Raw genomic sequence first — 93718 nt, forward strand, 5'->3', positions numbered from 1 at the left:
CCGCCGAGCGCGGGCAGCCACGCGCCCAGGACGGCGGCGAGCGCGAGCGGCCGGCGCACGGGCGGCGGACTGGGGTCCACCAGGACGAGCTTGGCCACGCAGAGCGGGTGCAACCGGGCGAACGCCTCGGCGTGCCAGCAGGACAGGCCGTGCGCGACCAGGGTGACCTGGGACGGCTGCGCGGGGGCCAGCGCGGCCAGCCGGGCCACCTCGCCGTACAGGGTGGGCCGGTCGGTCGCGGGCGGGCTGAGGCCGAGCCCGGGACGGTCGAAGCGGACGACCCGGTGGCAGGCGGCCAGGCCGGCGGCCACGGCGTCCCAGTGGAACCAGGCGCCGCCGAGGCCCGCCGTGATGAGCACGCCGGGGCCCGCGCCCTGGTCGAGGACGTGCGGAGGACCGCAGGGGGCCTCGTCGTCGTCGTGGACGAGCAGCCTGAGCGCCACGTACACGACCCAGACGGCGACCATCGTGAGCTGGATCCGGTGAGCGACGCCGGCCAGCCGCCCGGCGGCCAGGGCGGCCAGCATGAGCCCGGTGGCCCCCACGTTCAGGCCGGTGAACAACCACGACACCCACGAGCGCCAGCGCGCGGAGAGCACCGCCATGGCGGTCAGCACGGCCGTCGTGGCCAGCGCGCCGGCCACCATGTGGAGCCGGTGCGAGACCGTCTCGCCGCGGCAGGCGGGGTCGCTGAGCACGGCGCAGTCGAGCGGGACCAGGCCGGAGACGACCGTCAGCAGCCCGAAGGCGGCCAGCGCCAGCCAGCCGGCCCACTCGCGCGCCACCCTGGGCAGCGTCGCCACGGCAGCCAGGCAGGCCAGCCCGGACAGCACGTCGCTGACCCGGAACAGACGCGTCCACGGCTGGTCGCGGGCGGCCAGCTCGCTCACGTAGCCGTCGGTCCTGTCCACGGCGGGCGTGGTGAACTGGCCGGTGATCCAGGCGCTGTACAGCACGGCCGCCACGATGAGCGCCGAGGCCGCGGCGACGAACAACCTTCGCTCCACGTGATGATTAGAACACCATCCGTGGTCAAAGGCCCGGAGCACCCCATACCGGGAACCATCGGCCGAGGTCGGCCTCCAGCGGCAGCTCGCCGTCCAGGACGCCTCTGGCCTGTAGTTCGAGGGCGTTGTCGCGCCTGTTCCCGGGCAGCGGCGCGAACGGGTAGAACGTGCCGCGCTTGTACAGGTAGACCACCGCCAGCCGCCTGCCCGCCGGATCGGCGAACGACACCAGCGAGCACAGCAGCGAGGGCCCGAATCCGGCCGACTCCAGCGAGGAGTTGACCGCGTGCAACTCGGTGACCAGGTCGCTGACGTCGTCCGGCGTGCGGCGGACCAGCAGCCAGGTGTAGCCGTAGCCGTCGTCGGACTCCTCGACGCGCCCGCCCAGCAGCGCCTTGACGTCGCTCTCCAGCGTGGCGAACGCGCCGCCCTCCGCCGCCCTGAACGACACCGAGCCGAGACCGGTGGGGACGAGACCGGTCGCGGCCTGGAGCGTCACGGCCGCGGACGGCAGCGCGAACAGCGCGTCGAGGTTGGGCTTGACCGGCTTGGACCGGCCCAGCAGCGAGTCGAGCCAGCCCATGCGCACCTCAGCCCCTTCCGAGCTGCTTGGAGATGGACGCGAGGAGTTCGAGCCGGCGCTCCAGCGGCGGATGCGTGGAGAACAGGTTCGCCAGCGTCTCCCCCCTGGCCAGGGCCGGGGCGAAGTAGAAGGCGTTGAACGGCGCCGCCTCGCGCAGGTCGGTGGTCGGGATGCGGGCCATGTCGCCGGTGACCTTGGTCAGCGCGCTGGCCAGGGCCGAGGGACGCTGCGTGAGCAGGGCTCCGGCCCGGTCGGCGGCCAGCTCGCGGTAGCGCGACAGGGCTCTGGTGAGCAGGAAGCTGACGGCGTACACGACGAGCGAGACGAACATGATGATCAGCCCGACCGGCACGCCGCCCTGGCCGTTGTCCCGGCGTCCGCCGAAGCCGGCGTACAGGGCGAACCTCGTCATCAGCCCGGCGACGATGCCGAGGAACGAGGCGATCGTCATGACGGCGACGTCGCGATGGGCGACGTGCGACAACTCGTGCGCCAGGACGCCTTCGAGCTCCTGAGGCTCCAGGCGGCGCAGGATGCCCGTCGTCACGCAGACGACGGCCCGCTTCTGGTTACGACCGGTGGCGAAGGCGTTGGGGACGTCGGAGTCGGCGATCGCCACCCGCGGCTTGGGCATGTCCGCCAGCGCGCACAGCCGGTCGATCAGGCCGTGGAGCTCGGGGGCCTCCTGTGGGGAGACCTCCCGTCCGTGCATCGCGAACAGGGCGATGCGGTCGGACAGGAAGTACTGCACCAGCAGCAGCCCCCCGGCGAGCACCAGCACGGTCAGCGCGCGCACGCCGAGGGCGATCAGCACGCCGACGAACGCCACGTAGAGCAGCCCCAGCAGGAACATCGTCACGACCATGCGGCGGGTCAGGCCGCTGTCGGACGCGAACCGCGTGCCCACGGGACTCAGCCCGGAATGAGGCCTTGGTCGCCCAGCATCTCCCGGACCTCCTCGATCGAGGCGTCCGCGGGGGGAAGGATCAGCTCTGACGGCTCAAGGCTGTCGTCGGGAAGCGCCTTGCCCACATGGCGCACCTTGTCGAGCAACGCGTGCAGCTTGACGCGGAAGGCCCCCTCGTCACCGGTCTCGATGGCGGCCTCCAGCTCGCTGTCGAGCTCGTTGAGCACCGCGATGTCGTCCGGCGAGATCTCGACCTGGCCCTCGCCCATGATTCTGACGATCATGCGTTCTCCCCGGGCTGACGCAGCTGCTGGGTGTGACCCTGCTGCGGCTGGGCCTGCTGCTGGGGCTGCCCCTGCTCGATGGCGCTCTTGGGCGCCGGGCCCTGGCCCAGCTCGGCCTTCATCCGGGCCAGCTCCAGCTCGACGTCCATGCCGCCGCCCATGCGGTCGAGCTCGGCCTGGATGTCGTCGCCGCGGGTGCCGCTGAAGTCGTCGAGCGCGCCACTGGCCAGCAGCTCGTCGATCGCGCCCGCGCGGGCCTGCATCTGCGCCGTCTTGTCCTCGGCGCGCTGGATCGCCAGGCCGACGTCGCCCATCTCCTCGGAGATGCCGGAGAACGCCTCGTTGATGCGCGTCTGGGCCTCGGCGGCGGTGTAGGTCGCCTTGATCGTCTCCTTCTTCGTGCGGAAGGAGTCGACCTTGGCCTGCAGCCGCTGGGAAGCCGTGGTCAGCTTCTCCTCCTCGGCCTGCAGGTTGTCGTGCTGGACCTTGAGGTCGGCCATCTGCCCCTGCAGATTGGACCGCCGCTGCAGGGCCTCGCGCGCGAGGTCCTCGCGCCCGACGGACAGCGCCTTGCGGCCCTGGTCCTCGTAGCGCCTGGCCTGCGCCTCCAGGCCGTTGATCTGCAGTTCTACCCGCTTGCGCGAGGTGGCCACGTCGGCCACCCCTCGACGCACCTTCTGCAGCAACTCGAGCTGCCGCTGATAGGAGTAGTCAAGCGTCTCGCGCGGATCCTCCATCTTGTCCAGGGCCTTGTTGGCCTTGGACTTGAAGATCATCGAAAGTCTCTTCATCACGCTCATGCGCGTCGGCCGTCCCCTTCTAGGTCGTGCTGGTGTTCACCCAATGCAGCGCAGCCGCCTTGGGATTACCCTACGCATAACGCACGGGGGCGTCACTAAGTTGCAGTCCAGGTAGGGTTGACGTGTGTTGCGACGCCGATCCCAAACCTCCGTGGACGACACCCCCGTCCCCGTTGACGATCCTAAGCCCCAGGGTAAAGGTCGTCCCACACCCAAGCGCCGGGATGCCGAGGGCAGACGACGCCAGCCGGTCTCCGCGCCGAAGGACCGCAAGGAGGCCTATCGGCAGATGCGCGCCAAGCAGGCCGCCGAGCGCGACCGGGCCCGCAAGGGCATGCTCGCAGGTGACGAGCGTTATCTTCCGGTTCGCGACAAGGGTCCGGGGCGCAAGTTCGCGCGCGACTGGGTCGACTCGCGGCGCCTGCCCAGCCAGTACTTCCTGCCGTTCTCGCTACTGATCCTGCTGGCGACCTGGATCCCGTGGCCGATCGAGATCCGCGCCAAGGTGCTCAACATCGTGATCGCGGTCGGCTGGCCGATCATGATGGTCGGCGTCCTGGCCACCTCCCTCTACGTGGCGTGGAAGGTGAAGAAGGAGGTCGCGGCCAAGTTCCCGAACGAGAGCGTGAAGGGCGTCGGCTTCTACGCGGCCATGCGCGCTTTGCAGATCCGCAAGCTGCGGTTCCCGCCGCCCACGGTGCTGCCGGGCGGGAAGCCCGCGCCGCCCAAGAAGTAGCCCCGTTTTCCCGATTTTTCGGGAAAACGACTTATCGGCGACGTCCGCGTGCCCATCACCGTCCGGTGGTGGGCACTCGTGCTTCCCGCCTTCCGCCGTGCGCCCCCGCTCAGCGGGCCGGTTTCCAGCGCAGGACACCGCCGGTGACCACGGGGCGGCGGCCGTCGATCGCGCCGCCCCGTTCGAGGGCGTCGGCGACGGTCCGCAGCAGCGTGTACGACGACCGCAGCCGCCTGCCCGTGACCCCGGACACCGTCCCGTCGGCCGAGCTCACGGTGGCGTACGCCGTGACGCCGTCGGCGGCCGTGTAGGACAGGATCGGGATCAGCAGGCCGTCCCAGGACCCGGCCGGACGGCGGGCGCACATCTCGCGCCAGGCGTCCCTGATGCCGCGGACGGTGAGATGGTCGCCGGCGCCGGGGCGGAAGCCCAGGACGCCGGCGCCGCGCGCGCCGTTGTGGCGCAGCAGGGAGGCGCGCAGGGCGTCGGGGAAGTCCACGCCCATCTGCGACTCGGCCACGGCGATCGTGCGCGCCCTGACCGGGCCGCCGAGCGTGCGGTAGGTGCGGGGGGCGTTGCTCCTGAGCCAGCGTTCGATGCGCCGCCATTGGGCGTCCACGGCTCGCTTGACGTCGGGCGCGACCCTGCGGGGGTCGATCGGGCGGCGCCGGGGCGCGCAGTTGGGCGCCTGGGCGGCGGAGGCGGCGGGCGTGGGCTGCGCGGTCGCCACGGCCTCGGCCGGCGGCTCCACGGGCGTCACGGGGATCACGGCCGTCAGGGGCGTCACGGGCTCGGGGCCCGCCGGGGGCGGTTCCTGCTGTTCGGTGACGGCGCGCACGAGGGCCAGGGCGCCGCGCTGCACCGACGTCCCCATCAGGGCGAACCCCAGCGTGAGCGTCACGACGACCGCGATGACCAGCCACGACAGGACCGTTCCCACACGTCGGCGCCGCGACGCGGGCGCCGGGACGGACGGCGGCGGCTCGGCCCGCGGCAGGCGGGCCCGGCGGCGCAACCGCACCGCGAGGGCGATCAGGACGGCCGCGGTGAGAGCCTGGCGGACGAGCTTGAGCACGTCGCGCACCCTATCCCGAATCGAATCGGCTCATGTGACGCTCTAAGGTCGAACGTATGGAATTCCGACACCTCGGCCGCAGCGGTCTCATGGTCAGTGAGATCAGCTACGGCAACTGGCTCACCCACGGCTCCCAGGTCGAGGAGGACGCCGCCAAGCTCTGCGTGCAGGCGGCGCTCGACGAGGGCATCACCACCTTCGACACCGCCGACGTCTACGCGGGGACGAAAGCCGAGGAGGTGCTCGGCCGGGCGCTCAAGGGCGTCCGCAGGGAGTCGCTGGAGATCTTCACCAAGGTCTACTGGCCCACCGGCCCCGGCAAGAACGACCGCGGGCTGTCCCGCAAGCACATCACCGAGTCGATCAACGCCTCGCTGCGCCGCCTCCAGACCGACTACGTCGACCTGTACCAGGCCCACCGCTTCGACAACGAGACGCCCCTTGAGGAGACCCTCAAGACGTTCGACGACCTCGTACGCCAGGGCAAGGTGCTCTACGTCGGCGTCAGCGAGTGGACGGCCGAGCAGATCGGCCGCGCGCTGAAGATCGCCGACGAGATGGGCTTCGACCGGATCGTGTCGAACCAGCCGCAGTACTCGATGTTGTGGCGGGTCATCGAGGCGGAGGTCGTGCCGCTGAGCGAGCGCGAGGGCCTCGGCCAGATCGTCTGGTCGCCGATCGCGCAGGGCGTGCTCACCGGCAAGTACCTGCCCGGCCAGCAGCCTCCGCAGGGCTCGCGGGCGACCGACGCGAGCGGCAGCGCCATGATCGCGCGGTACATGAACGACGACGTGCTCACCCGCGTTCAGGAGCTGCGGCCGATCGCCGACGACCTCGGCCTGACCATGGCCCAGCTCGCCGTGGCCTGGGTGCTGCAGAACCCGAACGTCTCCAGCGCCATCGTCGGCGCCACCCGCCCCGAGCAGGTGCGCGACAACGTCAAGGCGGCCGGCGTCAAGCTGGAGGACGACGTGCTCAAGCGCATCGACGACGTGCTCGGCACGGTCGTGGAGCGCGACCCGGCCAAGACGGTGAGCCCCGCCATCCGTCCGTGAACCGGAAAACGGAAACCCCTTGAGCCGCAATGCGCTCAAGGGGTTCCCTTTTTCGCGGATCACTCCGGACGCAATGACATTCCCGTGTATTCGACGCGGTCCTCGTCGAGCAGCGACACCTGCTCGACCCCGGATTCGAGCAGCTCACGCCAGTTCTCCCCGAGCCAGGACTCCGCATCGGCCTGACTCGGGAAAACCTCTCGCGGCAAAGGGCGGTCCGTCACCTCACCACCATTTGCATTTTCATAACGCCACCGCCATGTCATGCCATACGCTCCTTCTCCGCGGGTTCGCCGGCGCCTTCCCTCCGACGGCACTGGAACCCTACTCCCGAGCTCGGAGGTCCATCGATGCTGCGCGCGGGCCGTGTTGCCGCGGCGGTCGTCCTGGGGGCGGCCGCCGTAGTCCTTCTCCCCTCCTCCGCGCTCGGCTCACCCTCCTCGCGGCCCGGCGGTCCCGCGCCGGGGATCGTGCGGCTGTGGGGGGTCTGGCGCAGCGACGGCACGGCGTGGCTGGCGTCCACGGCCGCGTACGAGCCGGCGGACGGCTCGGTCGTCGGGTGGCGCTTCGCGGTCTCGGCCGACGGGTCGGTGGGCGAGCCGCCGGGGGGTGAGCTGCCGTCGTTCCCGGCGGTGTGCGTCCAGGACGCGGCCGGCTCGGGGCACAAGCGGGTGGCGGTCGCGGTGGACTTCGGGGACGGGGAGGGCGACGTCCCGTCCGGTGAGCGGCCGCCGGCGCACCCGCTGCTGCGCTGCGTGACCGGCGCCGAGGACGCGACCGCCGCCCAGCTCCTGGCCTCCACGGCCAGGGTCGGCGTGAACGGGCGCGGCGAGGTCGTGTCGGTCAGCGGCTACCCGTCCCAGGCCGCGGGGACGGCCCCGTCCCAGGGCGCGGGGACGGGCCCGTCCCAGGAGGCGGGCGTCGCCGAGCGGGCCGCCGCGCCCGCGAGCGCGCCCGGCGGAGTTCCGGCGCTGCTGATCGCGGGCGGGGCGGGGGCGCTGTTGTTGCTCGGCGCGGGCACGGCCCTGGCCGCCCGCCGCCGCCCCGGTCGCCCGGGTCGGGCCGGTCGGGCCGGTCGGGCCGGTCGGTAGCCTCTGGGCGGTGAAGATTCTTCTCTCCGGGACCGGGGGTGCGGCGGGGTGGCCGGTGGACGGGTGCCCGTGCGCCTCGTGCGCCCGGCTCCCCCAGGGCCGTCGCCGCCCCTTCGAGCTGCTCGTGGACGACACGGCGCGGTTCCCCTTCACCGGCGGCGGCGCGTTCGGCGGCGGGCTCGGGCTGGTGGCGGCCGACGGCGCGGCGGTGCTGTGCCTGCCGCCGGGCCGGGAGGCCCCCTCGGACGGTCCCGCCCGCTACGACGTCGTCGTGCTCGACCTGCTGGACCGCCCGCAGCGGCTCGGCGAGCTGCGCCGCGCCGGGCCGGCCGACGACCGGACCACAGTGGTGGCCGCGTGGCTGGACCACCGGATCAGGTCGGAGGAGGAGCTGGCCAGGCGGCTGCGGTTGTGGGGGGCGGTGGCCGTGCCGGACGGGACGGTCCTGGGCAGCGGCGGAACGGTCCGCGAGACCCCGCCGCGGCGGGCGTTGCTGCTCGGCGGGTCCAGGTCGGGCAAGTCGGCCGAGGCGGAGCTGCGGCTGGCGGCCGAGCCGTACGTCACCTATGTCGCCACCGGCGGCGACGGCGCGGCGGACGGCGAATGGGCGGCGCGGGTACGGGCGCACCGGGAACGGCGGCCCGCTCACTGGGACACGGTGGAGACGACGGACCTGACCGGGGTCATCGCGGCGGCGCGCACGCCCCTGCTGATCGACGGGCTGGGCACGTGGCTGGCGGCGGTGTTCGACGAGCACGGGGCCTGGGACGGCGACCGCACGCCGGTCGCCCGGCGCTGCGCGGAGCTGGTCGAGGCGTGGCGTGGCACGCCGGTGCCGCTCGTGGCGGTCTCGGACGAGGTGGGGATGGGCGTGGTGCCCGCCACGTCCGCCGGCCGGGCCTTCAGGGACGCGCTCGGCAGGCTCAACGAACGGCTCGCCGCCGAGTCGGAGTACGTCGCCCTGGTGGTCGCGGGACGTCCGCTGGAACTGTGAGCCGGTGGCCTCCGGGAGCCGGGACTACGGGCGTACGGCTCTGGCGTACCAGCGGCCGTCGAGGCGGTCGACGTGCAGCGGACGGCCGAAGCACTCGGACAGCAGGCCGGGGGTGAGCACCTCCGACACCGGCCCGGCGGCCAGCAGCCGCGAGTCGCGCATGAGCAGCGCGTGCGTGGTGGTCGCGGGCACCTCCTCCAGGTGGTGGGTCACCGTGACCGTGGTCAGCACCGGACGGGTGGCGGCCAGCTGCTCGACCGCGGTGATGAGGTCCTCGCGGGCCGGCAGGTCGAGCCCGGCGAACGGCTCGTCGAGCAGCAGCACGGCGGGCTCGGCCATGAGGGCCCTGGCCACTCGGATCCGGGCCCGCTCCCCTTGCGAGCACACCCGGAACGGGCGCTCGACCAGGTCCTTGCAGCCCAGGTCGGCCAGCAGGCGGGTGGCGCGCTCGCGCTCGTTGTCGCCGTACTTGTCCCACAGCGGGACGCTCGTGCCGGTGTGGCCGGTCAGGACCACTGTGTGGGCGGTGGCGCCCTCCTCCTCCAGCAGGTCCTCGTCGATCAGCCGCTGACTGGCCGCGACCAGGCCGATGTGGCGGCGCAGCTCCCGCAGGTCGACCCGGCCGAGCCGGTGGCCGAGCACGCTGACCGCGCCCTCGCTCGGGTGGCGCACCGCCCCGGCCAGCGAGAGCAGGGTGGTCTTGCCCGCGCCGTTGGGGCCGAGGATCACCCAGTGGTCGCCGTACGCCACCTGCCAGTCGATGCCGTCGAGCAGCGTTTTGCCGACAACCCGGACAGCTACACCTTCGAGTTCAAGCACGTGCATTCCCGCCACATTAGTCGGCCCTAGGATCGGTCGTTATGCCGCTTGCTGAGCTGACCCATGGGCTGCGCTTCGCGATCGGCATGCTCAGCGCCGTTCCCGTGCGGGTCGGCAGGGTCGATCGGGAGGTCGCCGGGCCGGCCATGGTGGCGGCCCCCGCGGTCGGGCTGGGGCTCGGCGCGGTGGCGGGCCTGGCGCTGCTGCTGCCGGGGCCGCCGCTGCTGGGCGCGGCGCTCGCGCTCGGACTGCTCGCCGCGCTCACCCGCGGCCTGCACCTGGACGGGCTGGCCGACCTCGCCGACGGCCTGGGCAGCGGCCGGCCCGCCGAAGACGCCCTCGACATCATGAAGAAGTCGGACATCGGGCCGTTCGGGGTGATGACGCTGGTCATCACGCTGCTCGTCCAGGCGGCGGCGCTGACCGAGGCCGGCTATCCCGCCCTGGTGACCGCCTGCGTGGCCGGGCGGCTGGCGCTCACCTGGGCGTGCCGGGCGGGCGTGCCCGCCGCGCGGTCCGGCGGGCTCGGGGCGATGGTGGCGGGCACCGTGAGCGATCCGGCGGCGTGGCTGGCCACGGCGGCCGCTCTGGCCATGACCGCCGGGCTGGGGCTGGCGGCCGGGACGTGGGCGCCGCCGATCGCGCTGGCGGCCGGGCTCGGGGCGGCGCTGCTGCTGCTCCGGCACGCCCGTCGGCGGCTCGGCGGCGTCACGGGGGACGTGTTCGGCGCCCTGGTGGAGACCGGCACGGCGGCCGCGCTGGTGGTGTGCGCGATCCTGGGCTGAGCGGCGAACCGGGCCGAGCGGGGGCGAGTCAGGCGACCGGTTGCGGGGCGCGGGCCGGGAGGCGGCGCAGGAGCACCACGCACAGCAACGCGAGCGGGACCCAGCCGACCAGCCCGGTGAGCCCGGACACCGCGGTGTCGGGCGGGACCGCGGCGTCCCCGAGCAGCAGCACGGCGGGCAGCACCGCGTTCAGCGAGCCGTGCGCGACCACGCAGGGCCACACGCTGCCCGTACGCAGCCGCAGCCAGCCGATCGCGATGCCGGCCAGCACGCAGAAGCCGATGAACTGCAGCGCCGCCCACGACCCGAGGCTCGGGTAGTTGTAGCCGAGCAGGGTGAGCGGGGCGTGCCACAGCCCCCAGATCGCCCCGGACAGCGCCAGGCCGCCGATCGGGCCGTACGTGGCGGACAGCCGGGGCAGCAGCCAGCCGCGCCAGCCCCACTCCTCGCCCAGCGCCGGGACCGCGTTCAGCACCGGGCCCGCCAGCACGCCGATGGCGATCTGCAGGTAGAGCGCCGGGCCCGGGTCGGCCGGCGGCTGCACGCCCCCGGCCGCGAGCTGGGCCCGGAACAGGCTGAACCGGTCGAGGTCGAGCGGGAACAGCCCGACGGCGGTGCTGAGCCCGGCGCAGACGGCGATCAGCAGCGGCACGCCCAGCCAGGCGGCCAGCACGTACCGGCCGGTGCGGCCCTTGCTCTCGCCCAGCGTCAGGCCGGTCTCGGCGGCCCAGCGCCGCCAAGGCGCGCGCGACAGCGCCCACACCCCGAGCACCCCGGCGGCCGGCGTGAACATCATGACCGCGGCCAGCCCCTTGGCCGCGGGCGAGCCCAGGCCCGCGCCGAGCCAGATGGGCAGCGCCACCAGCCAGGACAGCCCGAAGGCGAGGACGAGGAAGACGGGAAGCTGTTTTCTCATGACCGTGCACGCTCCGCGACGAGGGCGTTGATGAGGGACGCGCCGCGCTCGGCGTCGTCGATGCTGATCGCCAGCCGCCCGCCGGAGCGGTAGCCGACGACCAGGCACTCGCCGCCGCGCAGCATGATGGTGGCCGCGCCGGGCAGGCCGCGGAAGCCCCAGCCGCCGACCTCGCTCGGCCTGCGGTCCTCGGTCCAGGCCCGGTCGATCCGCGACAGCGGGATCCTGCGCGCCGGGACGCCGAACGGCCCGAAGCCGATGACGAGCGCGTCGTCGCCGACCCGCACGGACAGCGTCGCCGTCGCCAGCCCAGCGACCAGCACGATCACGGCCCCGGGCAGGGCGGAGGCCATGGTCGCCGCCGGCACGACGCCGGCCAGGCGCAGCCCGCAGAGCACGACGATCGCCGCCGCGGCCACCAGCGTCAGCGCGACCAGCCAGGGGTTGACCAGCCGGCTGACCCAGACCGTACGGCGACCGGGCCGCAGCTTCATGGCCGGGGGCGGCTGAACGGCCCCGACCGGGTCGGGCCCGCCCCTGCCGAGGTAGCCGGCGAGCGCGCCCACGCCGAGGGAGCCGAAGAGAACCAGCGGGACGTGCCAGCCCGGCAGGCTCGCGGCCGTCCAGTCGGGCACGTCGAGGTTGGCCGCCAGCGTGGAGGCCTGCGTGCCGAGCACCAGGACGCCGCCGCCGAACAGCCCGCCCCACCACAGCGCCCGCCCGTTCCGGTGCCGCAGCGCCCAGCCCCGCGCGGCGACGGCCAGGAACACGATCCACACCACGGTCCACACCGCCGCCACCGTCAGCACGTGGGCCTGGAAGGACGCCGAGCCGTCGACGCCCGCCGCGCCCCAGTGGGTGGCCAGCGGGTCCGGCAGCCGGTCGCGCAGCCCCATGGGGGCCAGGAGCAGGGCCGCCGTGACGGCCGCGCCCCACCCGGCCGCGGGGATTCGGGGGTTCATGGCAGATCCTCCAGGATGGTGATGAGGTCCTCACGGCGGTAGCCGTGCCTCTCGGCCTCCTCCAGCAGCTCCCGGGCGCGCTGCACGAGCAGCGCGCGCCCGTCGGCCTGGCCCGCGACGCTGACCCCGCGCCCGCGCCTGAACTCCAGCAGCCCCTCGTCGCGCAGGTCGCGCAGCGCGCGCAGCACGGTGTTGGGGTTGATGCCGAGCGCCCTGGCGAGGTCGCGGGCCGGCGGAAGGCGGTCACCGGGCGTGTAGGAGCCCTCGCCGATGGCGCGGCGGATGGCGCCGGCCACCTGTTCATGGAGGGGCCGTGCGTCGTTGAGATCGAGCGCGAGCAACATGATGCTAATGACACTAGCACCATGAAACGGAATGCGTCCGACCAGCATTTGTAGGATGAACCCCTGTTTGTGAGTACGCAGAAACCGTGGATAGCATCGGTTTACGTGACCACTGTGCGGCTGAACTCAGCAGACCCAGTCTCTGTCGACACCGACGCCCTGATCGTCGGCTTCCGGCCCGGCCAGGACGGCCCCCGCCCGGCCACGGGCGCTGAGTCCCTCGACGCGGCTTTCGGCGGCAACCTCGCCACCTCCCTCAGCTCGCTCGGCTTCTCCGGCAAACCCGGAGAGCTGGCCAAGCTGCCCACGTTCGGCGCCGTCCAGGCCCCGGTGCTCGTCGCCGTCGGCCTGGGCGACTCCTCCGACCACGAGTCCCTCCGCCGCGCCGCCGGCGCCGCCGTGCGGTCGCTGGCCGGCACCGCGCGCGCCGCGCTGGCCCTGCCGGCCGACGACGACGCCCAGGCCGAGGCCGTCGCGCTGGGCGCGCTGCTCGGCGCGTACGGCTTCGACCGCTACCGCACGGGCGAGCCGCCGAAGGCCCCCGTCTCCGAGATCACCGTCCTGTCCGGGCAGGGCGAGTCCGCCGCCGAGCGGGCCGGCGTGCTGGCCGAGTCGGTCTCGCTCGTCCGCGACCTGGTCAACACGCCGCCGTCCGACCTGTGGCCGGCCAAGTTCGCCGAGATCGCCGAGCAGGAGGGCGCCAAGCACGGGCTGACCGTCGAGGTCCTCGACGAGAAGCAGCTCAAGGACGGCGGCTACGGCGGCCTGGTCGGCGTCGGCCAGGGCTCGGTCAACCCGCCGCGCCTGGTCCGCGTCGCCTACAGCCACCCCGAGGCGGGCAAGACGCTGGCGTTCGTGGGCAAGGGCATCACGTTCGACTCCGGCGGCCTGTCGCTCAAGCCGTCGGCCGCCATGGACTGGATGAAGTCCGACATGGGCGGCGCGGGCGCCGTGCTCGGCGCGCTGGTCGGCATCGCCCGGCTCGGCCTGCCGGTCAACGTCGTCGGCTACCTCTGCCTGGCCGAGAACCTGCCGAGCGGCACCGCCCAGCGCCCCTCCGACGTCATCCACAGCTACAGCGGCAAGACCGTCGAGGTGCTCGACACCGACGCCGAGGGCCGCCTGGTGCTCATGGACGGCATCGCGCGCGCCGCCGAGGACGACCCCGACCTGATCGTCGACATCGCCACGCTGACCGGCGCGCAGATCGTCGCGCTCGGCTGGCGCACCGCGGGCGTCATGGCCAACGACGACGCCGTCCGCGAGCTGGTCGTCGAGGCCGCCACCGCCGCGGGCGAGGGCGCCTGGGGCATGCCGCTGCCGGAGGAGCTGCGCAAGGGCCTCGACTCGCCGGTCGCCGACATCGCCAACCTCCACCCCGAGCGCTTCGGCGGCATGCTCACCGCCGCCATCTTCCTCAAGGAGTTCGTGCCCGACGGGGTGCGCTGGGCGCACATCGACATGGCCGGACCGGCCTACAACAAGGGCGAGGCGTACGGCTACACCCCCAAGGGCGGCACCGGCGCCATCACCCGCACCCTCATCGGACTCGCAGAGCGGCACGCGAGCATCTGAAACAAATGAAAAGATGACGGCATCACGAACACCCCGACAAGGAGCCTTCCTGTGGCCTATGACATCGTCGTCCTAGGTGGCGGCAGCGGCGGTTACGCCTGCGCGCTCCGGGCGGCCGAGCTGGGCAAGTCGGTCGTCCTGATCGAAAAGGACAAGATCGGCGGCACCTGCCTCCACAGGGGATGCATCCCCACGAAGGCCCTGCTGCACTCGGCCGAGGTCGCCGACGAGACACGCGAGAGCGCGTCCTTCGGCGTCAAGGCGAGCTTCGAGGGCATCGACGTCCAGGGCGTGCACGCGTTCAAGGACAAGATCGTCACGCGGGCCTGGAAGGGCGTCCAGGGCCTGCTCAAGGGCGCGGGCGTGACGGTGGTCGAGGGCGAGGGCCGTCTGGTGGGCCCGCGCAGCGTGCAGGTGGGCTCGGAGGTCTACGAGGGCGCCAACCTCGTGCTGGCCACCGGCTCGGCCCCCCGCACGCTGCCCGGCCTGGAGATCGACGGCGAGCGCATCATCACCAGCGAGCACACCCTGAAGATGGACCGCGTGCCGTCGTCGGTGATCGTCCTGGGCGGCGGCGTGATCGGCGTCGAGCTGGCCAGCGTCTACCGCTCCTTCGGCGCCGAGGTCACGATCGTCGAGGCGCTGCCGCACCTGCTGCCGACCGAGGAGGAGTCCAGCTCCAAGCTGCTGGAGCGGGCCTTCCGCCGCCGCGGCATCAAGTACGAGCTGGGCGTCTTCTTCGACTCCGCCAAGACCACCGAGACGGGCGTCGTCGTCACCCTGGCCAACGGCAAGACCCTCGACGCCGAGCTCCTGCTCGTCGCGGTCGGCCGCGGCGCGGTGTCGTCCGGCATGGGCTTCGAGGAGCAGGGCGTGACCATCGAGCGCGGCGCCGTCGTGGTCGACGAGCACTGCCAGACCTCGGTCCCCGGCGTCTACGCCATCGGCGACCTGATCCCCACGCTGCAGCTGGCCCACGCCGGGTTCGCCGAGGGCATCATGGTGGCCGAGCACATCGCCGGCCTCAACCCGCCGCCGATCGACTACGCCGGCGTGCCCCGCATCACCTACTCCGACCCCGAGGTCGCCTCGGTCGGCATCACGTCGGCGCAGGCCGCCGAGCGCGGCATCGAGATCGTCGAGCAGGTCTACGACCTGGCCGGCAACCCCAAGAGCCAGATCCTCGGCACCTCCGGAGCGGTGAAGGTCATCGCCCAGAAGGACGGCCCGGTCGTCGGCGTCCACATGGTGGGCCGGCGCATCGGCGAGCTCGTCACGGAAGGCCAGCTGATCTACAACTGGGAGGCGCTGCCCGCAGAGGTCGCCCAGCTCATCCACGCACATCCGACCCAGTCCGAGGCAGTCGGTGAGGCGATGCTGGCCCTGGCCGGCAAGCCGTTGCACGTACACAACTAGTCCAGCCCTCGAGATCAGAACGCGAGAGAAGAATAACGATGCCGGTCTCCGTACAGATGCCCCAGCTCGGCGAGAGCGTGACCGAGGGCACGGTAACCCGTTGGCTGAAGAAGGAGGGCGAGCGCGTCGAGGCCGACGAGCCGCTCCTCGAGGTCTCGACCGACAAGGTCGACACCGAGATCCCGTCGCCTTCCGCGGGTGTCCTCACCAAGATCGTCGTGGCTGAGGACGAGACGGTCGAGGTCGGCGCCGAGCTCGCCATCATCGACGAGAACGCCCAGCCGGGCGCCGCCGCCCCGGCCCCGCAGGCCGCGCCCGAGCCCGAGCCGGAGCCCGAGCCCGCCCCGGCTCCCCCGGCCTCCTCCATCCCGCAGCCGGCCCCGGCCCAGCCCGCTCCCCAGCAGGCCGCCCCGGCTCCGGCCCCGCAGGCCGCCCCGGCTCCGGCCCCGCAGGCCGCTCCGGCCCCGGCCCCGCAGGCCCCGGCTCCGCAGCAGCCCGCCGAGCCCACGCCGCTGCCGTCCTCGGGCGACAGCCCCTACGTGACGCCGCTGGTGCGCAAGCTCGCCAACGAGCACGGCGTCGACCTCGACTCGATCAACGGCACCGGCGTCGGCGGCCGCATCCGCAAGCAGGACGTGCTGGAGGCCGCCAAGTCCCAGCGCGCGCAGGCCGCCGCCCCCGCCGCGGCTCCGGCCGCCCAGCCGGCCGCCGCCGCGCCGGCCCCCGCCGCCGCCCAGGCCCCGGTCGCCGCGGCGCCCGAGCCGGTCGAGGTGGACACCACGCTGCGCGGCCGCACGGAGAAGATGACGCGGCTGCGTCAGACCATCGCCAAGCGCATGGTCGAGTCGCTGCAGACCGCGGCGCAGCTCACGTCGGTCGTCGAGGTCGACGTCACGAAGATCGCCCAGCTCCGGGCGCGGGCGAAGGACGACTTCTTCCGCCGCGAGGGCGTGAAGCTGACCTTCACCCCGTTCTTCGCGATGGCCACCGTCGAGGCGCTCAAGCAGCACCCCAAGCTCAACGCCACGATCAACAACGAGACCAACGAGGTCACGTACTTCGACGTGGAGAACCTGGGCGTCGCGGTCGACACCGAGCGCGGCCTGCTCGCGGCGGTCGTCAAGAACGCCGGCGACCTCAACCTGGCCGGCCTCGCCCGCAAGGTCACCGACCTGGCCGAGCGCACCCGCAACAACCAGGTGACGCCCGACGAGGTCACCGGCGGCACGTTCACGCTGACCAACACCGGCAGCCGTGGCGCGCTGTTCGACACGCCGATCCTCAACCAGCCGCAGGTGGGCATGCTCGGCACCGGCGCGGTCGTCAAGCGGCCCGTCGTGCTCGACACGCCCGAGGGCGAGGTCATCGCGGTGCGTTCGATGGTCTACCTGGCGCTGACCTACGACCACCGCCTGGTCGACGGCGCCGACGCCGCCCGCTTCCTGACGACGATCAAGCGTCGCCTGGAGGAGGGCCGCTTCGAGGCCCAGCTCGGGCTCGCGTAGTCATCGCTCATGAGGCCGGGTGGCTCCTTCGGGGGCCGCCCGGCCTTTGGCGTACTGTGGGGCCATGGCGATCATCGTGACCGGGGCGTCGGGCCTGATCGGTACGGCGCTGGTCGGGGCGCTGCGCGACCAGGGGCGGGAGGTCGTCCGCCTGGTCCGGCGGGAGCCCGCGGGGCCGGGAGAGGCCTTTTGGGACCCCTCGGCAGGGGTGATCGACCGGGCCGCGCTCGAAGGGGCCGAAGCCGTGGTGCACCTGGCCGGGGCCTCGGTCGGCGACCGGCGCTGGACCGCGGACTACAAGCGCGAGCTGGTGCGCAGCCGCGTCGAGGGCACCCGGCTGCTGGTCGACGCCCTGCGCGCGCTCGGCAGGCCGCCCGAGGTGCTGCTGTCGGCCTCCGGGGTCGACTTCTACGGCGACACGGGCAGCCGGGAGATCGACGAGAGCCAGGGCAAGGGCCAGGGGTTCCTGGCCGAGCTGTGCGAGCGCTGGGAGCGGGAGGCCGAGCGGGCCGCCGAGGCCGGCTGCCGGGTCGCGCGGCTTCGGACGGCGATGGTGCTGAGCCGGCACGGCGGGGCGCTCGGGCGCATGTTGCCGATCTTCCGCATGGGGCTGGGCGCGCCGCTGGGGACGGGCCGGCAGTACTGGTCGTGGATCTCCTTGGACGATTGGGTGGCCGCCGCACTACATATCCTGAAAAATCGGGATATTGAGGGTCCGGTCAATCTCGGGTCCCCTTCTCCGGTCACCAACGAAGAATTCACCCGGACTCTGGGTAAATGCCTGCGTAAAGGCACAGTCCCCATGCCCGTACCGGCGTTCGCCCTGTCCATCGGGGTGGGCGAATTCGCCCGCGCGGGGCTGCTGCCGAGCCATCGCATGATCCCGCGGAAACTGCTTGACAGCGGCTACGGCTTCACGCATACCCGTCTCGACGAGGCGCTGCGCGCCGTACTGTAGGGTGCCGTTCGTCCTTCAGCACGCGGGAGATCCGACATGAGCAGGTCCGGGCAGTCGCACATTCTGGCCATCGGGGGCGGATCGTTCCGCCCGAGCGAGCGTCACAACTTCATCGAGGCGAGCGGGTTGCTGCGGTACGGCCTCGACCTGACCGGCCAGGACCGCCCCAAGCTCGGCCTGGTCGCCACCGCCGTCGGCGACTCCTCCGACTGGCTGCTGAAGATGTACGGCGCCTTCTCCGGCTGGGACGTAGAGCTGAGCCACCTGACCGTCTTCCCCATGCCCAACGTGGAGGACGCGCGGGCCTGGGCGCTCGAACAGGACATGATCTACGTCAGCGGTGGCAGCGTGGCCAACCTGATGGCGTTGTGGCGGCTGCACGGCCTCGACGAGGTCTTCGAGGAGGCCTGGCGGGCCGGCGTGGTGCTGTCCGGGCAGAGCGCGGGCGCCCTGTGCTGGCACGTGGGCGGCAACACCGACTCCTTCGGCCCGGCGCTGCGTCCGTGGGCCGACGGGCTCGCGCTGCTGCCGTATTCGTGCGGGGTCCACTACAACGCCGAGCCGCAGCGCCGCCCGCTGCTGCAGGAGTCGGTCGCCTCCGGCGAGCTGCCCGGCGGGTACGCCGCCGACGAGGGCGTCGCCCTGCACTACGTGGGCACCGAGTTCATCCAGGCGGTCACCGTCGACCCGCGGGCCTACGCGTACCGACTGGAGTACGACGGCGCCAACGGCGTCAAGGAGTTCAGGATCGAGCCACGCCTGTTGACCCCCTGATTACCCGGACCGGGTGAGGGAACGGCACAATAGGCTCATGCGCCCCATCCACGGGGACGATCCCCACGCGCTGGCCGTCGTCCGCCTTGGTGTGGACGTCCCCTACGAGCAAGCCTGGTCGTTGCAGCGCTGGATGCACGGCAAGCGGGTCGCCGGCGAGCTGGGCGACGCGGTCCTGATCCTGGAGCACGCCCCCGTCTACACCGCGGGCAGGCGCACCCTGCCCGGCGACCGCCCCTCCGACGGCACCCCCGTCGTCGACGCCGACCGGGGCGGCCGGGTCACCTGGCACGGCCCCGGCCAGCTCGTCGCCTACCCCATCGTCGCCGTCGCCGACGTGACCCGATACGTCTGCGCCCTTGAGGAGACGATGATCCAGGTGTGCGCCGACTTCGGCGTCACCGGCCGGCGGGTGCCGGGGCGTCCGGGCGTGTGGGCGGCCGGCGACGTCGCCCTGGGGCTGCCCGACCGGCAGCTCGGCGCGGTCGGCATCCGCGTCGCGCGCGGCGTGACGATGCACGGGTTCGCGCTCAACTGCGCCAACGACCCCCGGTGGTTCAACCGGATCACGCCGTGCGGGCTGCCCGACGCGGGGGTCTCCTCGCTGTCGGCCGAGACCGGCCGCCGGATCGTGGTCGAGGAGGTCATCCCGATCGCCGAGAAGCGGCTGGCCGACGCCCTCGGCAGGGAGCCGTTCGACCTGCACGAGGAGGATCTGCTGCGCAGGTGACCGAATCGGCATCGAACAGCGGTTGAATCTGGATCTTTCCGGCTTAACATCACCGTGTGAAGCGTTCCGCCGCTCTCGTTCTCGCGCTCCTGGTTCACCTGCTCACGCTGGCCTTCCTCGCGCTGGGCGCGTGGGCCGTGCTGGCGCACCTCGACTCCCTCGTGGCGTGGCTGGTCGGCGGCGTGAGCCTGGCCGTGGGATGGGCGCTGCGGCCCCGTCTTCCCCGCCTGCCGGCCGACGCCGAGGTGCTCGACCGCGCCGCTGCCGGCGAGCTGTACTCGCTGGCCGGCCGCGTGGCCGACCGGGCCCGCGTCAAGAGGCCGCGCAAGGTCGCGGTCCTGGACCTGGCCACCGAGACCGTCTATGACCATGTGGGCGTGCCGCGCACGCCGGTGCTGGTCATCGGGCTGCCGTTGTGGCTGGCCCTGACGCCGCGGCAGCGGGTGGCGCTGCTGGCCACCGCGTACGCGCGCACCCCCGCCGCCGAGGAGCTGATCGTGGACGGCGCCCTGTTCACGCTGGCCGCCTGGCACGACGCGCTGCTCGGGCCGAGCCCTCCGCTGCAGATCAGGGAGGAGGCCCAGGCCAAGATCGCCGCTTCGTCGCTGGGCGCGATCGACCAGCCCGGCACGACGTACGAGGCGGCGGGGTTCTTCGGCCGGCTGATCGGGCGGGTGCTGGGCGGCCCGGTGCTGCTGGCGGAGTACGCGCTGACGGCGCTGGCCCGCGCCGGACGGCCCCGTGCCGAGCAGCGGCGGGAGGCGATCGCCCGGCGGGTCGTGTCCGAGGCCGAGCTGGACGAGCTGCGCGGCCTGGCCGCCGGCGGCTACCTGGCGCCCATCCAGGCCGCGGCGCTGCGCGGCGAGAGCGTCACGGCCATCAGGCAGGGCGCGCTGGCCCGCCACCGGCTCACCGACGACGGCGTGCTGACCTCGGCGCCGCACTCGGAGCTGCTGGACACCGCCGGGTCCGCGCTGATCGACGAGGAGCTGCTGCGCCACTACACCAGGGCGATCCGCGGCTTCGGGCTCATCACCTGACCCTCGACCGGTCCGGTTCTGCGGCGGACGTAAGCTGGACGGGTGACCGTTGCTCCTGATGGCCGAAAGCTCCTCCGCCTGGAGGTGCGCAACGCCGAGACCCCTATCGAGCGCAAGCCCCCGTGGATCAAGACCAAGCTGAAGACGGGCCCCGAATACACCGAGCTGAAATCGCTCGTGCGCCGGGAGGGCCTGCACACGGTCTGTGAAGAGGCGGGCTGTCCCAACATCTACGAGTGCTGGGAAGACCGCGAGGCGACCTTCCTCATCGGCGGCGACCAGTGCACCCGCCGGTGCGACTTCTGCCAGATCGACACGGGCAAGCCCAAGGAATACGACCGCGACGAACCGCGCCGGGTCGCCGAGTCCGTCCAGCAGATGGGCCTGCGCTACGCGACCGTGACCGGCGTGGCCCGCGACGACCTGCCCGACGGCGGCGCCTGGCTCTACGCCGAGACCGCCCGGCAGATCCACTCCCTGCTGCCCGGGTGCGGTGTCGAGCTGCTGGTGCCCGACTTCAACGGCAACCGCGACCAGCTGGAGGAGGTCTTCTCCAGCAAGCCCGAGGTGTTCGCCCACAACGTCGAGACGGTGCCGCGCATCTTCAAGCGCATCCGCCCCGCCTTCCGCTACGAGCGTTCGCTCGGGGTGATCACGACGGCCCGCGAGGCCGGGCTGGTCACCAAGTCCAACCTGATCCTGGGCATGGGCGAGACCCGCGAAGAGATCGTCGAGGCGATGCGCGACCTGCACGCCGCCGGCACCGACCTGCTGACGATCACCCAGTACCTGCGGCCGACGCCGCGCCACCACCCGGTGGAGCGCTGGGTCAAGCCGGAGGAGTTCGTCGAACTGCAGGCCGAGGCCGAGGCGATCGGGTTCGCCGGGGTGCTGTCGGGGCCGCTGGTGCGCTCGTCGTACCGCGCGGGCAGGCTCTACCAGCAGGCCATCGCGGCCCGCCAGACCACCTGATCCAGGCCTATCCCGCTTGATCCTGCTTGATCTTGCTTGAGCGGAGCCCCGGGCCGTTGCCCGGGGCTTTTCGCGTCCCTAGCATGGCAGGGCTGCCGAGGGAGGGCGAGGCCATGGCGACCGTGATCCGCACCAGCGACCTGCCCGCGCGCAGCCGTCACGACGCCTGGCGCGGCATCGTCTGCGACACGCTCGGGCCGCTCGACCTGCGCATCGATTCCGGCGCGCCGCTGCGGGGCGAGATCGAGCTGGGGCAGTTGGGCCCCGTGGGCGTGGGCCGGGTGCGCACGTCCACGCCGCACAGCGTCCACCGCACGGCGAAGCTGATCCACCGCGACAACCCCGAGCTCTACCGGGCCGTGCTGGCCGTCTCGGGCAACCCGGTGCTGCGCCAGGACGGCCGCGAGATCCGCCTGGACAAGGGCGAGTTCGCCATCTACGACTTCACCCGCCCCTACGAGGTGGCCTACGACTCGGCCGTGCAACTGGCGGTGTTCAGCTTCCCGCACGAGCTGCTGCCGCTGCCGTACGACGACGTGGCCCGGCTGACCGCGGTGCCCGTCTCGGCGCGCGAGGGCGCCGGCGCGCTGGCCGTGCCGCTGCTGCGCCGGGTCACCGAGGACTACGACGACTACACCCCGGCCAGCGCGGCCAGGCTGGCGACGGTGGTGATGGACCTGGTCACCACGGCCCTGGCCGAGCGGGCCGAGCAGGCCGCCGCGGTGCCCGAGGACGCCCGCCGCCGCGCCCTGCTGCTGCGCGTGCGCGCCTTCATCGACCAGCGTCTGGGCTGGTCCGACCTCGATCCGGCGATGGTGGCCGAGGCGCACCACGTCTCGGTGCGTTACCTGCACCGGCTGTTCGAGTCCGAGAACACGACGGTGGCCGCCTGGATCAGGCACCGGCGGCTGGAGCGCTGCCGCGCCGACCTGCTGGGCGCCCGGCACCTGCCGGTCGGCGAGGTCGGGGCGCGGTGGGGGCTGCCCGACTCGGCGCACTTCAGCAGGCTGTTCAAGCGGGCGTACGGGCTGCCGCCGGCCGAGTTCCGGCGCGCCAACCCCGTGCGCTGATCGTCAACCGTCCTGGCACGGGGATCCAAGACGCGCGGGGTCGTGCGGAGCAGACTGAAGGTGTTCCAGAACACCTCAGATGCCTAGGAGCACGACATGCAGCTCTTCCTCAACCTTCCGGTCAAGGACCTGGACCGGTCGCAGAAGTTCTTCACCGAGCTCGGCTTCACGATGTACGGCATGGCCGAGGGCATGGCCTCGATGCTCGTCAACGAGCAGACCCAGGTGATGCTGCTCACCGAGCCGACGTTCTCCACGTACGTCACCAAGGAGATCGCCGACGCCACCACCAGCACCGAGGCCATCCTGGTGCTCGGCATGGAGAACCCGGCCCAGGTGGACGAGCTGGTGGACAAGGCGCTCGCGCTCGGCGCCACCCCGGCCGGCGTGCCGCAGGAGGCCGGGTTCCGCTACCAGCGCGGCTTCGCCGACCTCGACGGGCACCACTGGGAGGCCCTCTGCCTGGTCCAGCCCGCGTGAACGGCCACGCCACCTCGGCGGACGGCACCGTGCTGGCCTACGACAGCTACGGCGCCGGGCCCGCGGTCGTGCTGGTCAACGGCGCGTTCGGCGACCGGGCGCACCCCACGCTGGCGGGCGTGGCCGCCGCGCTGGCGCCCTGGTTCACGGTCGTCAACTACGACCGCAGGGGCCGGGGCGGCAGCGGCGACACCCGGCCGTACGCGGTCGAGCGGGAGATCGAGGACCTCGCGGCGGTGATCGGGGCGGCGGGCGGGACGGCCATGGTGTTCGGGGGCTCGTCCGGCGCGGCGCTCGTGCTGGAGGCCGCCGCCCGGGGCCTCGGCATCACGAGGGTGGCGGTGTGGGAGCCGCCGTACCACGTGGACGACGACGCTCCCCCGCTGCCGGACGACTTCGCCGCGCAGCTCGACGCGCTGGTGGACGCGGGCCGCTGGGAGGAGGCGGTCGAGCGGTTCATGGTGGAGGCGGCCGAGGTGCCGGTCGAGGCCGTGGCCGCGATGCGGGCCGACGCGTCGTGGGCGCACCTCAAGGACGTGGCCCGCACGCTGGCCTACGAGGCCGCCGTCCTCGGGCCGGGCAACCGGCTGCCGGCCGCCACGCTGGCCGCGATCGCACAGCCGTTGCTGGTGCTGAGCGGGGAGCGGAGCCCCCGGTGGATGGCGGGCGCGGCGCTGGCGGTCGCGGCGGGCGTGCCGGGGGCGCGGCATCGGGTGCTGGAGGAGCAGGCCCACGCCGTGACGCCGGAGGCGCTGGTGCCGGAGTTGCTGGAGTTCTTCGCCCGGTGACAGGCTTTGCGTAACGTAAAGGTCACAAACCTATCGAGTGCTCGGTTTTCTGGTGAACACTGATGCCGTGGAACTCGACGAACTGATCGCCCGGCTCGACCTCCCCACCAAGATCCGCCTGCTCACCGGGGCCGGCATGTGGTCCCTTCCGCCGATCCCCGAGATCGGGCTCGACCGGCTCGTGATGAGCGACGGCCCGATCGGCGTCCGCGGCGAGCAGTGGACCTCCGCCGACCCGTCGATCGCGCTGCCCAGCCCGACCGCGCTCGCGGCCACCTGGGACGTGGAGCTCGTCCGGCGGGCCGGCGCGCTGCTGGCCCAGGAGGCCCGGCGCAAGGGCGTGCACGTGCTGCTCGCGCCCACGATCAACCTGCACCGCTCCCCGCTCGGCGGCCGGCACTTCGAGTGCTTCTCGGAGGATCCGTACCTGACCGGCGAGATCGGCGCGGCCTACGTCGAGGGCGTGCAGGAGGGCGGCGTGGCCACCACGCCCAAGCACTTCGTGGCCAACGACTTCGAGACCGACCGCTTCACCGTGGACGTGCGGGTCAACGAGAAGACGCTGCGCGAGGTGTACCTGCGGCCGTTCGAGCGGGTGGTGCGGGCCGGCGCGTGGGGGCTGATGACGGCCTACAACGCGGTGAACGGCACCACCATGACCGAGCACTCCGACCTGGTCAACGGCGTGCTGAAGGACGAGTGGGGGTTCGACGGGCTCGTCGTGTCCGACTGGACGGCCGTGCGCAGCACCGAGGCCGCCGCCCTCGGCGGCACCGACGTGGCCATGCCCGGCCCGTTCGGCCCGTGGGGGGACAAGCTGGAGGCCGCCGTCCGGGAGGGGCGGGTGCCCGAGTCGGTGGTCGACGACAAGGTCCGGCGCGTCCTGCGGCTGGCCCGGCGCACGGGCGCGCTCGGCGGCGGCGAGCGGCCCGCCCCCGGCGTCATCGACGGCCCCATCGACGGACTCGCGCTGGCCCGCGAGGTGGCCGCGCGCGGGTTCACCCTGCTCACCAACGACGGCGTGCTGCCGCTGCGGGACGTGCGCACGCTCGCGCTCATCGGCTCGGCGGCCGGCGAGGCCCGGGTCATGGGCGGTGGCAGCGCCCAGGTCTTCCCCGACCGGATCGTCTCGCCGCTGGCCGGGCTGAGCGCGCTGGAGGGCGTCGAGGTCCGGCACGCCGTCGGGACCGACCCGCGGATCCGCCTGGCGCCGCTGGCCTGCCCCGTCGTGGCGCAGTTCCTCGACGCGGGCGGCGGCCTGCTGGCCGAGCATCCGCTGGCGGCCGCCGAGGCGCGGTGGGTCGGCCAGCTGCCGCCGGACGTGGACGGCGAGCGGCTCGGGGCGGTGCGGCTGCGGGCGGCGTACACGCCGGGCACGTCGGGCCGGCACGAGCTGTCGGTGGCGGGCGTGGGCGCCTTCACCGTCACGGTGAACGGCGAGACCGTCCTCGACACGACGATCGAGCCGGGAGGGGGCGATCCGGCGGCCGCGTTCCTGTCGCCGCCGGAGCGGCGTTTCGCCGTCGAGATGGCCGCGGGCGAGTCGTACGAGCTGAGCGTGACGCATCCGGCGGGGGCCTTCGGGGGCATGGCGTTCGTGGCGTACACGCTGGGCCACGCCGACCCGGCGCCGGGGGCGGACGAGCTGATCGCCGAGGCCGTGCGGGTGGCGGCGGACAGCGACGTGGCGGTGGTCGTGGCCTCGACCACGCCGGAGGTCGAGAGCGAGGGCTTCGACCGCGAGACCCTGGCGCTCCCCGGCCGCCAGGACGAGCTGATCCGCGCCGTGGCCGCGGCCAACCCGCGCACGGTGGTCGTGGTCAACGCGGGCTCGCCGGTGGAGATGCCGTGGGCGGACGAGGTCGCGGCCGTGCTGCTGACCTGGTTCCCCGGGCAGGAGGCCGGGTCAGCGCTGGCCGACGTGCTGTCGGGCCGCGCCGAGCCCGGCGGCCGCCTGCCCACCACCTGGCCCGCCACGCTCGCGGACGCCCCCGTCACGGACGTCACCCCCGTGGACGGCGCTGTGGCCTACGACGAGGGCGCGTCCATCGGGTACCGGGCCTGGGAGCGGTCGGGGCGGGTTCCGGCCTTCTGGTTCGGCCACGGCCTCGGCTACACGACGTGGAGCTACGACTCCATCGCCGCCGAGGGCGCGACCGTGACCGTCGCGCTGACCAACACCGGCGACCGCTTCGGCCGCGAGGTCGTGCAGATCTACCTCTGCCGGGGCGCCGACCGCCGCCTGGCCGGGTTCGACGTGGTCGAGGCCGGGCCGGGAGAGACCGTGATCACGACCGTGTTCCTGCCCGACAGCGCCTTCCAGGTGTGGGAGGACGGCTGGCGCACGGTCGAGGGCGAGTACACGCTCCAGGCGTCGCACCACGTCGCGGACCCGAGGCTGTCGATCACGGTGAAGATCTAGCGACAAAGGCCGGTCGCGTTTTCCATAGTGCACCAGTTGGTTTGTATCCTTCTGAGCATGGCAAAGTCCGAGGATCCAGAGAAGCCGGGGCGCATCAAGCAGCTCCGCATGATCGCGCAGATCATCAAGCAGGCCAATCCCAAGGGGATGCCGATCGTCTTCCTCTCGGCGGTGGGCACGCTGGCTGTGGTCGTCGTGATCGGCCTGGTCACGGACTACCTGTGGTATTCGGTGTTCATCGGCGTCCTGGCCGCGCTCACCGTCGGGCTGGTCGTCTTCGGCCAGCTCGCCCAGAAGGCCCAGTACTCGATCCTGCACGGCCAGACCGGCGCCGCCGCCGCGGTCCTGCAGGGCATGCGGGGCAACTGGCAGGTCACCCCGGCCATCGCGGTCAACCGTGACCAGGACCTGGTCCACCTCGTCGTCGGCTTCCCGGGGGTCGTGCTGGTCTCCGAGGGGCCGGGCAACCGGGTGGCCAAGATGCTCGCGGCCGAGAAGAAGCGGGTCGCGCGCGTGGTGCTGGGCGTCGAGATCTACGACATCCAGTGCGGCGACGGCGAGGGCCAGGTGCCGATCGCCAAGCTCCAGCGGCACATCATGAAGCTGCCGCGCAACCTGAAGAAGCCCTCGGTCAACGAGGTCAAGGACCGGCTGCGCTCGCTGCCGAAGAACCTGCCGATGCCCAAGGGCCCGATGCCCAAGGGGGCCCGCATGCCGCGCGGCCCGAAGATGCGCTAGTGCTGTCGGTCTCCTCGCGGGCCAACCGCCACTGGTGGGACGGCAACGCCGACGACTACCAGGTCGAGCACGGCGGCTTCCTGGGGGACACCGGGTTCGTCTGGTGCCCCGAGGGCGTCGACGAGGCCGAGGCGCGCCTCCTGGGCGAGGTGCGCGGCCGGCGGGTGCTGGAGATCGGCTGCGGCGCGGCGCAGTGCGCGCGGTGGCTGGTGACGCAGGGGGCCCGGGTGGCCGCCTTCGACATCTCCCACCGGCAGTTGCGCCACTCCCAGCGCATCGACCTCGACACCGGCCTGCGCGTGCCCGTGGCGCAGGCCGACGCCGAGTCGCTGCCGTACGCGTCCGGCGCCTTCGACCTGGCGTGCTCGGCGTACGGGGCGCTGCCGTTCGTGGCCGACCCGCTGGCGGTCTTCCGCGAGGTGCGCAGGGTGCTGCGGCCGGGCGGCCGGTTCGTGTTCTCGGTGAGCCACCCGATCCGGTGGGCCTTCCCCGACGATCCCGGCCCGCGCGGGCTCACCTCCGACCGCTCCTACTTCGACCGCTCGCCCTACGTCGAGCGGGACGACGACGGCACCCCCTCCTACGTCGAGCACCACCGCACGATGGGCGACTGGATCGGCCTGCTGGCCGCCTCCGGACTGACCCTCACCGGCCTGCTGGAGCCGGAGTGGCCCCAGGGGCACGAGCGTGCGTGGGGCGGCTGGAGCCCGCTGCGCGGCCGGCACATCCCCGGCACGGCCATCTTCACCTGCGCGAATACCTAGCCGCCAGCGCCGCGAAGACCTCCTTGGGCTCCCAGCGGGTCTCGTCGAGCATCCTGACCACGCCGTAGGAGCCGAGATCGTCGGCGCCGCGCCGGTTGTAGGCGGCGAAGGTGAACCAGAACGCGGCCGCCAGGCCCTCGGCCTCGAAGACGTCGAGCAACTCCTCCAGGTAGCGGACCTGCTCGCCCTCGTCGGGCACGGCCCCCTCGGGCACCAGGTACGCCGAGCCGCCCCGCTCCCCCGCGCCCTTGTAGGCGCAGGTGCCGAACTCGGTGGCGGCCACCGGCTTGCCGTGGGCGAAGTGGGCGCGCACCTCCGCGGGGAAGTCGGCGGCGTTGTAGGCGGCGCGGTAGGCGTCGACGCCGACGATGTCGAAGGGCGTCCAGTCGACGAACTCCCAGGGGCCCGACGCGTACGTGAGCCGGCCTCCGAACCGGGCCCTGACCGCCGCGGCCGCCTCGGCCAGGAAGGCGTTGAAGCGGGGCGCGACGTCGGCGGCCGTCGTCTGCCACCAGGCGAGGTCGGCCGTCGTCATGGCCTGCAGGCGCTCGCCGTACGTGGCGCCGGGGATGAAGCCGTGGCAGAACGCGCTGGTCTCGCACCCGGCGACCAGCACCACCTCGGCGCCGGTGCGGCGCAGGGACTCGGCGCGGGCGGCGCAGTCGGCGTAGAGGGCGACGGCCCGCTCGGGGGTGGCGTCCACGGGGAAGGGCGCGAACCACACCTCCAGACCGGCCGCCGCGGCCCGCTCGGCCGCGACGGAGAGCCGGTCGGGATCGCCGCCGGAGACGCGGACGGCCGTGCAGTGGAGCTCGTCGGCGATCACCCGCATCTCGCGGGCGACGACGTCGGGATCGAAGGTCCGGCGGCTGAGCTGCGGGCCGTTCAGAAACCCAGTGTCATAGTTAATCCCTTTTTTCACTGTTTTTCCCCTTTTATGGATGGAAAGCCGTTTTCGAGGAGATCGAAGGCCGTCTCGACGTCGTCCGCCAGCAGCCGGCCCGCCTCCTCCAGCGCGCCCCCGGACGCGAGCCGGTGGAAGAACGTCTCCTGCAGCGTGGTGATCGTGGCGGTGATCTGGGCCGCCATGAGCTGGGCGGTCAGGCCGCCCGCGGGCGCGCCCATGGCCTCGGCCAGCGCCGCGGCCAGCGCGTGCCGCTCCCCCGCATGTGTCTGCTGGACGGCCGCCAGCAGCGCCGGGGTGGCCGCGATCACCCGGACGCGGGTCAGCAGCCCCTCCACGTCCACGTCCCGCGCCCCCTGGGCGGCCATCGTCCGGTAGTGCTCGCGCAGCGCGCCGAGCGGCGAGACGCCCGGCGCCCGGCCCGCCACGATCGCGGCCGTGTCCTCCGTGACGCCGTCGAGGGCCAGGCACTCCTTGCTGGGGAAGTACGCGAACAGCGTGACCTTCGCGACCCCGGCCGCCTCGGCGATCTCGTTGACCGTCACCGCGTCGTAGCCGCGCTCGGCGAACAGGCGCAGAGCCGTCTCCGCGATGCGCCGCCGCGTCTGCTCCTTCTTGCGCTCCCTGAGCCCCGCCATCATGGCTCCACGATAACCGTACCGGGTAAGAAAACAAACCCGGTACGGATTTCTACTCCGCGGTGCTCATCGGCGCGCGGGCGGCGAGACCGGCGGTGGCGGCGAGCATGGCGGCGCTCAGCGCGAAGACGCCGAGCACGCCGGTCGCCCCCGCCACCACGCCCGCCACGGCGGGCACCAGCACCTGACCCAGCCGGTTGCCGGTCAGGCGCAGCGCGAGCGCCGTGCCGCGCTCGCCGGCCCGCGCGCGACCGGCCACCCAGGACAGCGTCAGCGGCTGGCCCAGCCCCAGCGCGAAGCCCATCAGCGCGACCACCGGCACCGCGGCGGCCGGGCCGCACAGCGGCAGCGCGGCGACGGTGACCGCGGCGGCGACGGTGCTGGTCACCAGGACGGCGCGGCGGCCGTACCGCAGGACCAGGCGTTCCATGGCGAGCCTGCTCGCCATGGTGGTGGCGGCCCGCAGCGCCAGCAGCGCGCCGACCGCGACCACCCCGGCGCCACGGCTCTGTCCCCAGGCCGGCAGGTACGCCAGCACCAGGTCGATCGTGGACACCGTGGCCAGGCTCGTGACCAGGGCCTGCCACATGCCCTCCTGGCCGAGCGTGCCGCGCAGCGGGAAACGCCGGACGGCGGCCCGCCCGCGCGCCGGGCCCGGCCCGTCGGTCCACAGGCTCGCCAGCCCCGCCACCAGCCCGAACCCGGCCGCCACGACGAGGGTGGGCCCGACGCCGGCCGCACCGCCCGCGTCGCCGCTCGTGACGAGCGTGCCGCCCGCCACGAGGGCCGCGGCGGACGGCCCGGCGAGCTGGCCGAGCGAGGTGAACACGGTGAAGCGCGCGTAGGCGCGGTCGTGGCCCCCGGCGGCCACCCGGTTGGCGATGACGGCCTGCTGGGCGACGACGGACAGCAGGTGCCCGAGCCCGAACAGCGCGTTGAGCAGCACCAGCGCCCACAACGAGCGGGCCACGGCCAAGGCCAGGGCGCTGCCGGTGATCAGCGCGGCGCCCAGCAGGGCCGCGCCGCGCTCGCCGGAGGCGTCCACCCAGCGCCCGACGGAGACGGCCGCGAAGAGCGGGAGCACCGAGAACCCGGCGGTGATGAGCCCGATGCCGAGGTTGCCCGCGCCGATCTCGATGGCCCGGTAGCTGACCATCGGACGGGCCGCGAACGTCGCCGCCTGCACGCACACCGCCGCCACCATGAGCGGGCCGAACCACCGGCCCGTCCCGGCCCGGCGGGTCGTCACATCCGGACGACCATGGTGTTGGACACCCGGTCGTGCACCCCGCGGTGGTCACGGTCCCAGATCAGGGCCGGCAGGGCCAGGCCGAGCAGGACGGTGCGCACCAGCACGGGCAGCAGGCGCGGGGCGCCGCCGTCCATGGCGGCGACGCGGACGCCGGCCAGCCGGTGGCCGAACGTCTGGCCCATGAAGCCGACGAGCAGCAGGTACTGGAGCGCGAACACCAGCACGGGCGCCCACGGGGACTCGGCCGGGTTCATCCTGAGCAGCAGCTGCACGACGACCCAGGTGCAGATCATCCAGTCGATCACGAGCGCGGCGATCCTGCGCCCCCACCCGGCGACCGATCCGCTGCCCTCCTCGGGCAGCCCGAGGCGCTCACCCGGGTACCCGAGGTCGATCCCGGCGGACCGGATGCCGCCCAGCCAGGTCTGCGTCCACCGAGGCTCGTTGCTGCTCATGCCGTCAACGGTATCCGGCCCCCGGGGCGGTCGGCATCGTGACCCAACCGCGCTCTGCCCTCGCCATCATGGTCGCCATGCCACACGGGGATGACCTTGACGCGCGCTTCAACGAGGTGGTCGCGCAGATCGACGAGGGCGAGCGCCGCAGGATGCGCTCGTCCGCCGCCAAGGGGGCCAAGGAGGGCGTCACGCGGCAACGCCCGCCACGCCCGCCGCGGCGGGACCGCTTACCCGCCGATCACGTGCGGGTCGACCACGGCCCGCGCCGGCTCGGGCGCATGTCGGTCGCCCTGATCGCGTTGTGCGCGATCGTGGGCGCCGCGGGGCTCGTGGTCACCTACCGCCCCGACCTGCTCGGCGGGAACCCCGGTCTGGGGGCCCTGTCCGTGCCCGCGAACCCCGTCGACGCGGACGACCCCTTCGCCGGCTCGCCCGCCGAGCGCTACGCCGACGGCGCCGCGGGCCTCGTGATGCCGGCGGCGAAGGCGCTGGGCGGCCTGTCGAAGGCGGAGGTGGCCGAGGGCCTGGAGCGCACCCGCGCCCTGCTGGCGGCGGCCCTGCTCGACCGCGAGACGCTGCTGGGCGGCAGGCCCAAGGCGTTCGCCGGGCTGCTCGACGCCGACCAGCGCGAGGAGTTCTACAAAGAGCTGGGCGGCAAGAAGTACGACAGCCGCGAGATGGTGCACAGCTTCGCCCCCGGCAGTGCCGAGCTCGCCACCGATGTGGTCAAGATCAACGGCATCGCCCGCCTCGGCACCTTCCGTGAGGACGGGCTGCACGGCGTCAAGGTCGACGTGAACTACCTGGCCGTCTACGCCGTGCGCCGCCCCGGCGTGCCGGCCACCACCATGCGGCTGGTCTCGCAGCTCACCGGCGAGGTGCAGCTCTACCGCTCGGACGGCAAGCCCGCCGTGTACGTGGACTGGGGCATGAGCAGCACCCCGGCCGACTGCGACATCGACGACGGGTTCGTCCACCCCGTCTACGAGGACGACCCGCCCGGTTCCGTCGCGCCGACGGGCCCGGCCACCGACCCCTACGACCTGGACGTCCGGCCGGATTTCGACGGAGGCTGCGACACGTCCCAGGGGACGTGACCCTGCGTAACACATGCGAAACAATCGAGACACCGTACGGAAACGGCCGCGACCTAGCGTCGGCATGATGGCCAGTCCCTCAGGGAGGTTCGAGAGTGTTCAACTCCGCCGACGACGTCCTGAAGTTCATCAGTGACGAAGGGGTGCAGTTCGTCGATGTCAGGTTCACCGACCTGCCGGGGACGACGCACCACTTCACCTTCCCGGTCGAGAACTTCGGCGCGAACGTCTTCACCGACGGGCTCATGTTCGACGGCTCGTCCATCCGCGGCTTCCAGGCGATCCACGAGTCGGACATGCTGCTGCTGCCCGATCCGTCCAGCGCGGTGCTCGACCCGTTCCGCCAGCACAAGACGCTCAACCTCAACTTCTTCGTGCACGACCCGCTGACCGGCGAGGCCTACAGCCGCGACCCGCGCAACGTGGCGCGCAAGGCCGAGGAGTACCTCAAGGGCACCGGCATCGCCGACACTGCCTACTTCGGCCCCGAGGCCGAGTTCTACATCTTCGACGACGTGCGCTTCGAGACGAAGGCGAACGCCGGCTACTACTACATCGACTCCATCGAGGGCGCCTGGAACACCGGCAAGCGGGCCGAGGGCGGCAACCTGGGCTACAAGCCGCGCTACAAGGGCGGCTACTTCCCGGTGCCGCCGATGGACCACTTCACCGACCTGCGCTCGGAGATGGTGCGCAACCTCATCGAGTGCGGCATCGACGTCGAGATGCAGCACCACGAGGTCGGCACGGCGGGCCAGGCGGAGATCGACTTCAGGTTCGGCACGCTGCTCAAGACGGCCGACAACCTGATGCTCTACAAGTACGTCATCAAGAGCACCGCTCTTGAGTACGGCCACACCGTCACGTTCATGCCCAAGCCGATCTTCGGTGACAACGGCTCCGGCATGCACTGCCACCAGTCGCTGTGGAAGGACGGCTCGCCGCTGTTCTACGACGAGGTCGGCTACGCGGGCCTGTCCGACACCGCCCGCTACTACATCGGCGGCCTGCTGCGGCACGCGCCGTCGCTGCTGGCCTTCACCAACCCGACGGTCAACTCCTACCACCGCCTGGTCCCGGGCTACGAGGCCCCGGTCAACCTGGTCTACTCCCAGCGCAACCGCTCGGCCTGCGTGCGCATCCCGATCACGGGGTCCAACCCGAAGGCCAAGCGCATCGAGTTCCGCGTGCCCGACCCGTCGTGCAACCCGTACTTCGCCTTCTCGGCGATGCTGATGGCGGGGATCGACGGCATCCGGAACAAGATCGAGCCGCCGGAGCCGGTCGACAAGGACCTGTACGAGCTGCCGCCGGAGGAGGCCCGCCAGGTGCCGCAGGTGCCCGGCTCGCTGCCCGAGGTGCTCGACGCGCTGGAGGCCGACCACGACTACCTGCTCGAAGGCGGCGTGTTCACGCCCGACCTGATCGAGACGTGGGTGTCGTACAAGCGGGAGAACGAGGTCGACCCGATCCGCCTGCGGCCGCACCCGCACGAGTTCGAGCTGTACTACGACGTGTGAGGCCGCGGTTCTCCCCTCGGGAGAACCCGGAACGAAGGGGGCCCGGCGCCGATGACGACGCCGGGCCCTTTCTCTCTCACTCCCGCGGAACCGAGCCGCCGCGCCCTTCGGGCCGGTCGATCGCCTTCCCCAGGAAGGTCGCCTGGGGTGCCTCTCCACCGCCGACGACGAGGCTTCGCCGAGCGGCCGCGTAGTACGCATCCCGCGCCTCGTCGACCCGGCGGACCGCCGGACCCCACGACTCCCAGTCGTCGGTGAGGCCTCGGGTGAAGTCGTTCAGCCGCTCGATCGCCCCGCGCCACGCGCGGGCCGCCTCCACGGTGGCCGCGTCGCCCAAGAGCAGGACGCCCTCCCACGTCCTGGTCCGGCGGTCCTCCGCCTCCGCGTAGAGCCGGCCGACCTCCTCGGCGTCGATCGGCTCGCTGCGCGCCCCCGGCCGCTTTCTCGCGGTCGCCCTGTGTGCCAGGACCGACAGGTCCTTGAGCGTGCCGGCGTACTGCATGTAGGCGTCGAGACGCTGGGCGTCCCATCGCGTCCGCAGCTCCCGGTTCCATCGAGCCCGGTCGGCCGCTCGGGTCGTGGCCAGCGTCGCCAGGGCGCCGACGACGACGCCAAGCAGCGCGGGCAGCTGGGCGAGCAACTGGCTCATGGGGAGAGCGTGGCAGCCGTTTCGCGGCCCCGCAACGGCCGGTTGGGAGGGCTCTGGCGGGGTTCGCCGAACGCGGTTACCTTGATCCCAGATCACGCAACCGGCCATCGGCCGAACGCGCCCGAAGGATCTGGAGGACCGTCATGAGGATCAGACGAGGGCTGTTAGCCGCGGTGCTGGCCGCCGGCGCGCTCTGTCTCGGTTCGACCCCGGCTCACGCCATCCCGCCGCCGCCGCCCGGTGGCGACCTCCTCGTCGTCTTCGCCTACTTCAACGGCGACCAGCTCGTCGGCCAGCGCTGGTTCGGCTGCGGCCAGCCCGCCGGCGAGTGGGGCGTCCTGTCGGGCACCCAGAAGGTCTACTTCACGCCCTGCTGAGCCGTGAGCGGGGACCGCCCCGTGGTCAGAAGTCGAAGCGGGGCGCCGACGCGGTGAGGATCTCCGACTTCGGCGACACCGGCCACAGGGCGGTCAGCTCGTCGTAGAGGGCCGTGGCCAGGCGTTCGACGTCCGCGCGGGCCGTCTCGTGCAGGGCCTCGGCCACGATGAGCACGTCGGCGGTGGTGTCGCGGACCGCCGACAGGCCGCTCTGCCGGTTGGTCCAGCGGCGCGCGTGCGCCTGGTCGTCCGCGTCGGCGAAGATCACTTCTCCGGCGGCCGGGTGCTCCGTCTCGCCGGAGAAGGTCAGGTACGTCTCCGCGCCCGAGGCGTACCGCACCTCGACGAAGCCGGAGACGCGGGAGACGTCGAACACCGCCACCGGCACGGCGAAGGCGATCGAGACCGCGTTGCACAGGTCGATCAGGGGATGCAGGCGCGGCAGTGCGCCCTCCTTCCTGAAGCGGCGCAGCAGCGACTCCGACGCGCACCGGTACTGCGTCGGCTTGAGCCCCATCCGGGTGAACGCGCGCCGCCACGCCTGGATCTCGGGCAGCTCGCTCTCGGGGGCGGCCCGCCGGGCGGCCAGGTCGCAGTAGCGGGCCACCTGGTCGTCGACGCGGGCGGCGGCGTCGACGCCCGCCACGTGGAGCGCGAAGGGCACCAGGTCGGGGAAGTCCCGCCAGATCTCCGCGGAATGCTGGAAACGCACTGTCACCTCGCCGGTCGTCTGACTCGTGCGCCTCACGATACTGCGGCGGCCTCCCGTCGTCCCCGCGCGGCATGCCGGGCGCGGGCGGCGGTCAGGGCGTAACAACCGAACGTCGCCGCCGTCAGGACGGCCGCGGCGAGCAGGGGCCGCCCGACGACGCCCAGCACCGCCACGCCGAGGGTGGCGCCGACCTGGCGGGAGGCGTTCAGCACGCCGCCCGCGGTGCCGGCCGTGCCCGCGGGGGCCGCGTTCACCATGCCCGCCATCAGCGCCGGGAACACGAACGACAGCCCGAACCCCATGACCACCAGCCAGGGCGCGAGCACGTCGGTGAACGCCACCCCCGCCAGGCCGGCCGCGAGGAGGGCGAGACCGCCCAGGATCGGCGGACGGGGGCCGTAACGGGCCACCAGGCGGCCGGTGAGCAGCGGGTTCACCGTCATGGGCAGGGTGAGCGGCAGGAAGGCGAGCCCGGCGGCGACCGGGGACAGGTGGCGGGTGTCCTGGAGGAGGAGGGTGAGCACGAACAGCGCGCCGGAGAAGGCGAAGTTGGCGACCGTCCCGGCCAGCAGCTCCGGCCAGGTGGCGGCGAGCAGGCCGCCGGGCAGGGCGGGGGCGTGGCTGCGGCGCTCCACCAGCACCAGCGCCACCAGGACGGCCACGGCCGGCGCGGCGGCGAGCGCGGAGGTGTCGATCAGGGCCTCGGCGACCAGGCCGAGCAGCACGCAGGCCAGGGCCTGGACCTGCCAGTCGATCCGCCGGGAGCCGCGCGGGGAGGCGACGTTCCGCATGATCAGCAGGCTGGCCACGGCGAAGGGCACGTTGACCAGGAAGACCGCGCGCCAGCCGGACAGTCCGACCAGGAGGCCGCCGAGCAGGGGGCCGGCGGCCAGCGCCGAGCCGGTGACGGCCGCCCACAGGCCGGTGGCGCGGGCGCGGGCGGCGGGCGCCGGGAACATCTCGGCGAGCAGCCCGAGCGAGCCGCCGGTGCACAGCGCCGCGGCCACGCCGAGCAGCGCGCGCAGCACGACCAGCACACCCAGGTCCGGCGCCGCCGCGCTGAGCAGCGACAGCGCGCCGAACAACGCCACCCCGGCCTTGAAGACGCGGGCCGCGCCGAACCGGTCGGCCACGGCGCCGGCAGTGAGCAGCGACGCGGCGAAGGCGACGGTGTAGGCGTTGACCGCCCACTGCTGCCCGGCCAGCGAGCCGCCGAGGGAGGCGCGCAGGTCCGGCAGCGCGATCGTCAGCACGGTCGTGTCGAGGATCACCAGGAAGTAGGCGAGGGAGAAACCGAACATTCGCATGCCCACAGCCTGGTCAAACGCCGCTTTCCCCCTCAACAGGCGGCGCCGTACGGGGCATTCGGGAAAACCTTATGCTGCTTTATATGGATTTGCGGCAGTTGAGGGTTTTTGTCGCCGTCGCGGGGGCGGGCACCGTCACCGGCGCGGCGAACGCGCTCGGCCTGGCCCCGGCGTCGGTGTCGGAGCAGGTGCGCAGGCTGGAGGGCAGCCTCGGCGTGCCGCTGTTCGAGCGCACGCCGCAGGGCATGCGGCTGACCGAGGCCGGCGCCGCGCTGCTCGGCCGCGCGCAGGGCCTGCTCGACCACGCCGAGGAGGTGCGCCGCGCGGTCACCGGCCGGCGCCGCCGGGTGCGCGTCGGCGCGCTGGAGATGCTGGCCGCCGCCCGGCTGCCGGCCGTGCTGCGCCGCCTGTCCGAACGCCGCCCCGACCTGGACGTGGACGTGCGCTCCCTGATGCGGCAGGACCTGCTGGCCCAGGTGGCCTCCGGCGACCTGGACGCGGCGCTCCTGCTCGACCTCGGCCCGCGGATCGGCGGCCTCGGGTTCACCCCGCCGCCCGGCATGGACTTCCTCGACGTCGGCGAGGTCGCGCTGTCGCTGGTCGCCGCGCCGGACGGCGAGCGGGAGCCGCTGCTGGTGAGCCCGCCCGGCTGCTCGATCCGGCTCGCGGCCGACCAGGCGTTCGGCCCGGACGTGCCGCGCAGGGAGCTGACCAGCATCGCCACCGCCCGCGAGTGGGCCAGGCAGGGCTTCGGGCAGGCCCTGCTGCCGGACTTCGCGCTGGGCGCCGACCTCGGCTCCGGCGCGTTGGTCGCGCTGGACTGCCGGGCGCCCGCGCTGGCCCTGCGCCTGGTCTGGCTGCGCGGGCGCGAGGAGTCGCTGCGCGACGTGCTGTACGCCATGAGCGCCTGATCCGGCGGCCTGCTCACTGGTCCTTGCGCCGGGCCTTGATGCCGGTGATGCGGCGGAACACGTCCCACCAGAAGGGGGCGCCGAACAGCAGGGCCACGTACGTCAGCAGGTAGCCGGGCCAGTGGCTGGGGGTGGTGAGCCGGCTCCACCAGGCGGCGCCGTTCCAGTGCAGCGTGGGGTCGCCCTCGGCCGGGATGGCGATGCTGACCAGCGCGTGCTGGAGCATCTGGACCATCGCGGGCTCGCTGAGCGTCTCGGTGATGCACGGCACGGGGTCGGACCCGCCGCACCGGGCCTTGAGCTCGTCGTAGGCCGCCGGGCCCGCCTCGGCCACGGCGGTCACCGAGGCGCGGAAGGCGTTGTCGCGCAGCAGCGTCTTGCCGTACTCAAGGCCGTCCATGGTGAACAGCAGCGTGACCAGGAGGCCGAGGACGGCCACCACCCACTTGACGTAGCGCTTGTACAACATCGACAGGCGTTCCATCTCGCCGTCGAACCAGGTCTCGACGCCCTGCCTGAACCGGTCGAGGTCGCGCTGCGCGGTCTCCCAGACGCCGCGCAGGTGGCCGTACAGGGGGCTGCCCATCTCCTTGAGCTTGGCCAGGAAGCCCTCGACGCCCTCGGGCTCGGCGGCCGCCATCTCCATCAGGGCGACGGCGAAGCGCCCCGGCGGGATGTTGGCGATGCTCGTCCGGCCCTTCGTCGGGTGGTCGATCTCCTGGACGCGTTCGTACAGCAGCCTGACCATGGCGTCCTGCGCCTTGGGCTCGGCGACCGGCAGCGTGCCGGGCTCGGCGGGGGCTGGCTGGTCGCTGTGGACCGGCCGGGGATCACGGGTGAACGGCAGCGCGGCGAACACGTCGCGCACCTTGGCGGGCAGCCACGACCTGCCCTGCGCGTCGGCGCCGTCGAGGGTGTCCCTGAGGTAGGCCCACAGGAACTTGCTGCGGATCGCGAGCAGGCGCACGAACGCCTCGTTGACCCCGCTCACCAGCAGTGAGAGCAGCAGGAACGACACCACCAGGCCGAGGGCCAGGTCCACGTAAACGGATAACACCTGCGCCTTGATACACCCGGCCCCGGACCGGGATCAACCCCCGTAGAAGACGCGCTCGACGACCTGGCGGGCGCGGCGGGTGACGCGGCGGTAGTCGTCGAGGAAGTCCTCCGAGCCGTCCGGCGGGTAGCCGAGCGTACGGGCGATGAGCCGGCGCTCCCCCGCCTCGGCCGGCACGCTGTCCCCCGGCCTGCCTCTGACCAGCATGATCGCGTCGCGGACCCGGGAGGCGAACCGCCACGCCTCGGCCAGCACGCGCTCGTCGGCCGGGTCCAGCAGCCCCTCGGCCGCCGCCGCGCGCAGCGCCCCGATGGTACGGGTGGTGCGCAGGGCCGGCACTTCGCCCGCGTGGCAGAGCTGGAGCAGCTGGGCCACCCACTCCACGTCCGAGAGCCCGCCGGGGCCGAGCTTGGTGTGCAGGGCGGGGTCGGCGCCGCGCGGCAGCCGCTCGGCCTCCATGCGCGCCTTGAGCCGCCTGATCTCCCTGATCGCGTCCTCGCGCAGCCCCCCGGCCGGGTAGCGCAGCTCGTCGATCACGGACGTGAACGCGGCGCCGAGCGAGGCGTCGCCGGCCGAGAAGCGGGCGCGCAGCAGCGCCTGCGCCTCCCACGGCGACGACCAGCGGGCGTAGTAGGCCCGGTAGGAGGCCAGCGTGCGCACCAGCGGCCCCTGACGGCCCTCGGGGCGCAGGTCGGGGTCGATGAGCAGCGGCGGGTCGGGCGCGGGCAGCGACAGCAGCCGGCGCAGCTCGTTGGCCACGGCGAAGGCGGCGTCGGTGGCCTCCCGCTCCTCCACGCCGGGCAGCGGCGAGTGCACGAACATCACGTCGGCGTCGCTGGCGTACGAGCACTCCATGCCGCCGAGCCGGCCCATGGCGATGACCGCGAACCTGGTCACGTCGGGGGCCTTGGCCAGCGCGGCGTCGAGCGCGGCCTGCAGGGTCACGTCGGTGAGCGACGACAGGGCCGTGCCGACGGCCTCGACGTCGAGGAGCCCCGAGATGTCGGCGACGGCCGTGCGGAACAGCTCCCTGCGGCGCAGCCCGCGCACGGCCGCCACCGCGGTCTCCGGGTCGCCGGCGTGCCGGGACACCGCGGCCGACGCCTCGCCGCGCAGCGACTCGGGCGGGCGCACGGCCAGCTCCGCGTCGGAGCCGAGCATCGCGACCGCGTCGGGGGCGTGCATGAGCAGTCCGGTGGCGTAACGGCCGGTGCCGAGCACCCGTGCCATGCGGGCGGCCACCGCCGTCTCGTCGCGCAGCAGCCGCAGGTACCAGGGGGTGCTGCCGAGCTTGTCGCTGACCTGGCGGAAGCCGAGCAGCGCCGCGTCGGGGTCGGGCGTGTCGGCGAACCAGCCGAGCATGACGGGCAGCAGCGTGCGCTGGATGGCCGCGCGCCTGGACACGCCCGTCGTCAGCGCGGCGATGTGCCGCAGGGCGCCGTTGGGATCGACGTAGCCGAGCGCCTCCAGCCGGGCCGCCGCCGCGGCCGTGGACAGCCGCGCCTCCGACTCCGGCAGCCGGGCCACCGCCTGGAGCAGCGGCCGGTAGAACAGCTTCTCGTGCAGCCGCCGCGCCTCCATGGCGTGCCGGCGCCACCGGGCGGTGAACTCCCCCACCGGGTCGGCCTGCATGCCGAGGGCGCGGCCGAGCCTGCGCAGGTCGGCCTCGTCGGTGGGCAGCAGGTGGGTCCGCCGCAGCCGGTGGAGCTGCAACAGGTGCTCGACCTGGCGCAGGAACGAGTACGCCTCGGCGAGCCCGCGCGAGTCGTCGCGGCCGACGTAGCCGCCGCGGGAGAGGGCGGCCAGGGCCGGGAGGGTGGCCCGGCGGCGCAGCAGCGGGTCGAGCCTGCCGTGCACGAGTTGCAGGAGCTGGACGGCGAACTCGATGTCGCGCAGCCCGCCGGGCCCCAGCTTGAGCTGCCGCTCCCCCTCAGCGCGCACGTGCGACTCGACGCGGCGGCGCATGGCCTGGACGTCCTCGACGAAGTGCTCGCGGGTGGCGGCCGTCCAGACCAGGTCGTTGACCGCCTGGACGTAGGACTCGCCGAGCTCCTGGTCGCCCGCCACCGGACGGGCCTTGAGCAGCGCCTGGAACTCCCAGGTCTTGGCCCAGCGGCGGTAGTAGGCCAGGTGGCTGGCCAGGGTGCGGACCAGCGGGCCGGACCGCCCCTCGGGGCGCAGGCCGGCGTCGACCTCCCACAGCGAGCCCTCCTGAGTGGCCGCCGTGCAGGCCCGCATCATGGCCTGGGCCAACCGGGTCGCCGACCGCAGCGCCTTGGTCTCGTCGGCGCCCTCGCGCGGCTCGGCGACGAAGATCACGTCGACGTCGCTGATGTAGTTGAGCTCGCGCGCGCCGCACTTGCCCATGCCGATGACGGCCAGGCGCGCCTCGGAGTCGTCGACCTCGGCGCGGGCGATCGCCAGGGCGGCCTCCAGCGCCGCGCCGGCCAGGTCGGACAGCTCGGCCATGACCTCCGGGAGCGTGGCCTGCCCGGTGAGGTCGCGGGCGGCCAGATGCATGAGCCGGCCCCGGTAGGCCACCCGCAGCGCCACCAGCGGGTCGGGGTCGCCGGCGCGCGGCTCGGGCTCGCCGGGCTCGGCGCCGACGGCTCGCAGCAGCGCGGCACGCGCCTCGCCCAGCTCGGGCTCGGCCAGCAGGGCCGTCTGCCCGGGATGGCGGACCAGGTGCTCGCCGAGCGCGGCGCTGACGCCGAGCACGGCGAACAGGCGCGCCCTGAGCCGCTCGTCCTCGCGCACGGCGGTCAGGACGGCCGGCTCGCGCTCGGCCAGGCGGGTCAGCGAGACCAGGGCCAGGTCGGGATCGGCCACGGCGACCAGGAACTCCAGGAGGTCGTCGAGGTCGGCCGGGGTGCGGTCGAGCAGCTGGGCGGCTCTGGCACCGTCGGCGAAGCCGAGCTTGGCCAGGCGTGCGGCGGTCGATTCGATCCTGGGCACCTGCTCATCTTGACAGGTGGCTTCCGGGAAGCCGTAGAGTACAACGCAACGTAGCGTTGTGTTTTGCTGAGGAGGGGGACGACATGAGCCGGATGCCCGCGGCGGTGACCTGGGGACTGCTGGCGGCCTGGGCCGTGCACGACGCCGAGGAGCTGGCGACCATGGCGGGATGGGCGCGGCGGGCCCGTCCCCGGCTGGAGCGGCTGTACCCGGGGGTGCCGTGGGAGCGGCTGGAGGTGTCGCAGGCGCGGGTGAACGTGGCGATCGGGCTGATGGGCGGCGTGGTGGCGGGGGCCTCGGCGCTGGGGGCGCGCAGCGGCGGGCGCAGCCCGGTGTTTCAGGCGGTGCTGGCCGGGTTCGGGCTGCACGGGGTCGTCCACCTGGCGCAGGCGGCCGCCACGCGGGGGTACACGCCGGGGGTGGCGACGGCGCCGCTGGTGGTGATCCCGTTCTCGGCGTGGGCGTGGCGGCGGTTGCGGCGGGCGGGGGTGGTGGCGGCGCCGGGGCGGTCGGCCGCGTTCGGGCTCGCGGCGCTGCCGCTGACGGTGGGGGGCGTGCACGCGATCGCCCACCTGCTCACCCGCCGCCGCGAGCGGGCCGCCGACCCCTCGGCCACGGACGGCCTCGGCCACGACCGCTGGTTCTGACCCGCGCCGGCGTCTGGCTCCTGGCCGCCCGGGCTGGGCTGTCAGACCGGGCGGGAGGCTCTGACGACCTGGGCGAACGCCTCCGCGACCGGGCGCCAGGTCGCGACCAGGGCGGGCTCGGCGGCCTTGACGGCGGCGTTCAGGTCCTCGGCCGCCGCCAGGTCCGACTCCGCCGTCCAGGAGGTGAAGATCTCCGGGGTGGCCTCGGGGTGGAACTGCACCGCCCAGGCGCGCTCGCCGACCCGGTAGGCCTGGTTCGGGTACTGGGCCCCGGTCATCAGCGGCACCGCGCCCTGCGGCAGCCGCGTCATGGCGTCCTGGTGGTACTGGATGGCGGTGGCCCGGGCCGGGACGCCGGACAGCAGCCGGTCGGAGGCGGCGGCGGGCAGCGCGACGACCTCGCACGCCCCCACCTCCAGGCCGTTCCCGCCGCGCTCGACCGTGCCGCCGAGCGCCATGGTGAGAAGCTGGGCGCCGAGGCAGATGCCGAGCGTGGGCGTGCCCTCCGCCACGGCGCGGCGCAGCAGGGCGCGGGTGGCGGGCTGCCAGGGGCTGCGCTCGTCCTCCCAGGCGGCCGCGGCGCCGCCGAGCACGATCAGGCCGTCGGCGGCCCGCTCCGGCACCGGCTCGCCCCGGTACGGCCGTACGACGTCGCAGGTCAGGCCCAGCCAGTCCGCCAGGTGGCCGAGCCCGGCGCCGGCCTCGTGCTCGATCACGGTGATGCGCATATCGGGTAATTTATCCGCATTTTTTGGTGAAAACGCCCTTACGCCCGCTGTGCGAAGTGCCCGCGCGACGGCCGGTGACTCCCGGCCCCGGACGGCGTCCCTAAGATCCGGCTATGAGATTCGACGAAGTGGACGGGCTCCGCGTCGCCACGTTCGGCACCGGCCCCCGCAAGGTCATCGCGGTCCACGGCATCAGCGCCTCGCTGATGGCCTGGGGCGCGGTCGGACGGCGGCTGCCCGAGGAGTGGTCGCTGATCGCGATGGACCTGCGCGGCCGTGGTCACAGCGCCTCCCTGCCCGGCCCGTACGGGCTGCCCCGGCACGCCGAGGACGTCCTGCGCGTCGCCGAGCACGTCGGCGCGGGCCCGGACGCGGTGCTGGCCGGCCATTCGATGGGCGCGTACGTGGCCGTGCTGGCCGGGGCCCGGCGCGACTTCGACCGGGTCGTCCTGGTGGACGGCGGCCTCCCCCTCCCCCTGCCCGAGGGCGAGGACCCCGACGCCGCGCTGGCGGCCACGCTCGGCCCCGCGCTGGCCCGGTTGCGCCGGACGTTCGCCTCGCCGGAGGAGTACGTGGACTTCTTCAAGGCCCACCCGGCCTTCGTCGGCCGCTGGAGCCCCGACGTGGAGGCGTACGTGCGCTACGACCTCGACGGCCCCGAGGGCGCGCTGCGCTCGCGGGCGGTCGGCGAGGCCGTGATGGCGGACGGGCGCTGGATGCGCACCGAGACCGCCGAGATCGGCGCCGCGCTGGCCGCGATCAAGGCTCCCACCTACCTGCTCAGGGCCCCGCGCGGCCTGCTGAACCAGGACATCGGCATGCTCCCCGACGAGGTCGCCCGCACCTGGACCGCCCGCGTGCCCGGCCTGCGCGACGAGGTCGTGCCCGACTGCAACCACTACACGATCCTGTTCGACGAGCAGCCGGTGACGACCGTCCTGGAACGGATCATCGGGGCATGAGAAAGGCCCCCGAGCCGAGCTCGGGGGCCGTTCGCAGAGGCAGGTCAGCGTGGAGCGATCCACGTGGCGCGGGCGGCGGCCACCAGGGTGCCGTCGTCCTCGTAGATGCCGCTCTCGCCGTACATCTTGCGGCCGTCGCGGCCGGTCGGACGGGCCACGACGGAGTAGCGGCCACCCGGCAGCACCGGGCCGTTGATCTGCACGACCAGGCGGCCGAGCAGGGCCGACTCGCCGGGGCCGAAGTGCGCCCAGCCGGTGATGCAGTCGAGCACCGCGCCCACGATCGAGGCGGGCACGCCGTCCTCGCCGCTCACCGTGAACGGCACCCGCCAGCCGGCGGCGACCAGGTCGGAGCCCTCCACCGGGCCGGGGAAGATGCGTAGGCCGTCGCCCGGCTCGCGCAGGCCGCAGGCGAAGCACTCGGCGAACGGGTGGGCCTTCAGGCCGACGAACCCGGCCTCGGCGCGGGCGGCGTCGGTGAACGGCACGAACCCGGGCCCGGTCAGGGTCTCGGCGACGGGGATGGCCTCGACCAGGACCTTGTCGCCGTCGGACAGCGAGACGCTGTTGGCGACGTGCTCCAGGCGGAGCTCGGTCTCCAGGGGCGTGGGCGCGTGCAGCGTGACCTCGACCGCTGATCGGCCGCCGTTCAGCGCCTCTGCCATGGTGCCCGCGATCCAGCCGCCGTTGGCGACTCCCACCGGGCCCCGGAAACGCTCGGGAACGGTCAACACGGTCTGCAGGGCAGCCGTCGTCATGCCACACCCTCCAATATCGCCCCAGAAGGCGAGAAGTCCGGAAATATCGTAAAGAGTAGGCCGATTTTACTGGACTCCCGGATTACCACGATGCTGGGGGTCCCTGAGCGACGGCCGACTCATGCCATAACGCCACAGGCGTGGCCGAAACTTCCCCGGCCGCCCCCGGCCGTCCCCTCCCAGGGTCGGCGCCGTCGATGGCACGGATGTGACTCGGGGGTGAGGAACAACGAAAATCGGCCCCAACCCGGAGCCGCATCTGTATCCGGGGTGAGACCGATCAAGGCGTCGGCAGTACCTTATCCCGTGATTTCCCCGCCCCGGGCCCATTCCCGGTGAATCCCGTCGGACCGTTCCGGCGGCCGGGCCCGCCCGCCGCCCGCCCCCGCGCCCTATGCTGGCGCGAACAGGGGTCGAAGCGAATCCGATCGGGCGGGGTGGGTCTGTGCAGCGGGCGACGTTACGCTTTCCGCCCGGGTCGCTGGTCGTGCTGACCGGGCTGCCCGGCGCCGGCAAGACCACGCTGCTGCGCCGCCTCTACGGCCTCCACGGCGCCGAGAGCGCGCCCGTCGCCGCCGACGCGGTCGTGGTGATCGACTCGGGGCAGTCCCGCCTGCGCTGGGACGGCCGGATCCTCTGGGCCCCCCGTCCGGTGCGCCGCGCCGTGGTGTTCGCCACCCACCTGAGCCGCATCAGCCGGGCGCTGGCCGGCGGTCGGGCGGTCCTCGCGCACAACCGGGGCTGCGCCACGTACGTGCTGAAGGGGTTCGCCTGGCTGGCCCGCAGGCAGCGGGCGAGCTTCCACCTGCTGCTGCTCGACGCGCCGCCGGAGGCGGCGGTCGCCGGGCAGCACGCCAGGGGCCGGGTGGTCGCGCCCCGCACGTTCGCCCGCCACCGCCGCCGCTGGGAGAGCCTGCTGGCGCGGGTGACCGGCGGCGACCCGGCCCCGGCCGTCAGCGCGCACGTGCTCACCCGCGCCGAGGCCGACCTGCTGACGCACATCGTCTTCGACAGCGCCGACCGCGCCCCCGCCGACTGACGGCGTCCGGGGGATGCGGACGCACGAGGAAGGACCACGCCCCATGAAGCAGTACCTGCTCACCCTGTTCGAGCCCGACGGCCCGCCGCCCGAGCCCGCGGTCCTGGAGCCGATCATGCGCGACATCGGCGCGGTCGAGACGGAGATGCGCGCGGCCGGCGTGTGGGTCTTCTCCGGCGGCCTGGCCCCGGCCGAGCAGGCGTCGGTGATCCGGATGCGCGCGGACGAGCCGTTCACCACCGACGGCCCCTACACCGAGGGCAAGGAGCACGTCGGCGGGTTCACCGTCATCCGGGCCCCCGACCTGGACGCCGCGCTGGAGTGGGGACGCCGACTCGCCCGCGCCGTGGGCGTGCTGCCGGTCGAGGTGCGCGAGTTCAAGGGCTGAACCGGGCGGGTCTCCCCCGCACGGCCTCACAACACCGGCAGGTAGCGGCCCAGCTCGAACTCGGTGACCGTACGGCGGTACTCGCGCCACTCGGCCCGCTTGTTGCGCAGGAAGAAGTCGAAGACGTGCTCGCCCAGCGTCTCGGCCACCAGCTCGCTGCGCTCCATGACGGCGATGGCCTCGTCGAGCGAGCCGGGCAGCGGCTGGATGCCCAGCGCCCGGCGCTCGGCGCTGGTCAGGGTCCAGACATTGTCCTCGGCCGCCGGCGGCAGCTCGTAGCCCTCCTCGATGCCCTTGAGCCCGGCGGCCAGCACCAGCGCGAAGGCCAGGTACGGGTTGCACGCCGAGTCGAGGGAGCGGAACTCGATGCGGGTCGAGCCGCCCTTGTGCGGCTTGTACATGGGCACCCGGACCAGCGCCGAGCGGTTGTTGTGCCCCCAGCACACGTAGGAGGGCGCCTCGCCGCCCTGCCCCGCGATGGCCTCGGCGCCGCCCCACAGCCGCTTGTAGGAGTTGACCCACTGGTTGGTGATGGCGGTGATCTCGGCGGCGTGCCGCAGCAGGCCCGCGATGAACGAGCGGCCGATCTTCGACAGCCGGTAGTCGGTGCCCGCCTCGTGGAAGGCGTTGCGGTCGCCCTCGAACAGCGACATGTGCGTGTGCATGCCCGAGCCGGGGTGCTCGGTGAACGGCTTGGGCATGAACGAGGCCCAGATGCCCTGCTCCAGGGCGACCTCCTTCATGATCAGCCGGAACGTCATGATGTTGTCGGCCGTGGTGAGCGCGTCGGCGTAGCGCAGGTCGATCTCCTGCTGGCCGGGGGCGCCCTCGTGGTGGCTGAACTCGACGGAGATGCCCATCGACTCCAGCATCATGATCGCCTGGCGCCGGAAGTCGTGGCCGGAGCTGTGGGGCGTGTGGTCGAAGTAGCCGCCGGAGTCGATCGGCTCGGGCCGCTGCCCGGCCTCGGGACGGTTCTTCAGCAGGAAGAACTCGATCTCGGGGTGGGTGTAGAAGGTGAAGCCCATGTCGGCGCACTTGGCGAGGGTGCGCTTGAGCACCCAGCGCGGGTCGGCGTGCGACGGGGTGCCGTCGGGCATCAGGATGTCGCAGAAGATGCGCGCCGCGCCCGGCGTCTCGCTGCGCCAGGGCAGGATCTGGAACGTCGAGGGGTCGGGCTTGGCCAGCATGTCGGACTCGTAGACGCGGGCGAAGCCCTCGATCGCCGAGCCGTCGAAGCCGATGCCCTCGGCGAAGGCGCCTTCCAGCTCGGCGGGCGCGATCGCGACGGACTTGAGGAAGCCGAGGACGTCGGTGAACCAGAGCCGGATGAACCGGATGTCGCGTTCCTCTAGCGTGCGGAGCACGAACTCCTGCTGGCGGTCCAAGGCGTCCCCTCGTTGAAGACGGTGCGGGTCTTGATATCAGCATGCCGTGCCCGTGTTTCGCACACGTTACGGGGGGTGCCGGTGCGAGCCTCACTGACAAAGGGGCCGCCCAGATCTACTGTGATCACGCAGTTAGTCTCGGGGGAGGCATTGGTGGCTATCGACCTGCTCAATCACAAGCTCGATCGGGCGTTCGACCACATCGACGCGAACGGCAACGGCGTCGTCGAACGGGAGGACCTGCTGGGGCTGGGCGCACGCCTGCTGGTGGGTTTCGGGGAGTCCCCCACCTCGGTCACCGGCAACCGGCTCGTCGGCAGCTTCGACGGCATCTGGTCGACGTTGTCGCGGGCGCTCGACCGCGACGGCGACTCCGGCATCGCGCGCACGGACTTCCGCGGCGGGATGACGGCGGCGTTCGTCACCGGCGACCGGTACGAGCCGGTGTTCCGGCCGGCGACGGTGGCGGTGGCCCAGCTCTGCGACGGCGACGGCGACGGCCTGATCCGGCCGGGCGAGTTCCGGACGATGCTCAGCGCGTTCGGCACCGCCTACGACGACGTGGACGCGGCGTTCGACCGGCTCGACCGGGAGGGCAGAGGCGCGCTCACCGTCGAGGAGCTGATCCGCGCGGCCGAGGACTACTACCGCAGCTCAGACCCGAACGCCGCGGGCAACTGGCTTTACGGTCCGCTGTGAACACGGCCGTGAGCACCACCGTGTTCGCCACGGTGCGCACCGCACTCCGCTCGGTCCTGCACTGGAAGCCGATGTTGCCGCTGCCGCGCAAGGGCGGCTCGCCCGCGCTGGCGCTGCTGCCGCTCGTCGAGCGGGTGCCGGCGATGGCTGCGCCCTGCCGGATGCACCCGGCCGTGTACGCCATCGAGGCCGCGGTCATCGACTGGGCCAGGCGGACGGGCCTGCGCGCCGACGCCGGGGTGGGCTTCCACCGGATGGCCGGGCGCGCGTTCGCCGAGTTCGACGCGGCCGCGGCGGCGCTGTTCGCCCAGTGGCTGACCTGGCTGTTCCACCTCGACGACGAGCTGGACGAGGGGTCGTGCCCGCTGGACATCTTCGGCGGCATGCTCAAGGGCGCGGCCCGGCACCCGCTGGAGGCCGCCTTCGCCGACCTGTGGCGGGTGACCAGCGCGCGGATGAGCGACCAGTGGCGGGCCCGCTTCGCGGTCAACCTGCGCCGCCAGGCCGACGCGTGCCGCACCGAGGCCGACAACCGGGCGGCCGGGCGCATGCCGACGCTGGAGGAGTACCCGGCCCTGCGCAGGGGCACCGTGGGCCCCTACCTGTACGACCTGGTGGAGCCGTGCCTGCGGGTCGAGGTGCCGGCCTGGGTGGTCCAGTGCGACCCGTGGCGGGAGCTGGTGGAGGCCTGCAGCGACGTCACGGCCTGGTGCAACGACGTGGCCTCGCGGCCCAAGGAGCGCGGCGACGTGCACAACCTGGTCGTGCTGGCGGTGCGGCAGCTCGGGCTGGGCGAGCGCGAGGCCGTCGCGTGGGTGCTCGACCGGATCGCCGGGCGCTGCCAGGACATGAACCGGGCGGCCAGGCGGCTGCCGCTCGACGACCTGCCGCCCAAGGCGGCCAGGGACGTCAGCAAGGTCGCCTGCGCCTACCTGGCCGCGCCGCGCGCCCACCTGGACTGGCTGCTGGAGTCGTCCCGGTACGCCTGACCCCCCGGAGGGGAGCCGGTCAGGGGGCGGCGCCGGCGAGCATGTCGCCGGCCGCCGTCCGGCGGTAGACGACCTGCTTGCCGAGGCGCAGGCCCACCGCCAGCCCGCCGTCGCTGAGCACCCCGAGGTGCTGGCTGACCGCGCCCGGGGTGAGCGACATCCGGGCGGCCAGCGCCGAGGTGGTGCTCGGCTCGGCCAGCGCGAGCAGGATCTGCGCCCGGCTGCGGCCGATGAGCGCGGCCAGCGCGCCGGGGGCGGGCGGCGGCCCCTGCTCCCACAGCGTGCCGACGCCGAGCACCGGATAGACGAGCATCGACTGGTACGGAGCCGACATCACGGCCACCGACGGCCAGTAGAACGCGCTCGGCACCAGCAGCAGCCCGTCGCCGTGCAGGCCGCCCGCGTGGCACCAGGGCCGGTCGATGAGCAGCCGCTCCCCCGTCCACTCCACGGCGGGGCCGAGCCCGGCGAACAGCTCCCTGGCCCCGCCCTGGGCGAGCTGGCGGGAGCGGCGCAGCACGTCGCGTTCGAGCAGCCCGTAGACGCGCGGCCAGAACTCCTCGAAGCAGGCCCGCCAGTACGTCTCCAGTGCCCCCGCCACCCGCGCCACGCCGGCCGCCGGGTCCGCCATGAACCGGTCGAGCAGCGCCCGGTCGGTGCCCGCGATGGTCGCGGCCTCCGTGCGGGCGCGTTCCGGCGGCGTGCCGCGGACCTGCTCCAGCTCGGCGGCGAAGTCGGGCAGCGGCGTCTGCGGGGGCGGGGTGATGAAGTCGGCCAGGTAGCCGGTCGGCGGCACCAGCGCGAACAGCTCGTCGAGGTCGAGCCCGGCCAGCCGGGGGCGCACGGCCTTGACCCAGGGCAGGTGGATCGACTGCCTGGAGGGGTCCTGAAGGGTGCGCAGACTCGCGACCAGCTCCCACATGGGCGAGAACGCGAACCGGATGCGCGCGACGTCCTCCGGCTTGAGGTCCCAGGTGACGGCCATGGTTTTAGTGTGCACTAAATCGATGGCGCCTCGGCCGTCCAGACCTGACCCTTGGTCCGTGTCTAGCACCGCTGTTGAGAAGCCTTCCTTCCTCCGTTCCCAGATCGGCGGACTGCCGCGGCCTTTCTGGGCCCTGTGGAGCGGCACCCTCGTCAACCGCCTGGGCACCCTGGTCATGCCGTTCACCGGCGTGTACCTGACCCACTCCCGCGGCATGTCGGTGACCGCCGTGGGCCTGGTCATGGGCGTCTACGGCGCGGGCTCGCTGCTGTCGCAGATCCTCGCCGGCGTGCTCACCGACCGGATCGGACGCCGGGTCACGCTGGCGGGCGGCATGCTGGCCACCGCGGCCACCATGCTGGCGCTCGGTTACAGCACCTCGCTGCCGGCGATCGTCGCCTCCATGTTCGTGCTCGGGCTGGTGATCGACATCTACCGGCCGGCGTCCAGCGCCCTGGTGGCCGACCTGGTGTCGCCGTCGGAGCGGGCCCGCGCGTACGGGTTGCTGTTCTGGGCGATCAACCTGGGTTACGCGGTCGGCATGACGGCCGGCGGCTGGCTGGCCAGCGTCGGGTTCGCCTGGTTGTTCTGGATCGACGCGGTCTCGTGCCTGGTCTTCGCCGCGCTCGTGTGGCGGGCGGTGCCGGAGACCCGGCCGGCGGCGCGCGAGTCGTCCGGCGGGTTCGGCGTCGTGCTGCGCGACCGGCTGATGGTGGCCTTCACGCTGGTCGTGCTCGGCAACGCGCTGGTCTACCTGCAGACCGTGACCATGCTGCCGGTCGCGATGACGTCGGTGGTGAAGCTGACGCCGGGGCAGTTCGGCCTGGCCATGGCGCTGAACGGGGTGCTGATCGTCGTCGTCCAGCCGCTGGTCTCCGGCTGGCTCGGGCGCAGGGACCCCTCCCGCACGTTCGCGCTCGGGCTGGCGGTCATGGGGGCCGGGTTCGCGCTGACGGCCTTCGTCACCACGACGTTCTGGCTGGCCGTCACGATCGCGGTGTGGACCGTCGGCGAGATCATCACCGCGGGCATCTCCGGGACGATCGTGGCCGCGCTGGCCCCCGAGCACCTGCGGGGGCGGTACTCGGGGCTGTTCGGCTTCGCCTGGTCGCTGGCCTCGGTGCTGGCGCCGCTGATGGGCGGCCCGCTGCTCGCGGCCGGGCCGAAGACGCTGTGGTTCGCCGTGGGCGGCGTCGCGCTGGTCTCGGCGGCCGGCATGCTGGCCCTCGGCCCGGCGATCCGGCGGCGCTGACGCCGGCCTGAGGTCCGGGGCGGCGCCCCACGGAATCCGCCGCCGTTGAGAGAATTTTGATCGGATGTTGGCTTCGTCCCGATAATTTCCTGCCGATCACGGAAGGAAATGGTGGGATGCGCCACGCAGTCTGGGCGCGCCGGGCGGTGACGAGGCTGGCCACTCCCCGCGTCGCGATCGGGATCGCCACGTTCGCCGTCGTGCTGGAGCTGGCCGACATCTGGGTGACCGCCCAGCTGCCGCCGTCGCCGTACACGCCGCTGCCGTTCGCGCCGGAGGACATGGCGGGCACGGCCTTCCCGGTGTTCGGCGCGATCCTCGTGCACAGCAGGCCGCGGCTGGTCATCGGCTGGCTGCTGTGCCTGGGCGGGGCGAGCGCCGCGGCCAACATCCTGTCGGCCAACCTCTACCAGCTGCTCGACGGACGGCCGGGGCCGCGCTGGCCGGTCGTCAACCTGACCTGGAACGTCTGCGAGCTGACCCTCGGCGTCCTGCTGCCGCTGCTGTACCCGGTGGGCAGGCTGCTGTCGCGGCGCTGGCGGGCGGTGATCGCGCTGGCGGTGGCCGGGCAGGCGCTGGACTGGGCCGGGCTGCTGACCGACCGGCCGGAGCTGCGCGAGGCCGGGCACGGCACGCTCTCGGCGAGCATGGTGCTGGCCTTCGCCTCGCTGGTCGTGCGCTTCCGGCGCGGCGACGCGGTCGAGCGGCGGCAGCTCCTGTGGCTGCTGGTGGCCCTGCCGGGCCTGCTGGTGCCCTGGATGCTCGGCGCGGACGTCTGGTGGGTGGCCTCGCTGGCCATTCCGCTGATCCCGGCGGCCATCGCCGTGGCGGTGCTGCGCTACCGGCTGTTCGGCATCGACACGCTGATCAGCAGGGCGCTGGTGGGCACCGGCCTGGCCATGGTGATCACCCTCGTGTACGTGGCGGTCAGCGCGGCGCTCAGCCTGTTCCTGTCGGAGGTGGACCGGATCGCCGGGATCCCGGCGGCCCTGTTCGCCGGGGCGTTCTTCCAGCCGATGCGCCGCGGCCTGCAACGCGGCGTGGACCGCCTGCTGTACGGCAGCACCGGTGTCCCCGGCACGCTGGCCCGGCGGCTGCGGCACCGGCTCCAGCACACCGACCCGGTGCACGGCCTGCTGGCCACGCTCGACGTGCTGCGCGAGGGCCTGTCGGTGACCGGCGTGGCGGTCGAGGCCGACGGCGCGGTCACCACGTCCGGCGTGGTGGGCGCGGCGGCCAGGACGGTCCCGCTGGTGTGGCACGGGGAGCCGGTCGGGCTGCTGCTGATCGGGCCGACGGACCGGCGCAGGTTCCCCGCGGCCCACGACGAGCGGGTGATCGCCACGATCACGCCGTACATCGCCGACGCCGCGCACGCCGTACGGCTGACGGCGGCGTTGCAGCGCTCGCGCGAGCGCATCCTGACCGCGCGGGAGGAGGAACGGCGGCGGCTGCGCCGCGACCTGCACGACGGGCTCGGCCAGTCGCTCACCGGCATGGCCATGTCGATCAACGCCGCCCGGCTGACCGTGCACAGCGCCCCCGAGCAGGCCGACCGGCTGCTGGCCGGGCTGCGCGCCGGCATGGACGCCGTGACCGGCGACATCCGGCAGCTCGTCTACGGCCTGCGCCCGCCCGCCCTGGACGAGCTGGGCCTGGCCGGCGCGATCGAGGAGCTGGCCGGGACGCCGATCGAGACGTCGGGCGAGCTGACCGGCCTGCCCGCCGCGGTCGAGGTCGCGGCCTACCGCATCGTGCAGGAGGCGCTCACCAACGCCCGCAAGCACGCCAGTGCCTCACGGATCACGGTGGCGCTGCGCCGCGACGACCGGCTGCGCGTCACGGTCGCCGACGACGGGATCGGCCTGCCGCCGGACGCGCGGCCCGGCGTCGGGCTGGGCTCGATGCGCGAACGGGCCGCCGAGCTCGGGGGCACCTGCGCCGTACGAGCGGGACCGGAAGGTGGCACGGTTGTCCACGCCGAACTCCCCCTGTGACAATTCGCCATATCCCCGGACGTGTTCTCCCTCTACGCTTACCCCTGACATGCTGACATTCACCGCACTGGGACCGTTCCACGCCTGGAGCGACGGCGTCCCCCTCGACCTCGGCGGCCAGCGGCAGCGGGCGGTGCTCGCCCGTCTGCTCGTGGCGGGCGGCCGGGCCGTGCCCGTGCACACCCTCATCGACGAGCTGTGGCCGGGCGATCCGCCCGCGCAGGCCCTGTCCACCATCCAGGGCTACGTCTCCCGGCTGCGGCGTGCGCTGGAGCCCGGCCGCGCGCCGCGCGAGGAGGCCGAGGTGCTGGTCTCGGCCGCGCCCGGCTACGCGCTGCGCGCCGCGCCCGAGCAGGTGGACTCGTGGCGGTTCGAGGGCCTGGTGAAGACCGAGGGGCCGCCGCCGCAGGTGTGGGCGGCCATGGAGAGCGCGCTCGGGTTGTGGCGCGGGCCGGCGCTGGCCGAGTTCGCCGAGCTGACCTGGGCGGCGACCGAGGCGGGCCGGCTGGAGGAGCTGCGGCTGATCGCGGTCGAGCGGCGCGCCGACGCCGGTCTCGCGCTCGGCCGCGCCACCTCCCTGGTCGCCGACCTGGAGGCGCACGCCTCGGCCCATCCGCTGCGCGAGGAGGCGTGGCGGCTGCTGGCCCTCGCGCTGTACCGGATGGGCCGCCAGGGCGACGCGCTGGCCGCGCTGCGCCGGGCCCGCGCGGTGTGGCGGGACGAGCTGGGGCTCGACCTGTCGGCCGGGCTGCGCCGGCTGGAGGCCGACATGCTGGCCCAGCGACTGGAGGAGCCGCCGCCCCCGCCGTCCTCAGCGCCGTCCCCGGCGTCGTCGTCCGCCGCGCCGGCCGCGGCCGCCGACGAGCGGGTGCTGCGCGTGCTGGTGGCCGACGACCAGGCGCTCGTACGGGCGGGGCTGCGCGCCATGCTCGACAGCGAGGACGGCGTCGCGCTGGCCGGCGAGGCCGCCAACGGCGAGGAGGCCATCGCGGGCGTGCGCGCGCACCGGCCGGACGTCGTGCTGCTCGACATCCAGATGCCGCACCTGGACGGCCTGGCCGCCGCCCGCCGGATCCTGGCCGGGGAACGCCCGCCCAAGGTCGTCATGATGACGACGTTCGGCAGCGACGAGAACCTGTACGCGGCGCTGCGCGCGGGCGTGAGCGGCTTCGTGCTGAAGACCTCGGCCCCCGAGCAGTTCCTGGCCGCCATCAGGGCGGCCGCCGTCGGGGACGCGCTCATCGACCCGGCGGTCACCACCCGGCTGATCTCGGCGTTCGCCGGCCGCACCGACCCGGCCTCGCCGCCGGCGCTGGCCGGGCTCTCCGACGCCCGGCTCGACGTGCTCAAACTCGTCGCGCGCGGGCTGACGAACCGGCAGATCGGCCAGACGCTCGCGCTGCCCGAGGAGGAGGTGTCGGCGCTGGTGAAGTCGCTGCTGGACCACCTGGGGCTGTTCGACCGGGCGCAGCTGGTGATGGCGGCCTACGAGTCCGGATTGGTCACTCCTGGCGACATGGGCCACTTTTCGTCGCTTTGACGATAAAAATCGGGTCGTACTAGGCTAATGATGTGGCACAACTGCGCATAGCCCTGGCACAGACGAACCCGACCGTCGGCGACCTGGCCGCCAACGCCGAGCGGCTGGTCGCGTGGACCCGTGACGCCGCCGAGCGGGGCGCTCACCTCGTCGTCTTCACCGAGATGTTCCTCACCGGCTATCCCGTCGAGGACCTGGTGCTGCGCACGTCCTTCGTGGACGCCAGCATCAGGACCCTGGAGGAGGTGGCGCGCAGGCTCGACCGCGAGGGACTGGGCGACCTCCCCGTGGTCGTCGGCTACGTCGACCGCGCCGGCCTGGCCCCCCGCGTGGGGCAGCCCAAGGGCGCGCCGCTGGACGCGGCCGCGCTGCTGCACAAGGGCGAGGTCGTCACCCGCACGGCCAAGCACCACCTGCCCAACTACGGCGTGTTCGACGAGTACCGCTACTTCGTGCGCGGCGACCGGTTGCCGATCTTCCGGCTGCACGGCGTGGACGTGGCGATCGCGGTCTGCGAGGACCTCTGGCAGGAGGGCGGGCCGGTGTCCGTCGTCGGCCAGGCGGGCGCCGGGCTGCTGGTGGTGCCGAACGCCTCCCCCTACGAGAAGGAGAAGGACGACGTACGGCTGGAGCTGTGCGCCCGCAGGGCGCGCGAGGCCGGCTGCGCGCTCGCCTACGTCAACCAGGTCGGCGGCCAGGACGAGCTGGTCTTCGACGGCGACTCGATCGTCGTGGACGGCTCGGGCGAGCTGGTCGCGCGGGCCGGTCAGTTCCGTGAGGAGCTGCTGGTCGTGGACCTCGACCTGCCGGTCGCCGACGCCGAGCCGGGGACGTTCCCCCACGACGCCCTCGACGGCACCACGATCACCGTGGAGCGCCGGGTGCTCTCGCAGGAGCCCGTGGCGCCCTACCCGGCGGCACCCGCCCCCGTCGCCGAGCGGCTCGACCTGGCCGCCGAGGTGTACTCGGCCCTGGTGCTCGCGGTACGCGACTACGTGGCCAAGAACGGCTTCCAGTCGGTCATCCTGGGCCTGTCCGGCGGCATCGACTCGGCCCTGACGGCGGCCATCGCCTCCGACGCGATCGGCCCGTCCCGGGTCCACGTCGTGCTCATGCCCTCGCGCTACTCCTCCGACCACTCGCTGGCAGACGCCGAGGACCTGGTGGCCAGGCAGGGCATCAACTCCAGGATCGCGCCGATCGCCGAGATCGTCACGGCCTTCGAGAAGGAGATCGAGCTGTCGGGCCTGGCCGCGGAGAACCTCCAGGCCAGGGTGCGCGGCATGATCCTCATGGGCCTGTCGAACGAGCACGGCCACCTGGTGCTCACCACCGGCAACAAGAGCGAGCTGGCGACCGGCTACTCCACCCTCTACGGCGACTCGGCCGGCGGCTTCGCCCCGATCAAGGACGTGCCGAAGACGATGGTGTGGGAGCTGGCCAGGTGGCGCAACGCGCACACCTGCGAGGGCTTCCTGATGGCCGTCGAGCAGCCGATCCCGGAGAACTCGATCACCAAGGAGCCCAGCGCCGAGCTGCGTCCCGACCAGCGCGACACCGACTCGCTGCCGCCGTACGAGGTGCTGGACCGGCTGCTGGACGACTACGTGGAGAAGGACATGGGCTCGCAGGAGCTCATCGCGGCCGGGCACGACCCGGCGCTGGTCACGCGGGTGATCAGGCTGGTGGACCTGGCGGAGTACAAGCGCCGCCAGTACCCGCCGGGCCCGAAGATCACGCCGAAGAACTTCGGGCGCGACCGCCGTCTGCCCATCACCAACCGGTGGCGGGAGACGACCGGCTGACCCACCGCTCTCGTCCACCCGCGAGAGGACGGGCTGCTCCGCCCGCCTTCTTCGGCAAGACGACCGGCAGGCTCGCCCGCCCCCGCCACTCCGGAGGGGCGGGCGGATTGTCGGTCGTGCGTGGCAGGGTGGGCGCGTGGCACAACCGCTCAAAGACCTGATCAACGCCCGGTCCGTCTCGGTGCTGGCCGGCGGCATGGCCGCCGTGTGGCCGTCGTTCCCGCGCGCCCGGTTCACCGAGCACGCCCTGGCCGGGCTCGGCCCGCTGGAGCTGAAGGGCCGCGTCAGGCACGTCTCCGCGGCCCTCCACGACGCCCTCCCGCTGCCCTACCCGCGCGCCGCCGAGCTGGTGCGGGCCTGCGCCGCGCGGGGGGAGCTCGACCTGTGGAGCGGCTGGCCGCTCACCGACCACACCGCCGTCCACGGGCTCGGCCACCTGGAGGCGGCGATGGCCACGCTGGCGGCGCTCACGCCGTACTCGACGGGCGAGTTCGCCGTGCGCCCCTACCTCGACCGCCACCGCGACGACGCCCTCAAGATCATGTACGGCTGGGCCGAGTCCCCCGACGAGCACCTGCGCCGCCTGGCCTCCGAAGGCTCCCGGCCGCGCCTGCCGTGGGCGCCGCGAGTCGGCTGGCTGATGGCGCCCGGCCCCACCCTGCCCCTGCTCGACCTGCTGCGCGACGACCCGAGCGAATACGTCCGCCGCTCGGTCGCCAACCACGTCAACGACCTGGCCAAGGACCACCCCGACGCGGCGCTCGCCGTGCTGGCCCGCTGGCGGGCGGGCGGCGGCTCGCACGTCGAGCGGGTCGTCCGCCACGCGGTGCGCGGGCTGCTGCGGTCCGGGCATCCCGAGGCGCTCGCGCTGCTGGGCGCCACGCCGGGCAGCGGCTCGGCGCGGGCGCTCACCCTGGAGTCCGACACGGTCGCCGTCGGCGGCAGCCTGGCCTTCACCGTCACGGTCACGGCGGGCGCGCCCGGCCCGCTGGTGCTCAAGTACGCCGTCCGCCGGGCGGGCTCGCGCCGCGTCTTCCACCTGGGCGAACGCTCGGCCACCGCCGAGGGGGCGGCGTTCACGCTGCGCAAGAGCCATTCCTTCCGCCCGGTCACCACCCGCAACGAGCCGCCCGGCCCGCGCGAGCTCGACGTCATCGTCAACGGCCGCGTGGCCGCCACCGTGCCCTTCACCCTGACCAGCGCCCCCGGCCCGGCGACGCAGGCGGCGCAGGGCATGGCGCGGCAGTAGGGCACAGGCCCCCGGAACGACGAACGGAGGCCGTCCCGAGGGACGCGCCTCCGTGACGGGTGAGGGCGGTTCAGGGCTCGGCGCGGTCTCCGGCCAGTCCGAGCAGGACCATGTCGACCACCCGTTCGGCCAGGTCGGCCGGGAGGTCGCCGGCCGGACCCCACTTCGACTGCCACATCATCGTGCCGGAGAACAGGGCCATCGCCAGGTCGACGTCGAGGTCGGGCCGGAGCTCGCCGGTGGCGACGCCGCGCTCGACCACCGAGCGCAGCGCCTCCCTGCGCGGTTCGACGGCCCGCTTCACGAAGCGCTCCATCAGCCGGGGATAACGATCGGCCTCGCTCATCGCGATGTTCATCACGCACCGGGTGCGGGCCTGGCCCGCCTCCCGGCGCATCGCGTCGAGCAGGACGATCAGGTCGTCGCGCACGGAGATGCCGGACAGCGGCGGGAGCGGCGCCTTCAGCGTGGACAGGGCGTCGACGACCAGGTCCTCCTTGTTGGACCAGCGCCGGTAGATCGTGGTCTTGCCGACGCCCGCCCGCGACGCGATGGCCTCGATCGACAGCTCCGACACCCCCATGCCCTCGCCGATCAGGTCGAGGGTCGCGTCGATGATCGCCTTCTCGGCCTTCTCGCTGCGCGGACGGCCCGCCGGGCGGGCAGTCCCTGAATCCTGGATCGTCATCGCGGCCTCACACTACCGCTGGTTCCTTCTGTTCCGCCTGCTGGACCGGGCGCGCCTTGCCCGGCATCCACTTGGCCACCACCGCGACGCCCACCAGGCCGATCACGGCCGACACCATCGCCGTGACGTGCATGCCGTCGACGAAGGCGGCGAAGGCGGGCTTGATCAGCGCATGGCCGCGCTCGCCGAGCTTCCCGGCGAACTCCATCGTCGCCATGATCGACTCACCGGCGGCGTGCGGGGCGCCGGCCGGGAGCGCCGAGGCGATCTCGCCGCGGTAGCTGCTGGACAGGACCGAGCCGAGCACGGCCACGCCGAGCGCGCCGGCGACCTGGCGGACGGTGTTGCTCATGGCCGAGCCCACACCGGCCTTCTCCCTGGGCAGCGCCTCCATGATGGCGGTGGTCGCGGGCGGCATGATGTTCGCCATCGCCGCACCCTGGACGAAGAAGATGATCTCGATCAGCACCACGGGCGTGTCGACGTCCATCAGCGCGTAGCTGCCCAGCGCCGCGGTCACCACGAGCATGCTGACCGTGGCCGACAGCTTGGCGCCGAAGAGCTGGTTCACCCGCTGGCTGAGCGGCGCGAAGATGAGCTGCGCGGCGGCGAACGGGATCATCAGGGCCCCCGCCTGGATCGGGCTGAAGCCCAGCACGATCTGCAGGTAGAAGGTCAGGAAGAACATCCCGCCCATCATCGCGAAGAAGACCAGGCCCATCATGCCGATGGCCGAGCTGAACCGTACGTTGCTGAAGTTGCGCACGTCGAACACCGGGTTGTCGATGCGACGCTCCCACCACACGAACACGCCCAGCACGAGCAGGCCGGCCACCGTCGGGACGATCACCTCGGCGCTGGCCAGGGTGCCCAGGTCGCCGCCGCGGATGATGCCGTAGACCAGCGCGACCAGACCGATGATCGACAGCAGCACGCCCACCGGGTCGAGCCTGGACGGCTTCGGGTCACGCGACTCGGGCACGAAGGCGGCGATGAGGAACATGCTGATCACCACGATCGGCACGTTGATCAGGAACACCGAGCCCCACCAGAAGTGCTCGATGAGCAGGCCGCCGGTGATCGGGCCGATCGCCACCGCGAGCCCCACGCCGCCGGCCCAGATGCCGATCGCCTTGCCACGCTCGCCGGGCGGGAACACGTTGGAGATGATCGCCAGCGTGGCCGGCATGATCGCCGCGCCGCCGATGCCCATCGCCGCCCTGGCGAGGATCAGCTGCATCGGGTCCTGGGAGTAGGCGCTGGCCAGCGAGGCCAGGCCGAACAGCGCCATGCCGATGAACAACATGCGCTTGCGGCCCGTGCGGTCGCCGATCACGCCGAAGGTGAACAGCAGCCCGGCGAACACCAGCGTGTAGGAGTTGATCGCCCACTCCAGCTGGCCCTGCGTCGCGCCCAAGCCGGCATGGGGGTCGGCGATGGTCTTCATCGCCACGTTGAGGATCGTGTTGTCCAGCACGACCGCCAGGAGGCTGAACACCAGCACTCCCAGGATGCCCCACCTGCGTGGATGCCCCGCGTTCTGATCCATGAGAACGTCCTTAATTTCGATACGACCAAGTTTCGCAACGACACCGTATCGCAAGGTATTCCGATACGCAACGGTCTCGTTTCGTAACTTTCGCCTGACGGGCGGAGTGCGCACGGGGAAACAAACGGGAAACCCCGTTCACCCCCCGCACAGGGCGTCACAAGGCCCTGCGGACACCGCTGACAGGCCTCCCGGCCCGAACGGCCGGCAGGCTGGAACCACCGCCGGATCAGCTCTTGGTCGCCGCCGGAGGCAGCACGTGCTCCTTGGCGTCGCGCGGCGGGCCCGCGACCGGGGTGGCGGCGGCCGGCGGACGCCGCCGCCACAGCGGCAGCGCGACCACCACCATGACCACCCCGACCAGCCCCGCCACCACGAACGCCCACGTCGGCCCGCTGCCGTCGATGATCGCCCCGGCGATCGGCGAGGACGCGGCACCGCCGATGAGCAGGGCCGTGCCGTGCAGGCCCATCGCCTCGCCCCTGGCCGCGGCGGGCACCCAGCGGCTGAGCACGTCGACGGTGGAGGACAGCGCCGGGGCGCACAGCAGGCCGGCGGGCAGCATCGCCAGGATCAGCCACCGCCAGTCGGCGCCGGCCAGGCCCACGGGGATGGTCAGCAGGCCCATGCCCGCGATGAGCACCAGGGGCGAGAAGCCGCGCGACAGCCCGCCGTAGACGAAGCCCCCGACCAGCGAGTAGAGGCACCAGATCGCCACGGCGAGGCCCACCCACTGCGTCTCGCCCGCGGTGTTGATGGTGGCCACCAGCCCGAGCTCGGTCGCGGTGAGGATGAACGTGGCCGCCGCCGTGGTGCCGAGCAGCGCGACGAAGCCCGGCGTGAGCCACTGCCGCCGCGGCACCTTCACCACCGGCTCCTCCAGCTCGACGGCCGACCGGGTGGGCGGGTTGAACACGATCAGCCCGAGGCCCGCGGCCGTGATGCCGACGCCGATGAGGGCCAGCGTCGTCGTGCTGCCCAGCGTGGTGATGCCGGCCGCGGCGAGCGCGGGACCGGTCATGTACGACAGCTCGACCAGCATCGAGTCGAGCGTGAACCCGGTGCGCCGCTGCTCCGGCGGCACCAGCGCGGCCAGCGACTGCCTGGTCACGCTGAACACCGGCAGGTTGAGCAGGCCCGCCACGGCCGCCGCGACGGCGAGGGCGGGCAGCGGCAGCGCCCACGCGCACGACCAGAACACCGCCTGGGCCAGGGTGGTGACGACGAGCACGGGACGCACCCCGTGGCGGTCGACGAACCGGCCCGACAGCGGCGAGCCGACGGCCATGCCGACCGTGCTGGCCATCGTCACCACGCCGGCCTCGACGTAGCCGAGGCGCAACCCGAAGACCACGTGGAGGGTGAGCGCCATTCCCATGGCGGTGGCCGGGACGCGCGCGAGCATCCCCACCAGGAGCAGAGTGCGGACGCCGGGCAGCCGGAAGAGCCTGCGGTATTGGTCGAGAGCCATGGTGTGTCGTTTACCTCCGCGTCGATTGTGTCAAGAGGCACCGACAGTTTCGCCACTGGATTTCCCCTCATGACATCATCGAAGGAGTCCGGGGACGTCACTGGGACGCCTCGAGACGTTTCTGGAGGTAGTCCATGTCATCTACCACGTCTTCCACCACGCTGTACGGCGGCGCGTCGGGCCGCCGGGTCACCGTCCGCGACCTCGCGGCGGCCAAGGAGCGCGGAGAGCGGTGGCCCATGGTCACCGCCTACGACGCGATGACGGCCCGGGTGTTCGACCAGGCGGGCGTGCCCGTGCTGCTGGTCGGCGACTCCGCGGCCATGGTCGTCTACGGCTTCGACTCCACTCTCCCGGTCACCCTCGACCACCTCGTCCCGCTCACCGCGGCCGTGGTGCGGGGGTCGTCGCGGGCGCTGGTCGTGGCGGACCTGCCGTTCGGGTCGTACCAGGGGTCGCCGCAGCAGGCGCTGGAGTCGGCGGCCAGGTTCATGAAGGAGGCGGGGGCGCACGCGGTCAAGCTGGAGGGCGGCCGGCGGGTGCTGCCGCAGGTCGAGGCGCTGGTGTCGGCGGGCGTGCCGGTCATGGCGCACCTCGGGCTCACGCCGCAGTCGGTCAACACGCTCGGCGGCTACCGGGTGCAGGGGCGCGGCCAGTCGGGCGACGAGCTGATGGCCGACGCCAAGGACCTGGAGCGGGCCGGGGCGTTCGCGGTGGTGCTGGAGTGCGTGCCGGCCGATCTGGCCCACCGGGTGACCACGTCGCTGTCGATCCCCACGGTCGGCATCGGGGCAGGGCCGTCCACGGACGCGCAGGTCCTGGTGTGGCAGGACCTGATGGGGCTGACGCCGCGCCCGGCCAAGTTCGTCAAGCGCTACTTCGACCTGGCCTCGGAGATGGACCGCGCGGTGCGGGCCTTCGCCGACGAGGTGACCTCGGGGGCCTTCCCGGCCCCCGAGCACACCTACTGCTGACGCCTACAGCCGGCCGCGCGCCCCGCGCATCCGGGACGGGCTCACCCCGCCGCGCCGGAGAGCGTGGCGGGGTCGGTGTTGGAGCCGCAGACCACGACGGCCACCCGCTCACCCGCCGCGGGCCGGTAGGCCCCCGACAGCAGCGCCGCGTACGCCGCCGCGCCCGCGGGCTCGGCCACCAGCCGGTGCCGCTCCCACAACGTCCGCCGGGCCGCGACGATCGCGTCGTCGTCCACCAGGACGCTGTCCACCCCGGCCCCCGACAACACCTCGAACGCCAGCCCGCCGAGCTGCGTGGCGCCCAGCGCGTCGGCCGCCACGCCGCCCACCTGCACCGGCACCGGACGGCCGGCGCGCAGCGCCTCGTGCAGCGTGGGGATGGCGTACGGCTCCACCGCCACGATCCGCGGCGCGTCACCCCCGGCCCGGGCCCCCAGGGTGATCCCGCCGGCGAGCCCGCCGCCGCCCACGGCCACCACCACCGTGTCCACGCCCCCGGTCTGCTCCATGATCTCCAGCCCGGTCGTGCCCTGCCCGGCCAGCACCTCGGCCTGGTCGTAGGCGTGCACGGCCAGCGCGCCCGTCTCGGCGGCCCGCTTGGCGGCGGCCTCCGCGGCCTCGGAGTAGATCGCCCCGGTCTGGGTGGTGTGCGCGCCGAGCGCCTTGAGCCCGGCCACCTTCACCGGGTTCGTCACCTCCGGCACGAAGATCTCGGCCCGCACGCCGAGCGCCCTGGCGGCATGGGCGACGGCCAATCCGTGGTTGCCGCCGCTGGCCGCGATGACCCCGGCGGCGGGCAACGGGCCGGCCGACAGGATGCGATTGAAGGCCCCCCGCACCTTGAAGGAGCCCGAGTGCTGCAGCAACTCCAGTTTCAGTGACAGGCCCGGCGAGATCTCCAGGACGGGCGTGCGCAGCACGTGCCCTTCGATCCGGCCGGCCGCGTCAAGGACGTCCTGGTAAGTGACGGTGGTCACGGCTCTCCTTCGGTCGTGCGCCCGCGATCGGCGGGCATGAGCCGACGCTATCCGAGCGCCTGGGCCACGTCTGCCCACAGGTCCTCGGGATGCTCGATGCCCACGGCCACGCGCACCATGCCCTCGCTCACGCCGTGCCTGGCCAGGTCCTCGGGGCCGAGGAAGCGGTGGGAGGTGGTGGCGGGCTGCATGACGCGGGTCTCGACGCCGCCGAGCGAGGGGGCGATGCGCGCCAGCCGTACGGACCGCATGAACGCCTCCCCCGCCGCCCGCCCGCCAGCCAGCTCGAAGGAGAACACGCCGCCGAAGGCGGGCAGCAGCTTGGCGGCCAGCTCGTACGACGGATGCGCGGGCAGCCCCGGCCAGTGGACGGCCGACACGGCGGGGTGCTCGGCGATCCGCCGGGCCAGGAGGTCGGCGTTGGCGCAGTGGCGTTCCATGCGCAGCGGCAGCGTCTGGATCCCGCGCAGCGTCAGCCAGGCCGTGAAGGGCGCGGCCGCGGCGCCCAGTTCGGTGGCGAAGTGCCAGACCCTGCCGTACAGCTCGGGGTCGGCGAAGACGGCGATGCCGCCGATCACGTCGCCGTGGCCGGACAGGTACTTGGTGGCGGAGTGCACGACGACGTCGGCGCCGTGCTCAAGGGGGCGGCAGAGCACGGGCGTGGCGAAGGTGTTGTCCACCACCGACAGGACGCCCAGCTCGCGGGCCGTGGCGCACATCGCGGGCAGGTCGGCGACCAGCCCCATCGGGTTGCTGATGGTCTCCAGGTAGACCAGCCGCGTCTCGGGCCGGACGGCGGCGCGCAGCGCGGCGGGGTCGTTCTCGGGGACGTGGGTGACGGCGATGCCGAACCTGCCGGCCAGGTCGTTGAGCATCGTGGCGGTGCCGCCGTACAGGGAGCGCTGGGCGATGAGGTGGTCGCCGGGCTTGAGCAGGGCGAGCAGCGCGGTGTTGATCGCGCCCATGCCGGAGGCGGCGGCCAGCGCGGCGGCGCCGCCCTCCAGGCCGGACACCGCCAGCTCCAGGGCGCGCACGGTGGGGTTGGTGTCGCGGCCGTAGACGAAGGCGTCGTCGGGACGGGTCATCGCCACGCCCATCAGCTCGGGGTCGTCGAAGGCGAACCCGGCGCTCTGGTAGATGGGCATGCCGATCGGCCGGCTGCCCTCGACCGGGGGCTGCGGCAGGTGGACGGCACGCGTCTCAGGGCGAAAATCACTCATGTCATCGAATATCCCCCGGATTGGTGTGCGGGTGCAGAGCCAATACCGCAGAATTGGTCCATGAATAGAGCCAATCCCGATGACCTCGTCCACCTGCTGGGCCGGTGGGCCTCCGGGCGCGGGCCGCTCTACCTGCTGCTCGCCGCCCGGCTGAGGGCGCTCGTCGACGACGGCGTGCTCCCGCCCGGCGAACGGCTGCCGCCCGACCGGGTGCTGGCCGACCGGCTCGCCGTCGGCCGCGGCACGGTGGTCGCCGCCTACGAGCTGCTCCAGCAGGAGGGCCGGGTGACGCGCCGCCAGGGCAGCGGCACCCGCGTCGCGCCGGGCGACCCGCCGGCCACCAGGACGGCCGACGGCGTGGCGGCCAACCCGCTGATGCTGAACCTCCTGCACGACTCCGACGGCGTGCGGCTGCTGACCTGCGCGGCGCCGGACGACCCGCCGCCGGCGCTGTCCGAGGCGTACCAGGAGGCGGGGGCGCGGGTGGCGGGCCTGCGCGACCTGGGCTACCACCCGGCGGGTCACCCCGCGCTGCGCGAGGCGCTGGCGGGCTACTACGGCGCGCGCGGCCTGCCCACCACGGCGGACCAGATCATGGTGACGACGGGCGCGCAGCAGGCGCTCACGCTGCTGGCCGGGCTGCTGGTGGCGCCGGGCGACACCGTGCTGACCGAGTCGCCGACGTACCCGGGCGCGCTGGAGGTGTTCCGGCACGCGGCGGCCGTCGTCAAGCCCGTCGACCTGGGTGACGACCAGGCACGGCGGGCCGTGCGCGAGCGGCCGGCGCTGGTCTACGGCGTGCCCACCGCGCGCAACCCCGACGGCGCGGTCATGGACGACCCGGGCCGCAGGCGGCTGGCCGCCCTGGCCGCCGCGCACGACGTGCCGCTGATCGACGACGAGGTCTGCGCCGAGCTGTGCTTCTCGGGCGGGACGCCGGCGCCGGTGGCCGCCTTCGGCGGGGGCGAGCGGGTCGTCACCGTCGGCTCGCTGAGCAAGCTGGTGTGGGGCGGGCTGCGGGTGGGCTGGATCCGCGCGGCGGCGCCGGTGGTCTCGCGGCTGTCCCGGCTGCGGGCCGTGCACGATCTCGGCGGCGAGGTCTTCAGCCAGCTCGCCGCCGTCGCGCTGCTGCGCCGCCTCGACGAGGTGCGCGAGACCCGCGTACGCGCCCTGCGCCGGCGGCACGACCACCTGTGCGCCGAGCTGCGGGCGCGCCTGCCGTCCTGGACGTTCGAGCCGGCCCAGGGCGGCCAGACCGTCTGGGTGCGCCTGCCGCGCGGCGACGCCGGCTCCTTCGCCCAGGTGGCGCTCCGGCACGGCGTCGCGGTGCCGCCGGGCGGCTCATTCGACCCGCTGGGCGGCCACGCCGCCCACCTGCGCCTGCACTTCCTGTTCCCCGAGGAGGAGCTGTCGCGGGCGGTGTGCGACCTCGCGGCGGCCTGGGCGGCCTACGACGGCGCCGGGAAACCCGTCTCCCGGCACGCCCTCGTCGTCTGACAGGGTGGAGGCCATGGAAACGACCTTCGTGCTGGTGCACAGCCCTTCCGTCGGGCCCTCGACGTGGGCTCCGGTGGCCGAGTCGCTGGGGCGGCGCGGCCGGGCGGCCGTCGTCCCCGACCTGACCGGCGTGTCCGCCGGCGGGGCGCCGTACTGGCCGCGCGTGGTCGCGGCGGTGCGCGCGGCCGTGCCCTCCGACGGGCCGCTCGTGCTGGTGGCGCACAGCAACGCCGGGTTCTTCGTGCCGGTGATCAAGGAGGGGCTGGGCGACCGGGTGGTGGCCTGCGTGTTCGCCGACGCGCACGTGCCGCCGTCCCAGGGGCTGGTCAGGACGGCCGAGGAGGGCTTCCTGCCGTTCCTGCGCGGCCTGGCGGGCCCCGACGGCGTGCTGCCGCGCTGGACCGACTGGTGGGACGAGGAGGACATCGTGGCCATGCTCCCCGACCCCGCCCAGCGGCTGCTGGTCACGGGCGAGCAGCCGCGGCTGCCCCTCGACTACTACACGCAGCCCGTCCCCGTGCCCGCGGGCTGGGACGCGGTCAGGTGCTCGTGCCTGTGGTTCGGGCCGCCGTACGAGGAGGTGGCCCGCGACGCGGCCGGGCGCGGCTGGCCGGTGACCCGGCTGCCCGGCCTCCACCTGCACCAGGTGATCGACCCCGAGGGGGTCACGGACGCGCTGCTGAAGCTGTCCAGGAAGTCGTGAATTCTTCACTGTCGGCCCCCTGACCCGTCCGGCCATAGTCGGACACATGATCGAGGTGAACGAGCTCAGGAAGAACCACGGGACATTCGCGGCGGTCAGGGGCGTCTCGTTCCGGGTGGGCGAGGGCGAGATCTTCGCCCTGCTCGGCCGGAACGGCGCCGGCAAGACCACCACGGTCGAGGTGCTGGCCGGCTTCCAGCGGCCGGACGGCGGCGCCGTCCGGGTCGCCGGCCTCGACCCCTGGTCCGACCGCGCGGCCGTCCGGCAGCGCGTCGGCATCATGCTCCAGGAGGCCGGGTTCTTCCCCGACCTGACGGTCGCCCAGACGGTCGCGGTCTGGCGCGACTTCACCCCCGTGCCGCGCCCGGCCGGGGAGGCGCTCGACCTGGCCGGCCTGACGGACAAGGCCGGGACCAGGGTGCGCCAGCTCTCCGGCGGCGAGAAGCGCCGGCTCGACCTGGCGCTCGCCCTGCTCGGCCGCCCCGACGTGCTGTTCCTCGACGAGCCCACGACCGGCATGGACCCCGAGGCCCGCGCGAACACGTGGGAGGTCGTCTCCGGCCTGGCCGCGCGCGGCACCACGATCCTGCTCACCACCCACTACCTGGAGGAGGCCCAGCGCCTGGCCTCGTCCATGGCGATCATGGACAGGGGCGAGATCGTCGCGGCCGGCGGGATGGCCGAGACGCTGGCCGCGCGGGGCGGACGGGTGACGTTCCGGCTGCCCGCCGGGGTCGCCGCGGATGACCTGCCGGTGCCGGCCACGGTGGAGTCCGGCGCCGCCGTCTGCCGGGCCGAGGACCCCGACCTGGCCGCGCAGACGCTGCTGACCTGGGCGGCCGGCCGCGGGCTGCGGCTGACCGGCCTGGAGGTCCGCGCGGCCACCCTCGAAGACCTCTTCCTCGACCTGCCCAGGAGCGCCCGATGAGCCTGACCGCCACCTACCGTCTCGGCACCCGCCTGTTCTGGCGCGACCGCGCCATGCTGGCCGCCTCGGTGATCACCCCCGTCGGGCTGACCGTGGGCATGCCGGCGCTGATGCGGCACGTCACCGGGGGCGGCGTGCCGTTCGCGACGGCGGTGTTCCACAGCTCGCTGGCGATCGTGCTGGCGCTCACCGCGTTCATGAACATCGCGGTCGCCCTGACCAACCGGCGCGACCAGCTCGTGCTCAAGCGGCTGCGGGCCGGGCTGCTGACCGACGCGCAGATCCTGGCCGGCCAGGTCGCCGCCACGGCCACGCAGACCTTCCTGGTGATCGTGCTGTGCGCGGTGGCCGTGCGGTTCGCCGCCGGGGTGCCGCTGCCGGACGACCCGCTGCTGTTCGCCGCCGTGACCGCCGCGGGCTCGGCCGTCCTGGCGCTGCTGGGGGCGGCGTACACGGCGGCGATCCCGCGGAGTGAGCTGGCCGGGGCGTTCGCCATGCCGGTGTTCCTGGTCGCCGCGGTTTCGGCGGGCGCGATGGGGCCGATCCCGCTGCCCTCGTGGCTGAGCCCGGTGCTGGACCTGCTGCCCACCTCGGCCGTGGTGCACGCGGCGAAGACCGGGGAGGCGCTCGTGCCGGCGCTCGTCCTGGCCGGGTGGGCGGTGGCGGGCGTGGTGGCGATCCGGCTGTGGTTCCGCTGGGAACCGCGCCGGTCCTGAGTCGGACATAATCGCTGCTGTGGTGGTCTCGTCCTCGGCGCAGAGGCTCGCGCGCGTGCTCATCACGGGCGTCTCGGTCGTCTATTCGCTCATCGGGCTGCTCTACTTCATGGGCGGCCCGGCGATCGGGCTGCTCGCGGCGGCCGTGACGGTCGCCGTCGTCTCCACCCACTACGTCAACATGCGGGCCGCCCTGCGCGGCGGGCGCCCGCCGCTGTTCCCGGCCACGCTGGTGCTCCAGGCCGTCGTCACCTACGCGGGCGACTACCTGCTGCCGAGCGGCTGGTCGTCGATCGCCGCCCCGCTGCTGGCCGGGACCCTGCTGGTGTTCCTGGGGCTGCGCTGGGCCGTGCCGCTGGTCGTCCTCATGATGCTGTACGAGGGCGCCATCATGTGGATCGGCCCCCACTACGCCGTGGTCACCCTGTTCTACGTGATCGCCGTCCCCATCACCGGCTCGATGATCTACGTCCTGGTCCGGCTCGTCCGCGTCGCCGCCGAGCTGGAGGAGGCCAGGGCCGAGCTGGCCGACGCCGCCGTGCTCAAGGAACGCCTGCGCATCTCCCGCGACCTGCACGACGGCCTGGGTCGCAGCCTCACCGCCATCGCGCTCAAGGGCGACCTGGCCGCCCGCCTGATGGACCGCGACCCCGCCTCCGCCCGCGGCGAGGTGGGCGAGCTGGTACGCGTCGCCCGCGAGGCCGCCCAGGACGTCCGCCACGTGGCCCGCGGCTACCGCGCGATGTCGCTGAGCGGCGAGACCGACCGCGCGGCGGCGCTGCTGGAGTCGTCGGGGGTGAGCTGCCAGGCGCACCTGGCCGACGTGGCGCTGCCCCGGCGGGCCGAGGAGGCGCTGGCGTGGGGGGTGCGCGAGGCGGTCACCAACGTCCTGCGCCACAGCAGGGCCACCACCTGCACGATCACCACGTCGCTGCGGGACGGCCGGGTCCGCCTGGAGGTCGCCAACGACGGCGCGGCCGGCGGCGAGCCCGGCGCTGAGCCCGGCGTGCCCGGCGGTGGCCTCACCGGGCTCGCCGAACGGGCCTCCCAGGCGGGCGGCACGTGCGCCGCCGCCGCCACGGACGGCGGCGGCTTCCTGCTGGCCATGGAGGTTCCGGCGTGATCCGGGTGCTGCTGGCCGAGGACATGCACATGATCCGCGCCGCGCTCACCGCCCTGCTCCGGCTGGAGCCGGACATCGAGGTGGTGGCGGAGGTCGTGCGCGGCGACGAGATCGTGCCGGTCGCCCTCGACGTCCGGCCCGACGTGGCGGTCGTGGACATCGACCTGCCGGTGACCGACGGCATCACCGCCGCCGCCGAGCTGCGCGAACGGCTCCCGTCCTGCCGGATCCTGGTGCTCACGGCCATGGGGCAGCCCGGCCACCTGCGCCGGGCGCTGGCCGCGGGCATCGAGGCGTTCCTGGTCAAGGACGCGCCGGGCGACCGCCTGGCCGAGGCCATCAGGCGCACCGCGGCCGGTCTGCGCGTGCTGGAGAGCGAGCTGGTCTCCTCGGCCATGGAGTACGGCGAGAGCCCGCTCACCCCCCGCGAGACCACCGTGCTCCGGCAGGCCGCCAGGGGCGCGACCGCCGAGGAGATCGCCGCCGGCCTGCACCTGTCGGCAGGCACGGTGCGCAACTACCTCACGGCCGCGATCACCAAGACGGGCGCCCGCAACAAGATCGACGCCGTCCGCGTCGCCGAGGACGCGGGCTGGCTCTAGACGTCGGTGACGCGCAGCCCGGCGTGGGCCTTGTAGCGGCGGTTGATCGAGATGAGGTTGGCGGTCAGCGCCTCGACCTGGTGGGCGTTGCGCAGCCGGCCGCCGTAGACGCCGCGCACCCCCGGGATCAGCTCGGCCAGCGCCTGCACGGTGTCGGTCGCCTCGCGGTCGTCGCCGAGCACCAGCACGTCGAGGTCGACCTTCTCCACGGCCGGGTCCATCAGCAGCACGGCCGACACGTGGTGGAAGGCCGCCACGACCCGGCTCTCGGGAAGCACCGCGGCGGCCTGCTGGGCGGCGCTGCCCTCTTCCACCGGCAGCGCGTAGGCGCCCTGCTTGTCGAAGCCGAGCGGGTTGACGCAGTCGACCACGATCTTCCCGGCCAGCTCGGCGCGCAACGACTCCAGCAGCGCCTTGTGCCCCTCGTACGGCACCGCCACGATCACGACGTCGGCCTCGGCCGCCACGTCGGCGTTGGCCCCGCCCCGCGCGCCCGAGCCGATCGAGCCGGCCGCCTCCTGGGCCCGCTCGGCGCTGCGCGAGCCGATCAGCACCGTGTGCCCGGCCAGCGCGAACCGCCGCGCCAGCCCCTTCCCCTGGTCGCCGGTGCCGCCGAGGATCGCGATGGAGAGCCCGTTCACATCTGTCATGGCTCCGATCATGCCAGCCCCGGCGGCGCGGGCCGCAGGCCGGGGGCGGCACCCGGCGGCGAACGGGCCACCTCCGCCGCGCTCCTCGTGCACCATGGAGGCATGGACTCAGGTTCGGTGGCATTCCTGCGCGAGCTCCTGGCCACGACGGGCTGGCTCGAACGCACCCGCGAGCTGGGCCTGGCCCTGCGGACCACCCGCTCGCCCGGCGGCCTGCTGCTCGTCGGCCCCCCGGACGACGAGCCCTGGCACGTCACCGCCCACCTCAGCGACGAGGCCAGGTTCTCCGGCCTGCCGCAGCTCGCGCCCACCCTGATCCGCTGGTCGCCGCCCGCCGACGCCCCCGCCCACCTGCGTGTCGGCCTCGACCGCCTGCGGCAGGCGGGGCGCGGCGAGACCCTGTTCGTGCTGTCGGAGCAGGCGGCGCCCGTCCCGCTGCTGGAACGCGTCGACGACGCCCGCCGTACGGGGGCCACCATCCTGGCGATCGAGGGCGCCGACTCCGAGCTGAGCGGGCTGGCCCACGACTCCATCGCCGTCCCGGCCACCGGGCTGATCACCTTCGACGGCGCCCAGCACCTGGTCAGCGCGGCGGCCGGTGAGGTCGAGCGGCGGGCGGGGCTGCGCGAGCGCCTGGCCCGCCTGCTGGAGAAGGTCAGCGGCCCCCGCCTGTCGGAGTAGCGCGCGGCTACGGGTCAGGTACGGCCGCGGGTCAGGGCTGGGCGGCGAGGCGGGGGCCGAGGGCGGCCCGCAGGTTCTCGGTGGCCTCCTCGATGGCGCCGATCACCACCGCCTGCACCGGGTCCGGCTCGCCCGACCGCGTCCTGCTCACCCGGGTGACCGCGTCCAGGCGGCGCGCCCCCACCTCCCGTACCTCGCTCACCCGCACCTCGCCCTCCGGCACGTCGAGCAGGGCCAGCGCGGGCACGATCGCCACCCCGTGCCCGGCCGCCACCAGCGCGAGCACCGGCGAGAAGTCGGTGACGACGTGCGTCCTGCGCGGCTCGACGCCGTGGATCCCGGCGAGCCGGTCGAGCGCCTGCCCGCACGCCTGGTCCGGCTCGGCGGCCACCCAGGGCAGGCGCATCAGGTCGGCCGTCGACTCCGGCTCGGGCCAGTCGGGCGGCAGCACGACCCGGAACTCGTCCACGTGCAGCGGCCGGACGTTCAGCGACGGCTGCGCCGGGACCGGCAGGCTCATGTCCTGCTCGGTGATGAGCAGGTCGACCGCGCCCAGGCGCAGCTCCTGGAGGGCGGGCTGGCCGTAGACCTCGTGGATGACCGGCGTGATGCGGGGGTGGCGCTCGGCCAGGGCGCGCATCGCGGGCACCAGCATGTGCTTGATCGCCGTGGGGAAGGCGGCGATCCGCACCGGCCCGGCCAGGCGTTCGGTGAACCTGGTCAGCTCCTTCCTGGCCTCGCTCAGCTCCTCCTCGACGCGCTCGGCGTACCCGGCGAGCACGCGTCCCGCCGGGGTGAGCGAGACGCGGCGCTGGGAGCGGTCGATGAGCGCCAGCCCGACCTCGCGTTCGAGCTGGGCGAGCTGCTGGGAGACCGCGGAGGGGGTGAGGAACAGCGCCTCGGCCGCGCGCATCACGCCGCCGCGGCGGGCGACCTCGTGCAGGACACGCAGGCGTCGAGGATCAATATCCATGCAGGTCAGCTTACGTCTACCTTTAGCTTTCTTTATTTGTGCTTTAAGGCCAAAAATCCAGAGAATATCGGCCATGGATCTCCTCCTCGACGCCGTCGGCTGGGCCGGAGCCGCCCTGCTGCTGGCCGGGTACGCCCTGGTCTCGTCCGCGCGGCTGTCCGGCGACGGCGCGACGTACCAGGTCGTCAACCTGCTCGGCGCGCTCGGGCTCATGGTCAACAGCGCCTACAACGCCGCCTGGCCCTCGACCGGGCTGAACCTCGTCTGGGCCGCCATCGGCACGGTGGCCCTCGTCCGACTCGGCCGGGTGGGAGCCGCCAAATGATCGTCGAACTCAGCCACCGCATCACCGAGGGCATGACCACCTACCCCGGCGTCCCGGGGCCGACGCTGGGCACCCACCTGAGCAGGGAGGACTCACGCGAGGTCTACGCCCCGGGCACCGAGTTCGAGATCGGCGTGATCACGCTGGCCGCCAACACCGGCACCTACCTGGACACCCCGCACCACCGCTACGCCGGCGGCCAGGACCTGGCACAGGTGCCGCTGAGCAGCCTGGCCGACCTGCCCGGCCTGGTCGTACCGGCCTCGGGGGACGGCCGCGAGGTGGTGCTCGACACCGCGCTCGACACCGGGCCCGACACCGCGCTCGACGTACGCGGCCGGGCGGTGCTGATCCACACCGGCTTCGACCGCCACTTCGGCACCGGCGCCTACTTCCGCGACCACCCGTACCTGGCGCCCGAGTCGGCGGCGTGGCTGGCCGAGCAGGGCGCGGCGCTGGTCGGCATCGACTCGCTCAACATCGACGACACCCCGCCGCACGGCGAACGCCCCGCCCACACGATCCTGCTGAAGGCGGGGATCCCGATCGTCGAGCACCTGACGGGGTTGTCGGCGCTGCCCGCGGAGGGGTTCAGGTTCCATGCCGCGCCCCCGATGATCGCGGGCATGGGCACCTTCCCCGTGCGGGCCTACGCCGTCGTGCCGTAGGCGGGGGTCACTCGTCCTCCTGCTCGGCCTCGTCCCACGCCTTGTTGCGGTCGGCGGCGCGCTGCAACGCGCCCGCCGCCTCCTCCTCCGAGGCGTAGGGACCCATCCGGTCCTTGTTGGGGCAGCCCTGGTCGGGCTCGACCCGCATGTGCTTGAGACAGAACCACCACTGGCCTTCGCTCACATGGTCAATTCTGCCCCGTAGACTCGTGTTTCATGACGACACTGCTCCAGCCCGGGCGAGTCTCGCCCGTCCGGAAGGTCCCCGCCCACATCGAGCGGCCGGAGTACGTCGGCAAGAAGCGCCCCACGACCGGCGAGTCCGACGTGAAGACCCCCGAGATCATCGAGCGCATGCGCGTGGCGGGCCGCATCGCCGCGCAGGCGCTCGAAGAGGTCGGCCGGCACATCGCCCCGGGCGTCACCACCGACGAGCTCGACCGCATCGGCCACGAGTTCCTGATCGACCACGGCGCCTACCCCAGCACGCTGGGCTACAAGGGCTATCCCAAGTCGCTGTGCACCTCGATCAACGAGGTCATCTGCCACGGCATCCCCGACGACACCGTGCTGCGCGACGGCGACATCGTCAACATCGACATCACCGCCTACATCGGCGGCGTCCACGGCGACACCGACGCCACCTACCTGGTGGGCGAGGTCGACGAGGAGTCGCGCCTGCTGGTCGAGCGCACCCGCGAGGCCATGATGCGGGCCATCAGGGCGGTCGCCCCCGGCCGCCAGCTCAACGTGGTCGGCCGCGTCATCGAGGCGTACGCCAAGCGCTTCGGCTACGGCGTCGTGCGCGACTTCACCGGCCACGGCATCGGCACGAGCTTCCACTCCGGCCTCATGGTCCCCCACTACGACGACCCGTCGCTGCGGGTGGAGCTGGTGCCTGGCATGACGTTCACCATCGAGCCGATGCTCACGCTGGGCACGATCGACTACGACATCTGGCCCGACAAGTGGACCGCAGTGACCAAGGACCGCAAGCGCACGGCCCAGTTCGAGCACACCATCGTGGTCACCGAGACGGGCAGCGAGATCCTGACCCTCCCCTGACCGGCCCCGGCCGTCAGCGTCGTCTGGGGATCGCCCCGCTCACCGTCGTGCCCTCGCCGGGCACGCCGTTGACCGACAGGGTGCCGCCGAGCTCGGCGAACGCGGCCCGCATCCGGGCGATCCCGCGCCCCGCGCCGCCCTCGGCGAAGCCCTGGCCGTCGTCGCTGACCGTCAGGCGCAGGCCGCTCGGGCCCGTGGTCACCGCCACCGCGACCGTACGGGCCCGGCTGTGGCGCTCGACGTTGGACAGCGCCTCGCGCATCGTCTCCATGACGCCGCCGGACACCCGCGAGGGCACGTCGGTGCCGGGCAGCGCCCAGGTCTCGACGGTGATCCCCGTCCGCTCCGACCATTGCGCCAGGAGGCCTTCGAGCGCCTCGGCCAGGCTCTGCCCCCCGCGCATGCGTGTCTCTTCCGCCAATGGTCTCGCCTTCCTCGGCACCCCGGGCCCGCGCCGGTCCCCACTCCGGCGCCCCGCACGCGTCGCGCAATCCCCCCTCAAGGTCTGCGCACGCTAGCTGATGAGGTTATGCCCTTCTCCCCTGTGAGACAGGCTACCCGGCGGTCCTGAGACCTGTGAGCCGAGGATAGGGTGCCATGGCCGAACCGCTACTCGCCCTTGTCAGCGCGGTTGAGACGGGCGAGATAGTCGTTGTAGGAGTCGAGTTCGGTGTCGCGTGCGCCGCCCCGGTCGGCCTTGCGGTCGGCCCGCCGGGCCTGCCGTTCGTCGTCGCGGTACCACTGGGCCGCGATGGCCAGCAGCACGAGCAGCGTCGGGATCTCGCCGAAGCCCCACGCGATGGCCCCGCCGTCCTGCTGGGTCTGCAGCAGGTTGTCGCCCCACGTGCGGCCGAGCGGCTCGTACCAGCCGGCGGCGATCACCGAGCCGGTCATCATCAGCGCGATGCCGAAGAAGGCGTGGAAGGGCATGGTGACGAAGAGCATCAGCAGCCGGCCGACGTACGGCAGCCGGCTCGGGCCCGGGTCGACGCCGATGATCACCCAGAAGAACAGCGAGCCGCTGAGCAGGAAGTGCAGGGTCATCCAGATGTGCCCCAGGTGCTCCTGCATGGCCGACTCGAACAGCGGCGTGAAGTAGAGGGCGTAGGTGGAGGCGACGAAGATGGCCGTCGCCACGACCGGATGGGACATGACCTTGACCGCCCGGCTGTGCAGGATCGTGGTGATCCACTCCCGGGGGCCCCTGTCGCCCCGCCTGGCCGCCGGCTTGAGCGCCCGCAGCGCCAGCGTGACCGGACCGCCCAGGACCAGGAAGATCGGCACGATCATGGACAGCGTCATGTGCTCGATCATGTGCACGTCGAACAGGACCTTGGCGTAGCGGGCCAGGCCGCTCTGGGTGGCGAACACCAGCAGCGCGATGCCGATGAACCAGGCGGCGGTGCGCCCCCACGGCCAGGAGTCGCCGCGCCGCATCAGCCGGTAGACGCCGGCGCCGTAGAGCCCGGCGAGCACGGCGGCCACCGCGGCGAAGAACAGGTCGAACCACCACAGCGAGAACACGTTCGCGATCGTGATCTCCGGCGGGACGGGGAAGCCGAGCAGCTCGAAGGCCCGGTCGGCGGGCACGCTGAACTCGGGGGGCGGCGTGCGCGACAGCGCGACGGCCAACCCGACGGTGGCCAGCATGAGCAGCGTCTCGCCGCCGGCCAGCCGGGTGAACGCCCTGGGCCGGCCCGCCTCCAGGTCGACGAGCGTGCGCTGCCGGTGCCAGTAGCCGACGTAGCCGAGCAGCACGAAGGCGACGATCTTGGCCAGGGCCAGCAGGCCGTACTGGGTGGTCCACAGGTCGGACAGCGCGCCGAGCCGGGCGACCAGGCTGAACACGCCGGACAGGCCGACCGCGACGAAGCACCACAGCGCCAGCGCGGAGAACCGGGCGGCGGCCACGGTGAGCTGCGGCTGCCCGCGCATCGCGTGCGCGGCCAGCACGACCAGGCCGCCCACCCACAGGGCCAGCGCCAGCAGGTGCAGCGAGACCGCCGAGGTGGCCAGGTCGTGGTTGGGCGAGGAGGAGGTGTGGCCGGTCAGCGGCGGCGGCAACATCGTCACCAGCGCGAACACCAGCAGGCCGGCCGCGGCCCCGGCGGTGATCGCGCCGCGCGAGAACAGCGCGATGGCCACCCCGAACAGCACCACCAGCGTGAGCGCCACGCCCTGGGTGGTCTGGGTGGCGGTGCTGGTCAGGTATTCCCGGTTGAGGATCTGCGGGACCGTACGGCCCCAGGAGTCGGCCGTGGTGAACACGATGGCCAGGAACGCCGAGGCGGCCCAGCCGAGCGCCGTCCAGGACGAGGCCCTGACGTAGAGCAGGCCCGGCTTGCCGAGCATGCCCTTGTCGTTGGGCAGCAGCAGGGCGGCCGTGAGCAGCAGGCCGACGGTGAGCACGCCGGTGACGTCCATCAGCAGCTTGGACACCGGCAGGCCCCACCTGACCACCGCCCCGGCGTCGGGCAGCCCGGGGATGATCCTGGGGAAGGCCCGGCCACCGGCGATCATGCCGATCACCAGGGCGGCGACCGCCGCCACCGCACCCGCGAGCGCGAGCCGCGCCGTTCTGCTCATGGCTTCTTCTTCCGCGCGCTGAACAGGAACCCGATGCCGATGCCGACCAGCGCGCCGATCACGATGACCAGCCAGGTCGGGAAGCCGCCCTTCGGCGTGGCCGCCGCCTGGTCGGCCGCGGGAGCGACCGGAGCGGCGGAGGAGGGAGCGGGAGCGGCGGTGGAGGGCGCGGCCGACGCCGCGTCGGTGGCCGACGCGCTCGGCGAGGCCGCCGGAGCCGCCTTGACCGTGAAGGGGATCTCGCCCTCGATGGGATGGCCGTCGGAGGAGACGACCCGGTAGGCGAGGGTGTACTTCCCGCCCGGCAGCGGCCCCTTGACCGCCTGCCGCACCACCGCGCCGTCGACCTCGGGCTTGCCCTCCTGGAAGACGGCCTCATCCGCGCCCCGGACGATGACGAACGGCATGCGCACCTTGGCGGTGAACTCCAGCCTGACCTCGTCGAGGGCCTCGACCTCGGCGCCCTTGGCCGGGTCGCTGCTCTTGAGTGAGTCGTGGGCCAGCGCCGGGGTGGCGGTGCCGAGCACGAACAGGGCGGCGAGAATCGCGGTGAGTGCCGCGAGCGGGGAACTCTTCATGGCACCCCCAAGGCTACCGACGCCACCGCCCGGTCCTGACCTCGCTACAGCCCCGCGCAGGCGAGAGCCCGCTGGTAGGCGTCCACGGCGCCGTCGGAGTCGCCCAGCTGCTCCATCGTCTCGGCGGTGGCGTACCAGGTGGCGGCCGACCGGCGGGAGTCGGGCAACGGCGAGAGCGAGTCGCGTACGGACGACAGCTGCCGCTCGGCCTGGTCCATGCGGCCGACCGAGCCGTAGACCCTGGCGAGCAGCAGTTCCGCCTCGGCCCTGAGGGCGGAGGCGGTGTTGGGCACCAGCCCTCTGCCCCTGTCGGCATGCTCCACGGATTCGTCGAGGTCACCGGTCATGCACTCGGCGCGGGCCAGCTCCACGAGGAGCCGCGCCCGCTCGACGGTGCTGGTGGCGGTCTGCTCGAACTCGACGATCGCGCCACGCAGCACGTCTCGTACGGCCGCGGCCTCCTGGGGGCGGGCCAGCAGGCGCTTGCGGGCGTGCGCGAGCCGCATCCGGGCGATGCTGCCCGGCTGACCGGTCTCCAGCTGCACGGCCATGGCGCGTTCGGCGAAGGACAGCGCCTCCTCCGCGTGCCCGGTGGCGGAGGCCGTGTTGGAGGCCATCCAGTTGGCGGCCACGATCGAGCGCGGCGTGCCGAGGGCGTCGGCGGCGTTCAGCAGCTCGGCCGCGAACTGCCGGGCGCGCAGCAGGTCGCCGCGCTCCATGTACGCCGCGAGCAGGCCGGCGCCGAGCTCCACGAGCAGATCGTTCCACGCGGGTCGCGTGGTGCTGCTCAGCATCTGCTCGCCGACCTCCACCGCCTCGGTGAGCCGCTCGCTCTCGCGGTAGGCGCGGCACAGGTTGGAGGCGATCTCGACGCGGCGGTCGGGAGGCAGCTCCTCCTCCGACAGCCTGAGCAGGATCGCGATCGCGCCGTCGAAGTCTCCGCTGGCCTGGGCGGCGAAGGCGAGTCCGAATTCGGTCTCTTGACGCAAAGCTGTCAAGCCTGTCAGATTGTTGTTCGCCAGCAGCTCGGTGTAGCGCGTCCGGGCCTCGGCGACCTCACCGTTCTCGAGCGCGAGACGCGCGTAGCCGAGCGCCAGCTCGATGTCCTCCATCTGCTCGGCGGTCACGCCGTTGATCAGATAGGACAGCGAGCAGTCGAGTTTCTGGGCCAGCAGCTCCAGGACGGCGGGGGTAGGGGTACGCTTGCCACTCTCGATCAAGGAGACATAGCTGTCCGACAACTCTGGATGCGCCAGCTGTGCCTGTGACAGGCCACGCTGTCGCCGAACGGTCTTGATGCGGAGTCCGACCAGGTCAGATGTGGTCACAGTCGTTGCTCCCTGAGATGATGAAGTCCGAGCAACCCCACACAGGCGAGGGAGAACCCCCCATGCGCATGCGTATTGCCCTGTCCGCGCTAGTCACCGCGATTGTCGCCTTGGTGACTATAGGAGGCAATGTTACGGCCGCGAACGCCGCGACGTCTGCCCTCTCTTCCTTCCAGGAAGATCAGCACTGCTGCTGAGGCTCGCAGCAAGAGGGGGTACGGCGCGTGGCTGTGCTCCGAACCGCACCGATCCCATGGACGAGCGCTCTCCAGCAGCAGGGGACGATGAGGCCCGGTCCGCGGATGTGCCCCCTCTTCTCACCACCGGGCCGAGCGTACCCGAATCCTTCTACATTTGATCTACAGTCGCGTGATCGCCATACCGCCACGGGATTCTGAATACGCTGCCCTGGTAAGGGGGACGCCGGGGCTGTGTGAACGGGGAGGACGCGTGAGCGACGACATCTACATCCGCCTTCTCGGAACCGTTCACGCCGAACGCGGATCGCGGCCCGTCGATCTCGGGCCGGCCCGGCAGCGGGCCGCCCTGGCCGTCCTCGCCTCGGCCGCCACGCGGCCCGTCCCGATGAGCCGGCTCGTCGAGGGGATCTGGGGCGACGAGCCGCCGCGCAACGCCGAGCAGAGCGTCTACACCTACGTCGCCGGCCTGCGCCGCGCCTTCGAGCCCGACCGCGGGCGGCGCGCCCCGTCGCGGCTGTTGTCGGGCACCGGCGCGGGATACGCCCTCAACGTCGGGCCCGCACAGGTCGACTCCCTGTGCTTCGCCGAACGCCTGGACGAGGCCCGCACGTGCCGCCGCGAGGGTGACGACCGCCGCGCCGTACAGCTCCTGGACGAGGCCCTGGCGATGTGGCGCGGCACCGCGCTGAGCGGCCTGACCGGCCCGTTCGCCGAACGGGAACGCTCCCGTCTGGAGCTGTTACGCCTGGCCGCGCTGGAACAGCGGCACGAGAGCCTGTTACACCTGGGCCGCCACCACGAGATCACCGACGACCTGCGCGACCTGACCGTCCGCCACCCGTTGCGTGAGCGCACCCGCGAGCTGCTCATGCTGGCCCTCTACCGCTCGGGCCGTCAGGCCGAGGCGCTGAAGGTCTACGAGGAGGGCCGGGTCCTGCTCCTGGAGGAGCTGGGCCTCACACCGGGCGAGGGGTTACGCAAGTGTCACCAGCTGGTGCTGCGCGGGGAGCCCGGGCCGTGGCGGGGCGACGGGGTGCCGCACCAGCTCCCGCGCCACCTGGCCGGGTTCGTGGGCCGCTCGCGTGAGCTGGACGAGCTGGAGCGGCGGCTGGCCCCCGGCGGCGGGCGTCCGCCGACGCCGCTGGTGATCGTCTCCGGGCCGCCGGGCGTCGGGAAGTCCGCGCTGGCCGCTCAGGCCGCCCACCTGGTCCAGGACCGCTTTCCCGACGGCCAGCTGTTCGTCAACTGCCGCGGCGCGACGCCGGAGCTGCCCGCGCTGACCGGGCTCGACGTGCTCGGCCGGTTCCTGCGGGGGCTGGGGGTGGCGGCCGACGCCGTACCCGCCGACCTGGACGAGGCGGCGGCGACGTGGCGCAGCCTCCTGCACGGCCGCCGGGTCCTCGTCCTGCTGGACGACGCCGCCGACCTGGCGCAGATCCGCCCGCTGCTGTCCACCCCCTTCGGCACCGCGCTGCTGGTGACCAGCCGCGAGAGCATGACCTGGGGCGAGGACTCCTACCAGCTCGAACTCGGCCGGATGTCCCCCGCCGAGTCGGCCGCGATGCTGGCCGGGCTGGCCGGGGAGGAGCGCGTGCGGGCCGGCGCGGGCGACACCGCCGAGCTCGTCCGGCTCTGCGAGGGCCTGCCCCTGGCGCTGCGCATCGCGGGGGCCCGCCTGGCCAGCCGCCCCGACTGGAGCGTCGCCACGATGGCCGGCCGGCTGGGCGACGAACGCCGGCGGCTGCACGAGCTCGTGGCCGGCGACCTGGCCGTACGCGCCGGTCTGGCGGCCAGCTTCACCGCGCTCGAACGCAGCCCCCGCCCCCTCGACCGGCTGGCCGCCCGCGCGCTGTCCCTGCTGGGCCTCCTGCACGTGCCCGAGATCACCGCCGAGGCCGCCGCGGCCCTGCTCGACGCCGACCCCGCCGACGCCGACCTGGCCCTGGAACGGCTGACCGACGCGCACCTGCTCGACCGCCCCCGGCCGGGCCACTACCAGCTCCACGACCTCGTCCGCCTGTTCGCGGGCGAGCTGCGTCCTGCTGACCCCAAGAAGCCGGTGCTGCGCGCGCTCGCGTACTACGCGGCCTCCGCCCGGCTGGCCAGCCAGGTCATGGACCCGCACCGCGTCCAGCGTGGCCCGGTCGCCGAAGCCGTCACGCACCAGGTCGGCACGCGGGAGGAGGCGACGGCCTGGCTGCTGGAGGAGGAGGCCGTGCTGCTGGCCGCGGCCCGCCAGGCGCTCACCACCGACGACGACGACATCGCCGCGCTGGGCCTGGCGCTCGCCTTCGCCCTGCATTGGCCCCTGCAGCGCGCCTACCGTACGACGGACCTGGTGGAGCTCGGCCTGATGGTGTTGCGGGTCTGCGAACGGCTCGGCGACGTGGAGATCGCGATGCACGCGCACGGCGAGCTGGCCACGGCCCTGAGGATGAAGGGCAGGAGGGACGAGGCCGTCGAGCACCTGCGGATCGAGCTGGCGATCGCCAGGCAGCTGGGCGACGCCTTCTCCGAGCAGCGCGCGCTGGGCAACCTCGCCAACGTGCACTACCACGATGAGGACTTCGAGCAGGCGATCGTCCTGGCGGAGCAGCAGCTTGCCGTCGCGGGGCCGATCGGCGCGCGGGTGGGCGTCCGCTACGCGAGGCTCATCCTCGGGGAGGCCCACCACAGGTGCGGCCGGCTGGAACAGGCCCGCGAGATCCTCTGCCTGGCCCTGGCCGACGCCGAGGAGGTCGGCGACACCACCCACCAGGCCCACCTTCGAGGGGTGCTCGGCAAGGTCCACCTCGACCTGGGCATGCCGGACCAGGCCCTGCCGAACTTCCTCCTCGCCCTGAAGCTGATCGAGCCCGCCGGCAACCGGGTGTCGCGGCTGCGGTGCCTCCTCGGACTGTCACGCACCTACCGGGCTCTGGGCGAGCTGGACAGCGCCACCGGTTGTGTCACCGCGGCCCTGACCGCGGCCGTGACCGACAGGCTGGCCTCGGAATGGCAGCAGGAGGCCAGGAGCGAGCAGGAGGCCGTACGAGAGGCACGGCAGGCCGCGGGTGCCCGGGGCGCATGAGCGAGGTGCGGGGATGAGCGACAGTCTGAGCATCGGCCTGCTCGGCCCGGTGACCGGCGCCCACGACGGGGTGGCGTTCGACCTGGGGCCCGCCCGCCAGCAGGCCGTCCTGGTCATGCTGGTCTCCCCGCCGGGCCGGGTCGTGACCATGGATCAGCTGGTGGAGGGGCTGTGGGGGGAGAAGCCCCCGGCCAGTGCCGGGCAGAGCGTCTATACCTACGTCGCGGGGCTGAGGCGCACCCTGGAGCCGGGCCGCAGGCCGGGTGAGCGGTCGAAGCTGCTGATCAGCAAGGCGGGCGGCTACCAACTGCTCGTCGAACCGCACAAGGTGGACGCCTTCGCCTTCTCCGAGCTGGTGAACGCGGCACTGCGCGCGCGGGGCACGGGTGCTCACGAAGAGGCGTTACGCCTGTTCGACGAGGGGCTCGGCCTCTGGCGGGGCGTGGCGCTGAGCGGGGTGACGGGCCCCTTCGCCGAGACCGAACGCGCCGTGCTGGACGAACTGCGCCTGGTCGCCTTCGAGGGCCGCTCCGAGCTCCTCCTGCATCAGGGCCGCGCCGGCGAAGCCATCGCCACGCTGCGGGAACTGGCCGCCCGCCATCCCCTGCGCGAGCGTCTGCACGAGCTGCTCATCCTCGCCCTGGGCCGGTCGGGCCGCCAGGCGGAGGCGCTCAGGGCGTACGAGGACGTCCGGGTGAGCCTGGCCGAGGAGCTGGGCATCGACCCCGGTCAGGGGCTGCGCGAGGCTCATCGGGTCGTGCTGGCGGGCGATCGGGCGTCCGTCCGCGTCGCCGCCGAGACGGTTCCCCGCCAGTTGCCGCGCGAGCTCATCGGCTTCGTGGGCCGGGCGCAGGAGACCGACCGGCTGGCAGCGCTGCTGGCTCCCCGTGACGACGTCCCGCCGCACCCGCTCGTCGTGATCTCCGGACCGCCCGGCGTGGGCAAGTCGGCCCTCGCCGTACGGGTCGCGCACGCCGTGCGGGACCGCTTCCCCGACGGCCAGCTCTACGTGGGCCTGCGCGGAAGCACCCCCAACGTGCCGCGTCTGTCCGCCCATGGGCTCGCGGGCCGGCTCCTGCGCGGGATCGGGACGCCTCGCGAGGACGTCCCGGCCGAGCTGGACGAGGCGGCGGCCATGTGGCGCAGCAGGTTGCACGGCAGGAACCTGCTCGTGGTCCTGGACGACGCCTCCGGGCTGGACCAGATCCGGCCGTTCCTGTCCACGCCGCTCGGTGTCAGCGTGCTCGTGACCAGCAGGGAGTCGCTCAACGTCGGCGACGACTGCGTCCAGCTCCGGCTGGGACGGCTGTCGGAGGCGGAGGCGACGACGATGTTGTCCAAGCTGGCCGGCGACGGACGGGTGGGCGCCGACCCGGCCGGGACCTCGACGCTGGTCCGGCTCTGCGACGGCCTCCCGCTCGCCCTGCGCATCGCGGGCGCCCGCCTGGCCGATCATCCGGAGTGGAGCGTGGGCACCCTCGGCAGGCGGCTGGCGGACCAGCGCAGACGGCTGCACGAGCTGGCCGCGGGAGACCTGGCCGTACGGTCCAGCCTGGCCGCCAGCTATGACGGGCTCACCGGCGGCAGCCGTCCCGTGGACCGGCTGGCGGCCGGCGCCCTGCCTCTCCTCGGACGGCTGCACGTGCCGGACATGACCGCGGACGTGGCGGCGGTGCTGCTGGACAGAACGCCGGACGAGGCACGGCGCGCCCTGGACCGGCTGGCCGAGGCGAACCTGATCGAACGTACCGGGGACGGTCGTCATCAGCTGCACGACCTCGTCCGGCTGTTCGCCGGCGACCTGCCCGTACGCCACCCAGAAAAGCCGCTCCTGCGGGTGCTCGGGTACTTCGCGGCCTCCGCCCGGCAGGCGAACGTCGTCATCGACCCCCACCGCGTCCAGCTCGGGCGTCCGGTGGACGAAGCGACGTCCCGGGCGTTCGCCACGCCCGAGGAGGCGCTCGCCTGGCTGCGGGCGGAGGAGCACGTCCTGAACGCGGTGGCCGTCCAGGCCCTCTCCTCCCCGGACGACGGGATCGCCGAACTCGGCGTGCGGCTCACGTTCGCGATGTTGTGGCATCAGCAGCGGTCGCACGAGGGCCACGACATGCTGACGCTCAACACCATGGCACTGCGGGTGTGCGAACGGCTGGGCGACGACGCCGGCGCACAGATCGCCCACGGCCACATCGCCAACGGGCTGCGCCTGACCGGACGTCCCGAGGAGGGGATCCCCCACCTGGAGGCCGAGCTGGCCATCGCGAGGCGACTCGGCGACGGCTTCGGGCAGATGCGGGTGCTGGGGAACCTGTCGAACGCCTACGTCGCCAGACAGCTCTACGAACAGGCGCTGCCCCACGCCGAACAGCAGCTCGCGGTCGCCAGGCAGATCGGCTCCGAAGTCGGCGTCCGCTTCGCCTGCTTGATGCTCGGCACGGCCCGCCAGGGCATGGGGCACCACGCGCAGGCGCGGGACCCTCTGGAGCTGGCCCTGGCCGCGGCCCGCCGGAGCGGTGACACGACGCATGAGGGACACGCGCGGGTCGTGCTCTCGCAGGTCCTGCTCGACCTGGGCGATCCCGAGCTCTCCCTGGAGCACGTGAGCGAGGGGATGAAGCTGCTCGGCAGAACCGGGTACCGGTTCATGGTCGAGTGTCTCATCACCATGTCGAGGGCCTGCAGAATGCTCGGCCGGCTGGACGAGGCGCTGGCCCACGCGACCGAGGCGGTGGCCAACGCGGAGTCCGGGGGCAACGCCCTGTGGGAGCGGCGGGCCGACGCCGAGCTGACAGCCGTGCGGGAGGCGATGGGGGCGGCGGATCGGGAGGCGTGAGGTCAGCGGGGCGGGGTGGTGTCGCGGAGTGCGAGGAAGAAGTCGACGCGGTCGGACATCGCCGACAGGTTTCTCCCGGTCAGCTCCTCGATCCTGCGGATGCGGTACCGGACCGTGTTGACGTGCACGTGGAGCCGTTCGGCGCAGGCGTTCCACGAGCCCGAGCAGTCGAGGAAGACGTCGAGCGTGCGCACGAGGCCCGACTGGTGGCGGCGGTCGTAGGCGAGCAGCGGGGACAGCAGCCGGTCGGAGAAGGAGCGGCGCACGTCGCCCGGCACGGTGGCCAGCAGCAGCGCGTGGGTGTAGATCTCGTCGCTGGTGACCACGCCGCCGTCGCGGGCCTCGGCCAGCCGCCTGGCGTGCCCGGCCTCCTCCACGCCGCCCTTGAGCGCGGCGGCGCCGGTCAGCGCGCCGCTCAGGCCGACGCTCAGGCGGGTGCCGGGCAGCGCGGCCAGCACGGCGGCCCCGGCCCGCAACCGCGCGGCCAGCTCCCCGACGCTCCTCCCCCGCAACGCGACCACCGCCACCGCCCCGCCGCCGCCGCTGCTGCGACCGCCACCGTCGACGGCCGTGCCGCCGCTTCCCTGAGGTGGTTCGGCGGGGACGGGGGCGGCGACGACCTCGCGGGCGAGCAGTTCCTCCAGGATCCGGCCGCCGAGGACGGCGGGGGCGGCGGTGGCGGCGGTGGCGCCGGGGCGTGGGGCGGTGGCGCTGACCACGGCGTACGGTTCGTCCGCGTCGATGCCGCACGTGCGCAGCCGGGCGTTGAGCTCGGCCGCGTCGGAGTCGGCCAGGGCGGCCGCCACGAGCTGCCCGGCCAGGCGGCGCTCGACCCGGCGGCCCTCCTCCAGGCGGCCGCGTTCGAGTGCCACGCAGGCGGCCAGCTCGTAGCCGAGGTCGGCGCGGCCGAGCAGGTCGCCGTCGCAGGCCAGGACCCAGCCGGCCGCCCGGTGGCCGCGTCCCACGGCGAAGAGCGTCGCGCCGCCGGCCAGCGCGGGCAGCCGGGGCGCGGTCAGGTACGCCCTGGCCAGCCCCGCCGGATCGGCGGCCGTACCGACGACCACCTCACCGGACGCGGACAGGACGGCGCCCGTGACGCCCAGCTCGGCGGCGGTCAGCTCGAACAGCCCGCGCAGGTCGGCGCCCTCGGCCAGGGCCGCCACGAGCCTGCGGTGACGCCCGAGCGCGTCGCGCACGTCGCCGGACAGCCGGGGCGCGACCAGCTCGGCCAGCGTGCGGAAGGAGACCTCGACCGGCACCTCGACCAGCGGCAGCCCGGCCTGTCGGCAGGCCGAGACGAGGTCGGCGGGCACGTGCCCGAGCCGGGCCGCGCCCGCGCCGAGCGCGGACACCCCGCCCTCGACCAGGGCGGTGACGAAACGGGTGGAGTCGGCGGCGGTGTCGCGCCACATCAGGCCGGTCAGGACCAGCTCGCCGCCGGACAGGTAGCGCCCCGGCTCGGGCAGGTCGGTGATGTGGACCGTGCCGAACTCGCACTCCGGGTCGCCGGCCAGCAGCCTGAGACCCAGCTCGTCGATCGCCAGCAGGTCACTGATGCGCACTTGGAGGAATATACAAGCCCGCTCTGTCAAGCGATGACCGGGATTTCACGTCACGGGCATAGGAGGCCGGGCCGGGCCGGTGCTCTACTCGGAGGATGACGGAGACGGTCCACTCCACCAGGTCCGAAGGCGTCGGCGGGGCCGAGGGGGTCGGCACGAGCGCGCGGCGGCCGGACGCGACGCTGAAGGTGACCGGCGAGTTCGCCTACGCCTCCGACCTGTGGCTCGACGGCATGGTGTGGGGCGTGACGCTGCGCAGCCCGCACCCGTCGGCCTGGATCCGGTCGATCGACGTGGGCCCGGCGCTGCGCATGCCGGGCGTGCTGGCCGTCCTGACGCACGAGGACGTGCCCGGCGAGAAGTTCTACGGGCTCGACCACAAGGACCAGCCCGTGCTGGCCATCGACCAGGTCCGCCATCAGGGCGAGCCGGTGGCGCTGGTGGCCGCCGACCATCCGGAGACCGCGCGCAGGGCGGCGCGGGCCATCGTGGTCGACTACGAGCCGCGCCCGGCGGTGACCGATCCGCGCGAGTCGCGCGAGTACGTCAGGCGCCAGCCGGTGCGCAAGGGCGACACGTTCGAGGCCGAGGTCGTCGTCACCGGCGAGTACGAGGTCGGCATGCAGGACCAGGCGTTCCTCGGCCCGGAGTCGGGTCTCGCGGTCCCGGCCGAGGACGGCGGCGTGGACCTGTACATCGCCACCCAATGGCTGCACGTGGACCGCGACCAGCTCGCCCCCTGTCTGGGCCTGCCGCCGGAGAAGGTACGGCTGACGCTGTCGGGCGTCGGCGGCGCGTTCGGCGCCCGCGAGGACCTGTCGATGCAGGTGCACGCGTGCATGCTGGCCCTGCGCCTGAACCGCCCCGTCAAGATCGTCTACGGCCGCGAGGAGTCGTTCTTCGGCCACGTGCACCGCCATCCGGCCCTGATGCGCTACGAGCACGGCGCGACCCGCGACGGCAGGCTGGTCTACGTCAAGGCCGACATCCTGCTGGACGGCGGCGCGTACTGCTCCTCCTCCCCCGCCGTGGTCGGCAACGCCGCCTCGCTGGGGGCCGGGCCGTACGAGGTGCCGAACGTGTGGATCGACGCCGCGGGCGTCTACACCAACAACCCGCCGTGCGGGGCGATGCGCGGGTTCGGCGCGGTGCAGGCGTGTTACGCCTACGAGTCGCAGATGGACCGGCTGGCCGAGGCGTGCGGCCTGTCGCCGGTCGAGATCCGGGCGCGCAACGCCGTCTCCCAGGGCTCGGCGCTGGCGACCGGCCAGGTGATCGACTCCCCCGCGCCGCTGGCCGGCATGTTGCGCGAGCTGGAGGCCATGCCGCTGCCCGCCCCGCGGACGGGGGCGGACCTGCGCGCGCTGCCGGGCGGCGTCTCCCAGACCACGCACGGCGAGTCGGTGCGGCGCGGGATCGGCTACGGCGTCGGCATCAAGAACATCTGCTTCTCCGAGGGCTTCGACGACTACTCCACGGCCCGGGTGCGGGCCGAGCTGGTCGGCGGCGAGCCGCGGGTCACCGTGCACACCGCCGCCGCCGAGGTGGGCCAGGGCCTGGTCACGGTCCAGGCCCAGATCGCGCGGACCGAGCTCGGCATCGAGGACGTGACCGTGGCGACCGCCGACACCGCCGTGGGCTCGGCGGGCTCGTCGTCGGCCTCGCGGCAGTCCTACGTGACGGGCGGCGCGGTCAAGGCGGCCTGCGAGGCGGTGCGCGAGCGGTTCGAGGGGCTGCCGCCGCGGGAGGCGCTGGCCAGGTTCGGGCCGATCGAGGAGACCCGCGAGTACCGGCACCGGCCCACGAAGCCGATGGACCCGGTGACCGGGCAGGGCGACTCGCACACGCAGCTCGCGCTGTGCGTGCACCGCGCGGTGGTGGACGTGGACGTCGAGCTGGGGCTGGTCAAGGTGGTGGAGCTGGCCGCGGTGCAGGACGTGGGCAAGATCATGAACCCGCAGGCTCTGGAGGGCCAGATCCACGGCGGCACGGCGCAGGGCCTCGGGCTGGCGCTCATGGAGGAGATCCAGGTGCGCGACGGCCGCGTGCTGAACCCGTCGTTCACCGACTACCTGATCCCCACCATGCTCGACATGCCGCCCATGCAGCTGAAAATCCTGGAAAATCCGGACCCGTCCGCACCGTACGGCCTCCGCGGCGCCGGCGAGCCGCCCACGCTCTCCTCCACCCCGGCCGTCGCCGCCGCCGTACGCGCCGCGACCGGGCTCCGGTTGACTCGCGTTCCGATCAGGCCGGAAGATATCGCCTTGTCCAATCACGGGGAGGTATCCGATGGCAAGCGGTCGTGAAGCCGCCGAGGCGGAGTTCAGTCGCTTCGACACCGACGGCGACGGTCTGCTGACCGCGGCCGAGATCAGGCAGGCCAACGAGGCGCTGGGGGTCCACGGCGCCTCCGAGGAGGAGATCGAGGCGTTCATCAACGCCGCCGACACCGACGGCGACGGCCGGATCGGCCTGGAGGAGTTCGTCGGCCTGGTCGGCCACGGGCGGCACGAGAAGGCGTGATCATGTCCCCCGCCGGGTAGGTGACCCGCACTCCCCTCGCCATGACGAGGGGGACGTGTGGTGCTCGACAGACTCTTCGAGCTGACCGGGCGGGGGACGACCGTCGGACGCGAGGTCCGCGGCGGCCTGACCACTTTCATGGCGATGGCCTACATCATCCTGCTCAACCCGATCATCCTGGCCGGCGCGAAGGACGTCACCGGCGCCCGGCTGTCCATCGCCGAGCTGACCACCTCGACCGCGCTGGCGGCCGCGCTGTCCACCCTGCTCATGGCCTTCGTCGGCAACGCGCCGTTCGCGCTGGCCGCCGGGCTCGGGCTGAACGCGGTGGTCGCCTACCAGGCCGCGCCGCACATGACCTGGCCGCAGGCGATGGGCCTGGTCGTGCTGGAGGGCGCGGTCATCATCGTCCTGGCCGTCACCGGCCTGCGCACCCTGATCATGAACGCGATCCCGCTGGCGCTCAAGCACGCGATCAGCGTCGGGATCGGCCTGTTCATCGCCCTGATCGGCCTGGTGGACGCCGGGTTCGTCGCCCGGGGCACCGGCACGCCCGTGCAGCTCGGCGCGACCGGCCATCTCACGGGCTGGCCGGTCACGCTGTTCTGCTTCGGCCTGCTGCTGATGATCGTCCTGTACGTGCGCAGGACCCCGGCCGCCATCCTCATCAGCATCGCGGTCACCGCGGTCCTGGCCGTCCTGGTCAACGCGCTGGTGCCGGTGCCCGCCAAGGAGTGGGGGGTGGTCGTGCCGCACATGCCCGAGTCGCTGGTCGCGGCGCCGAGTTTCGGGCTGGTGTGGCAGTTCGACCTGTTCGGCGGGTTCGCCAGGGCGGGCGCGCTGACCGCGACCGTGGTGCTGTTCACGCTGGTGCTGTCCGGCTTCTTCGACGCGATGGGCACCATCATCGGCGTCAGCGACGAGGCCGGGCTCGTGGACCAGGTCGGGCGGGTGCCGCGGCTGGGCCGCATCCTGACCGTCGACGGCGTCGCGGGCATGATCGGCGGCTCGGTCAGCGCCTCGGCCAACACCGTCTTCGTCGAGTCGGCCGCCGGTGTGGGCGAGGGGGCGCGCACCGGTCTGGCCAGCGTCGTGACCGGGGCGCTGCTCGGGCTGACGCTGCTGTTCACGCCGATCGCCGCGGTGGTGCCGGCGGCCGCGGCGGCGCCCGCGCTGGTGCTGGTCGGGGCGCTGATGATGACGCAGTCCAAGAACGTGCCCTGGACCGACATCGAGCTGGCCGTGCCGGCGTTCCTGACGATCGCGCTGATGCCGTTCACGTACTCGATCACGAACGGGGTGGGGGCCGGGGTGATCTCGTACACGCTGATCAAGGCGGCCAGGGGCCGGTTCGCGGAGATCCCGTGGCTGTTGTGGGCCGTCTCGCTGGTCTTCCTGGCCTACTTCGGCATCGACGCCCTCCGGGCCCTGTTCGGTTAGCGGATGTCAGCGCTGTTGCAGGCCACGCCGTTGTGGTCGAGGTCGGGATACCAGGAGTACTCCTCATGCCGTCCGCGCGTGTAGGGGCCGTCGCCGGCGGCCTGGGCCTCCTTGCAGCTCGCGTACCGCTTGTCGGGGACGCGGGCGACGCCCGCGGGGGCGGTCGTGCCGGTGGTCGCGGTGCCCTGGCCGGTGTCCGTGGGCTGCTGCGGCTGCTGGTTCGGCTGCTGCTGGTTGGGGGGTTGCTGGTTCGTGGGCTGCTGCTGGTCCGTCGGCTGCTGGTTCGTCGGCTGCTGGGGCTGCTGGTCGGTGCCCGGCTGGGACGACTGCGGCTGCGCGGGCTGCGACGGCTGGGACGGCGGCGCGCCGAGCATCCGGACCACCAGCGCGTCGGCCTCCTCCTTGGTGAAGCCCGCGATGCTCAGGCTGTCGCCGTCCATGCTCTGGGTGACGACCGGCGCGGCCAGGACCGTCTTCGGCGTCTGCTCGCCTTCGGGCGCCAGCACGATCGCGACCTGCCGCTGCGTGGGCTGGAGCTCGTCGATGAGCCGCACCAGCCGGTCCTTGAAGACGGGCGCGACCGCGATGCGCACCGAGTAGGAGTTGTCGGCGCCCCGGACGGCCTCGATCCGCTGCACGGCGCCGACCGTGACACCGTCCTCCAGGAGGTAACAGGTGGTCTGCTGCTCGTCGAGCACGGCCGGGTCGCCCGGACAGGGCGCGGTCTTGGTCTCCTTGACCGGCGCGAAGTGGATGGGGGTGGCCAGGCGCTGCGGCGGCGCGCCGCCGAGGAGCGGGCTGTCGGGGCTCTTGGTCATCAGGACGGCGACCGTGCCGAGCACGCCCGCCACGACGACGACGAGCACCAGCGAGACGGTCAGCACGATGGTGGTGAGGCGGCTGGCCTTCGGCTCCTCCGGCTCTTCCGGCTCCGCGGGAGGCGCCTCTACCGGTCTGTCCATCGTTGACGACCCCATCCTGACGTTCGGGCTGCCGGTGAGCTTATCGAGGACGGGCAGCAGCGGGGTAATCAGCCGAAAAATCCTCACCTATCTGTGAGATCGGAGGAAAAATGGAAATGAGAACGCAGGTTGTCGGCAACTTTCCACGCGAACGAGGGATGACCCCATGAAGGTCGGAGTTCCCCGCGAGGTCAAGAACAGCGAATACCGCGTCGCACTCACCCCCGCGGGCGTCCACGAACTGGTACGCCACGGGCACCAGGTCCACGTCGAGCGGCAGGCGGGCCTCGGCTCGGCCATCCCGGACGAGGACTACGCCGCGGCGGGCGCCGTCATCGCGCCGCACGCCGACGAGGTGTGGGCCACGTGCGACCTGATCATGAAGGTGAAGGAGCCGGTGGCCGAGGAGTACCACCGGATGCGCAAGGGGCAGATCCTGTTCACCTACCTCCACCTGGCCGCCTCGGGCCCTCTGACCAGGGCCCTGCTCGACTCGGGCGTCACGTCCATCGCCTACGAGACCGTGCAGAACAGGGACGGCTCGCTGCCCCTGCTCGCCCCGATGTCGGAGGTGGCCGGACGGCTGGCGCCGCAGGTCGGCGCGTACCACCTGATGCGCTCGCAGGGCGGCAGGGGCGTGCTCATGGGCGGCGTGTCCGGCGTGCGGGCGGCGAACGTCGTGGTGATCGGCGCCGGGGTGTCCGGCATGAACGCCGCCGCCATCGCGCTCGGCATGCAGGCCGAGGTGCTGCTCCTCGACCGCAACATCGACAAGCTGCGCCAGGCGGACATGATCTACCAGGGCCACTGCCAGACGGTCGCGTCGAACACCCTGGAGATCGAGAAGGCCGTGCTGGAGGCCGACCTGGTCATCGGCGCGGTGCTGGTGCCGGGGGCCAAGGCGCCCATGCTGGTCACCGACGACCTGGTGAGCCGGATGAAGCCGGGCTCGGTGCTGGTGGACATCTCGATCGACCAGGGCGGCTGCTTCGAGGGCTCGCGGCCGACCACGCACGCCGAGCCGACGTACCGGGTGCACGAGTCGGTCTTCTACTGCGTGGCCAACATGCCGGGCGCGGTACCGCACACCTCGACGTTCGCGCTGACCAACGTGACGTTGCCGTACGCGCTGGCCGTCGCGGGCAAGGGGTGGCGCGAGGCGGTCCGCACGGACGCCGCCCTGGCCGCGGGCGTGAGCACCCACGAGGGACGCCTGACCAGCCGCCCGGTGGCCGAGGCGCACGGCCTGGAGTGGACACCGCTGGAGGAGGCGCTGACCTGAGCCGCGGGCCCGGTCGCGCGGAACGGGACCGGGCCTTGGCCGTCACGGATCCGCACGTTACGGTGAGTCACGAGACCATGACGATCCGTGACAACGGAGGCTTGGATGGATCCGGTGCTCCTGCGCGGCAGCGCGGAACGCAACTTCGACGACCTCGACACCGACGGCGACGGCTTCCTGACCAAGGACGACTACCTCGCGCTGGCCCGCCACCGCATCCGGCGGGCCGGCGCGCGGCCGGACAGCCCCGAGGGCGAGAAGGTCGTGGCGGCGTTCCTCGACACCTGGGACGTCCACGTGCACGCCCTCGACGCCGACCACGACGGCCGGATCAGCAGGGAGGAGTACGTCGAGTCCTTCCAGGCGCTGGTGCGCACGGGCGCGCTCGACGGCGTGCTGAACCCCATGTTCCGCGCCACCTTCGACCTCGCCGACCACGACGGCGACGGCGAGCTCACCGCCGCGGAGTTCCGCACGCTGTGGAACCGCGACGACGGGCTCTCGGCCGCCTTCCAGCGGGCCGACGCCGACGGCGACGGCCGCATCTCCTTCGAGGAGTACGCCCGCCTGCGCCGCGGCCTGCTCGTCGGCGACCTCTAGCGCGAGCCCCCGGACACACGTCGAGGGGCCCGCCCGGGCCGGGGCCCCCACGGGTGGCGAAGGGGGGGTGCTTGGGCTGGGAGTTAGG

General features: G+C 73.2%; 90 protein-coding genes (1 of these 90 cut by a window edge). 52 read left to right on the plus strand and 38 right to left on the minus strand.

The window, feature by feature from the left end:
* The 5 genes in view from AB0C33_RS31455 to AB0C33_RS31475 are tightly spaced (at most 25 nt apart) and all read right to left on the minus strand, a layout consistent with a single transcriptional unit that may run on beyond the window.
* Positions 1-1007, minus strand: the 5' portion of a protein-coding gene (locus AB0C33_RS31455) for an alpha/beta fold hydrolase (protein WP_358294152.1). It extends 337 nt beyond the left edge of the window; the window shows 1007 of its 1344 coding nt (coding positions 1-1007); it begins with the start codon at positions 1005-1007; its stop codon lies beyond the left edge, outside the window.
* Positions 1008-1032: 25 nt separating this feature from the next.
* On the minus strand, positions 1033-1590 hold the full coding sequence (locus tag AB0C33_RS31460; protein WP_358294304.1) for a hypothetical protein: 558 nt from the start codon (positions 1588-1590) through the stop codon (positions 1033-1035).
* Between the two features lie 7 nt (positions 1591-1597).
* Complete coding sequence (htpX, locus tag AB0C33_RS31465; RefSeq protein ID WP_358294153.1) at positions 1598-2497, minus strand: zinc metalloprotease HtpX; 900 nt, start codon at positions 2495-2497, stop codon at positions 1598-1600.
* A 5-nt stretch (positions 2498-2502) separates the two neighbouring features.
* Positions 2503-2781 (minus strand): hypothetical protein, encoded by a 279-nt coding sequence (locus AB0C33_RS31470; protein ID WP_352323076.1) that lies wholly within the window; start codon positions 2779-2781, stop codon positions 2503-2505.
* Complete coding sequence (locus AB0C33_RS31475) at positions 2778-3581, minus strand: PspA/IM30 family protein (RefSeq protein WP_352323075.1); 804 nt, start codon at positions 3579-3581, stop codon at positions 2778-2780. The genes AB0C33_RS31470 and AB0C33_RS31475 overlap by 4 nt, the downstream gene beginning before the upstream one ends.
* A gap of 151 nt (positions 3582-3732) precedes the next feature.
* Between AB0C33_RS31475 and AB0C33_RS31480 the strand changes: the two genes are divergently transcribed.
* Complete coding sequence (locus AB0C33_RS31480) at positions 3733-4317, plus strand: DUF3043 domain-containing protein (RefSeq protein WP_358294154.1); 585 nt, start codon at positions 3733-3735, stop codon at positions 4315-4317.
* A gap of 109 nt (positions 4318-4426) precedes the next feature.
* Here the strand turns inward: AB0C33_RS31480 and AB0C33_RS31485 are convergent, their stop codons facing one another.
* On the minus strand, positions 4427-5392 hold the full coding sequence (locus AB0C33_RS31485) for a hypothetical protein (protein WP_358294155.1): 966 nt from the start codon (positions 5390-5392) through the stop codon (positions 4427-4429).
* 56 nt (positions 5393-5448) lie between these two features.
* Here AB0C33_RS31485 and AB0C33_RS31490 point away from each other — a divergent pair, with 56 nt between their 5' ends.
* On the plus strand, positions 5449-6447 hold the full coding sequence (locus tag AB0C33_RS31490; protein ID WP_358294156.1) for an aldo/keto reductase family protein: 999 nt from the start codon (positions 5449-5451) through the stop codon (positions 6445-6447).
* Between the two features lie 59 nt (positions 6448-6506).
* Here the strand turns inward: AB0C33_RS31490 and AB0C33_RS31495 are convergent, their stop codons facing one another.
* Entirely contained in the window at positions 6507-6713 is a 207-nt protein-coding gene (locus AB0C33_RS31495) for a hypothetical protein (protein WP_358294157.1), read from the minus strand.
* 84 nt (positions 6714-6797) lie between these two features.
* Between AB0C33_RS31495 and AB0C33_RS31500 the strand changes: the two genes are divergently transcribed.
* Positions 6798-7538, plus strand: coding sequence for an SCO2322 family protein (locus tag AB0C33_RS31500; RefSeq protein ID WP_358294158.1), 741 nt, complete (start codon positions 6798-6800; stop codon positions 7536-7538).
* Positions 7539-7548: 10 nt separating this feature from the next.
* On the plus strand, positions 7549-8532 hold the full coding sequence (locus AB0C33_RS31505) for a bifunctional adenosylcobinamide kinase/adenosylcobinamide-phosphate guanylyltransferase (RefSeq protein ID WP_358294159.1): 984 nt from the start codon (positions 7549-7551) through the stop codon (positions 8530-8532).
* A 24-nt stretch (positions 8533-8556) separates the two neighbouring features.
* Here the strand turns inward: AB0C33_RS31505 and AB0C33_RS31510 are convergent, their stop codons facing one another.
* The gene (locus tag AB0C33_RS31510; RefSeq protein ID WP_358294161.1) at positions 8557-9357 is read right to left on the minus strand and encodes an ATP-binding cassette domain-containing protein; all 801 of its coding nucleotides are present in this window, start codon (positions 9355-9357) and stop codon (positions 8557-8559) included.
* A 35-nt stretch (positions 9358-9392) separates the two neighbouring features.
* On the opposite strand from AB0C33_RS31510, the gene AB0C33_RS31515 reads away from it, so the two are divergent.
* Positions 9393-10136, plus strand: coding sequence for an adenosylcobinamide-GDP ribazoletransferase (locus tag AB0C33_RS31515; protein ID WP_358294163.1), 744 nt, complete (start codon positions 9393-9395; stop codon positions 10134-10136).
* Between the two features lie 28 nt (positions 10137-10164).
* Here the strand turns inward: AB0C33_RS31515 and AB0C33_RS31520 are convergent, their stop codons facing one another.
* Genes AB0C33_RS31520 through AB0C33_RS31530 form a run of 3 tightly spaced genes read right to left on the minus strand, consistent with a single transcriptional unit; the run spans position 10165 to position 12358 of the window.
* A complete protein-coding gene (locus AB0C33_RS31520) occupies positions 10165-11052 on the minus strand; it encodes a CPBP family intramembrane glutamic endopeptidase (RefSeq protein WP_358294165.1) in 888 nt (295 codons plus the stop codon).
* Complete coding sequence (locus AB0C33_RS31525; RefSeq protein WP_358294167.1) at positions 11049-12014, minus strand: hypothetical protein; 966 nt, start codon at positions 12012-12014, stop codon at positions 11049-11051. Before AB0C33_RS31525 ends, AB0C33_RS31520 begins: the two co-directional genes overlap by 4 nt.
* Positions 12011-12358 (minus strand): GntR family transcriptional regulator, encoded by a 348-nt coding sequence (locus AB0C33_RS31530; RefSeq protein ID WP_352353377.1) that lies wholly within the window; start codon positions 12356-12358, stop codon positions 12011-12013. Before AB0C33_RS31530 ends, AB0C33_RS31525 begins: the two co-directional genes overlap by 4 nt.
* Positions 12359-12463: 105 nt before the next feature.
* Here AB0C33_RS31530 and AB0C33_RS31535 point away from each other — a divergent pair, with 105 nt between their 5' ends.
* The 14 genes from AB0C33_RS31535 (at position 12464) to AB0C33_RS31600 (ending at position 27590) form a co-directional block, all read left to right on the plus strand.
* Positions 12464-13933 carry a leucyl aminopeptidase gene (locus AB0C33_RS31535; protein WP_358294170.1) on the plus strand — a complete coding sequence of 490 codons (1470 nt, stop codon included), beginning with the start codon at positions 12464-12466 and terminating at the stop codon, positions 13931-13933.
* A gap of 51 nt (positions 13934-13984) precedes the next feature.
* On the plus strand, positions 13985-15349 hold the full coding sequence (lpdA, locus tag AB0C33_RS31540) for a dihydrolipoyl dehydrogenase (RefSeq protein ID WP_358294172.1): 1365 nt from the start codon (positions 13985-13987) through the stop codon (positions 15347-15349).
* Positions 15350-15387: 38 nt separating this feature from the next.
* Positions 15388-16854, plus strand: a complete 1467-nt coding sequence (gene sucB / locus AB0C33_RS31545) for a 2-oxoglutarate dehydrogenase, E2 component, dihydrolipoamide succinyltransferase (protein WP_358294173.1) — start codon at positions 15388-15390, stop codon at positions 16852-16854.
* Between the two features lie 64 nt (positions 16855-16918).
* Positions 16919-17812 carry a TIGR01777 family oxidoreductase gene (locus AB0C33_RS31550; protein ID WP_358294175.1) on the plus strand — a complete coding sequence of 298 codons (894 nt, stop codon included), beginning with the start codon at positions 16919-16921 and terminating at the stop codon, positions 17810-17812.
* Between the two features lie 36 nt (positions 17813-17848).
* Positions 17849-18586: a peptidase E gene (locus AB0C33_RS31555; protein ID WP_358294177.1), complete on the plus strand. Its 738-nt coding sequence runs from the start codon at positions 17849-17851 to the stop codon at positions 18584-18586.
* A gap of 37 nt (positions 18587-18623) precedes the next feature.
* Positions 18624-19316, plus strand: coding sequence for a lipoyl(octanoyl) transferase LipB (lipB, locus tag AB0C33_RS31560; protein WP_358294179.1), 693 nt, complete (start codon positions 18624-18626; stop codon positions 19314-19316).
* A 56-nt stretch (positions 19317-19372) separates the two neighbouring features.
* Positions 19373-20356, plus strand: coding sequence for a hypothetical protein (locus AB0C33_RS31565; protein WP_358294181.1), 984 nt, complete (start codon positions 19373-19375; stop codon positions 20354-20356).
* Positions 20357-20398: 42 nt separating this feature from the next.
* The gene (gene lipA / locus AB0C33_RS31570; RefSeq protein ID WP_352353393.1) at positions 20399-21328 is read left to right on the plus strand and encodes a lipoyl synthase; all 930 of its coding nucleotides are present in this window, start codon (positions 20399-20401) and stop codon (positions 21326-21328) included.
* 83 nt (positions 21329-21411) lie between these two features.
* Entirely contained in the window at positions 21412-22398 is a 987-nt protein-coding gene (locus AB0C33_RS31575) for a helix-turn-helix domain-containing protein (RefSeq protein WP_358294184.1), read from the plus strand.
* Between the two features lie 96 nt (positions 22399-22494).
* The gene (locus tag AB0C33_RS31580; RefSeq protein WP_352353397.1) at positions 22495-22878 is read left to right on the plus strand and encodes a VOC family protein; all 384 of its coding nucleotides are present in this window, start codon (positions 22495-22497) and stop codon (positions 22876-22878) included.
* Positions 22875-23666 carry an alpha/beta hydrolase gene (locus tag AB0C33_RS31585; RefSeq protein WP_358294186.1) on the plus strand — a complete coding sequence of 264 codons (792 nt, stop codon included), beginning with the start codon at positions 22875-22877 and terminating at the stop codon, positions 23664-23666. Before AB0C33_RS31580 ends, AB0C33_RS31585 begins: the two co-directional genes overlap by 4 nt.
* A 67-nt stretch (positions 23667-23733) precedes the next feature.
* Positions 23734-26088: a glycoside hydrolase family 3 C-terminal domain-containing protein gene (locus AB0C33_RS31590; RefSeq protein WP_358294187.1), complete on the plus strand. Its 2355-nt coding sequence runs from the start codon at positions 23734-23736 to the stop codon at positions 26086-26088.
* Positions 26089-26145: 57 nt separating this feature from the next.
* Positions 26146-26826: a DUF4191 domain-containing protein gene (locus AB0C33_RS31595; RefSeq protein ID WP_352323051.1), complete on the plus strand. Its 681-nt coding sequence runs from the start codon at positions 26146-26148 to the stop codon at positions 26824-26826.
* Positions 26826-27590, plus strand: coding sequence for a class I SAM-dependent methyltransferase (locus AB0C33_RS31600; RefSeq protein ID WP_358294188.1), 765 nt, complete (start codon positions 26826-26828; stop codon positions 27588-27590). Before AB0C33_RS31595 ends, AB0C33_RS31600 begins: the two co-directional genes overlap by 1 nt.
* Here the strand turns inward: AB0C33_RS31600 and AB0C33_RS31605 are convergent.
* Genes AB0C33_RS31605 through AB0C33_RS31620 form a run of 4 tightly spaced genes read right to left on the minus strand, consistent with a single transcriptional unit; the run spans position 27571 to position 30839 of the window.
* Entirely contained in the window at positions 27571-28512 is a 942-nt protein-coding gene (locus tag AB0C33_RS31605) for a hypothetical protein (protein ID WP_358294190.1), read from the minus strand. The genes AB0C33_RS31600 and AB0C33_RS31605 overlap by 20 nt on opposite strands.
* The gene (locus tag AB0C33_RS31610; protein WP_358294192.1) at positions 28509-29135 is read right to left on the minus strand and encodes a TetR family transcriptional regulator; all 627 of its coding nucleotides are present in this window, start codon (positions 29133-29135) and stop codon (positions 28509-28511) included. Before AB0C33_RS31610 ends, AB0C33_RS31605 begins: the two co-directional genes overlap by 4 nt.
* Before the next feature lie 49 nt (positions 29136-29184).
* Positions 29185-30381, minus strand: coding sequence for an MFS transporter (locus AB0C33_RS31615; RefSeq protein ID WP_358294194.1), 1197 nt, complete (start codon positions 30379-30381; stop codon positions 29185-29187).
* On the minus strand, positions 30378-30839 hold the full coding sequence (locus tag AB0C33_RS31620) for an RDD family protein (RefSeq protein ID WP_358294195.1): 462 nt from the start codon (positions 30837-30839) through the stop codon (positions 30378-30380). The genes AB0C33_RS31615 and AB0C33_RS31620 overlap by 4 nt, the downstream gene beginning before the upstream one ends.
* 77 nt (positions 30840-30916) lie before the next feature.
* Between AB0C33_RS31620 and AB0C33_RS31625 the strand changes: the two genes are divergently transcribed.
* Together AB0C33_RS31625 and glnA (AB0C33_RS31630) are read left to right on the plus strand one after the other, a co-directional pair.
* Entirely contained in the window at positions 30917-31939 is a 1023-nt protein-coding gene (locus AB0C33_RS31625; RefSeq protein WP_358294197.1) for a hypothetical protein, read from the plus strand.
* Positions 31940-32034: 95 nt separating this feature from the next.
* Positions 32035-33459, plus strand: coding sequence for a type I glutamate--ammonia ligase (glnA, locus tag AB0C33_RS31630; protein ID WP_352323044.1), 1425 nt, complete (start codon positions 32035-32037; stop codon positions 33457-33459).
* 76 nt (positions 33460-33535) lie between these two features.
* Here glnA (AB0C33_RS31630) and AB0C33_RS31635 read toward each other — a convergent pair whose 3' ends face one another.
* A complete protein-coding gene (locus AB0C33_RS31635; protein ID WP_358294199.1) occupies positions 33536-34108 on the minus strand; it encodes a hypothetical protein in 573 nt (190 codons plus the stop codon).
* A 143-nt stretch (positions 34109-34251) separates the two neighbouring features.
* Here AB0C33_RS31635 and AB0C33_RS31640 point away from each other — a divergent pair, with 143 nt between their 5' ends.
* Positions 34252-34485 carry a hypothetical protein gene (locus AB0C33_RS31640; RefSeq protein ID WP_352353417.1) on the plus strand — a complete coding sequence of 78 codons (234 nt, stop codon included), beginning with the start codon at positions 34252-34254 and terminating at the stop codon, positions 34483-34485.
* 25 nt (positions 34486-34510) lie between these two features.
* Here the strand turns inward: AB0C33_RS31640 and AB0C33_RS31645 are convergent, their stop codons facing one another.
* Both AB0C33_RS31645 and AB0C33_RS31650 read right to left on the minus strand, forming a co-directional pair.
* Positions 34511-35233 (minus strand): phenylalanine--tRNA ligase beta subunit-related protein, encoded by a 723-nt coding sequence (locus tag AB0C33_RS31645; RefSeq protein ID WP_358294201.1) that lies wholly within the window; start codon positions 35231-35233, stop codon positions 34511-34513.
* Entirely contained in the window at positions 35230-36504 is a 1275-nt protein-coding gene (locus AB0C33_RS31650; RefSeq protein WP_358294204.1) for an MFS transporter, read from the minus strand. The genes AB0C33_RS31645 and AB0C33_RS31650 overlap by 4 nt, the downstream gene beginning before the upstream one ends.
* A 98-nt stretch (positions 36505-36602) precedes the next feature.
* Between AB0C33_RS31650 and AB0C33_RS31655 the strand changes: the two genes are divergently transcribed.
* Positions 36603-37415, plus strand: a complete 813-nt coding sequence (locus AB0C33_RS31655; protein ID WP_358294205.1) for a LysR family transcriptional regulator — start codon at positions 36603-36605, stop codon at positions 37413-37415.
* Positions 37416-37428: 13 nt separating this feature from the next.
* Here AB0C33_RS31655 and AB0C33_RS31660 read toward each other — a convergent pair whose 3' ends face one another.
* Together AB0C33_RS31660 and AB0C33_RS31665 are read right to left on the minus strand one after the other, a co-directional pair.
* Positions 37429-38472: a hypothetical protein gene (locus tag AB0C33_RS31660; RefSeq protein ID WP_358294206.1), complete on the minus strand. Its 1044-nt coding sequence runs from the start codon at positions 38470-38472 to the stop codon at positions 37429-37431.
* A 33-nt stretch (positions 38473-38505) separates the two neighbouring features.
* Positions 38506-41427 carry a bifunctional [glutamine synthetase] adenylyltransferase/[glutamine synthetase]-adenylyl-L-tyrosine phosphorylase gene (locus AB0C33_RS31665; RefSeq protein ID WP_358294207.1) on the minus strand — a complete coding sequence of 974 codons (2922 nt, stop codon included), beginning with the start codon at positions 41425-41427 and terminating at the stop codon, positions 38506-38508.
* 83 nt (positions 41428-41510) lie between these two features.
* Between AB0C33_RS31665 and AB0C33_RS31670 the strand changes: the two genes are divergently transcribed.
* On the plus strand, positions 41511-42074 hold the full coding sequence (locus AB0C33_RS31670; protein ID WP_358294209.1) for an HXXEE domain-containing protein: 564 nt from the start codon (positions 41511-41513) through the stop codon (positions 42072-42074).
* A gap of 41 nt (positions 42075-42115) precedes the next feature.
* Here AB0C33_RS31670 and AB0C33_RS31675 read toward each other — a convergent pair whose 3' ends face one another.
* Positions 42116-42802 (minus strand): type 1 glutamine amidotransferase, encoded by a 687-nt coding sequence (locus AB0C33_RS31675; RefSeq protein WP_358294211.1) that lies wholly within the window; start codon positions 42800-42802, stop codon positions 42116-42118.
* 113 nt (positions 42803-42915) lie between these two features.
* Between AB0C33_RS31675 and AB0C33_RS31680 the strand changes: the two genes are divergently transcribed.
* Entirely contained in the window at positions 42916-43764 is an 849-nt protein-coding gene (locus AB0C33_RS31680) for an alpha/beta hydrolase (protein ID WP_358294212.1), read from the plus strand.
* A 44-nt stretch (positions 43765-43808) separates the two neighbouring features.
* On the opposite strand, the gene AB0C33_RS31685 is transcribed toward AB0C33_RS31680, so the two are convergent.
* Positions 43809-44522: a hotdog fold domain-containing protein gene (locus tag AB0C33_RS31685; RefSeq protein ID WP_358294213.1), complete on the minus strand. Its 714-nt coding sequence runs from the start codon at positions 44520-44522 to the stop codon at positions 43809-43811.
* Between the two features lie 445 nt (positions 44523-44967).
* On the opposite strand from AB0C33_RS31685, the gene AB0C33_RS31690 reads away from it, so the two are divergent.
* A complete protein-coding gene (locus tag AB0C33_RS31690) occupies positions 44968-45561 on the plus strand; it encodes an ABC transporter ATP-binding protein (RefSeq protein WP_358294215.1) in 594 nt (197 codons plus the stop codon).
* 43 nt (positions 45562-45604) lie between these two features.
* Positions 45605-45949, plus strand: coding sequence for a YciI family protein (locus AB0C33_RS31695; protein ID WP_358294217.1), 345 nt, complete (start codon positions 45605-45607; stop codon positions 45947-45949).
* Positions 45950-45975: 26 nt separating this feature from the next.
* Here AB0C33_RS31695 and glnA (AB0C33_RS31700) read toward each other — a convergent pair whose 3' ends face one another.
* Positions 45976-47337, minus strand: a complete 1362-nt coding sequence (gene glnA, locus AB0C33_RS31700) for a type I glutamate--ammonia ligase (protein ID WP_352353441.1) — start codon at positions 47335-47337, stop codon at positions 45976-45978.
* Between the two features lie 153 nt (positions 47338-47490).
* Here glnA (AB0C33_RS31700) and AB0C33_RS31705 point away from each other — a divergent pair, with 153 nt between their 5' ends.
* Both AB0C33_RS31705 and AB0C33_RS31710 read left to right on the plus strand, forming a co-directional pair.
* Positions 47491-48036 (plus strand): EF-hand domain-containing protein, encoded by a 546-nt coding sequence (locus AB0C33_RS31705; protein WP_358294219.1) that lies wholly within the window; start codon positions 47491-47493, stop codon positions 48034-48036.
* 8 nt (positions 48037-48044) lie between these two features.
* Complete coding sequence (locus AB0C33_RS31710) at positions 48045-49025, plus strand: terpene synthase family protein (RefSeq protein WP_358294221.1); 981 nt, start codon at positions 48045-48047, stop codon at positions 49023-49025.
* Between the two features lie 19 nt (positions 49026-49044).
* On the opposite strand, the gene AB0C33_RS31715 is transcribed toward AB0C33_RS31710, so the two are convergent.
* Positions 49045-50010, minus strand: coding sequence for a DUF5937 family protein (locus AB0C33_RS31715; RefSeq protein WP_358294223.1), 966 nt, complete (start codon positions 50008-50010; stop codon positions 49045-49047).
* Between the two features lie 58 nt (positions 50011-50068).
* On the opposite strand from AB0C33_RS31715, the gene AB0C33_RS31720 reads away from it, so the two are divergent.
* The 5 genes from AB0C33_RS31720 to AB0C33_RS31740 all read left to right on the plus strand — a co-directional run bounded on the left by AB0C33_RS31720 (position 50069) and on the right by AB0C33_RS31740 (position 57853).
* Positions 50069-51262 (plus strand): MFS transporter, encoded by a 1194-nt coding sequence (locus AB0C33_RS31720; protein ID WP_358294225.1) that lies wholly within the window; start codon positions 50069-50071, stop codon positions 51260-51262.
* A gap of 116 nt (positions 51263-51378) precedes the next feature.
* On the plus strand, positions 51379-53259 hold the full coding sequence (locus tag AB0C33_RS31725; protein ID WP_358294227.1) for an ATP-binding protein: 1881 nt from the start codon (positions 51379-51381) through the stop codon (positions 53257-53259).
* A 49-nt stretch (positions 53260-53308) separates the two neighbouring features.
* Positions 53309-54799: a BTAD domain-containing putative transcriptional regulator gene (locus AB0C33_RS31730; protein WP_358294229.1), complete on the plus strand. Its 1491-nt coding sequence runs from the start codon at positions 53309-53311 to the stop codon at positions 54797-54799.
* A 32-nt stretch (positions 54800-54831) separates the two neighbouring features.
* On the plus strand, positions 54832-56604 hold the full coding sequence (locus AB0C33_RS31735) for an NAD+ synthase (protein ID WP_358294231.1): 1773 nt from the start codon (positions 54832-54834) through the stop codon (positions 56602-56604).
* Between the two features lie 136 nt (positions 56605-56740).
* Entirely contained in the window at positions 56741-57853 is a 1113-nt protein-coding gene (locus tag AB0C33_RS31740; RefSeq protein ID WP_358294233.1) for a DNA alkylation repair protein, read from the plus strand.
* Between the two features lie 70 nt (positions 57854-57923).
* Here AB0C33_RS31740 and AB0C33_RS31745 read toward each other — a convergent pair whose 3' ends face one another.
* The 3 genes from AB0C33_RS31745 to AB0C33_RS31755 all read right to left on the minus strand — a co-directional run bounded on the left by AB0C33_RS31745 (position 57924) and on the right by AB0C33_RS31755 (position 61561).
* Positions 57924-58541, minus strand: coding sequence for a TetR/AcrR family transcriptional regulator (locus AB0C33_RS31745; protein ID WP_358294234.1), 618 nt, complete (start codon positions 58539-58541; stop codon positions 57924-57926).
* 7 nt (positions 58542-58548) lie between these two features.
* Positions 58549-60090 carry an MFS transporter gene (locus tag AB0C33_RS31750; protein WP_358294236.1) on the minus strand — a complete coding sequence of 514 codons (1542 nt, stop codon included), beginning with the start codon at positions 60088-60090 and terminating at the stop codon, positions 58549-58551.
* 229 nt (positions 60091-60319) lie between these two features.
* Positions 60320-61561 (minus strand): MFS transporter, encoded by a 1242-nt coding sequence (locus AB0C33_RS31755; RefSeq protein ID WP_358294237.1) that lies wholly within the window; start codon positions 61559-61561, stop codon positions 60320-60322.
* 134 nt (positions 61562-61695) lie between these two features.
* On the opposite strand from AB0C33_RS31755, the gene panB reads away from it, so the two are divergent.
* Positions 61696-62535, plus strand: coding sequence for a 3-methyl-2-oxobutanoate hydroxymethyltransferase (gene panB, locus AB0C33_RS31760; protein WP_358294238.1), 840 nt, complete (start codon positions 61696-61698; stop codon positions 62533-62535).
* 41 nt (positions 62536-62576) lie between these two features.
* On the opposite strand, the gene AB0C33_RS31765 is transcribed toward panB, so the two are convergent.
* Positions 62577-63512 (minus strand): serine/threonine dehydratase, encoded by a 936-nt coding sequence (locus AB0C33_RS31765; RefSeq protein ID WP_358294240.1) that lies wholly within the window; start codon positions 63510-63512, stop codon positions 62577-62579.
* 47 nt (positions 63513-63559) lie between these two features.
* Positions 63560-64732 (minus strand): aminotransferase class I/II-fold pyridoxal phosphate-dependent enzyme, encoded by a 1173-nt coding sequence (locus AB0C33_RS31770; RefSeq protein ID WP_358294242.1) that lies wholly within the window; start codon positions 64730-64732, stop codon positions 63560-63562.
* A gap of 60 nt (positions 64733-64792) precedes the next feature.
* Here AB0C33_RS31770 and AB0C33_RS31775 point away from each other — a divergent pair, with 60 nt between their 5' ends.
* From AB0C33_RS31775 to AB0C33_RS31800, 6 genes are read left to right on the plus strand one after another with little or no spacing between them, the layout of a single operon-like run.
* Complete coding sequence (locus AB0C33_RS31775) at positions 64793-66229, plus strand: PLP-dependent aminotransferase family protein (RefSeq protein WP_358294244.1); 1437 nt, start codon at positions 64793-64795, stop codon at positions 66227-66229.
* 13 nt (positions 66230-66242) lie between these two features.
* Entirely contained in the window at positions 66243-66932 is a 690-nt protein-coding gene (locus AB0C33_RS31780) for an alpha/beta hydrolase (protein WP_358294246.1), read from the plus strand.
* Positions 66933-66978: 46 nt separating this feature from the next.
* Entirely contained in the window at positions 66979-67860 is an 882-nt protein-coding gene (locus AB0C33_RS31785) for an ABC transporter ATP-binding protein (protein WP_358294248.1), read from the plus strand.
* Positions 67857-68576 (plus strand): ABC transporter permease, encoded by a 720-nt coding sequence (locus AB0C33_RS31790; protein ID WP_358294250.1) that lies wholly within the window; start codon positions 67857-67859, stop codon positions 68574-68576. The genes AB0C33_RS31785 and AB0C33_RS31790 overlap by 4 nt, the downstream gene beginning before the upstream one ends.
* A 19-nt stretch (positions 68577-68595) precedes the next feature.
* Positions 68596-69699: a histidine kinase gene (locus AB0C33_RS31795; protein WP_358294252.1), complete on the plus strand. Its 1104-nt coding sequence runs from the start codon at positions 68596-68598 to the stop codon at positions 69697-69699.
* A complete protein-coding gene (locus AB0C33_RS31800; RefSeq protein ID WP_358294254.1) occupies positions 69696-70301 on the plus strand; it encodes a response regulator transcription factor in 606 nt (201 codons plus the stop codon). Before AB0C33_RS31795 ends, AB0C33_RS31800 begins: the two co-directional genes overlap by 4 nt.
* Here AB0C33_RS31800 and npdG read toward each other — a convergent pair.
* Entirely contained in the window at positions 70298-70951 is a 654-nt protein-coding gene (npdG, locus tag AB0C33_RS31805) for an NADPH-dependent F420 reductase (RefSeq protein ID WP_358294256.1), read from the minus strand. The two genes, AB0C33_RS31800 and npdG, sit on opposite strands and share 4 nt — an antisense overlap.
* Before the next feature lie 102 nt (positions 70952-71053).
* On the opposite strand from npdG, the gene AB0C33_RS31810 reads away from it, so the two are divergent.
* Positions 71054-71632, plus strand: a complete 579-nt coding sequence (locus AB0C33_RS31810; RefSeq protein WP_358294258.1) for a hypothetical protein — start codon at positions 71054-71056, stop codon at positions 71630-71632.
* Between the two features lie 31 nt (positions 71633-71663).
* On the opposite strand, the gene AB0C33_RS31815 is transcribed toward AB0C33_RS31810, so the two are convergent.
* A complete protein-coding gene (locus tag AB0C33_RS31815; RefSeq protein ID WP_352353485.1) occupies positions 71664-72605 on the minus strand; it encodes a LysR family transcriptional regulator in 942 nt (313 codons plus the stop codon).
* A 73-nt stretch (positions 72606-72678) separates the two neighbouring features.
* On the opposite strand from AB0C33_RS31815, the gene AB0C33_RS31820 reads away from it, so the two are divergent.
* The gene (locus tag AB0C33_RS31820) at positions 72679-72930 is read left to right on the plus strand and encodes a hypothetical protein (RefSeq protein ID WP_358294260.1); all 252 of its coding nucleotides are present in this window, start codon (positions 72679-72681) and stop codon (positions 72928-72930) included.
* Positions 72927-73598 (plus strand): cyclase family protein, encoded by a 672-nt coding sequence (locus AB0C33_RS31825; protein ID WP_358294262.1) that lies wholly within the window; start codon positions 72927-72929, stop codon positions 73596-73598. Before AB0C33_RS31820 ends, AB0C33_RS31825 begins: the two co-directional genes overlap by 4 nt.
* 7 nt (positions 73599-73605) lie before the next feature.
* On the opposite strand, the gene AB0C33_RS31830 is transcribed toward AB0C33_RS31825, so the two are convergent.
* Complete coding sequence (locus tag AB0C33_RS31830; RefSeq protein ID WP_352323881.1) at positions 73606-73782, minus strand: hypothetical protein; 177 nt, start codon at positions 73780-73782, stop codon at positions 73606-73608.
* A gap of 32 nt (positions 73783-73814) precedes the next feature.
* Between AB0C33_RS31830 and map the strand changes: the two genes are divergently transcribed.
* On the plus strand, positions 73815-74663 hold the full coding sequence (gene map, locus AB0C33_RS31835) for a type I methionyl aminopeptidase (RefSeq protein WP_352353489.1): 849 nt from the start codon (positions 73815-73817) through the stop codon (positions 74661-74663).
* Positions 74664-74676: 13 nt separating this feature from the next.
* Here map and AB0C33_RS31840 read toward each other — a convergent pair whose 3' ends face one another.
* From AB0C33_RS31840 to AB0C33_RS31855, 4 genes are all read right to left on the minus strand, one after another.
* The gene (locus AB0C33_RS31840; RefSeq protein ID WP_358294264.1) at positions 74677-75066 is read right to left on the minus strand and encodes an ATP-binding protein; all 390 of its coding nucleotides are present in this window, start codon (positions 75064-75066) and stop codon (positions 74677-74679) included.
* A gap of 206 nt (positions 75067-75272) precedes the next feature.
* Positions 75273-77249 (minus strand): cytochrome c oxidase assembly protein, encoded by a 1977-nt coding sequence (locus AB0C33_RS31845; RefSeq protein WP_358294266.1) that lies wholly within the window; start codon positions 77247-77249, stop codon positions 75273-75275.
* A complete protein-coding gene (locus tag AB0C33_RS31850; protein ID WP_358294267.1) occupies positions 77246-77827 on the minus strand; it encodes a copper resistance CopC family protein in 582 nt (193 codons plus the stop codon). Before AB0C33_RS31850 ends, AB0C33_RS31845 begins: the two co-directional genes overlap by 4 nt.
* A 44-nt stretch (positions 77828-77871) precedes the next feature.
* Positions 77872-79155 carry a helix-turn-helix transcriptional regulator gene (locus AB0C33_RS31855; RefSeq protein WP_358294269.1) on the minus strand — a complete coding sequence of 428 codons (1284 nt, stop codon included), beginning with the start codon at positions 79153-79155 and terminating at the stop codon, positions 77872-77874.
* Between the two features lie 450 nt (positions 79156-79605).
* On the opposite strand from AB0C33_RS31855, the gene AB0C33_RS31860 reads away from it, so the two are divergent.
* Complete coding sequence (locus AB0C33_RS31860; RefSeq protein WP_358294271.1) at positions 79606-82425, plus strand: BTAD domain-containing putative transcriptional regulator; 2820 nt, start codon at positions 79606-79608, stop codon at positions 82423-82425.
* A 13-nt stretch (positions 82426-82438) separates the two neighbouring features.
* Positions 82439-85258 (plus strand): BTAD domain-containing putative transcriptional regulator, encoded by a 2820-nt coding sequence (locus AB0C33_RS31865; protein ID WP_358294273.1) that lies wholly within the window; start codon positions 82439-82441, stop codon positions 85256-85258.
* Between the two features lie 2 nt (positions 85259-85260).
* Here the strand turns inward: AB0C33_RS31865 and AB0C33_RS31870 are convergent, their stop codons facing one another.
* Positions 85261-86820: a helix-turn-helix domain-containing protein gene (locus AB0C33_RS31870; protein ID WP_358294275.1), complete on the minus strand. Its 1560-nt coding sequence runs from the start codon at positions 86818-86820 to the stop codon at positions 85261-85263.
* Positions 86821-86915: 95 nt separating this feature from the next.
* On the opposite strand from AB0C33_RS31870, the gene AB0C33_RS31875 reads away from it, so the two are divergent.
* From AB0C33_RS31875 to AB0C33_RS31885, 3 genes are read left to right on the plus strand one after another with little or no spacing between them, the layout of a single operon-like run.
* The gene (locus tag AB0C33_RS31875; protein WP_358294276.1) at positions 86916-89129 is read left to right on the plus strand and encodes a molybdopterin cofactor-binding domain-containing protein; all 2214 of its coding nucleotides are present in this window, start codon (positions 86916-86918) and stop codon (positions 89127-89129) included.
* On the plus strand, positions 89113-89346 hold the full coding sequence (locus AB0C33_RS31880; protein ID WP_352323877.1) for an EF-hand domain-containing protein: 234 nt from the start codon (positions 89113-89115) through the stop codon (positions 89344-89346). The genes AB0C33_RS31875 and AB0C33_RS31880 overlap by 17 nt, the downstream gene beginning before the upstream one ends.
* A 60-nt stretch (positions 89347-89406) precedes the next feature.
* A complete protein-coding gene (locus tag AB0C33_RS31885) occupies positions 89407-90786 on the plus strand; it encodes an NCS2 family permease (RefSeq protein ID WP_358294278.1) in 1380 nt (459 codons plus the stop codon).
* Here the strand turns inward: AB0C33_RS31885 and AB0C33_RS31890 are convergent.
* Complete coding sequence (locus AB0C33_RS31890; protein WP_358294280.1) at positions 90783-91748, minus strand: excalibur calcium-binding domain-containing protein; 966 nt, start codon at positions 91746-91748, stop codon at positions 90783-90785. The two genes, AB0C33_RS31885 and AB0C33_RS31890, sit on opposite strands and share 4 nt — an antisense overlap.
* 166 nt (positions 91749-91914) lie before the next feature.
* Between AB0C33_RS31890 and ald the strand changes: the two genes are divergently transcribed.
* Positions 91915-93030: an alanine dehydrogenase gene (gene ald, locus AB0C33_RS31895; RefSeq protein ID WP_358294282.1), complete on the plus strand. Its 1116-nt coding sequence runs from the start codon at positions 91915-91917 to the stop codon at positions 93028-93030.
* 105 nt (positions 93031-93135) lie between these two features.
* Entirely contained in the window at positions 93136-93630 is a 495-nt protein-coding gene (locus AB0C33_RS31900) for an EF-hand domain-containing protein (protein ID WP_358294284.1), read from the plus strand.
* Positions 93631-93718: the final 88 nt, after the last annotated feature.

Source organism: Nonomuraea sp. NPDC048881 (assembly GCF_040649795.1).
Lineage (GTDB): Bacteria > Actinomycetota > Actinomycetes > Streptosporangiales > Streptosporangiaceae > Nonomuraea.

Coding starts and splice junctions, on each gene's coding strand:
- AB0C33_RS31460 (WP_358294304.1), bottom strand. CDS start 1,590: ATGGGCTGGCTCGACTCGCTGCTGGGCCGGTCCAAGCCGGTCAAGCCC.
- AB0C33_RS31470 (WP_352323076.1), bottom strand. CDS start 2,781: ATGATCGTCAGAATCATGGGCGAGGGCCAGGTCGAGATCTCGCCGGAC.
- AB0C33_RS31475 (WP_352323075.1), bottom strand. CDS start 3,581: ATGAGCGTGATGAAGAGACTTTCGATGATCTTCAAGTCCAAGGCCAAC.
- AB0C33_RS31490 (WP_358294156.1), top strand. CDS start 5,449: ATGGAATTCCGACACCTCGGCCGCAGCGGTCTCATGGTCAGTGAGATC.
- AB0C33_RS31495 (WP_358294157.1), bottom strand. CDS start 6,713: ATGACATGGCGGTGGCGTTATGAAAATGCAAATGGTGGTGAGGTGACG.
- AB0C33_RS31500 (WP_358294158.1), top strand. CDS start 6,798: ATGCTGCGCGCGGGCCGTGTTGCCGCGGCGGTCGTCCTGGGGGCGGCC.
- AB0C33_RS31510 (WP_358294161.1), bottom strand. CDS start 9,357: ATGCACGTGCTTGAACTCGAAGGTGTAGCTGTCCGGGTTGTCGGCAAA.
- AB0C33_RS31515 (WP_358294163.1), top strand. CDS start 9,393: ATGCCGCTTGCTGAGCTGACCCATGGGCTGCGCTTCGCGATCGGCATG.
- AB0C33_RS31520 (WP_358294165.1), bottom strand. CDS start 11,052: ATGAGAAAACAGCTTCCCGTCTTCCTCGTCCTCGCCTTCGGGCTGTCC.
- AB0C33_RS31525 (WP_358294167.1), bottom strand. CDS start 12,014: ATGAACCCCCGAATCCCCGCGGCCGGGTGGGGCGCGGCCGTCACGGCG.
- AB0C33_RS31530 (WP_352353377.1), bottom strand. CDS start 12,358: ATGTTGCTCGCGCTCGATCTCAACGACGCACGGCCCCTCCATGAACAG.
- sucB (WP_358294173.1), top strand. CDS start 15,388: ATGCCGGTCTCCGTACAGATGCCCCAGCTCGGCGAGAGCGTGACCGAG.
- AB0C33_RS31550 (WP_358294175.1), top strand. CDS start 16,919: ATGGCGATCATCGTGACCGGGGCGTCGGGCCTGATCGGTACGGCGCTG.
- AB0C33_RS31555 (WP_358294177.1), top strand. CDS start 17,849: ATGAGCAGGTCCGGGCAGTCGCACATTCTGGCCATCGGGGGCGGATCG.
- lipB (WP_358294179.1), top strand. CDS start 18,624: ATGCGCCCCATCCACGGGGACGATCCCCACGCGCTGGCCGTCGTCCGC.
- AB0C33_RS31575 (WP_358294184.1), top strand. CDS start 21,412: ATGGCAGGGCTGCCGAGGGAGGGCGAGGCCATGGCGACCGTGATCCGC.
- AB0C33_RS31580 (WP_352353397.1), top strand. CDS start 22,495: ATGCAGCTCTTCCTCAACCTTCCGGTCAAGGACCTGGACCGGTCGCAG.
- AB0C33_RS31595 (WP_352323051.1), top strand. CDS start 26,146: ATGGCAAAGTCCGAGGATCCAGAGAAGCCGGGGCGCATCAAGCAGCTC.
- AB0C33_RS31610 (WP_358294192.1), bottom strand. CDS start 29,135: ATGATGGCGGGGCTCAGGGAGCGCAAGAAGGAGCAGACGCGGCGGCGC.
- AB0C33_RS31620 (WP_358294195.1), bottom strand. CDS start 30,839: ATGAGCAGCAACGAGCCTCGGTGGACGCAGACCTGGCTGGGCGGCATC.
- AB0C33_RS31625 (WP_358294197.1), top strand. CDS start 30,917: ATGCCACACGGGGATGACCTTGACGCGCGCTTCAACGAGGTGGTCGCG.
- AB0C33_RS31635 (WP_358294199.1), bottom strand. CDS start 34,108: ATGAGCCAGTTGCTCGCCCAGCTGCCCGCGCTGCTTGGCGTCGTCGTC.
- AB0C33_RS31640 (WP_352353417.1), top strand. CDS start 34,252: ATGAGGATCAGACGAGGGCTGTTAGCCGCGGTGCTGGCCGCCGGCGCG.
- AB0C33_RS31650 (WP_358294204.1), bottom strand. CDS start 36,504: ATGCGAATGTTCGGTTTCTCCCTCGCCTACTTCCTGGTGATCCTCGAC.
- AB0C33_RS31670 (WP_358294209.1), top strand. CDS start 41,511: ATGAGCCGGATGCCCGCGGCGGTGACCTGGGGACTGCTGGCGGCCTGG.
- AB0C33_RS31675 (WP_358294211.1), bottom strand. CDS start 42,802: ATGCGCATCACCGTGATCGAGCACGAGGCCGGCGCCGGGCTCGGCCAC.
- AB0C33_RS31680 (WP_358294212.1), top strand. CDS start 42,916: ATGAGATTCGACGAAGTGGACGGGCTCCGCGTCGCCACGTTCGGCACC.
- AB0C33_RS31685 (WP_358294213.1), bottom strand. CDS start 44,522: ATGACGACGGCTGCCCTGCAGACCGTGTTGACCGTTCCCGAGCGTTTC.
- AB0C33_RS31695 (WP_358294217.1), top strand. CDS start 45,605: ATGAAGCAGTACCTGCTCACCCTGTTCGAGCCCGACGGCCCGCCGCCC.
- AB0C33_RS31715 (WP_358294223.1), bottom strand. CDS start 50,010: ATGGCCGTCACCTGGGACCTCAAGCCGGAGGACGTCGCGCGCATCCGG.
- AB0C33_RS31725 (WP_358294227.1), top strand. CDS start 51,379: ATGCGCCACGCAGTCTGGGCGCGCCGGGCGGTGACGAGGCTGGCCACT.
- AB0C33_RS31730 (WP_358294229.1), top strand. CDS start 53,309: ATGCTGACATTCACCGCACTGGGACCGTTCCACGCCTGGAGCGACGGC.
- AB0C33_RS31745 (WP_358294234.1), bottom strand. CDS start 58,541: ATGACGATCCAGGATTCAGGGACTGCCCGCCCGGCGGGCCGTCCGCGC.
- AB0C33_RS31750 (WP_358294236.1), bottom strand. CDS start 60,090: ATGGATCAGAACGCGGGGCATCCACGCAGGTGGGGCATCCTGGGAGTG.
- AB0C33_RS31755 (WP_358294237.1), bottom strand. CDS start 61,561: ATGGCTCTCGACCAATACCGCAGGCTCTTCCGGCTGCCCGGCGTCCGC.
- panB (WP_358294238.1), top strand. CDS start 61,696: ATGTCATCTACCACGTCTTCCACCACGCTGTACGGCGGCGCGTCGGGC.
- AB0C33_RS31770 (WP_358294242.1), bottom strand. CDS start 64,732: ATGAGTGATTTTCGCCCTGAGACGCGTGCCGTCCACCTGCCGCAGCCC.
- AB0C33_RS31775 (WP_358294244.1), top strand. CDS start 64,793: ATGAATAGAGCCAATCCCGATGACCTCGTCCACCTGCTGGGCCGGTGG.
- AB0C33_RS31780 (WP_358294246.1), top strand. CDS start 66,243: ATGGAAACGACCTTCGTGCTGGTGCACAGCCCTTCCGTCGGGCCCTCG.
- AB0C33_RS31785 (WP_358294248.1), top strand. CDS start 66,979: ATGATCGAGGTGAACGAGCTCAGGAAGAACCACGGGACATTCGCGGCG.
- AB0C33_RS31790 (WP_358294250.1), top strand. CDS start 67,857: ATGAGCCTGACCGCCACCTACCGTCTCGGCACCCGCCTGTTCTGGCGC.
- npdG (WP_358294256.1), bottom strand. CDS start 70,951: ATGACAGATGTGAACGGGCTCTCCATCGCGATCCTCGGCGGCACCGGC.
- AB0C33_RS31810 (WP_358294258.1), top strand. CDS start 71,054: ATGGACTCAGGTTCGGTGGCATTCCTGCGCGAGCTCCTGGCCACGACG.
- AB0C33_RS31815 (WP_352353485.1), bottom strand. CDS start 72,605: ATGGATATTGATCCTCGACGCCTGCGTGTCCTGCACGAGGTCGCCCGC.
- AB0C33_RS31820 (WP_358294260.1), top strand. CDS start 72,679: ATGGATCTCCTCCTCGACGCCGTCGGCTGGGCCGGAGCCGCCCTGCTG.
- AB0C33_RS31825 (WP_358294262.1), top strand. CDS start 72,927: ATGATCGTCGAACTCAGCCACCGCATCACCGAGGGCATGACCACCTAC.
- map (WP_352353489.1), top strand. CDS start 73,815: ATGACGACACTGCTCCAGCCCGGGCGAGTCTCGCCCGTCCGGAAGGTC.
- AB0C33_RS31840 (WP_358294264.1), bottom strand. CDS start 75,066: ATGCGCGGGGGGCAGAGCCTGGCCGAGGCGCTCGAAGGCCTCCTGGCG.
- AB0C33_RS31845 (WP_358294266.1), bottom strand. CDS start 77,249: ATGAGCAGAACGGCGCGGCTCGCGCTCGCGGGTGCGGTGGCGGCGGTC.
- AB0C33_RS31850 (WP_358294267.1), bottom strand. CDS start 77,827: ATGAAGAGTTCCCCGCTCGCGGCACTCACCGCGATTCTCGCCGCCCTG.
- AB0C33_RS31865 (WP_358294273.1), top strand. CDS start 82,439: ATGAGCGACAGTCTGAGCATCGGCCTGCTCGGCCCGGTGACCGGCGCC.
- AB0C33_RS31875 (WP_358294276.1), top strand. CDS start 86,916: ATGACGGAGACGGTCCACTCCACCAGGTCCGAAGGCGTCGGCGGGGCC.
- AB0C33_RS31880 (WP_352323877.1), top strand. CDS start 89,113: ATGGCAAGCGGTCGTGAAGCCGCCGAGGCGGAGTTCAGTCGCTTCGAC.
- AB0C33_RS31890 (WP_358294280.1), bottom strand. CDS start 91,748: ATGGACAGACCGGTAGAGGCGCCTCCCGCGGAGCCGGAAGAGCCGGAG.
- ald (WP_358294282.1), top strand. CDS start 91,915: ATGAAGGTCGGAGTTCCCCGCGAGGTCAAGAACAGCGAATACCGCGTC.
- AB0C33_RS31900 (WP_358294284.1), top strand. CDS start 93,136: ATGGATCCGGTGCTCCTGCGCGGCAGCGCGGAACGCAACTTCGACGAC.